This window comes from Rahnella aquatilis CIP 78.65 = ATCC 33071, assembly GCF_000241955.1.
Lineage (GTDB): Bacteria > Pseudomonadota > Gammaproteobacteria > Enterobacterales > Enterobacteriaceae > Rahnella > Rahnella aquatilis.
Genome location: NC_016818.1, coordinates 1,088,326 through 1,203,668 on the forward strand (window position 1 = coordinate 1,088,326; position 115,343 = coordinate 1,203,668).

The window sequence follows — 115,343 nt, forward strand, 5'->3', positions numbered from 1 at the left end:
GCAGTTCGCCTTCTCTCAGCAGCCGTTTGGCGATCGCCATTCGCAAGGCCATCAGATACGCCATTGGCGGCATGCCGACAGCGCGGTTGAAGCGCTCGCACCAGCCGGATCGCGACATCGCCGCTGCCCGTGCCAGTTGTGCGATTGTCCAGCCCGCTGCGGGGGAACCGTGCATACAACGCAACGTGATCGCCAGTTTCGGGTCCGATAATCCGCGCACCAGGCCCGGTGACGCCGCGGTCACGGCCGCTGAGCGGAACGCTTCTATCAGCAATACTTCCAGCAGGCGGGTCATCACCATTTCCCGCGCCGGTTTATCCGCGCGATATTCCTCGCCGACCATCTGCACCAGCGTCGATAAACGTTTTTCCCCGCGAACGTGCAGCCATTGTGGCAGCAACGACACCAGCAGCGCTGAATCCGGCGAACCGAAAACGCAATTTCCGACCAGCATCCGCATATCTACCACGCTGTCAGGGTTACCGACACGTGCGCCACCGGGCATAGGGGTGATGGGGGTAGTCAGCGTTTCCCCGGTAACGGGCGGCTGGCGGTCAAGGCTGGAGGTCGAAAAGCGCTTTGCTTCCGGGATCAGCACAAAATCACCTTCGCTGAGCAGAAGCGTTTCACGATGATCGTCGTTTTCAATTGTCAGGTAACAGGATCCTTCCAGCACAGCGAAGTAAAAAGGGCGTCCTGTCTCAGCGCGCTGAACCGCCCACGGCGCGGAGGCTGCCACCAGTTTTGAGAAGGGGGCACCGGGCTGAAGTAGCGAAATAACGTCTGCTAAAGGATCTACCATTTGGACGATCTCGACAAAAAGATGGATATCTGAACATAGGGATACCGGAAAGAGTCGCCTATCTTATAGGTCTTGTCCACTGTTACGGAGTTTCTCATGTCCTCACAATCCACCATTCTGATCACCGGCTGTTCTTCAGGTTTCGGCCTCGACATTGCGCGTCATTTTCTTGAAAAAGGCTGGCGGGTGATCGCCACGATGCGTACACCCAAAAACGATCTGTTGCCGGAGTCCGGCTCATTGCGCATTCTTGCGCTGGATGTCACCGACCCCGAAAGTATCCGCCGCTGTTTTGAAGAAGCCGGGCCGGTTGATGCACTGGTCAACAACGCCGGTATCGGCCTGATTGGCCCGCTGGAAGGGGAAAAATTCAGCAGCGTGCGGCAGATTTTCGAAACCAACACCTTCGCCACGATGGCCATGACGCAGGCGGTGTTGCCGCAGTTCAGGGCGCGCCGCTCCGGGGTGATTGTAAATGTGACGTCAAGTGTGACGCTGAAATCGCTGCCGCTGCTCTCGGTTTACACCGCCAGCAAAGCGGCGGTCAATGCCTTCACCGAATCTCTCGCACTGGAACTGTCGCCGTTTAACATTCGTGTGCGGCTGGTTCTGCCGGGGCGTGCGCCGGGCACCCGCTTTGGTGCCAATGCCCGACATCTGATTGCCGATACCCTTCCCGAAGCTTATGAGGAATTCAGGAACAGGGTCTTTTCTGCGGTGCAGGACACCAGCACGCCGGTGACTTATTCACAGGATGTCGCCGATGCGGTTTGGACAGCGGTCACCGACCCCGATGCGCCGATGCGCATTCCAGCCGGAGCCGATGCGGTGGCCCTTTCCTAAAGTTTAACGCCTGATAAACGAAGCAAAAAGAAGACGCTTTTTAAGAATACGGGAGTAGATAACGGAAAGCGGCGGGGAATAGAATTCCCCGTCGTTTTTACTCTCATCACGAGGGCTCAGAATGAAAAAACTCCTCCTCATTGTCATGGTTTCAGCGCTGGCAGGTTGCGCGGGTTATCACCAAGGGTAACGTAAGCCGGTTTCCCGTTTATCGGTTCATGGCAGGATGTGATACTTTGGAATTATCGTGCCGGTGGGAGCCTCTCACCGTGTTGAATTCAGAACAGCACAGAGGGTGTATGGCGGTTATTTCCGGACAGATTATCGGGCAGGCGAAACAGTGGCGTCGCGACTTTCACAGGCGACCTGAACCTGGCCTGCATGAGCATGGCACCGCAAAAATAATCAGTGAACTGTTAGTATCTTTTGGCCTTGAAGTGCATACCGGCATTGCCGAAACCGGCGTTATTGCCACACTGCGACATGGCGAAGGCCCTTCGATCGGTCTGCGTGCGGATATCGACGCATTACCCATTCATGAACTGAATGATTTCGCTCACCGGTCGCAAAATCCGGGGCTGATGCATGCCTGCGGGCACGACGGCCACACCTCCATTTTGCTGGGTGCGGCAAAATATCTGAGTGAGAATCGCCATTTTCGCGGCACCGTCCATTTCATCTTCCAGCCTGCTGAGGAAAACTTAGGCGGCGGCGAAATGATGGTGAAAGAAGGGCTGTTTGAGCGTTTTCCGATGCAGGCAGTGTACGCGCTGCACAACTGGCCGGGGCTGCCGGTGGGGGAAGTGGCGGTCAGTCAGGGGCCGATGATGGCGTCGCAGGACAATTTCTATATCACGCTGACCGGCAAAGGCTGCCACGCGGCGATGCCTGAGTTGGGTGCCGATCCGGTGGTGGCTGGCGCGCAGCTGATTTTGTCCTTGCAAAGCCTGATATCGCGCCGGTTGTCGCCGCTGGAGCAAACGGTGATCAGCCTGACACAACTTCAGGCGGGCGAAGCCATTAACGTTATTCCTGAAACGCTACATATGTCGGGCACGCTGCGCTGTCTGAGCAATAAAACCCGTGAAACCTGCTGGCGGCTGATTGAAGAATACGTGAATGCAGTGCCGTTACCGTACGGGGTGAAAGGGGAAGTGCGCTGGGAACGGGGTTATCCGGTCACGCAGAACCATGCGGCACAGGCGGAGATTGTGCGTGATGCAGCGAAAAACACGCCGGGTATTCAGAAAGTGCATTTCAATAATGCGCCGTCGATGGCCGCAGAGGATTTCGCTTATCTGCTGGAAGCCTGTCCGGGCGCTTATTTCTGGCTGGGTGCCGATGGCGCCACACCTTCTGCTTCACTGCATAGCCCGCGCTATGACTTTAATGACGACATTATTCCGCTCGGTATCGGCGTGCTGACGACGCTGGTGGAACGCGAGCTGAAAGCCTGACCGCATTTTTCACGGCATTCCGGGCCGGACAACAGAGGCGTTACGCATTGTCCGGTCTGGGTTTTTATATTTTTGCCAGTTCTTGCGCAATATTCACCATTTTATAGTCATATTCGCTAATGACATTGCGGCGTATTTTATCCTCCATCTCATCGATGAATTTTATAATATCAACAGCCGCTGCGAAGTCGGGTAAATCAGTAATTTTGTAATTCCACCATTGAATAGATTGCAGGCGATTAATAATACCCTCATCAAACCGGTATTTAATCACTCTGGCCGGAATACCCGCGACAATAGCGTACGGAGGAACATCCGAAGTGACGACAGCATTGGCGGCAATAACTGCGCCATTGCCGATAGTGATGCCGCCTTTTAATACGGCGTGTTCCCCCACCCAGACATCATGACCTAATACCGTCGCCGCCGGCATATAGTCGAACCCGGCAATGTTCAGCGTTTCTCCGAATTGCTCCAGCGCCACTTTCGGGAAGAAGTCATGATACGTCAGCGGACTGGTCGTAAACCGGTGTATGGGATGTTGCGGCCCCATCACCCGCACCCCTGCTGCCAGGCTGCAAAATCTGCCGGTTTTGAGATTATTGGGTAATTTACTGCACGCGTAAGAATACGCGCCCATCGAACAGAAACTTTTTCGCGGCATTGAGGCATATTCTTCGACCCAGACATCTTCGGTAAATTTTATTTTCTCCCCTTTTTTAAAAAGGAATATATTTCTCTTCTTATATATTCCTTTCACTATTTCCGGGAATTTAAGATGGATCTTATGGCGTAAACAATAATCCTCATGTTTTTGAGTCCATCGAAACTCAACGGGATACTTCATTCATTGCTCCTCAAAGGTGACACGCTGTTTTTATATATTCTTGTCTAAATCCTAGCATAAAACAGACATTGCAAAATCTGAGGTCGGCGGAAACTACGTGAGGAGGGGGAGAAGTAAAGCAAAGAACGCCCGGAGGATAAAGTCCGGGCGCCGGGATGAACATTTTACTCAGGTGGCGTGATCAGACCCGGAAATGCCCGACGGCAACGGCCAGGCCGGTAGCTTGCTCCTGCAACGCCGACGCCGCACCGGTAGATTCCTGAACCATCGCGGCGTTCTGCTGCACCATGCCGTCGAGCTGGGTAATGGCACGGTTGATTTCGTGAATACTCAGCATCTGCTCTTCAGATGCATGGGTAATTTCCAGCATCACTTTGCTGACGTTCGACACGTTGCTGACGATTTCACTCATGCTGTCGCTGGCGAGGCGCACCTGCGCGGAGCCGGACGCCACGCTGCTGACCGTTGATTCGATCAAGACTTTGATCTCTTTCGCTGCCTGGGCGCTGCGCTGGGCGAGGCTGCGCACTTCGCTGGCGACCACCGCAAAACCACGCCCCTGTTCACCGGCACGCGCGGCTTCGACTGCGGCGTTCAGCGCCAGAATGTTGGTCTGGAAGGCAATGCCGTCGATCACGCCGGTAATATCCCCGATTTTTGACGAGGCGCTTTCGATGCTTTCCATGGTTGTAATGACTTTAGTCACCACTTCGTCACCGCGTATGGCCGCTTCGGAAGCGGATTTGGCGGTTTCGGATGCCTGCTTAGCGGAGCTGGCCGACTGAGAAACCGTCGCCGTGATCTGCTCAAGGGATGCTGCGGTTTGTTGCAGGCTGGCTGCGGCAGATTCCGTACGACCGGACAAATCGTTATTCCCTGCGGCGATTTCATCGGCAGCGATTTTAACGGATTCACTGGTGGTACGGATTTCAGACATCACCTTGCTAAGCTTATCGACGAAGGTGTTGAAGGCGTGGGCGATTTGCGTCACTTCATCATGTCCGTCGGTCGGCAGACGCTGCGTCAGATCATCCTCACCGGAACTGATGGCGTTGAGCGTATCGCGCACCACCGACAGGCGGTGGAACGATTTGCTGATAATCAGCCCGATGACGGCGGCTGAAATCAGCATGATCACAATCAGCGTAATCACCGACGAGGTCAGCAGGGATCGCATACCGGCAGTCGATTCCTTCTTATCCTGCGCCACCAGCGTGAACCATTCCGTGCCCGCCACCGGCATCGCACGGAGGCGCTTGACCGCGCCGCTCAGACGGATATCCACCGGTGCATTGGCGGCAAACACATCCTGCAAATTCACCCCTTCCGCCAGTGCGGTAAATGGCTTCAGTGCCAGGCTGGCATCCGGATGCGCGATAATCACACCGGATTTGTCCACCAGCATGCCGAAACTGCCCGGCGTCGGATGAATGGTACTGACGTTGTTAACGACGCTGTCCATCGATACATCGCCTGCCACAACCGCTTTCAGCGTGCCTGCTTCCATCACCGGTACGGCGAAAGTGACCACCAGTTTACCGGTACCGGCATCGATATACGGCGGTGTGGCCACCGGATGTCCGGCGGCTTCAGCCTGCTTGTACCACGGGCGACCGGTCGGGTCGTAATCTGCGGGCACACCGGCCGGATCGGAAAACTTCGCGGTGCGGTTTGCATAACCGACATACACATTGGTAAACCCACCTGCACTGGCGATCTGCTTGAGAACCGGGATCGGATCTTCCGACATCGCGACCTGTTGCAGTGAAACGATCATCCCTGTTTTTGCGCTTACCCAGTCGCTGATCCCTTGCGTGTGGCTGGCGGTCAGGGCGTTCAGCGTGCTGTCTGTCGCCTGACTGTTGTATTTGCTGGCAACGGTATAACTCAGGAACGTATTGATAATCAGCGAGCAGGCCACGATGACGATACAGGCCGTGATAATGCGCGAACGGATGGTCTTAAGCATGAGCGTTTCCCTGGAAGGAATCTTAAGTTACAGGTATCGGCAGGGAAGAGGAAAACTTGACCCTACGCCTCACCGTTCCCGCCCGTTTTCTTCTTATCCACATGTCCCAGTGAACGTTCCGGGAAACAGATATCGCGCACCCGCTGTTTGAGCGGTGCGGCGTCCGGAAAACCGCCGTCGCGTTTGCGTTCCCAGATGACCTCATCATCGACTTTAATCTCGTAAATGCCGCCCGTGCCGGGAACAAGCGTCACCGATGCCAGATCGGTACTGAACGAGTTGAGCAATTCCTGCGCCATCCATGCGGCGCGCAGCAGCCAGTTACATTGTGAGCAATAAGTGATGGTGATGGCAGGCAGTTTTTCCATGGTATGAACCCTTTTAAGATGGTTTTAACGTGATATCACAACGCAGATGAAGCCCTGAAAATAGCATGATGTCTGGCGATCTACTGCACCGTGATGATATCCGCCGTCGGTCAGGGCACTGATTGAATTATCCCGGAAATCCGTCATGGGTATTGCCTGCGCCTTATGCGCACTGGCTTGAGCGTTACAGCATTCAGTGATCCTCAAATATCTGTGGAAAGAAGCGCATAAAGCGCGCAGGTAATTTTCAGGGCATTACATTTTGCTACGAGGCAGGCCGCAAGCCCTGCCTCTTTTCTTTTCTGTTCTTTCAATCCATTCCAAATCAACGCAAAATCCCAACCCTGACAGGCGATATTAAAGGATGCGGGCGTGAATTCAGGTTTGATGGTATTACACGGAAATCACTCAGAAGCGCTGAGGGACGTGCTGATCACGTGGATGGCGGCGCATCCGCTGTCGCCGCTGGAAAATGAAGTGATTCTGGTGCAGAGCAACGGCATTAATCAGTGGCTGAAACTGGCGCTGGCACGTGATGTGACCGACGGTGGCTGCGGGATTGCTGCGGCGCTGGATATCAAACTTCCGGCGCGCTTTTTCTGGCAGGTTTACCGCGCGGTGCTCGGCAAAGAACAGGTGCCGGAATCATCCCCGTTCGACCGCCCGCTGCTGACCTGGCGACTGATGCGCCTGTTGCCCGAACTGCTTGCCGAACCGGTGTTTGCGCCGCTCGCGCGTTTCTTAAAAGATGACGGCGATATGCGTAAACTGCATCAGCTGGCACAGCGCCTGGCGGATTTATTCGATCAGTATCAGGTTTACCGCGCCGACTGGCTGGAAGACTGGGGCAACGGGCTGGACGTTCTGCGTACCAGCCGTAAAGGCAGCGAACCCTTGCCGGAGAATCTGCTGTGGCAGCCGCAACTGTGGCGCGCGCTGCTGGCGGATGTCCCTGAAAGCGAACGTGGCACCAGCCGTGCGGCGGTGCATCAGCGTTTCCTGCAATACGCGCAATCTATTCCTGAAGGCCAGCGTCCCGCCGGGCTTCCCGCGCGGCTGGTGGTCTTTGGTATTTCCTCGCTGCCGCAACAATCCCTTGAAGTGCTGGCCATGCTCGGCCGCTGGACACATATCTTTATGTGCGTACATAACCCATGCGAGCACGACTGGAGCGATATCATCGCGGATAAAGATTTGTTGCGCGCGGAAAGAGTACGTCAGCAGCGCAAACCGGGCATGCCGCAGGTGATTGCCGAAGATGAACTCCATCAGCATGCGCATCCGCTGCTGGCAGCATGGGGCAAACAGGGGCGTGATTACATCGGTCTGCTGAATGAGTATGACAATCATGAATCTTATGCCTCGCAGCTGGCGCCGGTGATCCCGCGCATCGACCTCTTTACCTCAAACGGTACCGACACCCTGTTGCATCAGTTGCAGGAAGACATTTTGCAGCTGCGTCCTCTGTCCGAAACCATCGATCAATGGCCTGCCGTTGACGTTCAGCATGACGATTCCCTGCGTTTCTTTATTACGCACAGCGCCCAGCGTGAAGTGGAAGTGCTGCACGACCGCCTGCTGGCGGCACTGGCCGCTGATCCGACGCTGAAAGCGCGCGACATTATCGTGATGGTGCCGGATATCAACGGTTATGCACCGCACATTCAGGCGGTGTTTGGCCTGATGGAGCGCAGTGATCCGCGTTATATCCCGTTTACCGTCGCCGATCAGGGACCGCGCCAGAACAACCCGTTACTCGGTGCGCTGGAAAGCCTGCTGGCGCTGCCGCAGTCGCGTTTTGCGGTCAGCGATTTGCTGGATTTACTCGATGTGCCATCGGTGCGTCAGCGCTTCGGGATTGAAGAAGAACAACTGCCCCTGCTGCACCGCTGGATCAGAGCGGCTAACGTGCGCTGGGGGCTGCATGCCGAACAGCGTCAGAGCCTGGAACTGCCCTTATCGCCGGAACAAAACAGCTGGTTCTTTGGCCTGCAGCGTATGTTGCTGGGTTATGCGGTAGGCAGCGGCGAAGCCTGGGAAAATATTGAGCCACTGGATGAAATCGGCGGGCTGGATGCGGCGCTGATGGGGCCGCTGTCACATCTGCTGAACTGCCTCGATGACACCTGGCGTCAGTTGCGTGAACCTGCGGCACCGCTGGTGTGGGGGGAACGGCTGCGCTCCATTCTTTCTCAATATTTTGCCGATGATGACGGCGAAGACGGCTTTATTTTAGTGCGGCTGCTCGGCGAGCTTGAAATCTGGCTCGAAGCCTGTGAAAGCGTCGATCTACAGGCTGAACTGCCGCTTTCGGTGGTGCGTGACCACTGGCTGGCACAGTTCGAACAGTCGGGTCTGACCCAGCCGTTTTTCGGCGGCGCGGTGACTTTCGCCACGCTGATGCCGATGCGTGCCATTCCTTTCCGCCATGTGTATCTGCTGGGTATGAACGACGGGGATTATCCGCGTAACCGTGTGCCGATGGATTTCGACCTGATGGGGCGCGATTACCGTCCGGGCGACCGTTCACGTCGCGAAGATGACCGCTATCTGTTCCTTGAAGCGCTGCTTTCCGCGCGTGAGCGCTTACACATCAGCTGGGTGGGTCGCAGCATTCACGACAATACCGAACGCCCGCCGTCCGTGCTGGTGGCGCAGTTGCGCGACCATCTGGCGGCGGGCTGGGGAAGAAATAAGGGTAAGGAGTTCCTGGCTGCGCTGACCACCGAACATCGTCTGCAACCGTTCAACCGTGACTACTTCAGTCAGGGCAGCCCGTTGTTCAGCTATGCGCACGAATGGCGCGCCGGACTGGAGGCGGAAGCTGCCGCCGTTGCTACACAACCGCTGCAACCGGCAGAGCAGGAAGGCGCGCTGACGCTGCGTCAGTTGTCGGATTTCCTGTCGGATCCGGTGCGCAGTTTCTTCCGCCAGCGGCTGAACATCTGGTTTGAGCTGGAAGATCCGGGCAGTGAAGATCAGGAGCCGTTTGACATCAATGCGCTGGAAAACTGGCGGTTGCAGGACGAACTGATCCGTGCGCAAAAATGGGCGCTGGAAACCGGCGTTTCGCGCCAGGATGTGTTGCGTCAGCAACTCGAACGTATTGAGCGGCGCGGCGAGCTGGCGCCGGGCGAATTTGCCGCCGTGCTGAGTGAGGATCTTGCTGAGCCGATGGACACCTTATTCGCCAGTTATCAGCAGATTCTGGATGTATGGCCGCAGCCGCTGGCAAATGAGGCGCTGGAAGATGGCACCGGTGGTGTGATGTTCTCTGACTGGCTGAGCGAACTGCGGGCAAATCCTGCGGGTGACCGCGCGCGCGTGGTGCTGGAAAGCATCGGCATCATGACCAAAGAACGCAGTTACCGTTTTGACCGGCTGCTGCCTTACTGGGTCGCCCATCTCGCCGGTCACCTTGACGGCAAGCCCATGCACACCGTGATCATCAGTAAGAACGGCACGGCTGAACTGCTGCCGCTGGAGATTGCACAGGCGCGTGCCCTGTGGGAAATGCTGATTGAAACCTGGAAGGCGGGGCAGTTGCGCCCGTTGCCGCTGGCGGTTAAAACCGCATTTGTCTGGCTGAAAAAAGAGGGCACAGAAAACAGCACACCGGACAGCGATGCCTGGCTTTCCGCCCGCGACAGTTATGAAAATCACGATCCGGCAAACATGAAGTTCGGTGAACGCGACAGTAACCGCTATCTGTCCCGCGCGTGGCCGGACTTCGCCGCACTCTGGTCTGACGGTGAATTTGCCCGCCTCGCGGATACGCTGCTCGCGCCGCTGAGAAATCATCTTTCCCGCGGTAAAAAAGGAACGAAGGAATGATGGAACAATGTTTAACATCAGCATCAGCGGTGCCCCCTGTGGTGCCATCAGCGCTGAATGTGCTGAATTTTCCGCTGACGGGCAGCCGCCTGATTGAAGCCAGCGCCGGTACCGGCAAAACCTTCACCATCGCTGCGCTGTATGTACGGCTGGTGCTCGGGCACGGCGGCGACAATGCCTTCAGCCGTCCGCTGACGCCGCCGGAAATTCTGGTCGTGACCTTTACCGATGCGGCTACTAAAGAGCTGCGGGATCGTATCCGCGAACGGCTGTCTGGCGCAGCGGCGTGTTTTTTAGACGATCCGCTGGCACCGTCTTCCTGCGACGAATTTTTGCAAACCCTGCGTGCGGAGTACCCGCCGGAGCAATGGCCGGGCTGTGCCCGCAAGCTGCAACTGGCGGCGGAATGGATGGATGAATCTGCTGTCTCGACCATTCACGGCTGGTGTAACCGTATGCTCGGCGAGCACGCGTTCGACAGCGACAGCCTGTTTACCCAGACGCTGGAAACCGACCAAACCGAACTGCTGATGAACGTGGTGCGTGATTACTGGCGCAGTTTCTATTTTCCGCTCGGTGAACAGGAAATCCGCACACTGCGCGGATGGTGGCGCGCGCCGGAAGATTTACATCGCAGCGTGATGCCGTTGCTGGATTACACTGAAGAGTTAGGTTCAGATCTGACACCCGCCGAAGTGGTCGAAACAGTGAATAACCAGAAAGCCGCGGAACTGGCGACGCTGAAACAAGACTGGCCGCAATGGATTGAAGAACTCAATGTTCTCTTAGACGATGCTTCCTCTAAAAAACTTGTTAACGGAACAAAATTACGACCATCGTATTACCAGCCATGGCTGGATAAGCTTCGGATCTGGGCAACGACAGACGAAATTAAGCCAGAGTTAAATAAAGGTTGGGAACGCCTTACCCATTCGGGGCTGAAAGATGCCTGGAAACAGGGCGAACCGCCGGTACACCCTGCACTGAGCGCGATGGAAACCCTCAAAGCCCGGCTGGAAAGTCTGCCGGATGCCCGCAGCGGGTTGCTGCAACATGCCTGCCGCTGGATCAAAAACCGTTTTGACGCCGAGCAGCAAAAGCGTGCGCAAATGGGCTTCAACGATTTACTGACCCGTCTGGACGCCGCGCTGCGCAGTGATAACGGCGCGCGGCTGGCGGAGATTATCCGCACCCAATTCCCGGTGGCAATGATCGACGAATTTCAGGACACCGATCCGCTGCAATACCGTATTTTCGACGCCGTTTACCGCGTGGCTGCAAATGCGCCGGAGCAGGGGCTGATCCTGATCGGCGACCCGAAACAGGCGATTTATGCCTTCCGTGGCGCGGATATTTATACCTATCTGCGCGCCCGTCGTGATACTGGTGGCCGCCATTACACGCTGGCGACCAACTTCCGTTCTACCCGCGCGATGGTGGCATCGGTGAATCAGGTGTTTGAACTGGCGGAAAAACGTCAGTCCGGTGAGGGGGCATTTCTGTTCCGGCGCGGCGCGGAAAATCAGGTGCCGTTCCTGCCGGTGGAAGCCAAAGGACGCGCTGACACGCTGGTCATTGAGGGGGCTGAAGCCGTTGCGCTGACGCTATGGTATCCGGAAAACCAGACGGAAGCGTTGCCGAAAACGCAGTATGTCCAGCTGATGGCAGACGGCTGTGCGACGGAAATTGTCCGCCTGCTGCGCCTGGGTCAGCAGGGGGCTGCCGGTTTCGGCACACCTGGCGAAACGCTGAAACCGGTGATGCCGGGCGATATTGCGGTGCTGGTGAACACCGGACGTGAAGCGTCGGCGGTGCGTGCTGCGCTGTCAAAACGTGGTGTACCCAGTGTGTATCTCTCTGATAAAGAATCTATTTTCGAAAGCGTACAGGCCGGTGAATTGCAATACTGGCTGGCGGCCTGTGCCGCGCCGGAAAACGATCGTCTGCTGCGTGCTGCCCTCGCGACACCTTCCCTGAACCTGAGCTGGGAAGCGCTCGACAGGCTGAATCAGGATGAAAACGAGTGGGAACGCTACGTTCATCAGTTTCAGGCACTGCGTACCTGCTGGCGCAAACAGGGCATTCTGCCGATGCTGCGCCGCCTTATGTGGGAATTCGACGTGCCGCGCCGTTTGCTTGGCCGCGGTGACGAACGTGCGCTGACCGACCTGTTGCATCTTTCTGAGCTGCTGCAACAGGCCAGCGTTCAGCTCGACGGTGAGCACGCGCTGATCCGCTATCTGGCACAGCAGTGTCAGGATGAACATCAGGGGGGCGATGCGCGCAAACTACGCCTCGAAAGTGATGCAGAACGGGTGAAAGTGGTCACGGTGCATAAATCCAAAGGGCTGGAATATCCGCTGGTATTCCTGCCTTTCGCCTGTGCTTTCCGCGCGGTCAAAAAACAGGATTCACCGCTGAAATGGCATACACCGGAAGGCGAACTGGAAGTCGCGCTGAGTGCGACCGATGAACTGCTGGTGCAGGCTGACCGCGAGCGCCTGGGAGAAGACCTGCGTAAGTTCTACGTCGCGATGACCCGCTCGCGCTACGCACTGTGGCTGGGGATGGCACCGCTGAAGGAGTTCGAAAAGAGCGCACCTGGTTATCTGTTCCACGGCGGCAACGCTATCGATGCGCAGACGCTGCCCGCCAGTTTGCAGGCGCTGGAAACCGAAACTATTCGCGCCTGGCCGCTGCCCGTTGCGGATGGCGCAATCTATCGCAGCGAACAGTCGTTGCCGAAACTCGGGCCGCGCCCGCCGCTGCGTACGCACAAAGACCCGCGCTGGTGGGTGTCGAGTTTCTCCGGTCTGCAAATCGCGCCGGCGGGCACCTATATCATGCCGGAAAGCCTGAACCGCGAACCCCGTGGTGAAATCGAAAGTGCGGCGCAGGACAGCTATTTAGAAGATCAGAAAGTGTTTGTGGAAGAAAAAGAACCGGTATCCGGACTTTTGCAACCGATGACCGGTGAGAATTTATATGCGTTTCCGCGCGGCCCTGTGCCGGGTAATTTCCTGCACGGTTTGCTGGAATGGGCGGGTGATGAAGGGTTCGCGGCCCTGGCGAAGGATCCGGCGAAAATCGCCGATCAGGTCGCGCGGCGTTGTCATACACGCGGCTGGGAAAAGTGGATCGTGCCGCTGACCGGCTGGCTGACGGCGTTACTGACACAGCCGTTAGCCCTGCCGGACGGGGAAACCTTCACGCTGGCGGAACTGCCGCCTTATCAGGTCGAAATGGAATTCTGGTTCTCGCTCACTCAGGTGCCGACCCGTCGTCTCGACATGCTGGTTCAGCAATACACGCTGGAAGGCGCGGAGCGTGCGCCGCTGCTGCAGGAAGATCTCAACGGCATGCTGAAAGGCTTTATCGATCTGGTGTTTGAACATAACGGGCGTTATTACGTGCTCGATTATAAATCCAACTGGCTCGGTGATGACGCCAGCGGTTATGACCAAAACACTATGATGCAGTCGATGCGCGACCACCGCTACGATTTACAGTTCACGCTGTATTTGTTCGCACTGCATCGTCTGCTGAAATCCCGTCTGCCGGATTACGACTATGACCAGCATATCGGCGGCGCGGTCTATCTTTTCCTGCGCGGCAGCCATGCGCCGGGTAACGGCGTCTGCGTCCAGCGGCCGGATAAAGCGTTAATTGAACAACTGGACGTTCTGTTCAGCAGCAGCGAGGAACATGCATGAAGATCAACAGCCGTGAAGATATTGTGCATCTGCTGACGAGCTGGGTGGAATGTGGCTGGCTGCGCGAACTGGATCGCGCACTGGTAACGTTTCTGGCGAAAGAAGCGCCGGATGCCCATCCGTTGCTATTACTGGCCACCGCACTGACCAGCTATCAGCTCGGGCGCGGGCATGTGTGCCTGGATTTGCAGGCTACACTCGACGACAGCGCCTTTTCACTTTCGCTGCCGCCGGAGGGAGATCATGCTGACGGCGCGGTGATCCGTCCGGCAGCGGTGCTGGACTCTCTGAGTCTGCAGGAATGGCTGGCGGCGCTGGCGCACCCGACGCTGGTCGGGCACGGCGAAGGGAATTCGCCCCTGGTGCTGACCGGCCAGCGCCTGTATCTGCGCCGTTACTGGCAGTATGAACAGAATGTACGGGCGGCAATTGAACAGCGTCTGGCACGCAGTGCGTTGCACACTTTGCCGGCGAAGGCCCTGCGCGCGCCGCTCACTGCGCTGTTCCCGGCAGATGGGCAATCTGCTATCACTAACTGGCAAAAACTGGCCTGCGCGCTGGCGGCAGGCAGTGCGTTCAGCATTATTACCGGCGGGCCGGGCACCGGTAAAACCACCACGGTTGTGCGTCTGCTGGCGTTGTTACAGACGCTGGCGCTGGAAGAAAACGGCCAGCCGCTGCGTATCCGGCTGGCTGCCCCGACGGGTAAGGCGGCGGCGCGTCTGAATGAGTCGATAGCCGGTGCGGTATCGAAGCTGGATCTCAGTGCGCTCGGCAACGGTGATGCGGTGCGTGAAAGTATCAACACCGATGTGGTGACGCTGCACCGTCTGCTCGGCAGCCGCCCCGATACCCGCCATTTCAGGCATCATCCGGGCAATCCGCTGATGGTGGATGTGCTGGTGGTCGATGAAGCATCAATGGTCGATCTGGAAATGATGGCAGCATTGCTGGCGGCATTGCCGGAACAGGCGCGTCTGATCCTGCTGGGTGATAAAGATCAGCTTGCGTCGGTAGAAGCGGGTGCATTACTGAGCGAGTTATGCCAGCGCGCCAACGGTGGCCATTATCTGCCGCAAACCCGCGACTGGCTGCAAAGCGTGACCGGCGAACAGATCCCTGATGCGCTGGTTGATCCGCAAGGTACGGCGATGGATCAGGCCGTCGTCATGCTGCGCCACAGTTACCGTTTTGATGCACAAAGCGGAATCGGCCAGTTGGCCGAAGCCGTAAATGACGGTGATGTGAAAGCGCTGAAACAGGTCTGGAAACACGGGTACGCTGATCTGGCGCAACTGACACTGAGTGCGGATGATGACACCGTACTGCGCGACTGGGTGGTGAAGGGCGGAGTGAAGCAGTTCCCGGCGACGGCAAAACCTGAGGGTGCAGAACCACCGGCCGGCTATCAACATTATCTCAATGTGATGATCAGGGAGCGACCGGCAGACGATGAACCGCCGGAAGCGTTCAGTCGCTGGGCAACCAAAGTGCTTCTGGCCTATAGCCAGTTCCAGTTGCTGTGCGCCTTACGCGGCGGGCGCTGGGGCGTGGAAGCGCTGAATCAGCGCATCGCTGACATTTTGCGAAAAGAAGGATTGCTTAAGGCGTCGATCGGCTGGTATCCGGGGCGTCCGGTGCTGGTGACCCGCAATGATTACAGCCAGCGCCTGATGAACGGCGATATCGGCATCACGCTGGAGATCCCGCATCGTCTGGCCGACGGTTCTGTCGTGCCGACCCTTCGGGTGGCATTTCTGGCCGGAGACGGCACACAGGATATCCGCTGGGTGATGCCGGGACGCTTGCAGGCAGTGGAAACGGTATTTGCCATGACGGTGCATAAATCGCAGGGATCAGAATTTACCCATACCGCGCTGCTGCTGCCGGAGAATCTCAGCCCGATCCTGACGCGCGAGCTGATTTACACCGGTATTACCCGTGCGCGTCACTGGTTCAGTCTGGGATGTGTCGGGGGAATAAATGCCGTTTTACCGGATGCGGTGAAGCGTCGGGTGTTACGTGCCAGCGGATTAATCGAAAACGCGTAACCTGTGCCTGTGGGCGAAAATCAGTATTCGTACTCGTGGATCCTGACGGGTTTACGCAGCGTACGGGCCTTGTTGCCCGCCACTTTGGTAGCTTTGTCCGGATCGCCAGCCACAAATTCCAGCGTCGGTGAGTAATAAAAAGGCAGCCAGCCACCGTAGCCATTTTCCCACTCCCAGCGAACCGGGCAGGGCCACAGAATGTCTTCGTGCATAATGTAATAAGTCCATCGCCCATGCGGACGACGCGGTTTCGGTGTTTTCATAAACGGGCGAACATGCTCTTAAAAATCACTGAGGATATTCTGGCTCGCGTGGCGTAAGGTTTCAACCCCCTGACCGGATTGATGCTTATTTAAGCGGTTTTAACCGGGGTAATTTGCAAAACTTTACCCCCAGATCATTGCCGCCCAGCGTAACAGCATGAGTGCGCCACAGATACACAGCAGTACTACGACCATTTTCCAGTGCTTGATCATCATCCGTTTGGTTACCATTTCTCCTCCTGCCATTCGGGCATTTTAGCCCGCCATATGCTGATCGACATAATGAACAACCTGTTCTTTCAGTTCAGGAACGGCCTGATCGCTGAGCCATTCAAACGCCATCAGCAGTAAGGCTGCAATGGCAATGACTGACAAAAGTATAACGGTTTTATTACGTGCTTCCATGATTCTCATTGATTCTGAATTGCCTGCTTTTTACTCTGCCAGAACGCTGAAGCCGCATCGGGTGCGGCTTCAGCGTTCTGGTTCCGGAAAGGTTTAAGAAATTATACCTTTTCGACTGTTTCGAAACTTTGATCCCGTTTCTGCTCCTGCGGCATTGATGCTATTGCTGCATGACGGGCACCGGGGCGGAAACCATTCTTTCGGGCGCAGACGGCAATAATCAGCCCGGCGACGATGAGCAGTTGCATGGCCCATGGAAAAATGGCAATGCCCGCAGTTTCCAGCAAAACGCCTCCGGTTAACCCGCCACCGGCAATCGCCAGATTCCATGCCACGACCACCATCGATTGCGCCATATCGGCATGTTCACCGGTGGCATCAGCCATCGCTGTTTGCAGCAATGTTGCTGCACCGCCAAACGTCAGCCCCCACAGCGCGACACACACCGTTACGTTAAGCGGTGAGAAGTGGCTCAGCGCCAGCATCAGGGAAAGCAGGGCAAACATAAACAGGCTGGTAAGCAGGGTGCGGCGCAAATGTTTATCCACCAGCATACCGGTGATACCAATGCCTGCCAGCGCGCCAATGCCGAAAACCAGCAATATCTGATCGGCCCGCGCATCAAGCCCGGAAAGGCGCAGGAACGGCACAATGTAGGTATAAAGCAGGTTGTGCGCCAGCATCCACAGCAGTATCACCATCAGAATACTGCGCACGCCGGGCATCATCAGCACCTGCCTCAAAGGCTGGCGTTCACCGGCGGCCTGACCCGGATAGTCTGGTACTTTTCGTATCACCCAGACAATCAGCAGCACGGTGATAGCGGACATCACGCCGAACGCCATCCGCCATCCGAGCGCGGAACCCATCCAGGTACCCAGCGGGACGCCGACAGACAGCGCCAGCGGCGTGCCGACCATGGCCACCGACAACGCACGCCCTTGCTGATGCACCGGCACCATCCGCCTTGCGTAACCGGCCAGTAATCCCCATGCCAGTCCGGCTGCCGCACCGGCCACCCAGCGGGCGAAGAGCGTCAGGAAATAATTCGTCGAGAATGTGGTGAGGGTATTAAAAATCAGAAAGCCAAAGATTGCCGTCAGCAACGCCGTGCGGCGGTTCCAGCCCCGTGTCAGAGCCGCCAGCGGGATCACGGCCATCAGCGAACCGGCGGCATACAGCGTCACCAGTTGCCCGGCCATCGCTGGTGAAACATCCAGACTGGCCGCTATCTGGGGCAACAGCCCGGCGGGCAGGGTTTCCGTCATGATGGCGATAAAGCCGGTCAGCGCCATCGCCAGTAAAGCGGAAAGCGGAAGGGGTGATTTCAGTGCTGTGGCATTCATGACTGCACTCCGTACACGGCATCGCGCACTTCAGTGACAAACGCGCCTGACATGCCTTCATACAGGGTATTGGTGAAGGCGACGACGCTCAGTCCGGCGGTACGGTCAACGAACCAGGAGTGACCGTAAGCCCCGCCCCAGCGCCACGTGCCGGTTGATTCCGGTGAAGCGGCGGCCTGCGGGTTACGCAATACCGAAAAACCCAGGCCAAAGCCCAGCCCCGGCGATTCCGGCAGTTCGGCACCGCGAGTTTGATCGCGTCCCATTTCATCGACCAGCGCCGCTGACACTAACGGAGCGCCACCGCAACGCAGCATTTCCAGCATCTTCAGTACGTCTGCCGCGCTGCTGACCATACCCGCGCCGCCGTAAGGATAAGCCTGAGCATTGAGTGCGCGCGAAGGTGAGTATTCAATTCCTACGGTATTGTCGAAAGCGGCGACCTTTTCGCCTTCACACAGACGATGGGGCTGTGGCCCATCACTGACATACGGCGTAGCCAGCCGTGCCGGGTCATGGGCGAAGAAACCGGTATCCTGCATGTTCAGCGGGCCGGTCAGTTGCGTTTTGACCACTTCAGCGAGCGGTTGTTTGCACACCTGTTCCAGTACTGCGCCCAGCACATCGACGGCCAGCGAATATCCCCACGACGTGCCCGGTGTATACAGCAAAGGCACATCCGATAAGCGTCGCAGATTTTCCGCCAGCGAAATGCCGCTGCTGTCCATTCCGTCAGAAACCCCTGCACGGGCATAAGGGCCGTTTTCGTCCGGCTCAAAAAAGCGGTAACTCAGTCCGGCGGTATGACTTAATAACTGTCGTACCGTGATGCGTGCCGGTTGTCCGTCTGGCAGTGCAGGACGAAACTGCGGCAACCATGGATGAATATCATCATCCAGCGCCAGCTTTCCCTGGGTGATCAGCGCCATTGCAGCGGTGGACACTATTGGCTTGCTGACCGATGCCAGACGAAAAAGTGCATTTTCAGGCATAGGTTTTTGGCCTTCCCGGTCGGCAAAACCGGCTGCCTGGCGGTAAACAACTTCGCCGTGATGGGCGACCATGACAACGGCACCGACCAGTCTTTGTGATTCAATGGCCTGCGCGATAACGCAATCAAGCCGGGATTTCAATGCAGTGGAATTCATGGGATATCTCATTTCAGAAAGGGTTAAATCACGATAGAGATCTCCTCAGTGCGGAAAAAGTAGGGTAGATTTCCATAATATACGGACGCTGATGTCCGCAATCGGGGGGCAGCAATGGAAAATCTCAGTAGCCTGAATGTGTTTGTCCATGTGGCAGAAACCCGCAGTTTTGTCGCAGCAGGGCGAATTTTGGGTGTGTCGGCGTCGGCGGTGGGCAAAAGCATTGCGCGCATGGAAACTAAGCTGAATGTGCGGCTGTTTCACCGCAGTACCCGCAGCGTGACGCTGACCGCCGAGGGGACGTTGTTTCTTGAACGTTGCCGCAGGATTATGGCGGAATTCGAAGCCGCGCAAAGCGAGCTGTCACAACTGGCAGAATGTCCGCGCGGCAGATTGCGGCTGAGTTTGCCGCAGGTCAGTACGTTACTTTTGCCGGTGCTGGGCGAGTTTATGCGCCGTTATCCCGATATCGGGCTGGATCTGGATTTCACCGATCGCATCGTTGATGTGGTGGAAGAGGGGTTTGACGCCGTGGTGCGCACCGGCCAGCTGGCTGATTCCCGGTTGTCGATGCGCAAGCTGGGCACTTTTCATCATTTACTGGTTGGTGCGCCCGCTTATTTTGAACAGCACGGGATGCCTGCGAAGCCGCAGGAACTGGTTGATCACCGTTGTCTGCATTTTCGCTTTCCTAACAGTGGAAAGCTTGAGCTGTGGCCGCTGCCGGAGTATCAGGATTTAGCACTGCCGGTATCGATGGTTTGCAATAATATTGAAACCCGCCAGTGTTTTGCCCTGCAGGGGCTGGGCATCGCCTGTCTGCCTGATTTCAGTATTCGCAAGGAGCTGGCGCGCGGACAACTGTTGACGGTGCTGGATGATTACGTGAAGCGCAGTGGTGACTTTTACATTTTATGGCCGTCCGGTGGTTATATGACGCCGAAGTTACGGGTGTTTATTGATTTTCTCAGCGAGCGGGTTTTCCCTGAAAATCCTGAGCTGGCGCTGCTATGTCCAAATTAAATCTGTCTTTAACTGAGGGAGTGTGTGATGAGTCATTCTGTCTTAATTGAACGCTTTTCTGCCGCCGATCAGCGCGGTGTGGTTGACGTGATTTTACCGATCCAGAACCAGGAATTTGGCATTGCCATCACCGAAGAGCAACAGCCTGATCTGCATGATATTCCGCAATTTTACCAGTGCGGCACCGGGGATTTCTGGGTTGCCCGCTGTGAAGGGAAAGTCGTGGGTACGCTGGGGCTGAAAGATATCGGCAACGCGCAGACGGCACTGCGCAAAATGTTTGTCAGCGCCCCTTTTCGTGGCAGGGAGTACGGTGTGGCCGCATTGCTACTTAACACGTTGCTGCACCATGCGCAGACGAAAAATGTGAAGGACATTTTTCTCGGCACGACAGACAAGTTTCTGGCAGCGCATCGCTTTTATGAAAAGAACGGTTTTAAGGAAGTCAGGGTGCCGGATCTCCCGCCAGCCTTCCCGCTGATGGCAGTAGACAGTAAGTTTTACCGGTTAACATTCTGATTTTTAAGGCTGTCAGGTTGCTGTCGTGTCCATGTCAGGTTGCTGTCGTGTTGATTTCCGATCCCGCGTTGCATGCTGATTGGGTGTTCAACATTCACTCTACAGGTATAAATTATGAATCAGAGCAAAATCAGGCAACTTCGCATTTCCCGCGCATGGTCTCAGGAACAACTGGCAGAACTTTCCTCACTGAGTGTGCGCACGGTTCAGCGTATCGAAAATGGCGAACAGGCCAGCCTCGAAACCCTCGGCGCTATTGCGGCAGCCTTTGATATCAAGGTGGCTGAACTGACAGAAAACAATACGCAGGCGGGCAGTTTTTCGGAGCAGGCGCTTGACGAACAGATAGAAAAGGCCAGATATCAGGTGGCGGAAGAAAGCAGCTTTTACCGTTCCGTTCTGTTGTGGGCAGTGGTCAATGCCGGTTTGTTCGCGCTAAACCATTACACCTCGCCGGATTCAGACTGGTTCGTCTGGCCGCTGGGTATCTGGGGCGGTATTTTGTTGCTGCGTGGTTTACGCATTTTTGTTTTTCGCACAACAGTGGAGCGCTGGCAAAAAGCGCGTTTACAGAAGTTAATACGCAAGCCCTGAATCTTAAGACATTCAGCTAAAGCGCCGTTGTGAATCACCGGCAAAACCGCCCTGACTGAGACATATTAAAACCCTTGCCGGACATGCTGCTATCCTCTGTAATATTCAGAGTCATTAGCTCAACGGACAGAGAATGGATCAGCAGCGGCGGTTTGCATTTAATCTTAAAAGACTGATATTGCTTCTTGCACTGGTGAGTACGCTTGTCACCTTGCTCAGTAGCTACCTGGCAATTTTTCAGGTAGAGAAGAAACTCCTTACCGAATCCTCATTGCGGGCGAGTCAGTCTTTCGCCACACGGCTGTCGCTGACGGGCGATTTGTTTTTCAATGCGGCGAACAAGCAGGTGGCCTATAGCGCCGATTTACTGGGTGCCCGGTTTAATAATGTTGATGCCCTGACCGAAGAGGCCGATCGTTTGCAGGTGCAAAGTAAGCGCTTCAGCTCCGTGCTGGTGGTGGATAAAACCGGCGTCGTGCGTGCGGCATCGCGAAACTCTGCGACGATGGTTGGTTTAACACTGGAGTCGGATGCCAATACCGCTGCGCTGAAAACGCAAAATCCGGTACTCAGCTCGCCGTTTCGCACTCCGCAGAATAATCATATCATTGTGCTTTCTTCCCCTATCCGTAACGCGCGTGGCGGCTATCTCGGGTATCTGGCGACCGAAATTGACCTGAGCAAAGGCGGCATTGTGGATACGCTGATAAATGCGCGCAATTACCGTAAAGACGCCTATATCTATGTCATCGACCGTGAAGGTGACGTGTTGTATCGCGACGCCTCAGGCTGGAGCGAAAGCGCGCCACAGGGGCATGTCAATAAGGCACTTCTGGGTGGCCGGGAGCAGGGTTTTTTGCGCATGGAAAACCTGCAGGGCGAAGAATCTCTGGCCGGTTTCTCCACGATGGAGGTGGCGGGGTGGACGGTGCTGGTGCTGCATCCGGCGAAATCTGATGTGGTGCTGCTGTATCACGTAATGGTGCTGGTTCTGATCTACACGCTGCCGATCGTTATCTTGGTATTTATCTGCATCTGGTTGCTGACGCGCTATATTTCGCGCCCGCTGCGACAGCTTGCCTCAAAAGCTGACACCATGGATTCACATGATGTCTCCGAGGAAATTCAGCAAATCAATGCCTGGTATTATGAAGCGTCGAAGCTGAAAACGGTGATGTTGCAGGGGATCCGATTGTTGCATCAGCGCATCGAACAACTCAGTACCGAGGCCCATACCGACCCGATGACCGGGCTGCTGAACCGGCGCGGTTTTTATGAGGCGGTAGATAAACAGCTAACGGGATCGTCGCGCATTGCGGTCGTCACGCTCGATATCGATCACTTCAAAAAAATAAACGACACCTACGGGCATGGTGTCGGTGATATGGTGATTACCCAACTGGCGCGCCATATTCTGAGTAATTCGCGGGAAGGCGATTTGCTGTGCCGCATGGGCGGCGAAGAGTTTCTGTTGCTGCTGCCCGGCGCGTCACTGACGCAGGCCATCGGGCTTGCCGAGCGTTTGCGCAAGCAGGTTGAAGTGCAGCAGTTTGAGGGGGCCGGTCAGGTCACTATTTCACTCGGCGTAACCCTGTTCTATCCCGGAAAAGCCAATATCGACGGCGCATTGAGAACGGCGGATAAAGCGTTGTATCAGGCCAAAAATGAAGGGCGTAACCGCGTGGTGAATTTGTAGAGGGAGTGAGGCTAAAAGGCCCCTCAGAAGAAAGAGAAAAGGCTCAGGCATCGCGCCTGAGCTTTTTTTAGCGTGAACCCGGCAGCAGGGATTCAGTGCATTTGAAGACGTCTTCGCGGAATTTGCGTGAGGCGTCATCCAGATCAGCCTGATTGGCGACATCTGCACGGTTGGCTTCCAGTGCCTGATTGACCGCGAGGGTAAAGGCATTTTCCTGGCTGGCATTCAGCACATTACCGACGCTGCCAAACAGCAGACGCATGGCGGAAATCTGTACCAGCAGTTCACGGTTTACGCGTTCGAGCTGATCCACTCGTTTGTTCAGGGTCTCGTCATTCATAGGTGTCTCCTTATTTAATTGCCGCACACCATAACAAAAGCACTGCAATGAAAAAACCGTCTTCCACTGACCGGGTCTTTGCCTGGGGGATTAACGCACCATTTGCTGCATCTGACGGCTCAGTTGCATCAGTTGCGCGTTCAGCGGAACCAGTTTTTGCTGGATGGCGTTGTATTTATCCAACTGTTTCTGGTTGGCAAATTGCAGACGATTGCCGGTGATGGTGACATTTTTGCCCTGATTCTTGATGAAATCGGCCTTCGCCACAATCAGGTTCAGTACCTGCGGCAATAAATCGAACACCTGCTCAGTGATCTGCGACGGTTTAACGATGGTTTTTTCATAGGCCTGATCGTAAATCTTCTTCAGGTCATCTGGCTGTTTCAGGGCGGCATGCTGCGTATCGGCCTGGGTTTTCAGCAGCACGATTCTCTCTTTCCATCGTTCACTGCTGTCAGCCATTTTCTTCAGATCATCGCGCTGTTCCAGCAGGTTACTGACGCTGTTTACGCCGTTCATGCCGGCAAAAACTGGCACCAGCGAAGAATCCAGTTCGATATTCATCTGATGATGAAAACCGGTGATGATCGCGTAATCTTTCGTGTAATCGCCAAATTCTTTTTTCTGCGCTTCGGTCAGTTGCGGCACGGCCAGCACGGGTTTATCGAGGATCCGCGACTGAAGAAAATCCATAAAGGCTTTGCGTTGTGCGGGTTCTTTATCACCGCAGCCGCTGAGGACAAAAATCATCAGCAACATCATAAAAGGCAGTAAAAATGCGCGGTGTAAGGTTTGCGGGCGGGGCGCTGAGTGCATAATTTCCTTGTTCCTTTATCTCCATCATCAGAGCATTAACCTTAACGCATAAAGATAATTTTTTGCTAGATCAGCATAGCTATCTTCGCTAACGTCACTCGCAGAGTCATTTATCCAGGGAATGTATAACTTTGAAGAATAAGTCATTTTCGATGAAACAGTTCGCGCCGGTGCTGGCCATGATGATCCTTGCCGGTTGTACCTCGACGAAAAAAAGCGCAACGCCGGTACAAAACCCGCATGACGTGAAAGCGGATATCGTGCGGCTGATGCCGGCATCGGCCTCTGACCGGAAAGGCTGGGCGACCGATATTACGGCCGCTTTCACCACGCAGGGCATCCCGGCGACGACCGAAAATATCTGTTCTGTGCTGGCGGTGGCGCAGCAGGAATCCAATTTCAGCGCCGACGCACCGGTGCCGGGATTAAGCAAAATTGCCTGGAAAGAGATCGACCGGCGCGCCGATGCGGTTCATGTGCCCAATTTCCTGGTGCATACCGCGTTGTTGCTGAAATCGCCGAACGGAAAATCCTACAGTGAGCGGCTGGATAACGTAAAAACCGAGAAACAGCTAAGCGCGATTTTTGATGATTTCATTGATATGGTGCCGATGGGGCAGAAACTGTTCGGCAATCTGAATCCGGTGCATACCGGCGGGCCGATGCAGGTCAGCATCGCGTTTGCCGAGCAAAACGCCACAGGCTATCCGTATCAAGTCGACGGTTCGATCCGCAACGAAGTGTTCAGCCGCCGCGGCGGTGTGTATTTTGGCGTCAAACATCTGCTGGGATATCCGGCGAATTACACGCAACCGCTGTACCGCTTTGCCGATTTTAATGCCGGCTGGTATGCCAGCCGCAACGCCGCGTTCCAGAGCGCGGTCAGTAAAGTGTCCGGCGTTCCGCTGGCGCTGGACGGTGACCTGATTAACTACGGCACTGATAAACCGGGCAGCACAGAGCTGGCGGTACGCTCGCTGAGCAAGCGTCTGGACATCAGCCAGTCCGCCATCCGCAAGGCGCTGGAGAAGGGTGAGCAGCTGGAGTTTGAAGATACGAAGCTCTATAAACAGGTCTTCGCGCTGGCGGATAAAACCACCGGTAAACGCCAGCCGCGCGAGATGCTGCCGGGCATCACGCTGGAAAGCCCGAAGATTACCCGCAAGCTGACTACCGCCTGGTTTGCTAAGCGGGTAGACGGTCGTCGTGCGGATTGTATGAAAAGAGCGGGAGGATGATTCTTAAAGCCTGCCTGAACCCGGCAGGCTTTCTCCTTATTTAATCGGGCCCCAGCCGTTGCCACGGGCGGCCTGAGCGATATTTCCTGATGGAATGAAAACACCGGTAATATCATTGCGTTGAAATAAAAGCTTGCTTAATAAATCCGCCTGTGTGTAAATAGCGTCAACGGTTTGTGGTTAAGACCTATTTATGTAAGACATTTTAGTAAAGCAGTTCCTGGTTCAAGTGATATAGCAAATCCTTTCTCCGACGAATTTCCTTCTCTGATGCATCCATAAGTATTTCAAATAAAAACAGACCTATATTGCCCTATGGCATCATAAAATAAAAACGAAGAAGGTATTTCCTATGTCTAATAAAATGACTGGTTTAGTAAAATGGTTTGACGCTGGTAAAGGTTTCGGTTTCATCTCCCCTGCAGACGGCAGCAAAGACGTGTTCGTTCACTTCTCTGCAATCCAGAGCAATGATTTCAAAACCCTGGACGAAGGTCAGAACGTTGAGTTCACCATCGAAAATGGTCAGAAAGGCCCATCAGCGGGTAACGTTGTCGTTCTGTAATGTCGCCTGATATTGAAGGCAAACACTCTGCAATAGCGAAGATGGGTTAAACCCGGAGCAGCCAGAATAATTGTTTCAGTATCGACATTATTAATGACAAAAATAAACCCTGGCCAACGCCGGGGTTTATTTTTTATAAGCTTCTGGATTTATTTCCGGAGCCATAACAGAAAAGCCGGTTGAAGTATTTTTCATCTCAGCCGTTTTTTCTGTTATGAAATGGCCGTGCTCAGGCCGCGCAATGTCGGAGTGTTCGATGGACGCTTGCGCCATAATATGACGGCCGGGAAAGCACCGGCAAATTCCCTTTATCCTTTGGGCTGTCTCTGCGTTGGCCGTCTTCGCTCACCCCAGTCACATACTAATGTATGCTCCCGGGGACTCGCTCAGTTGCCGCCTTGATCCAATCCAAATGCTTGCGGGAATGCCTTTCTTCACTTCCTGCAACTCGAATTATTCGTGAATAAGCTGTGACTGCTTTCGCCCAATCCAAATCCAAATGATGTCTTTGCCGGAAAACAGGCAAAAAAAAGCCCGCACGCGGCGGGCAAATAACAGGGTTCTACAGGGGTATTACACAGGGACATCACACAACATTTGATGGATTTAAGATATCAAACCTTGTGTATGGTTTTGTCATCACCCGGTAAGGTTAATCCAGCAGATGTAAGGCTTATTTGTCCGCATAATGGGTAATGACCTGATCAATTTTGGCGTCTGCCAGGGCAATTCCTTTCTGTATCAAAGACTCAGAGCCGATGCTTGCCAGCACGATAATGACGGCAACAATCATTAATCCTTTGTATGTCATGATTTTTCCTTCCGCATTTCTCAATGAATAGCAGCATTATGCGACGATACTGAAAGTACCGCCACATGACCAGGGTAAACGGAGGGAAAGGCGTTATGCGCCTAAATGGCCGACGGTGAAATAAGTCACCAGGCCGACGATCACCAGCAGCGCGATGGCGGCTGCGGTATAGAGAATGATGCGTTTCGGGCTGTAAAATGCCATGAAATGTCCTTATTTATCCGTCATCGTTAATGCGGCTTCATCACAGAAGTTCCATCATCAGGGCCATCACATAGCCGATGCCAACAGAGCCACCCGCCATCATTAACCAAAAAGCAGTTGCCTTCATTTCGCACTCCTTGTGCGGGACGGAGCGTCCCCATAATCTGTTTCAGGATGCAATAATAACAAACATATAATCCGTATGGATATATATCTGTCCTTATTTTAAGGGATCCGTCGGGAAAATCCCTTTCTGAACTGTGAAGTACCTCGCTAATCTGCGCAAAAGCAATGACGAAGCAGGGTAAGTTATTGTGCTTATGCACATCATTTAATGCATTGATAATAGGCGGTAATTGTGTGATTGATTCCTTGCGGGTGATCAAAGCTTAGGCGGCTGCACAATGGTAAATCCCGGTGTTCACCTCTTACTTAGTGTTGCAGTTGTTCATAATTTCAACGCTAAGGGAACACCATGAACGGTCATGAAAATAAAGCGGTACGCAGTGCAAACCGCAAATTCTTTGCCCGCACCATTCCGATGCTCATCCTGATGTTGATCATTAATCAAATCGATCGCACCAATGTCGGATTCATCAAACACAGCCTCGAAACCGACGTGGGCATCAGCACTGCTGCGTTCGGCTTTGGTGCCGGGTTGTTTTTCGTCGGTTACGCGCTGTTTGAAATTCCCAGCAATATGCTGATGGACAAGTACGGCGCGCGCGTCTGGCTGACGCGCATCATGATCACCTGGGGCGCGGTGGTCTTTGCCATGGGCTTCGTCACTACGCCCATGCAATTTTACGTGCTGCGGTTTCTGCTCGGCGTCGCCGAAGCCGGTTTCTTCCCGGGGATCCTGTTTTATTTTCGCAAATGGGTGCCGAATGTTTACCGCGGCCGTGCCACGGCGCTGATTCTCACCGGATCGGCGGCGGCGTATTTGCTCTCCGGCCCGGTTACCGGCGGCCTGCTGGAGCTGCATGATTTTATGGGATTACCCGGCTGGCAATGGGTGCTGTTTATCGAGGGTGCGCTGTCGGTACTGGTCGGGATCGTGGCAGCGTTCTTCCTGGTGTCCAGGCCTGAAGAGGCAAAATGGCTGACCAGTGAAGAGAAAATTGCGCTGAGTCACGCGCTGAGCACGGAGTCCAGTTCGCGTGATTTACACACCCAAGGGCAGTCGCGCTGGAAGCTAATCACGGATGGCAAAATGGCGTATCTGTGTTTTCTGTTCTTTGTCATGTGCATGACCGGTTACACGCTGGTGTTCTGGCAGCCGGAGATCATCGGCCGTATTCAGGGGCTTTCCCCCTTCCAGATCGGCATGCTGAATTCCGTTCCGTGGATTTGCGCCATTATCGCTATCAATATTCTTGGCCGCGTCAGTGACCGTTTCCGTGGCAGTCGCGAAACCATTCTGGCACTGGCGCTGATTGTGGCGGCGATCGGCACCTGTTTGTGTACTGTCGGCAGCCCGTGGTTTGGTTTGTTTGCGCTGTGTGTGGTGTGTATCGGGACGAAATCCAGCGCGGTATTGTTCTGGCCGATCCCGCAAAGTCAGTTGCCGTCATCTATCGTGGCACCGGGGATTGCGCTGATCAATTCGCTGGGCAATCTCGGCGGTTTCTTCGCACCGGCGGTGTTTGGTTATCTGCAACAAACCACCGGCAGCACAACCGCGGGCTTGTATATCCTCAGCGGAATTTCGGTGTTCGCCGCTATCACACTGTTCTTCACCAAAACCCACCGCACGCCAACGCAACCTGAATATCACGCCCCGCAGGGAATGGAGCCAAAACGTCATGTCTGATACGCCTAAAATTGTCGAAATGCAGGTTATTCCGGTTGCCGGTTACGACAGCATGCTACTGAACATTGCCGGTGCGCATAACTGCTATTTCACCCGCATTTTGCTGGTACTCAAAGACAGTGCCGGGCATACCGGCGTGGGTGAAGCGCCCGCCACAGGCGTGGTGCTGAAGATCCTTAATGACGCCATCCCGCATATCGTCGGGCAGGAAATCGGCATCATGAATCAGCTGGTCAGCGATTTGCACAAACGGGATCTGGAGGAAAACCGTCAGCCGAAACCGGTGCTGCCGGGCTTGCGTCCGTGGGATCTCGAACGTCATCACAATGCCGTCGCGGTGCTGGAGACGGCGCTGCTGGATCTGATGGGGCAGTTTCTTAATCAGCCGGTGGCGCAACTGCTTGGGCCGGGTAAACAGCGCGATGAAGTGCCGGTACTCGGTTATCTGTTTTATATCGCCGACCGGCAGAAAACCGATCTGGAATATCTGGAAGGAAAGGCACAGGCAGGGCAACATCCGTGGTACCACCTGCGCCATCAGGAGGCCATGAGCCACGAAAAGGTGGTGCAACTGGCGGAAGCCGCGCAGGATAAATACGGCTTCAAAGATTTCAAACTCAAAGGCGGCGTGCAGGCGGGTGAAGTCGAAATCGAAACGGTCAGGGCGCTGAAAAAACGCTTCCCGCAGGCGCGGATTACGGTGGATCCGAATGCGTCCTGGTCGCTGGAACAGGCGATTTCGCTGTGCAAAGACATGCACGGGATTTTGTCTTACGTTGAAGACCCATGCGGAGCGGAGCAGGGGTTTTCCGGGCGTGAAACGCTGGCGGAATTTAAGCGCGCCACCGGATTACCGGTCGCAACCAATATGATTGCCAACGACTGGCGGCAGATGAGCCATGCGCTGCAACTGAATGCGATCGATATCCCGCTGGCCGATCCCCATTATTGGTCGATGCGCGGCGCGAATACTATCGGCACGTTATGCAATGCGTGGGGACTGACACTTGGCTGTCATTCGAACAATCACTTTGATGTGTCGCTGGCGATGCTGGCCCATCTCGGGGCGGCTGCGCCGGGCGAGATCACACCATTTGATACGCACTGGATCTGGCAGGAAGGCCAGCATCTGACAAAAAATCCGTTGCAGATTAAAGACGGTAAACTGGCGCTGAACGGGCTGCCGGGGCTGGGTGTTGAACTGGATATGGATGCCGTCGGCATCGCCCATCAGCGTTACAACACCCTGCGGCACAAAGATCGCGATGATGCGATCGCCATGCAGTATCTGATCCGCGGTTGGGCATTCGACGGCAAGCGTGCCACTTTGGTTCGCTGAAGTCGGGGGCCGCTGACGTCGGACTTATTTCAGATACTTTTTATTTCAGATAATCGGTACCGGCGTTCAGTTTGTTATGCGCGCTGGCATCGATAGTCGTGGAAGGTCTGGTGCTGCTTTCGCTGGCTTTACGGTTCAGTTCAGAAGCCACTTCCTGAGCGCTGGAAGGGTAAGCCTGAGCGATACTGTTGAAAGTGGTCGTTGCGATCATCAGGCCAAAAAGAGCGAGGGTGGTGCGTTTCATTTTGCAGGTGTCCGGTCTGTTCACATTTTGTCATAAGAGGTACGTGATTCAGCGGCCGATTTTAACTGCTTTATTCATGAGAAACGGGAGCTAATTGTGCTCCCGTTCATCATTTATGCTGCGCTAAGCCGCTGTGTTACACGTGCTGGAGCGTATTATGCGCTTCTTCTGACTTATTCGGTAAGCGAATCGTGGCAGAAAGAACCAATGACACAATCAATAATGCAGTGATGATACTGAAGGTCACTGCGAAGCCGCCGAACAGGGAAGCCACCAGTGAGGCAAAGATGCTGCCGATCCCGAAGCCCAGATACAGCAGGCCGTAGTTCTTGGTCATGTTATTCAGACCGAAGAAGTCGCTGACCAGGGACGGGTAAACGGTAATGGTACCGCCGAAGCTGAAAGCGACACAGGCCACGGAGAGGAAGAACATCATTTCGTTCATCTGGGTGAACAGCATCATGCTCATCCCGGCCAGTGACACAACCTGTGCGATGGAAATGACGCGGATACGCTGCATTTTGTCAGACAACACACCCAGCACCAGACGGCCGCTCAGGTTAGCAATCGCAATCACGGTCACGGCGTTCGCCGCCGTCAGCGCATCCAGTTTTACCAGGCTCTGACCGATATCTTTCGCCACACCAATGACATACAGGCCACTCATACAGGCGGTCAGGAACATCAGCGCCAGCATCCAGTATTGTGGCGCACGAATGGCTTCGGCCAGGGTGAAATCACGGCTGTCGTTGCTGTTGTCGTTCAGGGTATTTTCCTCACGGGTGACGGCTGATGTTTCCTGTTTCGGTGCATCTTTCATCATCAGTGCACCGGCAATCACCATCACCATCGCGACACCTCCCCAGATCATGAAGGTGTTTTGCAGGCCTTCGGTCGCCAGCAGATGGCCACAAATGAATTTGAATAACAGGCTGCCCAGACCGTATGCACCAATTGAACAGGCTGAAATCATGCCTTTACGTTCAGGGAACCATTTCACGCAGTTGGTGAGGGTCAGCAGGTAACCCGCACCGTCTGCCAGTCCGACCAGCACACCGGCGCTGATGTACAGCATGATGACGTTATCGGAATGCGCGGTCAGTGCGAAACCGGCGGCCATCAGTAAACCGGCGGCGATGGTGACGGTACGCACACCAAAGCGTTCCTGAAGTTTACCGGCAACGGAAGAAGCAAGAGCCAGACACAGGCTCAGGATACCGAAAGTCAGTGCAACGCGGCTGATCGGTTCGCCGAGCTTTTCGGACAACTGACCGTTAAACAGACTCCAGGTATAAACGGAACCCAGCGCCAGTTGAGTAAGAATGGTACCGGCCAGTGTCAGCCAGCGGGTACGGTTGTTGTTCTGCATGCCAGATGTGTCACTCATAGTGGGTTCTCCCGAGCGAAGTAGATTCAATTAACTGTGGCTATGATAAGTCCGCTAAATGAATGCGGATGATTTGTGGCATGAGTTGCATGAGTTGCGGAATGAAATGCATCCATGACGGCATGAGTCGCCATTTTGGGGCAAAAAACACCTCGAAATTGGACTTAAAACACCGCTGCAGGCCTTGCGGGGCGCGGGTTTTAGTTGATCTGGATCACTAATCCGTCATTTAGTTTTTTCAGGCGGGATGACAAATTTTGTTACCAAGGCTTCGTCGTGTCATCAGGGACAGCGGGAAGATTCTGGCAGGGGAGTGATTTAAATTATCAGGGTGAAAAAAACGAGCCGTTTTGGCTCGTTTTGGTTTCTACATTCTGACCTGCAATGTTCAGGCATTCAGCGCGGCATTAATCGTGGCCGCGACGCCGGCCGGATTTTCCCACATCATTGAGTGGCCGGCTTGCGGCACAATGGCGGTCTGAACGCCATGTTGCGGCAAAATGGCGACATCCGGTTCAGGCAGTGAAAATTCACCAAACAGCACCGTGGCAGGCATTTCAAGCTGATAGAGCTGTTCGCGCCATGATACCGCCTCACCTTTTACCAGCCCGACCGCCTGGCGGTGAATGGCCAGCGGCGAGGCGATGCTCATACACCCGGCCCAGATGTGATTGTTACCGCGTACTGCGACATCAATCAGATGCGCATGGCCCTCGCGCAGATAGGCTTCTTCTGAATACTGAGCCACTGCGCGACTGAAGGTGCCACCTCCGGCATCCAGATTTGGCTCGGCGACAATCAGGCGCTGGATCAAATCAGGGCGTTGTGTCGCGACCATAATGGCAATGCTGCCGCCCATGCTGTGACCGATTAAATTGACCTGGGGTACACCCAGACTTTCCAGCCAGGCAATTACGCAGTCTGCATGTGCCTGCAGGCTGTAGCTGAAATCATCGGGTTTATCGCTGTAGCCCGAACCGGCGAAATCCAGCAGCAGCGATCGACGCGGGCGCAGTGATGCATCGGTCGCCACCCGCGGAAAATCGCAGGAGGCGGCACAGCCCAGACCGTGTAAAAAGACCAGCGGCACGCCCAGCCCTGACAACTCGTGGAAACGTAAATGCATTTCCGTACCGGGGAGTTTGAACGATTTCATCTGAATCCTTTGTGAGAGACTTAAGTGCAATCTGCGGATTATAAGCAGGATTTTTCCTGATGGCAGTACAAAAAACTAGTAAACACGCGGACCGGGACTGGAGGTATCCTTAATTATGGGGGATTTAGGTTAAGTCATTCAGGTTGTGAATATTTTTTTTCCAGGCGCTTTCTATCAGTCAGACAAGTGATAGCATGGGACTCTTGCTCACTTTATGGATTTATCTGATGGTCAGGTTAGGCAGTTTTGTGGCGGTTATCCTGGTGCTGGCGTCATTTTCGGCATCTGCTGTCACTCAGTATCAATGTGTATTAACGCATCACACGCAGTCCGATGAGGGCAACGATGTTTCTGAAGTCGTGAATAAAAATGCCCAGGTCTATGACGCAGGTAACACGTTCAGTTTTTCTCCCGATGGCAGTAAAATGGTCACCAGTCCGGAACTGACAGACATCATTGGCAAAGACAATCAGCCCATGAAAGCCGGTGCGCAAGATAACCTGATGTATATTCACGTAAAAGACAGTTTTGTCGTTGCCACGCAAACCGAAGGCTATGTCTACGGGGATTGCAAAGTGAATACCGCCAAGTAAAAATCCTGGCCACTGCATTTTCTGAATCCGGGGTGTTACGCCTGTGCGCAACGCCCTGCAATAAATAGAAACACTCCTGTCAGTTCATTAGCACACTTCTTATAGTCGCCTGTTGCCCGACGGGCTATCCTTGCGCACTTTTCCGCTCCCCACTTTTTCATTTTCGCCCGCTTCAAGAAGCAGACAAAAAAGGTATTTGCCCGCTTATGGCCTTACTTAACGACGAAATCCGCGACCATACGGCCGAGTCCGTCCTTTTCGTTCGTCGTGCGGTGATCGCATTTCTGGTGGTGATCCTCCTGTCGTCTGCGCTGGTGTTTAACCTGTACCATCTGCAGGTAGGCATGCATGATTTTTACCAGACCCGCTCGAATCAGAATGACATCAAAATGCTGCCGATCGCACCCAGTCGCGGGTTGATCATGGATCGCAACGGTGTCGTGCTGGCGCAAAATATCACCCTGTACCAGATTGAAGTGATCCCGGGAAAAGTCCCTGATCTTAACGCCACGCTGAATGCGCTGAAACCCATTGTCGATCTGACGCAGGACGATCTGGACAGCTTTCACGATGCGATGATCCACGGCCGTCGCTTTGCGCAGATCCCGCTCAAACTGGCGCTGACGGATGTTGAAGTCGCGCGTTTTTCCGTTAACCAGTTTGATTTCCCCGGTGTCTCCATCAGTACCTATCAGCAGCGTCGTTATCCGTATGGCGCGGAGCTGGCGCATGTTGTGGGTTATGTTTCGAAGATAAATGATAAAGATGCCAAACGTCTTGAGGCGGAAGGTATTGCCGAGAATTACGCGGCTGACCACGATATTGGTAAGCAGGGCGTTGAAAAATATTATGAAAATATTTTGCATGGCCGCACCGGCTATCAGGAAGTTGAGGTTGATAACCACGGCCATGTGGTGCGTTTACTGAAAGAGGTTCCGCCGCAGGCCGGGCAGAATATCTATCTGACGCTGGATCTGGATTTGCAGCAGTACATCGAAAAAGTGCTGAAAGGTCAGCGTGCCGCCGTTGTGGTGATGGATCCGCGCGACGGCGGGATCAAAGCGATGGTCTCCAGCCCAAGTTATGATCCGAACCCGTTTGTTAACGGCATTTCCAGTAAGCAATACAGCGCGTTGCTAAAAAATCCGGATTTGCCGCTGATCAACCGTGTAACACAGGGGCTGTATCCGCCAGCCTCGACGGTGAAACCTTTTATGGCGACATCGGCGCTGTTTGAAGGGGTAATCACGCCACAAACCACTTTCTTCGGTGCGCCGACCTGGACGCTGCCGGGCACCACGCGCCATTACCGCGACTGGTTGAAAACCGGTCACGGCATGTTGAATGTGACCAAAGCTATCGAAGAGTCTGCCGATACTTTCTTCTATCAGGTAGCCTATGAAATGGGCATAGACCGTATCCATACCTGGCTCAGTAAATTTGGCTATGGTCAGTCAACTGGCATTGATCTGGATGAGCAATATAGCGGTGTACTGCCGAGCCGTGAGTGGAAAATGAAGGTTCACAAAAAAGGCTGGTTCCAGGGGGATACCGTCTCGGTGGGTATCGGTCAGGGCTACTGGGTGGCGACGCCGATTCAGATGGTGCGGGCGCTGAGCGCGCTGGTAAATAACGGCAAGCTGGAAACGCCGCATCTGCTGTATTCTGCAAAAAGTGGCAAAGTGATCACCCCTTATAAGATGCCACCGACGCAGCAAATTGCTGATCCGAAATCGCCGATCTGGGGCATTGTGAAAAACGGCATGTTCGGGATGGCTAACTTCCCGAACGGCACCGGTTATAAACTTTTCCACACCGCGCCTTATCAGATTGCGGCGAAATCCGGGACATCTCAGGTATTCAGTTTGCGCGAAAATCAGGTGTATAACGCCAAAATGACGCCGGTACGTCTGCGCGACCATATTTTCTATACGGCATTTGCGCCTTATAAGCACCCGACAGTAGTGATGGCGTTAATCATGGAAAATGGCGGCGGCGACGGGGTTGTTGCAGGACCGACGGCACGAGCGATCCTCGACCATATTTTCCTGCCGCCACAGGCGGTAATCTGTGATCCGGCGAAAGCGGATAATCCGGCAGATTGCGAACAGCCGGTGCCGACGCCCAATTCACTGGGCTTTAGTGAGCATTGATCCGGGCGCTGCCTCAGAGGATTTCAAAGGGCACGTTGTTGAGCCGGGCAACATATTTTCCAATCTCTTCCGCTGTCTTCATTTGATCAAAATGTACATTACCGTGGTTAGGGAAAAGAGTTTTATCGACGGCTAGTACCTTGGTCACCCGGATCGGTTGTGTCGGCGGAAGCCCTGCATATAAATTGAGACCCGACTTGCCAATGACCAGAATTTCATTGTGGCTATGATCTTTGCGGAAGATTTTATCTTTAATCATAAGTCGGGTGGGGGTAAGGAGTTGCTGATATCCACCGGCACATTTGTAATTCTCTACCCCTCTTCCGCTCCTTATACAGTCCACAAGTTCATAGGGCCTGATCACCGGCCCTGTAGGGCTATAATCTTTCCGACCAGCATGGTTGATAAACCACACGTCATGCGGGAATGTCCCGAGTATATTTTGTCGTGGTACTTCAAGTACCAGCGCGACGTTGTGAAACATTCCGGTATATCGTGATGTGGCGCTTGTCAGAGGTTTAATGTCTTTTAAATCAATCAGCGACGCGCTGAAGATATCCCAGCTATTCAACAGTGACGCCGCATTCTGATGGCAGAAGGGACTTATATGCAATTGAAAGGTATGAACCAAAACATGATTTTCGGGAAGAACCGCCCAACTTTGCAATGTTGCTGCTCTCTGCATATCCCGCGTTTTTTTATTTTCCTGCTCTGTTAACTGCAGTTCTTCAGGGATTGGTTTAGAGTTCTTTTTTTTAAAAAATGGCATAATATTACTCCAGAAATCGTCAGTCTTTTTATAAAATCTGCGGTTGTCTTTATTGTTATTTCATCAGCGGCGCGTTCCGTGCGTGTCGCCAGTTACTCAAATTATTTCGTATTCTACTTTGTTGATTTCTGCTGCTTTAGCTGCGACGATTTCCGGTGAGCCTGCATAATAATCATACATATCGTTACTCTCTGTCTGTTCGACAACGACTATTTTGCGCACCCGGATACTTTGTGTTGCCGGCAGACCAGCATATAACTTAACTCCCGGGCGACCGATAATGAGTACCTCATTATGTGATTCGACAGAGCGTGTTTTTTTATCTTCTGACAGAAGCGCCTGAGGTGTCAGCAGCCGCTGATATCCTCCTTCACAATGGTAATCGTCTTTGCCTTCTCCCCGGAATATCGCCCGGCTAAGAGCTGAGGCATCGATAATCCTTCCCGCGGCATAGTCATTTTTACGCCCGATGTGATTAGGAAACCAGACGTCAGTCGGATGCGTCCCAAGAATATTCTGTACCGGGACGTCCAGAATTAAAGCTGTGGTACAGTACATCCCGGTATAGCGTTTAATTTTGGTTAGGGGTTTGATATCTTTTAAGTCAACCAGTGATGTACTGATAATATCCCAACTGTTTAAAAGAGACTCGGCGCGGTGCTGACAAAACGGATTTTCTTCGCCTTCAAAGGCATGAACCAGAACAAGGTTTTTTGGCAAAAATCGCCAGCTGTTGAGTATTGTTTCCTTCTCTCCGGATGAATGTTTAATATCCTCTTTTTTAATAAAATGAATCCCTGACTTTTTATGGAAAAACATAATAATCTCGCTGATCAACTGCTGGGGTAATATTGTGGAAAATATAACATAAGAGATTTTTTTAATGACTTAATCACTTCTTAAGAATATTGATATTAAAGTGACTCTTTAACGGGATATATAAGTGCCCGTCAAATCGGCAGATTTTTTCATTGCGTATATTTTATGCGACGGTACGGCGCTATCCCCTGCAAAATGGGGTGTGTCATAAAATGACGACAATCGCGTTATGTGTTGTCGTCATTTGGAGACGTTTAACTGATTGATAATTAACTGTTTGAATAAGTCCGATGAATATTGTTGGGTTTTGGCGACACGCCGGGTGTTTTTTCAACAATGTATAGCGCTTTGTGCAGATGCCATAAAATACTTTTAAAATAAAAATCATTTAAATTCATGGTGTTGAAAATTTACCTTTAAAGTTGGCACGCATTCTGCTAGATTGCAGCAGTTGCTCATTCACCTGATTATGATTGGCTCACGCGAAAGCGTTGATATGCTCATAATGTCCGAATGACGCCAAAGAAACGGTGCCTATCGTTCACCCGACCGATAATCGTTGCGTAAGCACGTTATCAAGCATCGAACGACACGTTGAGTGAGGCACCACCTCTTCCGGCCTGCTGAATTTTCTGAAGAAGTTTCAGCAGGCCAACCCTTCATACTTTGCCTTTTTACACCCCCTTCATATCCTCTGTGACACTGGCTGTTTAAACCGTTGTCCGCTAGCATGACTTTATCTGTGGTCAATGAGATGAATGCGTTGAAAAGAGGACGTTTATTCCCCGGCTCGTTACGTCAGCTGGTCCTGATGGCTTTCCTGCTGGTGATGCTACCCTTGCTGGTGCTGGCCTATCAGGCGTACGACAGCCTGGATCAGCTCAGCCGGCAGGCGGCGCGTATCAACCGCACCACGCTGAGTGACGCGCGTCGCAGTGAATCAATGTCCGGTATTGCGCTGGAAATGGAGCGCAGTTATCGCCAGTATTGCGTCCTCGACGATCCGACGCTTTCCCGTCTTTATCAGAATCAGCATAAACAATATGCCCAGTTACTGGATGCGCATGCCTCTGTGTTGCCGGATCTAAGCTATTACCAGACGCTGCGCACCTTGCTGACGCAGCTGACACAACCGACGTGCCTGAATAACTCACCGGATAAAGACTCCGCCGCCCGACTGGAAAATTTCTCGCGCACCAATGCTGAGATGGTCCAGGCGACGCGCGAAGTGGTGTTCTCACGCGGACAACAGCTTCAGCGCGCGATTGCCGAACGCGGCCAGTTCTTTGGCTGGCAGGCGCTGGTGCTTTTTCTGCTCAGCGGTGCGCTGGTGGTGCTGTTCACCCGCATGATTATCGGGCCGGTGAAAGGTGTCGAACGTATGATCAACCGGCTGGGAGAAGGGCGTAATCTGGGCGATGTGACCCGCTTTAAAGGGCCGCGGGAGATCCGATCGCTGGTGCAGCGCATCGTCTGGCTGAGTGAACGTCTTGCGTGGCTGGAGTCACAACGCCATGAATTCCTGCGTCATATTTCTCATGAACTCAAAACCCCTCTTGCCAGCATGCGCGAAGGCACCGAACTGCTGGCGGATGAAGTGGCCGGGCGGCTGACGCCGGACCAAAAAGAGGTGGTGGCTATCCTTAATAACAGCAGCCGCCACCTGCAAACGCTGATTGAACAACTGCTCGATTACAACCGCAAACTGGCTGATGCGCCGACGCTGAGTGTGGTTGTCGATGTTAAAGCGCTGGTCGATGACGTCGTGACCGCTAACAGCCTGCCTGCCCGCGCAAAAAAAATTCGCACTGAGGTGATGATCGGCGCACCCCGATGTCTGGCGGAACCGACTTTACTCAGGCGGGTACTGGATAATCTCTATTCCAATGCGGTGCACTATGGGGCTGAATCCGGTACTATTTGGGTCCGCAGCCGGCAGGAAAACGAACGGGTGATGATCGAGGTGGCGAACACGGGTATACCGATCCCGCAGGCCGAGCGCGCGATGATTTTTGAACCTTTTTACCAGGGTAGCCAGCAGAGGAAAGGGGCTGTAAAAGGCAGCGGTCTGGGGTTGAGTATTGCTCAGGACTGTATTCGCCGCATGCATGGAGAGCTGCAACTGGTTGCCGTTGAGGATGCGGACGTCTGTTTTCGTATCGAATTGCCCCTGACGGCTGAGAAGAATGAATAATGATGAAATTTTCAGGCTGGCTGCATGCGCTGTCACGCTGCCGGATAATCTTATTGAGTGCTCCGCTGGTGCTGGCAGGCTGCGTGCCGCATTCTGCCAATAACCCCTATTATCAGCACGTTTCCGATCAGGTCGTGCCTGACAGCAAAGTGATAGACTTTCGTATCGCGCCCTGTGAAACCCTCTGGGCGCTGGATGATAATGACGCACTGACCAATTCGCTGTACTGGTTGCGGGCGATGGACTGCGCTGACCGGATGAGTGATGCGCAGGCGCGTTACCAGGCGCAGCAGATCCCGGCCACAAGTTGGGAACGGGTGTTTAAACAAAGCATCCTGCTCGCCGGTGCGGATCCCGATCAGCAACAGCGTCGCGCATTGCTGGCGAAAGTGAGCGAGTACCGTGGCCAGATGCCGGGTTCGATTCGCCCGCTGGTGCAGTTATGGCGTGAGCGCCAGAATTTGCAGGTGGTGCTGGGGGATGAAAAAGCCCGTAACGCCCGTCAGCAGGTGTTGAATGAAGAAAAACTTCAGTCGATGGCCGCCGCACGGCAGGTGCTGGAAAACAACCTTGCGGATACGCGGCGTAAGCTGGAAAATCTGACCGACATCGAGCGCCAGCTTTCCTCGCGTAAACAGATTCAGGGGGATTTGCCGGATAATGATGCCACCGCACCTGCGAAAGCGGCTTCCGGTAATCCGGTCAAACCTGCCGAAACCTATGCGCCGCCCGCTAAGGATCAGAACGCAAAATGACGATACGTAAAGCTGCCAGCTTATTGCTGGTTGATGATGATCCCAGCCTGTTAAAACTGCTGGGCATGCGCCTGACCAGCGAAGGTTTTCGCGTCACCACGGCGGAAAGCGGTGCTGAAGCGTTGCGCTTGCTGCACCGCGAACGTATTGATCTGGTGCTGAGCGATTTGCGCATGGATGAAATGGATGGCATGGCGCTGTTCGCCGAAATCCAGAAATTCCAGCCAGGCATGCCGGTGATCATTCTGACGGCGCACGGTTCTATTCCCGATGCGGTCGCCGCCACCCAGCAGGGCGTATTTGGATTCCTCACCAAACCGGTTGACCGTGATGCGCTGTATAAAGCGATAGATGAAGCACTGGCGCAGTCCAGCCCGTCGGCCGATGAAAGCTGGCGCGAATCGATTGTCACCCGCAGCCCGATCATGTTGCGCCTGCTTGAACAGGCCAATATGGTCGCGCAGTCTGATGTCAGCGTGCTGATTAACGGCCAAAGTGGCACCGGTAAAGAAGTGCTGGCGCAGGCCATTCACGGTGCCAGCCCGCGTGGCAAGAAAGCCTTTATTGCCATTAACTGCGGCGCGTTGCCGGAACAGTTGCTGGAATCCGAATTATTTGGTCACGCCAAAGGGGCATTTACCGGCGCGGTGAGCAGCCGGGAAGGGCTGTTCCAGGCAGCAACCGGTGGCACGTTGTTCCTCGATGAAATCGGCGATATGCCGCTGTCGCTGCAGGTAAAATTGCTTCGCGTGTTGCAGGAGCGCAAGGTGCGCCCGCTGGGCAGCAATCAGGATATTGATGTGGATGTGCGCATTATTTCTGCGACACACCGTGATTTGCCGAAAGCGATGGAGAAGGGTGAATTTCGCGAAGACCTGTTTTATCGCCTTAACGTCGTCAGCCTGAAGTTGCCGACGCTGAGTGAAAGATCAGAAGACATTCCGCTGCTGGCCAATCATCTGCTGCGTATCGCGGCGCAGCGGCATAAACCTTTTGTGCGCAGCTTTTCGACGGATGCGCTGAAACGGCTGATGGCCGCCAGCTGGCCGGGCAATGTGCGCCAGTTAGTGAATGTCATCGAGCAATGCGTGGCGCTGACGTCTGCACCGGTGATCAGCGAAGCTCTGGTGCAACAGGCGCTGGAAGGAGAAAACACCGCTCTGCCGACGTTTGCCGATGCGCGTAATCAGTTCGAGCTGAATTATCTGCGCAAGCTGCTGCAAATCACCAAAGGCAACGTGACGCAGGCAGCACGTATTGCCGGGCGTAACCGCACCGAGTTTTACAAGTTGCTGTCCCGCCATGAGCTGGAAGCCACCGATTTTAAAGAGTAACGGGAATTTACTTTCAGAGGCCTGAGGTACATTCCTGTCGCTGAACTATGATACCTTTAGCGCCTTCGCATGCCTCCGGCATCCGAAACCAGATTGTGAACCATGCTGCCGCTCAGGAAGGCGGAGAGCAAACGAATGATTATAAGGGTCCGCCATGAAAAAGATTGATGCGATTATCAAACCATTCAAACTCGACGATGTCCGTGAAGCACTGGCTGAAGTCGGGATTACCGGAATGACCGTGACCGAAGTGAAAGGCTTTGGCCGTCAGAAAGGTCACACCGAACTGTACCGTGGTGCTGAATACATGGTCGATTTCCTGCCGAAAGTGAAAATCGAAATTGTCGTGGCGGATGACATCGTGGATACCTGCGTGGAAACCATTATGACGACCGCCCAGACCGGTAAAATCGGTGACGGTAAAATCTTCGTGTTTGATGTAGCGCGTGTGGTGCGCATCCGTACCGGCGAGCAGGACGAAGAAGCGATTTAATGTTTCATCAGGGCGGGTAATGTCAGGTTACCGGCCCTGAGTTTTTACTTTCCGTTTGTCCCTCTCCGTTTGTCCCATCTTGTTATACCAATCAGTTTTTAATCAATTATTCCCCAGGCCTTTGTTTATTTTGTTTTTATTCCTTAATGCTGTTCAGCGCCCTGTAAAACTCCTTCCCGTAATCACCACAAAAAATGCTATTTGTTATTTTTATGTGAATCTTGTGGGGTTTTTATTGTGACTTCATTGAAAAAGTGAGAGTAAAATCACGTTTGTTGTTATACCAGTTCGAAATACTTGTCAGATACGTTGTAGTCACCCACTAAAACAATTCAGGGTGAAAGTATCGGGCGGCCGGAACTGGTGTGGATTGATCTCCGTTGATCGTGGTTTTCACACCCATTCAAAAGGCTTTGCAATGTCACCACAAGAAAAACCCATACGCATTTCCCGTCGCGTATTTTTAGGGGGCGCACTGGCGGCGCTTTCCGTTCCGCTGATGAATAAGCTGCTGCTCAGCCCGGTCTATGCTGCGCCGGTTGCCGGTTTGTCACAGGCAAAACAGGATTTCACTCAACTCTCACTGTATCTGACCGGGCACGACCAACTGGATCCGGCCCTTTCTGAACGTTATTACCAGACGATGTTAGCGCTGTACCCGGATTTCACCGCACAGGTTCAGGCTTTGCAGGCGTTTATCACGGCAAATCACATTGATGCCGCTGATTTGCAAAAAACGCTGGACGCACAGCAACCGGCGCTGGCGAAACTGCCGCGCAGCATCCTTCAGGCGTGGTATCTCGGCGTGGTCGGCGATGGCAAACAGGCGGTTTGTCTGGCGTATGAAAACGCGCTGATGAACGTCGCGGTACGCGATCACCTCAATCCGCCGAGCTATGCCTACGGTGCATACGGCACCTGGGCAAAACAGCCTGTCTGAAAATAACATTCAAAAAGGGTTAAGCAATGAGTAAACAACTTTCCGCTGACGTCGTTGTCATCGGCTCGGGGATCTGTGGCTCGCTGGTCGCACAGCGTCTGGCAAAGCAGGGCATCTCCGTCATTATTCTGGAATCCGGCCCGCGCATTGATCGCGGTACGCTGACTGAAAACTTCCGTAATTCGCCGCGCAAAAAAGACTTTATGTCGCCATATCCGTACTCGGACTGGTCACCGCATCCGGTCTATAAACCGGAAGATAATGATTATCTGCAACAGCAGGGGCCGTATCCGTTCCCGGCGGAATATATCCGTATTATGGGCGGCACCACCTGGCACTGGGCGGCGCAGGCGTGGCGCGTTCTGCCAAACGATATGAAGATCAAAACGTTGTACGGCGTGGGGCGTGACTGGCCGTTATCCTATGACGAACTGGAACCGTTTTATTACGAAGCTGAAGTGAAAATGGGCGTCTCCGGTGCGCCCGATAACGGCTCACCGCGCAGCCAGCCTTTCCCGATGGAGCCGGTCGCCGAATCCTGGCTGCAACAGCGCTTTCGCGAGCGTCTGGCACCGGGCGGCTATGACGTGATCGTCAACACCACCGCCCGTAACAGCCGTAACTACGACGGGCGTCCGGCCTGTTGCGGTAACAATAACTGTATGCCGATTTGCCCGATTGACGCGCAATATCATGGCGGCATCGCCGCGCAGGCTGCTGAAGCGGCGGGTGCAAAACTGATCACCAGCGCGGTGGTTTACCGTCTGGAGCATGACGAAAAAGGCCGCATTGTCGCCGCGCATTATTACGACCCGGATAAAGGCGAGCATAAAGTCACGGCAAAAAACTTTGTGCTGGCTGCCAACGGTATCGAAAGCCCGAAACTGTTGCTGATTTCCGCCAGTGATAAATATCCGGACGGGCTGGCCAACAGCTCCGGCACTGTCGGGCGTCATCTGATGGATCACCCGAGTAATTCTCTGACGTTTGAAACCGAAGAACCATTGTGGGCGGGCCGCGGGCCAATGAGTCCGGCCTCTATCAACAGCCTGCGCGACGGCGATTTCCGCAAAGATTATGCCTCGTTCCGTATCGATATCGCCAACTCTTCCCAGGTGCAATCGGTCACGCAGGATCTGCTGGCGGAAGGCGTTTACGGCATCAGCCTGGATAACGAAATTCGTCGCCGGGCATCGCACCAGACCAGCCTGAAAAACGTGATGGAGCAGTTGCCGAACTACGACAACCGCATCATTCTCAGCGACAAAAAAGACAAACTGGGCATCCCGAAACCGGCGGCGATTTACCACATGGACGATTATGTGCATCGCGGTATGGCGCGCGCCGTGAAGGAATACACTGAGATTGCCAGACTGATGGGCGGCACCAATTTGCGCTTCAGCAAGCCGGGCGTTTACGGCAATAACCAGCATATTACCGGTACGATGAGCATGGGGCATGACCCGAAAGATTCCGTGGTGGATGCGTTCGGACGCACTCATGACCATGAAAATCTGTTCATCACCAGTACCGGCGTAATGCCGACGTCTGCCACGGTCAACTCGACGCTGACTGCGGTCGCCCTGGCGTTACGTACCGCTGACCATCTTGCCAAAACTGCGCTATAGGCTGACTGACATGACTCTGAACCGTTTAACTCAAAAACGTCTGACGGGCGCGTTGCTGGCCTTTGGCCTGAGCCTCAGTGCGGGCGCAGCTTATGCCGCGTTGTCGCCGCAACAGGATGCGCTGATCAGGAAAGGCGAATATATCGCAGTAGCCGGTGACTGCGTGGCCTGCCATTCCACCGAAGGCGGTAAGCCATTCGCCGGAGGTCTCGGGCTGGCGACGCCGCTGGGCACCATTTATTCGAGCAACATCACGCCGTCTAAAAAGGACGGCATCGGCAATTACACGCTGGAACAGTTTGAACACGCGGTGCGCGATGGCGTGCGCGGCGACGGCGCGAATCTGTATCCGGCAATGCCGTATACCTCGTATGCCAAAATCAGCGATGACGACATGAAAGCGCTGTACGCCTATTTCATGCAGGGCGTGCAACCGGTGGATGTGCCGTCAACGCCGACCGCGCTGCCGTTCCCGTTCAACGTGCGTTTGTCGATGGCGGGCTGGAATTTGCTGTTCCTCGAGAAAGGCGCGTTTAAAGCCGATCCGTCGAAAAGCGATCAGGTGAACCGCGGGGCGTATCTGGGGGAAGCCCTCGCGCACTGCAGCACCTGCCATACGCCGCGTAATGCGCTGATGGCGGAGCAGGGCGATAAAGCGCTGGGTGGCAGCAGTCTGGGCACCTGGTTTGCGCCGAATATCACCCCGGATGCCGTCAGCGGTATTGGCAACTGGAGCACGGATGAAATCGCCGGTTACCTGAAAACCGGTCATGTGCCGGGTAAAGCGCAGGCGGCAGGGCCGATGGCGGAAGCTATCGATCACAGCCTGAGCCATCTGAGCGACAGTGATTTACAGGCGATTGCCGTCTGGCTGAAACAGACCACGCCGGTCACTCAGGAAGGGCAGGCGAGAGCCGCCGATCAGTTCGGATCACCGGCAACTTACGTTGATACTCTGCGTGGTGTTCCGCGTCCAGCCGGTGCCGATAAAATGACCGGCTGGCAGGTGTATGACGGCTATTGCGCCAGTTGTCATCAGCCCGACGGGCGGGGCAGTAAGGACGGTGGTTTGCCGTCGCTGATAAATAACACCGCGCTGGGACATCTGAACAGCGACAATCTGGTGATGGCGATCCTGCATGGCGTGCAGCGTGGGCCGGAAAGCAAAGATGTCGCGATGCCGGCGTTTGAGCATTTGCTGTCAGATACGCAGGTTGCCACACTGAGCAATCAGTTGTTGCAGCAGTTTGGTAACGATCAGGCGAAAGTGACGCCGGAGAGGGTGAAGGAATTACGCGCAGGCGGCACGCCTTCGCCGCTGCTGGAACTGGCGCACTGGGGAATGGGCATTGCCGGGCTGGTGATTATTCTGCTGATTTTGCTGTTCCTGGTGCGACGTCGCCGCCGTCATTAATCCATACTGATGCGGCAAATAAAAAAGGCTGACACTCTGTGTCAGCCTTTTTCTTTTCGTGCAGGGATTAAATCACTTTATGCGGGCCGAAGCATTCGTAATGAATGTTCGCTTCGCTGATGTTCATCGCCAGCAGTTGTTTTGCCGCAAACTGCATAAAGCCAACCGGGCCGCACAAATAGAAATGCATCGCCGGATCGCTCAGCTGATCGCTGACTTTGCTCAGATCCATCAGCCCTTCATACTGAAAATGTTCACCGGGTAAATCGTTCGTCTGTGGCTGGTTATACCAGACATGGCTTTCCAGTTGCGGCAGACGACCCTGCGCGCTTGTCACTTCACCGGCAAACGCATGCACCGCGCCGTTTTCTGCTGCGTGCAGCCACTGAACCGGGGCATGGTGTCCGTGCTCTGCCAGTGTATTAAGCATGCCTAACATCGGCGTCTGACCGACACCGGCGGAAATCAGCGCCACCGGCGTGGTATCGCTGATATCCATAAAGAAATCACCGTGCGGGGCGGCCAGATGAATGATGTCGCCCGGCTGCGCAAAATTATGCAGGAAGCTGGACACCGCGCCCTGACCTTCGCGTTTTACCGCGATGCGGTAGGTTTTGCCGTTCGGTGCCTGTGTCAGGGAATACTGACGAATTTCCTGATTTTCCAGCGAGGCGTCACGGATATACACCGCCAGATATTGTCCCGGCCGGAAGTCAGCCACCGGTTTGCCATCGACAGGTTCCAGCAGGAAAGAGGTGATAAGCTCACTCTGCGGCTGTTTTTCGGCGATGCGGAATTCGCGTGTACCACGCCAGCCACCGGTTTTTTCTGCACTGTCCTGATAAATTTCGGCTTCGCGGTTAATAAATACATTTGCCAGCACACCATAGGCTTTGCCCCACGCATCCAGCACTTCCTGACCCGGACTGAACATTTCATCCAGCGTTGCCAGCAGGTGAGCGCCGACAATATTGTATTGCTCAGGCTGGATGGTGAAGCTGGTGTGTTTTTGCGCGATGCGTTCCACTGCAGGCAGCAGCGCCGCCAGATTTTCAATATTAGCGGCGTAAGCGCAGATGGCATCAAACAGCGCCTGACGCTGATCGCCGTTGCGCTGGTTGCTCATATTGAAGATGTCCTTCAGCTCGGGATTATGCGCAAACATGCGGTCATAGAAATGTGCGGTCAGCTTCGGGCCGGTGGCAGCGAGCAATGGAATGGTGGATTTAACGGTGGCGATAGTGGCTGAATCAAGCATGGTGAACTCCGTGTCTGTGATGATTATATTTAAACATGTATTTTAAATGCATCTTATATAAACCCACAAATTCTGTAAACACCCCCTAAAGGGGTAAGGGCTTTTCCGGTAGAGTGCTGAGTCACAAAGCTGAAATTTGTACATGATCAGGTGAATAAATATCTCTTGATCATGGACAGAGGTTCGCAGATCAAAGCCTTGCTGTATCTGGAGCCAATCGTTTGCCTAAAAACCTCAAGCTGACCCTATCCGAAGGCCGCTTAAACATTTACACTGTGGCGCAGAACCCGGAAGGGGCGTTTATTTTTAGTTTGTTGAGTCAGGAGATGCGGATGTTAAAGCGTGAAATGAACATTGCCGATTATGATGCTGAGCTGTGGGCAGCAATGGAAAAAGAAGTTGTTCGTCAGGAAGAACATATCGAGCTGATTGCGTCAGAAAACTATACCAGCCCGCGTGTCATGCAGGCTCAGGGTTCGCAACTGACCAACAAATATGCCGAAGGCTATCCGGGCAAACGTTATTATGGTGGTTGTGAGTACGTCGACATCGTTGAACAACTGGCTATCGACCGTGCAAAAGAATTGTTCGGTGCCGATTTCGCCAACGTTCAGCCACACTCCGGCTCACAGGCCAACTTTGCGGTATACACCGCGCTGCTGCAACCGGGCGACACCATTTTGGGGATGAACCTTGGACATGGCGGTCACCTGACTCACGGTTCACCGGTTAACCTGTCCGGTAAACTGTATAACGTGGTGCCTTATGGTATCGACGAAAGCGGCGACATTGATTACGAAGACGTGAAACGTCAGGCCGAAACGCATAAACCGAAAATGATCATCGGTGGTTTCTCCGCATTCTCCGGTATTGTTGACTGGGCAAAAATGCGTGAAATCGCCGACAGCGTGGGTGCTTACTTCTTCGTTGACATGGCACACGTTGCCGGTCTGATTGCTGCGGGCGTTTACCCGAACCCGGTTCCGCATGCACACATCGTGACCACCACCACGCACAAAACCCTGGCTGGCCCACGCGGCGGTCTGATTCTGGCGAAAGGCGGTGACGAAGAATTCTACAAAAAACTGAACTCTGCCGTCTTCCCGGGTGGTCAGGGCGGCCCGCTGATGCACGTGATTGCCGGTAAAGCGGTAGCACTGAAAGAAGCGATGGAACCTGAGTTCAAAATTTACCAGCAGCAGGTGGCTAAAAACGCACAGGCTATGGTGGCGGTGGTTCTGGAACGCGGCTACAAAGTGGTTTCCGGCGGCACGCACAATCACCTGTTCCTGATGGATCTGGTGGATAAAAACCTGACCGGTAAAGAAGCCGATGCCGCTCTGGGGCGCGCTAACATCACCGTGAACAAAAACAGCGTTCCTAACGATCCTAAGAGCCCGTTTGTGACGTCCGGTGTGCGTATCGGTACTCCGGCCGTGACTCGTCGCGGCTTCAAAGAAGCTGAAGCACGTGAACTGGCTGGCTGGATCTGTGACGTGCTGGACAACGTGAACGACGAAGCGACCATCGAACGCGTTAAACAGAAAGTTCTCGACATCTGTGCACGCTTCCCGGTTTACGCGTAATATTTGCGAAGCCGTTCAGCTGCTAAAACCCGCTCCGGCGGGTTTTTTTATGGGCATGTATCAGAATTTGTGAGCTGGCAGACATTACTGGAGTAAGAAAGCGTCTGCGGATTGCTAGCGATTGTGAGCTTTGTCAATGTATTGGCCTCACACCGGAGGATTTATGGAATTGCGTTCCACGCGCTGGCTTGCACTCAGTTATTTCACCTATTTTTTCAGTTACGGTATTTTTCTTCCTTTCTGGGGCTTATGGCTAAAAGGCGAGGGCATCTCCTCCGAAAGCATCGGCCTGCTGCTCGGCGCGGGTCTGGTCGCCCGTTTTCTCGGCACGTTAATCATTTCGCCATCCATTAAAGATCCTTCTTATCTCATTACCGGCCTGCGTATTCTGGCGCTGCTCACGCTGGCGTTTGCCGTTGGCTTCTGGTTTGGCAACGGCTGGGCGTGGCTGATGATCAACATTGCTGGTTTCAGTCTGTTTTTTGGTCCGCTGGTGCCGCTGACTGATGCGCTGGCGGGTACGCTGCAACGCCAGATCAATATGGATTACGGCAAGGTGCGGGTCTGGGGTTCCATTGCGTTTGTGATCGGTTCCGCAGTGACCGGCAAACTGGTTGAGGTGTATGGTCATAACGCGATTCTCTATACGCTGACCGCAGGCGTAGCGGCAATGCTGCTCGGGATGTTATTGCGCCCGAGCGTGAAACCGGCGGGGGAGCCGCGGTCAAGCGGTGCGCCGGGTATTTCGTGGAAAGCATTGCTCGGCGAAAAACCGGTCTGGCGCTTTTTGCTGTGCGTCACGCTGTTGCAGGGCGCGCATGCGGCGTATTACGGTTTCAGCGCGATTTACTGGCAGGATGTCGGCTATTCCTCAACGACCATTGGTTATCTATGGTCGCTGGGCGTAGTGGCGGAAGTGCTGGTGTTTACTTTCAGCCATCAGTTGTTCCGGCGCTGGTCGGCGCGGGATCTCCTGTTGCTGTCGGCGTTCTGCGGGGTGGTCCGCTGGGGACTGATGGGGGCGTTTACCGCGCTGCCGTGGCTGATTGTGATACAGATTTTGCACTGCGGCACGTTTACGGTTTGCCATCTGGCAGGCATGCGGTTCATCGCCGCACGGCCACGCGATCAGGTGATCCGTCTGCAATCGGTCTATTCCGCGCTGGCGATGGGCGGCGGCGTGGCGGTGATGACCATGGTGTCCGGTTTCCTGTTCGAACATCTGCATGCCGGATTGTTCTGGGTGATGGCGCTGCTGGCGGTGCCGGCGATTTTCCTTCGCCCGGCGGTTACGCCGTCAGCGCCAGAGGTTTCCGCCCGCTAGGGGGCTTCGAGCAGCGAGCGGATACGTTTTCGCTGCTCTTTTGCCAGCGGCAATTGTGTGTGGATCACCAGCGGGTCGGCGTCGGTGCTGCGGGTGGCGTAAGGCGTGACAATCATCGCCACGCCGCTCGGGGCACCGAATTTATAGAAATCCGCCAGAGTCTGATACTTGATGTTCAGCGGCAGCAGCGTGGCTTCGCGGATCTGCTGTTCAACGGCCTCTTCCAGCTCTGGATTATCATGGGTCAGCAGCAGGATCTGTTTTTCCTGCAAGGCATTACCCTGCATCAGCCATGCGCCGAAAGTGATCGCCACCAGCCCGATTTCATCTTCTGAAAGCGTAATGAGATATTCGTGTTCAAAACCCCGTAACGCCTCGCGGGTGGTTCGCACCAGACGCGGATACATGCGGTTAACTTCATCCTGCATCAGATTGTCGATGCCAATACCGAAATGACAGCGTTCAATTGCCGGGCCAAGATGGGCGAAAAGCTGGCCGACCAGCCCTTCATAGCTGCTGAACTTCATCCCGGCGATGTCCTGAAAACGCGCCACCATGTTCTCAATTTCTAACAACAGCCGCTGATCTTCCGTCGAACCGGAACTCTGGTAACTGTGGATTTTCAGCATCCGTAACATCAGGGTGAAAAACTCACACTCGCAGTCATCCAGCAGGCCGTTGCTCAGTTCCTGTAGCTGGATAAACAGCTCACGGGCCGCCGGATATTCGGGCTTTTCGCGCAGCCAGCGGCGCTGTTGTTCGGTGAAACGCAGACCGGTCGCGCCGTTGTTTTGCCACAGACAATATTGCAGACAAATCAGCATCAGCTGGCGGTCATGCCCGCTGAGCGGTTTGGGTAACAGCGCACCGGAATCTTCCAGCACCATGCCGAGAATGTCGGTGCGCAATGCCGCCTTCGGGCAGGTCTGGCCTTCGAAAGCGATATGCAGCCACGGGATAAAATGGCGGGAAACAAAGTCCGGCGAAATGCGCAACGTCCGGCGCAATCCCTGAAATAAACACAGCCGCTGTGCCAGCGCATCGCCCTGAATGCGGCATTCTTTTTCGCTGTATTGCAGCACATCAAGCTGATGGATCCGCTGAATTTCGCAGGTCACTTCCGCCAGATCTTCCCACGTCGTGCCTAATCCGACGCCGTTAATTTCGCTGATGATCTCCAGCTGAACCGCCGTCAGCGGCGCGTACAGCATCAGCAACACGTGGCAACGGCGTTGCGTAGCGGAAAGCGCAGGGGAGGGCTGTTTGTCTGGATTCATATCACCTACCGGAAAGGTATCACCTGAAATTATTAGTCAAGCATAGCAAAGGCAATGCCCGCAATAAGGCGCGGGGATTGGGTTTTACTCCGGCTTACAACTCAGATCACAGATATTTTTGACGACCGCTTAAATGCACAGCAAAATACTGTTACTTAGTAACAATATTATGGCGCTGATATGGAAATGACGTTACACCAGGCCCGGAACCGGCCTTTTTCCCGTTACGCCAGATGGCTGGGCGCTGCGCTGTTCTGCCTGCCCGCAACGGTGCTGGCGCACCCGCACAGTTTTATTGATATGCAGACCACGCTCGTAGCAAATGAAACCTCGCTGACCGGGCTGAAAATGGTCTGGACGATGGATGAAATCACCTCGGCAGATTTACTGTACGACGCGCAGAATGCCAAACCGGGTTCGGATATCTGGAAGAAACTGGCGGCAGAAGTGATGGCGCGGGTACTCAGTCAGCACTATTTCACTGACTTTTATCGTGAGGGAAAACCGGTGAAATATCTCGATTTACCCAGCGAATATCAGCTTTCCCGCAAAGGCGATCAGGCCGTGCTGGAATTCGTTCTGCCGCTGGCAAAACCGCAAGCGCTGGAAGGCAAGCCGATGGAGTTCTCCACTTTCGATCCGTCGTACTTTGTCGATATGACGTATAAAGACAAAACCGCGCTGCACCTGCCGCCGGAACTGGAAAAACGCTGTACGCTGGCGCTGTTTACGCCGAAGCCGGATGCCTCGCTGCAAAATTATGCTCTGTCACTCGATAAGGCAGATGCTCCGCCGGAAGACATGGATCTTGGTCAGCAATTTGCTCAGAAGGTCACGCTGGAATGTCATTAATCGCCACGCCCTCGAAAACCCTGTCCTGGCGCGATCTCTGGCCGCTGGCGATATTCCTGTTGCTGCTGGCGGGCGGCGCTTTTCTGTTAATCCAGTACTGGCCGCGCATTTTGCTTAGCAGCATTATCTGGCAACGGGAACTGCATCAGGAACTGGCCGGGCTGCTGCGGCAGGTGAAGCAAAATCCGATGCAGGCGGGTATGACGCTGGCCGGTTTTAGCCTGATTTACGGTGTGGTCCATGCCATCGGGCCGGGGCACGGCAAAATCGTTATCACCACTTATCTGGCGACGCATCCTTCACGGCTGAAAAGCAGCCTGAAGCTGACATTTGCTTCGGCGATTGTGCAGGGGCTGGTGGCGATTTTACTGGTCACGGTGGTGCTTGGCGTGTTGCAACTGTCTTCACGACAGCTGCATCAGAGCAGTTTCTGGATGGAGCGGGGCAGTTTCATTCTGGTGATGTTGCTGGGTGTATTGCTGTGCTGGCGCGCGCTGAAAAAGGTGTGGCAGACGATAAAAAGTTTGCGTCCTGCACCGGCTATGAAAATCCACAGCCTGTCGCCGATGGGCAATGAAATGCATGTCCACGATGAACATTGCGGCTGCGGGCATCAGCATGTCCCAAGCGATCAGCAGCTTCAGGCGGGTGGAGATTTACGCACACAGATAGCGATAGTGCTGGCGATGGGATTACGCCCGTGTTCCGGCGCGATCATGGTGTTGCTGTTTGCCAAAGTGATCGGCGTGTATAGCTGGGGCGTGATTTCGGCGATCACCATGGCTCTCGGCACCTCGCTCACCGTATCACTTATCGGCGTACTGGTGTTTTACAGCCGCGCGCTGGCGGTGAAACTGAGTGCCAGCCGTACACCTGCGGCGTGGCAGCGGATCACCTGGTCGCTGCTGGCACTGACCGGCGGAATTGTGCTGCTGGTGGCGGGCATTTTACTGTACAGCACCGGCGGCGGAGACGTTTCGCCGATCACCGGCGGGCCCTTCAGGGGATAACTTCCTGTGCATAAACAACAGGCATAAAAAAACGGACGCCCGAAAGGACGTCCGTTTTTTTTAACTGATAGTCAGCGCAATTAACGCTTCAGCGCTTCGCTCAGTTCATCACGCATGGTCATCAGAATACCTTTAACGACGCGCGGGTTGCCGGCAACGATGTTGCCTGACGAGAAGTGGTTGTGGCCGCCAACAAAATCAGTGACCACGCCGCCGGATTCACGAACCAGCAGTTCACCACCGGCGAAATCCCATGGCTTGAGGGCGATTTCGAAGAAACCGTCAACGCGGCCAGCGGCCACGTAGGCCAGATCCAGCGCAGCAGAACCGGTGCGACGGAAGTCAGCACACTCGGTGAACAGCTTGCCAACCACATTCATGTAGCTGGTGGCGTGTTGTTTTGCTTTGAACGGGAAGCCGGTCGCCAGAATGGTGCCGTCGAGATCTTTCGCATTGGTACCGCGCAGACGGTAACCGTTCAGCTGTGCGCCCTGACCACGGCTCGCGGTGAACAGTTCGTTACGCATAGGATCATAAACTACCGCGACTTCAGTGCGGCCTTTGATGCGCACGGCGATAGAAACAGCGAAATGTGGGAAGCGTTTAACGAAGTTGGTGGTGCCATCCAGCGGGTCGATAATCCATTGTACGTCTTTGTCTTCGCCTTCCAGCTCGCCACACTCTTCACTGATGATGGTGTGTTTTGGATAGGATTTGCGAATGACATCGATAATCATGTGTTCTGCATCGCGGTCTACGTTGGTAACAAAATCGTTGGTACCTTTTTGTGTAGATTCTACAGAGTCTGGCGTTTCGTAATGTTTGGCAATCAGGTTACCGGCCTTGCGCGCAGCGCGCACGGCGATGGTGAGCATCGGATGCATGGATATCTTCCAACTAGGATGTTAAAGAACGGGAATACGGGAAACGGCGCGCAGTATAGCAGGGGTTCTGAAAATTAACTACCGTTGTGTTAGGCTGTTGTGATTTTCCGTCTGGCTAAGAGTGCCTATGCTGCCCAATATCCGCATTGTATTAGTAGAAACGTCCCACACTGGCAATATGGGCTCCACCGCCCGCGCCATGAAAACCATGGGATTATCAAGTCTTTATCTGGTCAATCCGCTGGTGAAACCTGATTCTCAGGCCATCTCTTTATCTGCCGGTGCCAGCGATGTGATCGGTAATGCGACTATCGTTGATACGCTCGACGAAGCACTGGCCGGTTGCAGCCTGGTAATCGGCACCAGTGCGCGTTCCCGCACCTTGCCGTGGCCGATGCTGGAGCCACGTGAATGCGGCGAGTTCAGTGCCAAAGCCGCACAAACCGCGCCGGTGGCGCTGGTGTTTGGCCGCGAACGCGTCGGTCTGACCAATGAAGAACTGCAAAAATGTAATTATCACGTCTGTATTCCGGCGAACCCTGAATACAGTTCGCTGAATCTGGCGATGGCAGTGCAGATTATTGCCTATGAAGTGCGCGTCGCACATCTGGCCTTGCTGGAAGCGGCAAAACCACACGTTGAATATGAAGAAACGCCTTATCCGCTGGTCGATGATCTTGAGCGTTTTTATCAGCATCTGGAAAAAACCTTGCTGGAAACTGGCTTTATTCGTCAGGCGCATCCGGGCCAGGTGATGAGTAAATTACGCCGTCTGTTTACCCGTGCACGACCTGAATCTCAGGAGTTAAACATCCTGCGCGGTATCCTGACGTCGATTGAAAAGACGCATAGCAACAAAGAATAAGCATCGGAATTTGATTATAAAACACCCGTTTTTGGTTTTTTATTAAAGGGTTGTCGATTATCAGTAAATGACAGACATCGTGCGGTTCTGCCCGCTCTGTAATACTTGAGTAAATTACTAGGTTAAATAGTTGACTGTTTTACTCGGGAATGGCAGACTCATTGACATGTTCCGCACGATTGAATTTCTAAGTCATTTAAACAGGTAACCATGCTATGAGACTGACATCCAAAGGCCGTTATGCCGTGACCGCTATGCTCGACGTTGCACTGCATTCACAGGAAGGACCAGTACCCCTGGCTGACATTTCTGAGCGCCAGGGTATTTCCCTTTCTTACCTGGAACAGCTTTTCTCGCGCTTGCGTAAAAATGGTCTGGTTGCCAGTGTTCGGGGGCCGGGCGGTGGTTATCTGTTAGGTAAAGACGCTGGCGATATCGCCGTGGGCGCTGTGATCACAGCCGTTGACGAATCCGTCGATGCGACCCGTTGTCAGGGTAAAGAAGGCTGCCAGAACGGCGAACGTTGCCTGACTCACACCTTATGGCGTGATCTGAGCGAGCGCATCAGCGGCTTCCTGAACAACATTACGCTGGCAGAGCTGGTCAACAATCAGGAAATCCTGGAAGTGGCCGACCGTCAGAACGGTGAAATCCGTCGTCAGCCGAATGGCCGACAGATGGAAACGATTAATGTGAACTTACGAGCGTAATTGCTTAGTCAGCATTGATAACTGATTTAAAAAGCCCGCGGAAATGCAGATTTCCGCGGGCTTTTGCTTTTATGACGTCAATTCTTACCGATTAGTGCCCGCAAAGCGTCATTTCCCTTTTAAGAATCTGTGAACCCGTTTTAAACTGGATGTCGTTTTTTAATTCTTTCGTTCGAAACCGAACGCGCAGTCCGGAGCTTACCTGCCATGAAATTACCTGTTTATCTCGATTACTCTGCCACCACGCCGGTTGATCCGCGTGTTGCACAGAAAATGATGCAGTGTTTAACACTGGACGGTACTTTCGGTAATCCGGCTTCCCGCTCTCACCGTTTTGGCTGGCAGGCGGAAGAGGCCGTGGATGTGGCGCGTAACCAGATTGCTGAGCTGATTAATGCGGATCCGCGTGAAATTGTCTTCACGTCAGGTGCCACCGAATCTGACAATCTGGCGATTAAAGGCGCTGCCCATGCACAGCGCGCGAAAGGTAATCATATTATTACCAGTCAGACCGAGCACAAAGCGGTGCTGGACACCTGTGCGCAGCTGGAAACGGAAGGTTTTGACGTCACCTATCTGGCACCTCAGGCCGACGGTGTTATTCCGCCAGCGGCGATTGAAGCGGCGCTGCGCCCGGATACCATTCTGGTGTCCATCATGCAGGTGAATAATGAAATTGGCGTGGTACAGGATATTGCGACCATCGGCGAACTGTGCCGCAGTCGGGGCATCCTTTTCCATGTGGATGCGACGCAAAGCGTAGGGAAAATAGCGATTGATCTCAGTGAATTGCAGGTTGATCTGATGTCGTTTTCCGCGCATAAGATTTACGGCCCGAAAGGCATCGGCGCGCTGTACGTGAGTCGCAAACCGAAAGTGCGGATTGACGCGCAAATCCACGGCGGTGGCCACGAACGCGGCATGCGTTCCGGTACATTGCCGGTGCATCAAATTGTCGGGATGGGCGAGGCGTATCGTATCGCCAAAGAAGAAATGACCGCCGAAGTGGCGCGTCTGACTGAACTGCGTGATCGTCTGTGGAAAGGCATTCAGGCGCTGGATCAGGTGTTTCTGAACGGCACGCCGCAACATGCGGCACCGAATATTCTCAACGTCAGTTTTGCCAGTGTAGAAGGCGAATCCCTGATCATGGCACTGAAAGATCTGGCGGTATCGTCAGGTTCGGCTTGTACGTCTGCCAGCCTTGAGCCTTCCTATGTTCTGCGTGCTCTGGGGTTAAGCGAGGAACTGGCGCACAGCTCCCTTCGCTTCTCGCTGGGGCGCTGGACAACGGAAGAAGAAATTGATTATGCGATTGCGCTGGTGGTGAAATCTGTCCGCCGCCTGCGTGAGTTGCCACCTGTTTATACGAAATGAAGTGCCACCCGATGAAAGGGTGATTTGCCTGTCATTGAAAATGAATATTCATTGAAGATAAAAAACATCAGGAGTGCTGTTATGAGTTCCGAAGTCACGACCAATGAAGCAATGTCCGTATTTCTTTCTTCCCAGCCTGCTGATGCGCGCTGGGGCGAAAAAGCCACACTGAGCACCGATTCCGCCGGTATGACCATTCATTTGAATGGCGGCGATGTGCTGACGGTCATTGCCCGTGCTGCGCGTCGTATCGACGGTCAGGGCGTTAAAAATGTTAAACTGGCGGGTGAAGGCTGGGATCTCGAAAACAGCTGGGCATTCTGGCAAGGCTTCCGTGGCCCGAAAGGCACACGCAACGTTGAATGGGCAGAATTGTCCGAAGATGACGCAAATACGCTAAAACAACGCCTGAAAATCATCGACTGGGTACGTAATACCATAAATACCCCGGCGGAAGATTTGTCTCCTGAACAACTTGCCACCCGCGCTGTTGATCTGATGTGTGAATTCGGCAACGAAAAAGTCAGCTACCGCATCACCAAAGGCGATGACCTGCGTCAGCAACATTATATGGGTATCCATACTGTCGGCCGTGGTTCTGACCGTCAGCCGGTCTTGCTGGCACTCGATTACAACCCGGGCGGCGACGCAGATGCACCGGTTTACGCCTGTCTGGTCGGTAAAGGTATCACTTTTGATACCGGCGGCTACAGCCTGAAGCCAAGCGCGTCAATGGATTCCATGAAAGCGGATATGGGCGGCGCGGCCACCCTGACCGGCGCACTGGCGCTGGCTGCGGCTAACGGTCTGAACAAACGCGTTAAACTTTACCTGTGCTGCGCGGACAACATGGTCAGCGGCAATGCACTGAAACTGGGCGACATTATCCGCTACCGCAACGGTAAAACCGTGGAAGTGATGAATACCGACGCTGAAGGCCGTCTGGTGCTGGCTGATGGCCTGATCGACGCGTCTGCGCAAAAGCCTGAACTGATCATTGATGCGGCCACGCTGACCGGTGCGGCGAAAACTGCGCTGGGTAACGATTATCACGCACTGTTCAGCTTTGACGATGCACTTGCAGGCGAACTGCTGGAAAGCGCGAAAGCCGAACACGAACCGTTCTGGCGTCTGCCGCTGGAAGAGTTCCACCGCTCTCATCTGCCGTCTAACTTTGCTGAACTGAACAATATTGCCGGTCCGTCACACACTGCGGGAGCGAGTACGGCGGCGGCTTTTCTGTCTCATTTCGTCACTGACTATAAGAAAGGCTGGCTGCACATCGACTGTTCCGCAACGTACCGCAAAAGCGCGGCAGATCAGTGGTCTGCCGGTGCAACCGGTTTAGGCGTACGCACCGTCGCCAACCTGCTGTTAGCTAAAGCGAAGTAAGCAGTAAAAATTTGCATGAAGCACAACGGGGCGCTTAACGGCGCCCCGTTTTATACCCCTACCGGAGTTAAGAACCATGAGTGTCCCACACGATCATCTCCCCGCTGGCGCGGCGGCGACCGACGGTGAAAACGAGCTGGAGCGCCTGCTTCGTCTGTCTGTCACCGCACCGGCCTGGCGTCCGGCGTTTTATCAAACCTTGCTGGAGTCCACCGTGTTTGTGCTCGGTGATGCAGGGCAGGATAACGCTGAAAAGCAGGGCAGTGTGGCGATCACCGCAGGCAGTGAACTGAATATTTTGCACTGGGAAAAGCAGGATGGCAGCTCGATCATTCCTTTCTTTTCCTCTGTGGACGTTCTGGAAAAAGCCAGTGCCGGCGAAAGCCCGGACGAGCAGGCGTTTGTCGCGCTGCCTGCCCGCGTGTTGTTTGAAATGACGCAAGGCGAAGAATTGTTTCTGAATCCGAAATCAGAGTACGGCAAGGAATTTTACCCGAGTGAAGTTACGCTGTTGCTGAGCAATGGCGGGCTGAATGTGCCGTCAGAGCTGGTGCTGGATAAAGAAAGTCAGTTGCTGATCGGTCAGCCGGAGGAATATCCTTCTGCCATGATCGACGCGCTCACCACGCTGTTTACCCAGAAGAAACCGGTGCGCAGGGCATTTATGGCGCTTATCCACGATAAAGCGGTGGATGATCAGCCAAACCTGCTGATCGGTGTGGAAGCAGACGGTGATGAGCAGGAAATCGATGCGCTGATCCGCGAGGCGGGGAATGTGGCGAGTGAAACCTCTCCCGACGAGCGTCCGGTGGATTTCTGTATCGTTTCTGAAAAAGAGCGCGGTATCAGCCATTATCTGATCAGCCACACGCAGCCGTTCTATCAGCGCAAGTGGGGAAGCTGGTTGCGCAATATTATTCCTTCGTCCGGTCAGGCATAAAAATGAGAGTACACAGGGGAAAATGCCGTTTTGCCCCTGTTTTGTTTGCGGGAAATAGGTGGATTAGGTTCGATAGTGAATCAATAACACTTTTTTTTAATTAAATGTTGTGATTCGGGTAGGCAATCGTAACTTCGCTCCCTATAATCACCGCCATTTTACGGCAGGTATAACATTAAATTAACCGGCCCTACCTATAAAAGTCAGACAGAGGTTTTTTTCATGACTATCGAACGCACTTTCTCCATCATCAAGCCAAACTCCGTCGCTAACAACGACATCGGTGCTATCTACGCACGTTTTGAACGCGCAGGCTTCACCATCATCGCGTCTAAAATGCTGAAACTGACCAAAGAACAAGCTGAAGGTTTCTACGCAGAACACAAAGGCCGTCCGTTCTTCGACGGTCTGGTTGAGTTCATGACCTCTGGCCCGATCATGGTTCAGGTACTGGAAGGCGAAAACGCGGTTCAGCGTAACCGTGACATCATGGGCGCCACTAACCCGGAGAACGCTCTGGCCGGTACCCTGCGTGCAGACTTCGCGGACAGCTTCACCGCTAACGCTGTTCACGGTTCTGATGCTGTAGAATCTGCACAACGCGAAATCGCTTACTTCTTCACCGAAAGCGAAATCTGCCCGCGTTAAGATTTTTGAGTCACTGTTGCTGGAAGATGTGCCGCAAATTCACAAGAATTTTGTCACTGCACCTTCCAAACATGGCAACCGTGCCCTAAAATTTGTACAATGTTGCGCCCCGAATGAGCCAGCCTCTTCGGGGCGCAATTTTATTTGCAGGCCAGCCGTTTCCTGTCAGGTCAGGTTCTGCACTTCCAATACGCCATAACGTGTAACAACGAGGCCATTTTCATCATGTTAGAATCCAACACGTCCGAGCCAACTTTGTCTGAAAATAACGCTGTTTCCGCAGAAGCCGTGAATACTGTCGTGCCTGCTGCCGCAAAAATTAACCTTCTTGATCTTAACCGCAAGCAAATGCGTGAGTTTTTCATCAACATGGGCGAAAAGCCATTCCGTGCTGATCAGGTCATGAAGTGGATGTATCACTACTGCAGCGATGATTTCGAGCAAATGACCGATATCAACAAAGCGCTGCGTGAAAAGCTGGCCCGCGTTGCCGAAATTCGTGCACCGGAAGTCGCCTCAGAACAACGTTCCACTGACGGCACCATCAAATGGGCGATTCAGGTGGGCGGACAACTGGTCGAAACCGTATATATCCCGGACGGCGATCGTGCGACGCTTTGCGTTTCTTCTCAGGTCGGCTGTGCGCTGGAATGTACGTTCTGTTCCACGGCGCAACAGGGCTTTAACCGTAACCTGCGTGTGTCCGAAATTATCGGTCAGGTATGGCGTGCGGCAAAAATTATCGGCGCGGCGAAAGTGGCCGGTACGCGCCCTATCACCAACGTGGTGATGATGGGCATGGGCGAACCTTTGCTGAACCTCAATAACGTGGTGCCGGCGATGGAAATCATGCTTGACGATTTCGGTTTCGGCCTGTCAAAACGTCGCGTGACGCTTTCCACATCGGGCGTGGTCCCTGCGCTGGATAAACTGGGCGATATGATTGATGTCGCGCTGGCGATTTCCCTGCATGCACCTAACGACGCCATTCGTGACGAAATCGTGCCGATCAACCGCAAGTACAATATTGATACTTTCCTGGCCGCCGTCGAGCGCTATATTGGCAAATCCAACGCCAATCAGGGCCGCGTTACCATCGAATACGTTATGCTGGACCACATCAATGATGGCACCGAGCATGCGCATGAACTGGCTGAGCGTCTGAAGAATACGCCATGCAAAATCAACCTGATCCCCTGGAACCCGTTCCCGGGCGCGCCGTATGGCCGCAGCTCGAACAGCCGTATCGACCGCTTCTCAAAAGTGCTGATGGATTATGGCTTTACGGTGATCGTGCGTAAAACCCGCGGTGATGATATTGATGCCGCGTGCGGGCAACTGGCCGGTGATGTTATCGACCGTACCAAGCGTACGTTGAAGAAAAAAATGGCAAGCGAGCAGCAGATTTCCGTTAAAGCCGTCTGATGTCAGGAAGTAGGTATGCAGGGCTTTACCGTGCCGTTTTGGTTAAGCCCACTGTTTTATTGTCGCTGGCAGGGTAAAGGGAATTAAGCATGGCAATGAAGGGCAGTGTGAAAATGTTAATGGCCGCAGGTGTGGCCCTGGCGTTACTGGCTGGTTGTTCCGGTTCACCAAAAGAAACGCAACAGGCCAGTGGCGCAGCACAAACGCGCCTTGAACTGGGCATGGCGTACCTGAATCAGGGAAACATGGAGGCGGCCAGACAGAATCTCCAGAAAGCCGTTGACGGTGCGCCGCAGGATTATCGGACACAGCTTGGTATGGCGCTTTACGAGCAAAAAAACGGCAATCAGAAAGCTGCACAAACCCGCTACCAGCAAGCGTTGCAGCTGGCACCGCAAAATGGGACGGTCTTAAATAATTACGGTGCGTTTTTGTGTAGTTTAGGGCAGTATGTACCCGCACAACAGCAGTTTAGCGCCGCAGCTAATGCGCCTGATTACGGTCAGGTTGCTGACAGTCTGGAAAATGCAGGCTACTGTTTTCTGAAGGCCAATCAGAATGAGGAAGCGCGAGTGTTACTAAGCCGGGCATTGAAAGTGGATCCCGATAAAGGTGCACCCTTGCTGACTGAGGCAACCAAAGAATTTGGGGAAGGGAACCGCGCTCAGGCGAAACTATTACTGGATGTATATCAACATGTTCTGCCAGCCACTGCCGACAGCCTCATGTTACAAATTCGATTCGCTGCGTTAGCGGGCAATCCGGATAGCGTTCAACGCTACGGTAAGCAACTTGCGCGTAGTTATCCACAATCTAAACAGTACCAGCAGTTCTTAGCCAATGAATACTGAAGCCCCTCAAGAAAATAATGCAAAACTGACTACAGGCGAACGTCTGCGTCAGGCTCGTGAACAGTTAGGTCTCAGTCAGCAGGCCGTTGCAGAACGCCTGTGTCTGAAAGTCTCAACTATTCGCCAAATCGAAGAAGAAACGACGCCGGCCGATCTTGCGCCGACTTTCCTGCGTGGTTATCTCCGTTCTTATGCAAAACTGGTTCATGTCCCTGAAGAAGAATTATTAGGGCTGATCGGTAAACAAGCCCCAATTAAAGTGCCAAAAGTGGCGTCAATGCAGGGATTCTCTCTCGGCAAGTCTCGCAAAAAACGTGATGGCTGGCTGATGGGCTTTACCTGGCTGGTGGTGTTTGTGGTGATTGGCCTGACCGGTGCGTGGTGGTGGCAAAATCATCAGGCGCAGCAGCAGGAAATCGCAACAATGGCCGATCAGTCATCGGCACAGCTGAATCAGGATAACGGCCAGGGGCAAACTATTCCTCTGGGCGACAATGCGAATTCGGCACCGACAACAGAAGAGACTTCTTCTGATCCGGCGCCTGCCACAAACGCAACACAGCCGCAGAACGCTATTCCGTTGAATACCGCGCCGGGCGCAGCAGCCAGCAACGCACCTGCTGCATCGGGTACGCCAGCGGAGCAAGCGCCTGCCGCTGTTTCAACCAGTCAGCCTGCTACCACTGAAAATGGTCTGCCAACCGGTGATGCACAAACTGCGGCAGCAGCGGGTGCGGATCCACAAGCGGTGACTTTTACCTTTAAAGCTGATTGCTGGTTCCAGATTGATGACGCGTCAGGGAAAACCCTGTTCAGCGGCATGAAGAAAGGCGGTGAAACCTTCAGCGTGAAGGGCACTGCGCCATATAAACTGAAAATCGGTGCGCCGGGTGCGGTAGATATCCAATTCCAGGGCAAGCCGGTTGATTTAAGTCGTTTTGTAAAATCAAGCCGTGTTGCACGCCTGACCTTAGCTGCCGAGTAATCGGCAGTTTGTCAGACGATTGTAACGATGGAGAGTGAAGTAATGCATAACCAAGCACCCATTACCCGTCGCAAATCAACCCGGATTTATGTCGGCAAGGTGCCTGTCGGTGATGGAGCGCCGATTGCAGTGCAATCGATGACCAACACCCGCACCACAGATGTCGCGGCGACAGTCGCACAGATCAAATCACTGGAACGCGTCGGTGTCGATATTGTTCGCGTTTCTGTGCCTACCATGGATGCAGCAGAAGCATTCAAACTTATCAAACAGCAGGTTAATGTCCCGCTGGTCGCTGATATTCATTTCGATTACCGCATCGCCCTGCAGGTTGCAGAATACGGCGTAGATTGCCTGCGTATTAATCCGGGTAACATTGGTAACGAATCCCGCATCCGCTCTGTGGTGGATTGCGCGCGCGACAAAAATATCCCTATCCGTATCGGTGTGAACGGCGGCTCCCTGGAAAAAGATATTCAGGAAAAGTACGGCGAACCTACGCCGCAAGCCCTGCTGGAATCGGCGATGCGCCACGTTGATATTCTTGACCGCCTTAACTTCGATCAGTTTAAAGTCAGCGTAAAAGCCTCTGACGTCTTCCTGGCTGTTGAGTCCTACCGCCTGCTGGCTAAACAGATTGTTCAGCCTTTGCATTTGGGGATTACCGAAGCCGGTGGTCTGCGTGCAGGTTCCGTTAAATCGGCGATTGGTCTGGGCCTGCTGCTCTCAGAAGGCATCGGCGACACGTTACGTATCTCGCTGGCGGCCGATCCGGTTGAAGAAGTTAAAGTCGGATTCGATATCCTCAAATCACTGCGTATCCGCTCCCGTGGTATCAACTTTATTGCCTGCCCGACCTGTTCGCGTCAGGAGTTTGATGTCATCGGCACCGTGAATGCGTTGGAACAACGTCTGGAAGATATCATCACGCCAATGGATGTTTCGATCATCGGTTGTGTGGTTAACGGTCCGGGCGAAGCGCTGGTTTCCACTCTGGGCGTGACCGGTGGTCATAACAAAAGCGGTTTCTATGAAGACGGCGTCCGTCAGAGAGAGCGTTTTGATAACAACGATATGATTGACCAGTTAGAAGCAAAAATTCGCGCCAAAGCGGCGATTATGGATGAGAGTAAACGTATCGTTATCAATCATCTTGAAAAGTAACATCGGTTGCGGGTGTCAGCGTACATCTGCATTATTATATTGAACCCGACAGGGGTAATGGCGTCTGTGCGTTGAACCACAGGCCACAAAGCCCCTATAATCGGGTTCATTTTTTATAAAACGATAGAGAACTGACGTGGCAAAGAATATCCAGGCCATTCGCGGCATGAACGACTACCTGCCAGAAGACACAGCACTGTGGCAACGCATTGAAGGATCGTTGAAACAGGTGCTCGGCAGTTACGGCTACAGTGAAATCCGTATGCCGATTGTAGAGCAGACCCCATTGTTTAAACGCGCTATCGGTGAAGTGACTGATGTCGTGGAAAAAGAAATGTATACCTTTGATGACCGCAACGGCGAAAGCCTGACGCTGCGTCCGGAAGGTACGGCGGGCTGTGTGCGCGCCGGTATCGAACATGGTCTGCTGTACAATCAGGAACAACGTCTGTGGTACATCGGTCCGATGTTCCGTTACGAACGTCCGCAAAAAGGTCGCTATCGTCAGTTCAATCAGCTGGGTGTCGAAGTCTTTGGTCTGCAAGGGCCGGACATTGATGCGGAACTGATCCTGCTGACCGCCCGCTGGTGGCGCGCGCTGGGGATTTATGAGCACGTGACGCTGGAACTGAACTCTATCGGTTCACTGGAAGCCCGCGCGAACTATCGTGATGCGCTGGTGGCTTTTCTTGAGCAGCACAAAGACAAGCTGGATGAAGACTGCAAACGTCGCATGTACAGCAATCCGTTGCGTGTTCTGGATTCCAAAAATCCGGATATTCAGGCGTTATTAAATGATGCACCTGAGCTGGGTGATTATCTTGATGAAGAATCAAGAGAACACTTTGCAGGTCTGTGTGAACTTTTAGAGCAGTCTGGTATCCCATATACGGTTAATCAGCGACTTGTGCGCGGTCTGGATTATTACAACCGCACCGTGTTTGAATGGGTAACCAGTAGTTTAGGCTCACAAGGTACTGTGTGTGCCGGTGGCCGGTACGACGGTCTGGTCGAACAACTGGGTGGTCGTGCAACACCGGGTGTCGGTTTCGCCATGGGGCTGGAACGACTGGTATTACTGGTTCAGGCCGTAAACCCGGACTTTAAAGCACCGGCAACCGTCGACACCTACGTGATCTCATCCGGTGCGGGCACGCAAAGCGCCGCCATGCAACTGGCTGAAACACTGCGTGATGCACTGCCTGAACTGAAAGTTATGACTAACTACGGTGGCGGCAACTTCAAGAAACAGTTCGCCCGTGCTGATAAATGGGGTGCGCGTGTTGCCCTGGTATTAGGCGAAACTGAAGTCGCTAACCAGCAGGTCGTGGTAAAAGACCTGCAGAGTGGAACGCAAGAAACGCTGGCGCAAAGCGAAATCGTCGCGCGCCTGGCTTCGATGTTGGGTTAAGGAGAAGGACACTGTGGAAGTCTATACCACTGAGAATGAACAGGTTGATGCTGTACGTCGCTTCTTTGCCGAAAACGGTAAAGCGCTGGCCATCGGCGTTGTTCTGGGTATTGCAGCCCTGGGCGGCTGGCGTTTCTGGCAGAGTCATCAGGACTCAGCCCTGACGGAAGCTTCTGCGTCTTTCCAGCAAGCTAATCAGTCGCTGACCAGCAATAACGCGAAAGGCGTAGCTGATCTCGAAAAATTTGCTCAGAGCAATGACAATAATTACGGCGTATTCGCCGCCCTGCAACTGGCTGATCATTTCGTCGGAACCAGTGATTTCGCCAATGCTGAAAAGCAATTAGTGCAGGCGCAAGGTCAGGCCAAAGAAGACAATTTACGTTCGCTGGTGAACTTACGTCTGGCTCGTGTCCAGATGCAGCAAGGCAAATTTGATGATGCACTCAAAACGTTAGACGGCGTGAAGGGTGAAGGCTGGACGGCTATGCAGCAAGGCATCCGTGGTGATGTTCTGTTTGCCAAAGGCGATGCAAAAGGTGCACGTGAAGCCTACAGCAAAGGACTTGATTCTAAACCCTCTCAAACGCTGCAAACCGTGCTGCGTATGAAATTGAACAACTTAGCCAGCTAAGGGGAACCCCGATGCAATTGCGTAAAACACTCTTGGTAGGATGGGTTTCTGTTGCCCTGCTAAGTGGCTGTTCATTGTTTAACAGCGAAGAAGACGTGGTCAAAATGTCTCCGCTGCCAAAAGTTGAGAACCAGTTTACTCCGACGCAAGTGTGGAGCAAATCCGTGGGCGACGGCATTGGCGAATTCTATTCCAATCTGCGTCCGGCCTGGCAGGACAGCACCATTTTTGCGGCTGACCGTTTTGGTCTGGTTAAAGCACTCGACGCTGACAGTGGTAAAGAAAAATGGAGCGTTAACCTGTCTGAAAAGACTGGCTTCCTCTCCCGCAATATTTCTGCACAGTTGTCTGGCGGCCTGACAGTTTCAGGTGATCACGTTTACGTTGGCAGTGAAAAAGCGATCGTTTATGCATTGAACACCACTGATGGTAAAATCGCCTGGCAGACCAAAGTGGCGGGTGAAGCATTGTCCCGTCCGGTGGTCAGCGATGGTCTGGTGCTGGTTCACACCGGCAATGGTATGTTGCAGGGTCTGAATGAATCCGACGGCACCATTCAATGGACCGCTAACCTCGATATGCCAACGCTGTCATTGCGTGGTGAATCAGCGCCTGCGGTAGCCTTTGGTGCAGCAATCGTCGGGGGTGATAATGGCCGCGTCAGTGCTGTGCTGATGAAAGAAGGTCAGCTGATCTGGCAACAACGTATTTCTCAGACCACCGGTACGACTGAAATCGACCGTCTGAGCGATGTGGATACCACGCCGGTTATCGTTGATGGCGTTATTTATACGCTGGCATACAATGGCAATCTGGTGGCAATGGATCTGCGTTCTGGCCAGATTATGTGGAAGCGTGATGTCGGTTCTGTGAATGACATCATTGTCGACGCAGGCCATATCTATATGGTCGATCAGGATGACCGCGTGATGGCGCTCGATACTCAGGGTGGTGTCAGCGTGTGGCGCCAAAGTGAATTGCTGCACCGTAATCTGACGGCACCTGTGCTGTATAATGGTTACCTTGTGGTCGGCGATTCCGAAGGCTACCTGCACTGGATCAACACCACTGATGGTCGTTTTGTTGCTCAGCAGAAAGTCGACAGTGATGGTTTCCTGAGCGCGCCGATTGTGGCAAGCGACAAGCTGGTTGTGCAGGCGAAAGGTGGCGAAGTTTACTCCTTCACCCGCTAATATCGCGACCGGCATCTGGCTCTGAGATCAGTTGATCCCGGGCTTTAAAACGGCTCCTGAATTGCTCAGGGGCCGTTTCGTATTATGAAATATGCGTAATCACGGCTGATGAATCATGCCGTAACAATTTGAATTATAGTGGTTTGTATTGAGTTTCGCAGATCAGCTATTTGCGTTTAGCACCATCTATACTATGCATCATAAAAACATTGAGGCTTCAAAATGATACCTGTCGTTGCGCTTGTTGGGCGCCCGAATGTGGGTAAATCCACTTTATTTAACCGTTTAACCAAGACGCGTGATGCGCTGGTTGCGGATTTCCCGGGGCTTACGCGTGACCGCAAGTATGGTCGTGCCGAAATTGAGGGTAATGAATTCATCATCGTGGATACCGGGGGTATTGACGGTACCGAAGATGGTGTTGAAACCCGCATGGCAGGACAGTCTTTGCTGGCTATCGAAGAAGCAGATATCGTGCTGTTCATGGTGGATGCGCGCGCGGGCCTGATGCCTGCCGATCAGGGCATTGCCCAGCATCTTCGCAGCCGTGAAAAAGCCACCTTCCTGGTCGCGAACAAAACTGATGGCCTGGATCCGGACAGTGCAACTGGTGATTTCTACTCACTCGGTTTAGGCGATGTGTATGCCATTGCGGCCTCACACGGGCGTGGCGTCACACAACTGATCGAACATGTATTAATCCCGTTTATCGGTGAAAAGCCGGAAGAAGTGGAGCTGACCGAAGAAGAGGCTAATGCCGCTTACTGGGCCGAGCAGGAAGCCACCGGTGATGAAATCCCTGAAGACGAAGAAGATAATTTTGATCCGCAATCTCTGCCAATCAAACTGGCTATCGTCGGACGTCCGAACGTAGGTAAATCCACACTGACTAACCGCATTCTGGGTGAAGAGCGCGTTGTGGTTTATGACATGCCGGGCACCACCCGCGACAGTATTTATATCCCGATGAACCGCGACGACCGTGAATATATTCTGATCGACACGGCGGGTGTGCGTAAGCGCGGTAAAGTGACTGAAACCGTGGAGAAATTCTCGGTAATTAAAACCCTGCAGGCGATTGAAGATGCCAACGTGGTAATGCTGGTTATTGATGCCCGCGAAGGCATTTCCGATCAGGATCTCTCGCTGTTAGGCTTTATCCTCAATAGCGGGCGCTCACTGGTTATCGTGGTCAACAAATGGGACGGGATGAGCGAAGAAGCCCGTGCTCAGGTTAAAGATCAGCTGGACCTGCGCCTTGGTTTCGTTGATTTCGCCCGCATTCACTTCATCTCTGCCCTGCACGGCAGCGGTGTCGGCAATCTGTTCGAGTCTGTGAACGAAGCGTACACCTGCGCAACCACGCGTGTGAGCACTTCCTTACTGACCCGTATCATGCAAATGGCTGCAGACGATCACCAGCCACCGCTGGTGAACGGTCGCCGTGTGAAGCTGAAGTATGCTCACGCCGGGGGATATAACCCGCCAATCGTGGTGATCCACGGTAATCAGGTGAAAGATCTGGCCGATTCCTATAAACGTTATCTGATGAACTATTTCCGCCGTTCATTGAAAGTGATGGGTACGCCAATCCGTATTCAGTTCAAAGAGGGTGAGAACCCGTATGAAGGCAAGAAAAATTCGCTTTCTCCTCACCAGCAGCGCAAGCGCCGACGTCTGATGCAGCACCTGAAAAACAAATCCTAAACGAATGGGGTGCATGAAAATGTACCCCATTTTTTTGTCTTCATTTTCCCGCAAGGAGCTGGCTGGATGTTCTGGCAGACCTGGAGTTTTGCATTGGGTGTTACGGTCCCAAACTTACTGATCTTGTTGCTGGGCATGGTGCTCCGCCGTACCGGCCTGATGGATGACAGTTTCAACGAGAAAGCCAGCCGGTTAGTGTTCAATATTGCCCTGCCTTGTCTGCTCTTTTTCAGCGTGGCGCAAGGGCATGACTCCTCAGGCTCAAATCTGCCACTCGCCATTTATGGGGGGCTGGGCACTGTCGTCTCTTTCCTGTTGCTGGAACTGGTGGCGTTAAAACTGGTGAAGGACCCGCGTGAACGCGGCATTTTTGTGCAGGGAGGATTCCGCGCCAATACCGGTATCGCGGGGCTGGCTTATGCCTCTCTGGCGTTTGGCAGTGAAGGCATTGCACTGGGTTCGATGTATCTGGCGATTACGGTGATTTTGTTTAATGTTCTGTCGGTCATAACCCTGACCCGCAGCCTGAAAGGCGGGCAGGGCGAGCGTATAGGGATGAAACCTATTCTGCGCGGCATTATCACCAATCCGCTGATTATCGGTCTGGTGCTCGGGCTGGCATTCAAGTACAGTCATCTGCCGATGCCGGCGACCCTTGCCAGTACGGGGAATTTTATTTCAGGTATGGCGCTGCCGCTGGCCATGTTATGCGCCGGTGCCAGTCTTGACGTGAAGGCGATGTTCCGCAGTTCTAACGTGGCGGCCTGGGCTTCTGCGTCACGTGTAATATTTGTGCCTGCGCTGATGACCTTCGGGGCAGGGTTGTTTGGCTTTCGCGACGCAGCACTTGGCGTTATATTTCTCTTTTCCTGTACACCGACCGCCGCAGGCAGCTATGTGATGACCCGCGCGATGGGCGGCAACGCGACGCTGGCGGCGAATATTATAGCCGTCACCACGCTCGGATCATTTTTCACGACCGCACTGGGTCTGTATTTATTGCGGACGCTGGGCGTTATTTAGAAGGGATAGACGATGGATGCACTTTGTCCGGTTTGCGGCCAGCCGATGAGCTGGGTAAGCGGTCACTTTCATTGTGACGCCTGCCATGGTGACTATCAGCAAACGGCATTATGCCCGGATTGTCAGCAACCGTTGCAGGAGCTGAAAGCCTGCGGCGCGGTGGATTACTTCTGCCAAAACGGGCACGGAATGATTTCAAAAAAGCGGGTACAGTTTACGTATTCGCCTTATTCCGAAGAGTGATCGTCAGGGGGAGCCTGTTTCCATAAATTCACCAGTTCCTCGGGCGTTTGCGTTTCAGGAATAATCATCACCAGACTGGCTGAATGCTCTTGCGATGCATAGTAAATCTCCAGCCGGAAATAACGCTGGTCTCCCTGACCGGCGTTTTCTTTTTCCTGAGCATAGGGCAGGGCTTTGTTGATAAGCTGGCAAATTTCCCGCCGCTTATCCTCACTCATGCCCGAAAGCTCAACCCGTCGCGGCCCGCTGAGTTTAGGGATAAAAGCGATGCCGCCTTCGCGGTAAATCTCAATCACCGCATTACTTTCCAGCGAATCTAAAGGTTTCATTTACATCACTCCAACCTGCTCCCAGGCTTCACGAACTGCTTGTGCAACAGAAGCGTCAAAGCGTTTTTCCGCATGCTGAATTGTCAGTTGGGCGAACGTGACAAAGTCCGCATTTTTGGGCAGGGATTTATCACAGACCGTGTCATACCAGACGTACCCTGCACGCTCCCACGCGTTACCCCCCAGTTTAGTCGCTGCCAGATAGAACGCGCGGTTGGGTATGCCTGAATTAATGTGCACACCGCCGTTGTCGTCGCGGGTATTCACATAACCGTTCATGTCCGCCGGTTGCGGATCTTTACCCAGCAGCGGGTCATCGTAAGCGGTACCGGGATGAGACATCGAGCGCAGACCGGTACCGTTGATGCCTTTCGCCAGCAAGCCTTCACCAATAATCCAGTCGGCTTTATCGGCAGTTTGTTTCAGGTGGAATTGTTTCACCAGCGAGCCAAACACGTCCGACATCGATTCATTCAGCGCGCCGGACTGGCCGTTATATTCCAGACCCGCTTCCGTTTCGGTGACACCGTGGGAAAGCTCGTGCCCGACAACGTCGATAGCAATTGTGAAGCGATTAAAGATTTCGCCGTCACCGTCACCAAACACCATCTGCTGCCCGTTCCAGAAGGCATTCTGATAGCCTTTGTCATAATGCACCGTGCCGAGTAGTGCCAGCCCTTTGTTATCCAGGGAATTTCGCTGATACGCTTGCCAGAAGAAATCGTATGTTACGCCCAGATAATCATAGGCTTCATCCACCGATATGTCGCCGTTACCTGGCTGACCTTCCTTACGCACGGATTCCCCCGGTAGCCGGGTGGTATTTTTGGCGTCATAAATATCGCGCTCAACCTGGCCCGCTTTGGCTGTCACGATCTTTTGCGGTCTGGCGTAGGGCTGTGCCATCAGGGTATTCACATGGACCAGCGTTTGTCTGGCACATCTGCGTTGGGGCTCTGAACCGTGTTCAATAATACGGTTAAGCATATAGGGCGGGATAACGCTGTTGTAACGCTTTGCTGAACTGTGATTCATCGTGAATCTCCTTATCAGGAATCACCCGAAGGTGAAAACAAGGTGTTCTGACCGTCTGATACTAAAAGCCAACTAATGAATAGTCGTCACCGTCAGTATAGGACTGCTAAGCGTTAAGTCCGTTAAAGATGAGATTTATCTGTCCGGCTGTGGGTCATACAACGTATGCGGATGACAGGTAACCGCCCGTCCGCTGGCCTTTCTGACCGATTCACGCACCACGAGTTTTCCCTGTAACAGTTGAGTGGTGTAAGGCGCATCGGGGCGCAGCATGCGCCGCTGCAACAGGGAAATGGCTTCGGCACCGAGTTCGTCGCGCGGTACATGCACCGCCGTCAGCGGCACGTCGTGAATTTCAGCCAGATTGAATCCGTCAGTGCTGATCACGCTGATATCACCCGGCACGGAAAAACCGCGTTTTGCCAGCGCGGCGACCACACCGGATGCCATAAAATCGCCCCCGGCCAGAATTGCCGTTGGCAGCGGCTGGCCGGGGGCCAGGGCGTCCAGAAATTCCAGCAGCGCCTGCTCGCTTTCCTGCGCGCCAAAACCTGACGTATTCAGCAAATGCTGGTTGTCGCTGAAAACCTGATGATGGCGTGTGAACGCCTGTTTTATCCCCGTAAGCCGCAGTTCCATCGTATGACGGCGCAGACACTGCACGGTCACGATATGGGTATGGCCCTGAGAAAAGAGATAATCGCAGGCGAAATCTCCCATCGTCTGATGATCGGGGCTGACGCTGTCATGGCGCATGTGCCGGTCATGACAGTTGACCAGAACACACGGCTTGCCCATGTCGGCGGCAAGCTGATGAATATGCGGATCGTCGATACCGACCAGCAACACGGCTTCAGTCTGCGGATCGGTCATTTTGGCAATGAACAGCGCGGCATCAGCGTTTTCCTCTTCCATCGCACAATAACGGACGCGCACTTCGTGATGGGCAGTGGCCGCCAGAATGCCCTGGATCACCTTGTAGTAAAAAATATCGCTGCGCACATCAAAGGCGCGGGCCGGGGCGAAAATCATAATATTGTTGAGCATCAGCCTGCCGGTGGAAAGCTCGTTCAGCACCCCCTGCGCTTTGGCGCATTCAAGCACGGCGTCACGCGCCTTGCTGCTGGTGTTATTTTTCCCGGCTAAAACCCGCGAAACGGTACTGATCGACAACCCTGTCTGGTCGGCAATTTGCTGGATATTTAACTTTCCTTTCAAACTGTGATCTCCTTCAAAATCGTCCCTGCAAAAATTTTCATATCAGAAGATGTGCTGCCCATGAGCTTTTATCCTCCCTGACTTCCCGGTGCAGTTATAGCGTGAAAGCTTTTGCAAAAAATCACGTTTCCCTCACAAATCCGTGTGCCTACTCTGCAGAAGTACCTCACATACCACATCATCTGCGGCAAGGCCGACGGGTGGGAGAACGGACATGACAATTCAAATAAATACCGGGACAGCTGCGGTTGCAGGACGCAGAAAGATAAAGGCCTTACGCTGGTGGATGCTGGCGCTGTTTCTGCTCGGCGTGACGGTCAACTACGTCACCCGAAATTCACTGGGGTTACTGGCGGCTGAATTGAAAACCAGCCTGAACATGACCACGGAACAATATTCTTATATCGTCGCGGCGTTTCAGGCGGCTTATACCATTTTCCAGCCGTTGTGCGGCTGGCTGATTGATGTGATTGGCCTGAAGCTGGGCTTCCTGATCTGCGCCTCCATCTGGGCAGTGGTGTGTATGCTGCACGCGGGGGCGGGCAGTTGGATCCAGCTCGCCGTGCTGCGCTTCTTTATGGGCAGCGCCGAAGCGGCGGCTACCCCGGCTAACGCCAAAGCGATTTCCGACTGGTTTCCGCGTAAAGAGCGTCCGGTTGCGGCGGGCTGGGCAGGCGTAGGCTTCTCGATTGGTGCCATGCTGGCCCCGCCGATTATTCTGGTCGCGCACGTTTCATTTGGCTGGCGTGGCGCATTCCTGTTCTGCGGCGTGCTGTCGATGTTATGGGTTCTGTTGTGGTGGAAATTTTACCATTCGCCGGAAACGCACCCGAACCTGAGCGAAGATGAACTGGCGCTGATCCGTTCAGATAACGAGCCACAGCAAACGCGTTTGCCGTTTATCAAATCGCTGAAAATCGTCTGCAAAAACAAAAAATTCTACGGTATCGCCATTCCGGCATTTCTGGCGGAACCCGCATGGGCGGTGTTCAGCTTCTGGGTGCCGTTGTACCTCGCCAATGAACGCGGGATGGATTTAAAACACATCGTAATGTTCGCGTGGCTGCCGTTCCTGGCCGCAGATCTCGGCAGTATTGCCAGCGGATATCTCACCACGCTGTACCGCAAAGTCTTTGGCTGCACCCGCATTAACTCCATCGTCGCCAGCTCCGTCACCGGCGCATTTATGATGTTGTCTCTGGCGCTGGTCGCCGTGACACAAAGCCCGTATGCCGCCATCGCCCTGATCTCAATCGGCGGTTTCGGTCATCAGGTGATTTCCTGCATGCTGAGCGCCGTGGTGGTAGAGACATTCGATAAAAGTCAGGTGGCGACGGTTAACGGCATGCGCGGTTCTTCCGCATGGATCGCCAGTTTCCTTTTTTCACTGCTGATCGGCGCAGTTGCCGACAAAATGGGTTTCAATCCGCTGTTTATCGCGATGGGTTTCTTTGATTTGATCGGCGCAGTTTTCCTGATTGCCCTGATCGCTGAACGCCGCAATCCGGCTAAAAGGGAGGGTGTATGAAGACGTTAAAACACTGGGAGCTTGCCGGGCAGGATGAAGCTGGCGTGGATTTGCGTGTCGATGGCAAGCATCTGTTTTCTCTGCGGGTGCTGGAACAGGGTCTGCTTCGCGTATTCATCCAGCGCAATGGCGAACTGGCGCTGGATCGTACCTGGAGCATCGCGCCGGCCAAGGGTAACGCGTCCCAAAATGATGTGCCGTGGGAAGGTCGTGACCGCCTGAGCAACGAAGGTTTTTCGTTGCCGGGTTATCAGCTCACTCACGGCGATAACTGTCTGACGCTGACCACTGACGCGCTGCGTGTCACGGTTCATCAGCCGTTGTGGCTGGCGTGGGAATATAAAAATGAGGCCGGTGTCTGGCTGCCGCTGGTCAAAGATCGTAAAACCGGCGCGTATATGCTCGGTGTGAAAGACGACGCGTCGGCGCACTATCAGCTGCGCGAGGCACAGGATGGCGTGTACGGGCTCGGCGAAAAAGCCGGTGATCTCAACCGTAGCGGCCGCCGCTTTGAAATGCGTAATCTGGATGCGATGGGCTATAACGCTGCCAGCACCGATCCGCTGTATAAGCATATTCCGTTTACGCTGACACGGCGCAATGACGTCAGTTTTGGCGTGTTCTACGACAATCTCAGCAATGTCTGGCTGGATCTCGGCAATGAACTGGATAATTACCACCTGCCTTATCGCCGTTTCAGTGCGGAAGCGGGCGATCTGGATTACTACCTGTTTGTCGGCCCGACATCTCTCGACGTGACCAAAAAGCTGGTGCGCCTGACCGGTAAAACCACCTTTGGCCCGAAATGGAGTCTCGGTTACAGCGGCTCGACCATGTACTACACCGATGCGCCGGATGCCCAGCAACAGCTGATGAAATTCATCACGTTGTGCCAGCAGCATCAAATCCCCTGCGATTCGTTCCAGCTTTCATCGGGTTACACCTCAATTGGCAACAAGCGTTACGTCTTTAACTGGAACTACGACAAAGTGCCTGAGCCGGAAGTGATGTCGAAAGCGTTTCTCGACGCCGGGATCCGTCTGGCGGCAAACATCAAACCTTGCCTGTTGCAGGATCACCCGCAATATGAACAGGTTGCTGAGCAGGGTTTATTTATCCGCGACAGCGAAAGCGACGTGCCGGAACGCTCTGTGTTCTGGGATGACGAAGGTTCCCACCTCGATTTCACTCATCCTTCCGCTGTGCGCTGGTGGCAAAAAGGCGTGACACAACAGCTGCTTGAAAAGGGCATTGGTTCGACGTGGAACGACAATAACGAGTATGAAGTCTGGGACAGCGATGCGCGCTGCCACGGTTTTGGTAAGTCTATCGCCATCAAACATATCCGTCCGGTGATGCCGCTGCTGATGATGCGTGCGTCGTTTGAAGCGCAGCAAAAATTTGCGCCGGAAACCCGGCCGTATCTGATCTCCCGCTCCGGCTGTTCCGGCATGCAGCGTTATGTGCAAACCTGGAGTGGTGACAACCGCACCAGTTGGCAGACGCTGCGCTACAACACCCGCATGGGGATTGGCATGAGTCTGTCAGGTTTGTACAACGTCGGGCACGATGTTGGCGGATTCTCGGGGGATAAGCCGGATGCGGAACTCTTTGTCCGCTGGGTACAAAACGGCGTGATGCATCCGCGTTTCACCATTCACTCCTGGAATGACGATCACACGGTGAATGAGCCGTGGATGTATCCGCAGGTGACGCCGCTTATTCGTGATGCCATTCGTCTGCGCTATCGTCTGCTGCCGTATTTCTACACCTTGCTGTGGCAGGCTCATGCGGATGACGAGCCAATGCTGCGCCCGACATTCCTCGATCACGAGCACGATAAAAATACCTTTGTGGAAACGGATGATTTCCTGATGGGCCGGGATTTACTGGTCGCCAGCGTGGTCGATGAAGGTCAGCGTGAGCGTCAGGTTTATCTGCCGGATAACGGCATCGGCTGGTGCGATTTCTACACCGGCGAATGGTTTGCGGGCGGGCAGACAATCACACGGGATGCGCCGCTGGATCGCCTGCCGCTGCTGGTACGCGCCGGTGCTGCATTACCGCAATCCTGTCGTCTGGCACATGTTGATATCCGCAGAGATACGCTGCGTGAATTGCATGTGTATCCGGCACCGGGTCAGGCGACATCGTCAGGCATGCTGTTTGAAGATGACGGCGAAAGTCATCGCTGGGAGCAGAATCATGCGCTGTGGCTGAACTGGGACATCGTCAGTGACAATCAGCGAATCAACATCACGCTGACGCAGCGCGGCGATTTTAAACCGGCGTGGAAAACCCTGGATATGGTGCTGCCGCAAGGTGAAGCGCGTGAAGTTTGGGTCAATGGCGTGAAGACTAACAGCTATAATCTGTAATCTTTTCAATCACCTCCCCCTGCGAAGGGGGAGGATGAAGGTAAACCCAACACTTATTTAACTGCACGTTTCCGCGCTTTCTTCTCCACCACAATCGATTTCACTTCACTTTCAATCCAGCCATCGGCCAGACGCGTTTTCAGTGTTTCGCCCGGTGCGGTCTGCGTGGTTTTCTTCAGCAATGCCCCTTGTGGCGTGGTGGTCACGCTGTAGCCGCGGGCAAGTGTGGCCAGCGGGCTGACGCTTTCCAGTTGCGTACAGGCAGTGCCGAAACGCTGGCGGCTCTCTGCCAGCTGAGAAGACATCGCCTGTTGCAGCCGGTATTGCAGTTGCTGAACCCGTTGCTGGGCGCGGTGAATGCGCGGCTGCGGCTGTTGTTGCGTCAGGCGCTGCTGCAAACGGTCGGTGCGACGCAGCATCTGGCGCAGCTGATTTTGCATCGCCTCATCCAGACGACGGCGCAATTTGAACAGTGCCGTTTGCTGGCGTGCCAGACGTAAATGCGGATGCTGTTGTTGCAGGCGATGATTCAGACGGGTAAAGCGTTGTGTCAGCTGTGCGAGGTAATAATCCATCGCCATTTCGAGGCGTTGCTGCTGTGACTGGATCTGGCGCAGCAATTCCAGCTGATTCCGGCTGATCAGTTCGGCGGCGGCAGACGGCGTCGGGGCGCGTAAATCAGCAACAAAATCGGCAATCGTGACATCGGTTTCGTGACCAACGGCGCTGACGATCGGAATGCGGCTGGCAAAAATCGCCCGCGCCACGCGCTCATCGTTAAAGCTCCACAAATCTTCCAGCGAACCGCCACCGCGCCCGACAATCAACACATCCACTTCTTCGCGGGCGTTAGCCAACTGAATGGCGCGGACGATTTGTGCCGGGGCATCCGCGCCCTGAACTGAAGTCGGATAAATAATGACGGGTAACGACGGGTCGCGACGCTTTAAGACATTTAACACGTCGTGCAATGCGGCACCGCTGGCGGAGGTGATGACACCGACGCATTTGGCCGGCGAGGGCAGCGGCTGTTTAAATTGCGCATCAAACAGACCTTCGGTGGCCAGTTGCTGTTTCAGCAAATCGAATTTCTGCTGTAACAGACCGTCGCCCGCTTCCTGCATACTTTCGGCAATCAGCTGATAATCGCCGCGCGGTTCGTACAACGTGATGGTCGCACGAACCAAAACCTGCTGACCATTTTGCGGACGGAATGTGGTGCGGCGGTTGGTATTACGGAACATGGCACATTTGACCTGAGCGCGGTCATCTTTGAGCGTAAAATACCAGTGGCCGGAGGAAGGCTGTGAGAAGTTTGAGATTTCACCGGAGAGCCAGACCTGACCCATTTCGTTTTCCAGCAACTGTCGGACCGTCTGATTGAGGCGGCTTACGGTAAAAATAGGAGGCGAAGAAGGTAGCGACATGTGATCCAGATCAAATTCAAAAACAGAGACTTAATCGAACGATACTACATGCCCGCAAAAGGTAATCAAGAAGTTTTTGAAATAGTTCTGGTCGTAATGCCTACTCACCTGTATACTCCCGCTGCAATATTTTATCTTTTCCGCATCCACCTTGGTGAGATATTGCCCATGCTACGTATCGCAAAAGAAGCACTAACGTTCGACGACGTTCTCCTTGTTCCAGCCCACTCCACAGTTCTGCCCAATACTGCCGACCTCGGTACTCAACTGACCGCTAAAATCCGTCTGAATATCCCTATGCTGTCCGCAGCGATGGATACTGTGACTGAAGCGAATCTGGCGATTGCTCTGGCGCAGGAAGGCGGCCTCGGATTCATTCACAAGAACATGTCTATTGAGCGTCAGGCGGAAGAAGTCCGTCGCGTGAAGAAGCATGAAAGCGGCGTTGTTGCTGACCCTAAAACGGTCACGCCATCGACGACTTTGCGTCAGGTTAAAGAACTCACTGAAATTAACGGTTTTGCCGGTTATCCGGTCGTGACGGAAGAAAACGAACTGGTCGGTATTATTACCGGTCGTGACGTGCGCTTCGTCACCGATCTGGAACAGCCTGTCACCGCGGTCATGACGCCGAAAGAACGTCTGGTCACCGTGAAAGAAGGCGAAGCCCGTGAAGTCGTGCTGCAGAAAATGCACGAAAAACGCGTAGAGAAAGCGCTGGTGGTTGACGCGCAATTCCATCTCCTCGGTATGATCACCGTCAAAGACTTCCAGAAAGCCGAACGTAAACCTAACGCCTGTAAAGATGAGCAGGGCAGCCTGCGCGTCGGTGCAGCGGTGGGCGCCGGTGCAGGCAATGAAGAACGTATCGATGCGCTGGTGGCTGCCGGTGTTGATGTTCTGCTGATCGACTCCTCTCACGGCCACTCCGAAGGCGTTCTGGAACGTATCCGCGCCACCCGCGCAAAATACCCGGATCTGCAAATCATTGGCGGTAACGTGGCGACGGGCGCAGGTGCGCTGGCACTGGCCAAAGCAGGCGTGAGCGCGGTGAAAGTCGGTATCGGTCCTGGCTCAATCTGTACCACCCGTATCGTGACCGGCGTAGGCGTTCCGCAAATCACTGCCGTTTCTGACGCGGTTGAAGCGCTGGAAGGCACCGGTATTCCGGTTATCGCTGACGGCGGTATCCGCTTCTCCGGTGACATCGCAAAAGCCATTGCTGCGGGCGCAAGCTGTGTGATGGTCGGCGGGATGCTGGCAGGTACTGAAGAATCGCCGGGCGAAATCGAGCTGTATCAGGGCCGTTCGTACAAATCTTACCGCGGCATGGGTTCTCTGGGCGCGATGTCCAAAGGTTCTTCTGACCGCTACTTCCAGACTGACAATGCCGCTGACAAACTGGTACCTGAAGGTATCGAAGGTCGCGTGGCGTATAAAGGCCGTCTGAAAGAGATCATTCACCAGCAAATGGGCGGTCTGCGCTCCTGTATGGGGCTGACCGGTTGTGCTACCATCGACGACCTGCGCACCAAGGCGGAGTTTGTCCGCATCAGCGGTGCGGGGATCCAGGAAAGCCACGTACATGACGTGACGATTACCAAAGAGTCGCCGAACTACCGCATGGGATCCTGATCCTAAAGACAGCGAGCTAAAGGCTCGCTGTCTGCTTTTAAGATTGTTAGAAAATTTAACCTGTTGTTTTAACGCTTTTATTGCTTTCTGGAAAACGCCCCCTCATGAGCGAAAATATTCACAAGCACCGTATCCTGATCCTCGATTTCGGCTCCCAGTACACCCAACTTGTTGCGCGCCGCGTGCGTGAACTGGGTGTCTATTGCGAACTCTGGGCCTGGGACGTAACCGAAGCCCAAATCCGCGAATTCAACCCGAACGGGATCATCCTGTCCGGCGGCCCGGAAAGTACCACCGAGCATGACAGCCCGCGTGCACCAGATTATGTTTTCGAAGCCGGTGTTCCGGTTCTCGGCGTCTGCTACGGCATGCAAACCATGGCGATGCAGTTAGGCGGCCATGTTGAAGGTTCTAACGAGCGCGAATTTGGTTATGCGCAGGTTGAAGTGCAGACGGAAAGCGCGTTGATCCGCGACATTCAGGATGCCCTGAGCGAGAACAACAAACCGCTGCTCGACGTCTGGATGAGCCACGGCGATAAAGTGACGGCCATCCCGTCTGATTTCGTGACCGTTGCCAGCACGGATTCCTGCCCGTTTGCCATTATGGCCAACGAAGAAAAACGCTTCTACGGTGTGCAGTTCCACCCGGAAGTGACGCATACCCGTCAGGGCCTGCGTATGCTCGAACGTTTCATCATGGATATCTGCGAGTGCGAAGCACTGTGGACGCCGGCAAAAATCATTGAAGACGCTGTTGAGCGCCTGCGTGTGCAGATTGGCGACGATCATGTGATCCTCGGCCTGTCCGGTGGCGTTGACTCCTCCGTGACCGCCATGCTGCTGCACCGCGCCATCGGTGACCGTCTGACGTGCGTGTTCGTCGATAACGGTCTGCTGCGTCTGAACGAAGCGGATCAGGTGCTGGAAATGTTCGGTGACCGTTTCGGTCTGAACATCGTTCACGTCGCTGCGGAAGAGCGCTTCCTGTCTGCGCTGGCGGGCGTTGATGAGCCGGAAGCCAAACGTAAAATCATCGGTCGCGTCTTTGTTGAAGTGTTCGACGAAGAAGCCTGTAAGCAGGAAGAAGTGAAATGGCTGGCGCAGGGCACCATCTACCCTGATGTGATCGAATCCGCGGCCTCTGCTACCGGCAAAGCGCATGTGATCAAATCACACCACAACGTGGGCGGCCTGCCGAAAGAAATGAAACTGGGTCTGGTTGAGCCGCTGAAAGAGCTGTTCAAAGACGAAGTACGTAAAATCGGTCTGGAACTCGGCCTGCCATACGATATGCTTTACCGTCACCCGTTCCCGGGGCCGGGTCTGGGCGTTCGCGTGCTGGGCGAAGTGAAGAAAGAGTACTGCGACCTGCTGCGTCGCGCCGATGCTATCTTCATCGAAGAACTGCATAAAGCTGACCTGTACAATAAAGTCAGCCAGGCCTTCACCGTCTTCCTGCCCGTCCGCTCTGTTGGCGTGATGGGCGATGGTCGTAAATACGACTGGGTCGTCTCCCTGCGTGCCGTCGAAACCATCGACTTTATGACCGCGCACTGGGCACACCTGCCGTATGATTTCCTTGGCCGCTGCTCCAACCGCATCATCAACGAAGTCGACGGCATTTCCCGCGTTGTCTATGACATCTCGGGCAAGCCACCGGCGACGATTGAGTGGGAGTGATTTCGCGTCTGGCAACAGCCTGTACGTATAAGCAGTAAATTACTTCTAAGCCCGCATCACTGCGGGCTTTTTGATATCAGCCAGGATATCAAAAAGCCGTTTTCAGCTTTATCATGTGATTCTTTCCATCGTTTATTCAACTGTGCCTGTACTATCTTAACCGGTGGTGCAAAACGACGCAGTGCTAATGGACGACGGATATCTATCGTAAAGGTCGTCGTACTCACTCTTATATTCAGGCCTTATAGTTTCTCTATGGAATCGAACCCTCACGCACCGTTGGCCAGTTTTATTGATCTCATGATGGATGCTGTTTTTGCGGTTGATGCCCATGCCAATATCGTTTTTGCGAGCGCATCATGCGAACGTATTTTTGGCTATACGCCGAAAGAAATGATCGGCAAAAACATGTTTGACATGATGCTGCCTGAAGATCGGGAAATAACCCGAAACTCGGTGGTGGGGATCATGTCTGGCAATCCGCAGTTTCATTTTGAGAACCGTTACATTCATAAGAATGGACACGTCGTCAACATCATGTGGACAGCTCGTTGGTCACCGGCCGATCAATTGCGCATTGGTGTTGCCCGTGATATTACCGAACGCAAACGATCCGAATTGTTGCAGTCAGCGCTTTATTCTATTTCTGAAGCTGCACATACCGCCGAAGATTTACTCAAGTTATTCCAGCGCATTCATGAGATCGTCGGCACGTTGCTGCCCGTCGATAATTTCTCGGTGACGCTCTACGATGATGAAACCGGTAAACTTAGCTTCCCTTATCATGTGGATCAGTTTCTGCCGAGGCCAGATCCCTTTACCCTGATCCCAGGTACGTTCTACGCAGAGATTATTCATACCGGTCTCCCGCTGCTGCTGACACCTGAAACGATAGTTGCCCGCATCGAAGAACTGCGTGTCTCTTTTGGCATGAATCCGTTCTGCTGGCTGGGTGTTCCGCTCAAGTCGCACAAGGGCACGATTGGCGTGCTTATGGTCAAAAGCTACCCAGGTGGTGTGCGCTACAACGAACAGGATCAGGAGTTACTGCAGTTCGTTTCGACTCAAATTGCGACTGTCATTGAGCGTCAGCAAATGCAGGCCCGGCTGCAGTATATGGCGCAGTATGATCCCCTGACCGACCTCCCGAACCGTGGTTTTTTGCATGACCGCCTGAAAGTCGCGCTCTCAACAGCACGTCGGGAGCAAAGTCAGTTGTCTCTGTTGTACATTGATCTCGATAAATTTAAACAGGTTAACGATACGCTTGGCCATGGTATTGGAGATTTACTGCTGCGAGGGGCCGCTGCGCGCCTGAAGTTGTGCGCGCGCGAATCGGACACCGTCGCTCGGGTCGGCGGCGATGAGTTTGTGGTTTTGCTCCAGGGGGCTTCATTAGCCGAGTGTGCTCTGGTAGCAGAAAGAATCCGTGACGCTTTCAATTCTCCTTTTACCCTGGAAGACCACAGTTTGACCATCACGCCCAGTATCGGAATCGCACTCTATCCGGAGCATGGTAACGATGAACGTCAGCTTCTCGAATATGCCGACAACGCCATGTATTTAGCCAAAAACGGCAAAGAGCATTGAGAAAATAACGATTAAATGGGAATAGGTTTTAGCGAAATCTGAGGCTGAATGCCCGTAAAAACGCCAGTGCGATCGTAAGATCCACTGGCGTTTTTTATGCCTGAAATCCTCTCAGGACGTTATTTCAGATGCGCCGCAAACCCGCTTTTCTCCGGCGTAATTTCCGGTTTCAATATCAGTGACGGAATAGCGTAATCGCCGCCATTTTGCTGGCGAAATGAAATGGGCGTGGTGCTTTCTACTGTATCCAGCCGGTGAGCCATCTCCCTGCAAATTTGCGCGTAGCGGGTCTCATCCATGCGTCCGGTGCGGTAAAACACCAGTGGCGGCAGCACGGTAAAGCCCGGATAATGCAGGATGCCGTGGTGGATCGGGAACAACAGGTCGTCGATCGGGCCGTTAATCCCACGCGCACTGTAATGCGGTTCCCAGCCGCCGGTGGTGACCATCAGCATGGCGCGTTTACCGGCCATTTTGCCCTCCCCGTAACGGTCGCCCCAGTGCGTGTCGGAATGCTCACCGACACCATAGGCCAATCCATAAGCATAAACACGTTCAACCCAGCCTTTCATAATGGCAGGCATTGAAAACCACCACAGCGGGAACTGAAATATCACGGTATCCGCCCACTGTAATTTTTCCTGCTCGGCGGCAATGTCATCGCTTTGCGTACCATTTTTGTAAGCGCGCTGTGAATCCTGCGAAGGGTGAAAAGGCCCCGGCGACGGTTCGGTGTTATCTCCCGCATCCAGCGCGGCTTTCCATTGCATGGCATACAAATCCGAAATCTGCACATTGTGCCCGGTGGCCTGCAAATGACTGACCGCAAAATCTTTCAGCGAGCCGTTCAGCGATTGCGATTCGGGATGGGCATAGACGATCAATACATTCATGACGAAATCTCCGTTAAGTGTCAAAGCAGAGTAGGTTGTCGTCAGGTATAGTTGAAATGAATTGATCATATAGCAGGTATAGCAATGAGTAATTTCGGTCGTCTGGATCTCAATCTGTTGCTGACGCTGGATGTTTTGCTGACCGAGCAAAATGTCACGCGGGCGGCGCAGCGCCGTCATCTTTCACAACCTTCAGTCAGCGTGCAGCTCGCTAAGTTGCGGGAATTTTTTGATGATCCGTTGCTGCTGCCGGGGCCACGGGGAATGCGTCCGACGGCGCGAGCAGACGAATTGCGGGAACCGCTGCGGCAGGCACTGGCCGCGCTGGAACTGGCCGTGTCTGCGGGTGAAGTGTTTGACCCCGCGACGGCAAAGAATACCTGGAGTCTGGGTGCGGCAGATTATGGTGAATCGACCATTGTGCTACCCGCGTTACGGGCATTGCGTATCGCCGCACCTTCTGCACGGCTGGCTATATTTGAAACTTCCCCTGCGCGGATTATCCGCAAAATGGAACAGGGTGAGTTAGATCTGGCGTTTCATACCTCGGAGGCTGTCGTGAACGGGTTGCACAGCAGATTAATGTTTGCCGAGCGCTACGTGCTGGTCAGCCGCAAAGGACATCCGCAAATCAATAGGCCGGTAACGCTGGCAGAATTCTGCGCGCTGGAGCATGTGATGGTTTCACCCGATGGCGGCGGATTTTATGGATATACCGACACCGCGCTGGCGGCGGCGGGTTTATCACGGCGTGTGGTACTGTCAGTGCCGCATTTTCTGTTTGTGCTTCAGGTGCTGATGACCACGGATCTGGTGGCGATGTTGCCCGAACGTTTAGTACGGGGAAACCCTGCTTTGCAGATAACCGACGCCCCGCTGGATGTGCCAGGGTTTGAAATGTTTATGGTGTGGCATGAACGTGCGCACCGTGACCCGGCGCATCAGTGGTTACGGGAATTTATCGCTGATGCAGTCTGAAGGTTTATCATTCCCGGTAAACAAAAAAGGCAGCCCTCTGGCTTAATGCCGGTCACTTAAGCACTTTTATGAATACAAATTCATTTTTGTGCTTCAAAGGATAACGAAGGAATCAGGCTTGTAGCGCTATTTTTCTTCATCGAAGGCCCAAATTCACGGGCCTCATTTCCTTAAGTGACCAGCATTAGCCCTCTGGCTGCCCTCAAAATGTATTCAGTCAATTAACTGTGAACCGCTTGTACCAGCGTATCGTTGATCCATTGATTAACGCTTTTACCGGAGATCTCCGCCGCAACGTTAATTGCAGCATGTATCTCGGGCTGAATGCGCAGACTTATTTTGCCGTTTGCCGGACGCTGGGGTTCACGGCCTTGTTCTGAGCAATAGCTTAGATAGTCATCCACCGCGTCTTCAAAAGCAGTTCGAAGGTCAGTGACATTTTCTGCATGAAAACCGATGACATCCTGAATACCTGCAATATGCCCAATCAGGCATTGGTCTTCATCGTTATATTCAATTTTGGCTGCATATCCCTGATAAGTCATAGTACTCATGGTTTTACTCCTATAGTTTCGAGGAATGTTTTGGCATCCCGAACCTGATAGATTTTCGCCTCTTTATCCGGATGTGGGCGGTGAAATGACGCAACAACATTATTAATTTCAAACCTGACCCGCGAACCTTTCCCTTCACTTACTTTGGCACCCAGCGCAATAAATAAAACCTCTATTTTTCGCCATTCCAGTGCTGAAGGAGTAGGGACAGAAAAAATCAGAGATAACGTTTTCAGGTGCCTGGCATTCAGCATGTTCATTGTCGATCCTTCGAAAGAGAGAGTGATGTGCCAGCAGATATAATGATATCATTATCTGATATCAAAAAGGCAAGTATAAACAAAAAAGGCAGCCCTCTGGCTGCCCTCATTGTTATGCTGTTTCGAGAGTTATTCGTTGAACAGCCTGGTATCATTTGCCAGGCTATCTACGACCACTTTTAAATCGTTAGCGGTGACTTTCTGTTTATCATTGGAAACTTGTTTACCGAAGCCTTTACGCACGACTTTAATCACCGGTTTGCCGGTGCTGGCATCGATCAGCTCACCTTCAAAGTAAACTTCAGTATCACGCGTACGATGGCCTGTGGCAGTTTCAGTACCGGCAATTACCAGCGCGACCGGGATGACTTCATAGAACTGCAAACCTTCTGCCGAGGTGTTCACACCGGTGATCGCACCTTTGAAAATCAATGTGCGCGGCCCTGCGTGATCTGTCAGTGGCATGCGCTCCGCCAGTGCAGCTTTCATACGGCTGTTGGCGTAATCCAGCACCCCCTGCAAGGTAGCTTTGTCGATCTGCTCCGTAGGCTGCGGTTCCGGGTAGAATTTAATCGGTTCGTATTTGATGTAAGAATAATTTCCTCTCTTAAACGAAGGATCGATCCAGCGCAGCACCGGATTTCCACCGGCCGTTTTGACTTCTTTCAGATCCGAATAATCGCCTAAAAAACCAGAATATTTTTCTGTCTTGGTTATGTGGCTGGTACAACCGGCCAGGAACAGTGCACCAGTCACTGCAGCAATCTGCATCAGTTTTATTGTTTTCATTCGTACCCTCGAAAATTTTAAGGAAGACCAAGTATGTATAGCACCGCTGCGGAATTTAACCTCTTAACGACAAAGAAAAATTGATATTTGTCAGGATCGCGAAAATACGGTTCTGTGAGGTAATCATTTCTTCCTTAATTATTTTTTTGATGAATGAAACAAATAGTATTCACCTTTTGGGCTATCTCCCCTGGAGATGATGTTCCAGCCTTTTGAGAGATAAAAAGCGACTGATTTTTCACTTTTTACTAAACATTTCAGCGATCCCTGACGGGTAAATGTTTGTTCAGCAGCGTGAAGCAATGCCGAACCTGCGCCGGTTCCCTGATATTGCGGATCAACAAACAGGTTATGCAGGAAATCTTCCTGAGTGAAAATCGAGGCGAATCCCAGCAAATGTCCGTCACGTTCCGCGACCAGTATTGTCTCGCCGATCACTGCACGATCAAAATCCTCCAGCTGAAAATCGTCTTCCAGCCATGTCCAGGTGTGCTTGCGCGAGGCCAGATACAGTGTACGTAAAAACGGGCGGTCTGCTTCTTCATAAGGACGGACAGTAAGTGGTGAGGGCAAGGAAAACTCCTGAGAAAATTTATTATCAACGTGTGTTGTTCATAGTCGTTTTCCGATACTGCCAGTGAAACGGGGTGAGTTCAATGACGTTGGTGGATCGGTTTTTTAACGCATTTCCTGATTGATCTTCTGACCTGCGCCGCCAATAATGCTCCCTTGACTCGGGGTGCCCGCTGCAAAGCAGGGCTGAGATTTTACCCGTATTACCTGATCTGGATTATGCCAGCGTAGGGAAGTCAGGTATCTCTCTCCTGATACCGCCTTCTGAGCGCCGGTGGGGAGACTTATGAATACCCGACCTACCCACATTCCCGGCGCTTTAGCCGCCACTTCTCTGAAACAACTCCGTTTCACTGCGCCGCTGGTTCACTGCCTGACCAACGACGTGGTGCAATCTTTTACCGCCAATGTCCTGCTGGCGCTGGGCGCGTCTCCGGCGATGGTGGTTGATCCCGCCGAAGCGGCGCAATTTGGTGCCATCGCGGACGCCCTGCTGGTCAATGTTGGTACGCTGACACATCCCCATGCTGATGCGATGCTGGCGGCTATTCATGCGGCCAGTCAGGCCGGAAAACCCTGGGTGCTGGATCCGGTTGCCGTCGGCGGCCTGAGCTGGCGTACAGAATTCTGTCATGAAATCATCACACTGAAGCCCGCCGCGATCCGCGGTAATGCGTCGGAAATCCGGGCACTCAGCGGTCTCAGCGCATCCGGGCGCGGCGTTGACAGCGGCGATGATCCCCTTTCTGCATTACCTGCTGCCCGGCAACTGGCGCGCGGGACCGGCGCGGTAGTGGCCGTCACCGGTGAAACTGATTATGTCACCGACGGCATGCGCAGTTGGGCTGTGGCTGGCGGGCATCCGATGATGACCCGCGTGGTGGGGACCGGATGCGCATTATCTGCCGTGGTAGCGGCCTTTGCGGCTTTGCCGGGCGATCGTCTGGATAACGTGGCCGCCGCCTGCCGGGTGATGTCGTGCGCCGGCGAACGCGCCTGTGCGGTCGTGAAAGGGCCGGGCAGTTTCACGCCTGAATTCCTCGATAATCTGTATTTAATCGGCGAAGAATGGCTGAACGGCGAGGGCATGCAATGAAACGTATTAATGCACTGACAATTGCAGGCACTGACCCGAGCGGCGGGGCGGGGATCCAGGCGGATTTAAAAACTTTTTCGGCACTTGGCGCGTACGGTACCAGTGTGATCACAGCGCTGGTGGCTCAGAACACGAGGGGCGTGCAATCGGTCTATAACATTGAGCCAGATTTCGTTGCAGCGCAGCTTGATTCTGTACTGAGCGATGTGCGGATCGACAGTACGAAAATCGGCATGCTGGCGAACAGCCAGATTGTGGAAGCGGTGGCGGAGCGGCTCAGACATTATCAGCCGTCGTTTGTGGTGCTGGATACCGTGATGCTGGCGAAAAGTGGCGATCCGTTGCTGTTGCCGGAAGCGGTTGATGCGGTGCGCCGTTTGCTGATCCCGCAGGCATCGATTATTACGCCCAACCTGCCGGAAGCGGCGGCGTTACTGGAATGCACGGTGGCAACGAATGAAACTGAAATGCGTGAACAGGGAGAAGCCTTACTGGCGATGGGATGTGACGCGGTGCTGATGAAAGGGGGGCATCTGAGCGATGAGGAAAGCCCTGACTGGCTGTTTATGTCCGGTTCCCGCGAGCGGTTTACTGCGCCGCGTGTGAATACCCGACATACTCACGGCACCGGCTGTACGCTGTCGGCCGCGCTGGCCGCGTTACGTCCGCGTCATCACAACTGGGCCGATACGGTGCGTGAAGCCAAAGCTTATTTACAGCAGGCGCTGATGCAGGCCGACTCCCTTGAAGTCGGCCACGGCATCGGGCCGGTGCATCATTTCCACCGCTGGTGGTAACCGCAGATTATGCGAGGCGCCGGGTTTCGCTCAGCGCCTGTTCAGCCTGATGGAATTTCGTCAGCGCCTGTTGCAAATGCACGGCATCAAACGGATTAAGCGGATAGAATTTTTCTTCCTTACGCGGGCGCAGCATCACGCGGATTTTACTCGCTGACATCCGTTCAAACAGATAACTGGCAATATCGTCGTTCTCCTCGTCCTGCCACGAGAGCAGCAATGCCGCGTGTTCACCGCTGCGGCGGCCAATAAATTGCCCGTGCGACCACAGTCCTTCCAGTTCGCCATCCTTTTGCAGTTTTTTGCCGCTGAACCACGGCGATTCAGCCAGCGTCAGAAGGGTTTGCGGTGTGATTTCCGCATGCAACTGGCGCCATTGCGGGCGGTTGTTATCCATCTGCCAGCAGGCCATGCCGAGATAATCGTTCAGTTCACGCCAGTCCTGTTCCAGCTTCTCCCTGAGTTCAGGATCCTGCACATGCATAAACTGTTGCAGACCGGTCGCCTGTTCCCCCAGTTTGTTATAAGCAATAACGGTCATGATGCGGGGCTTGCGGCGAAATGTGACCCACAGCAGCACTTTGGGGATGCGGAAAGTGATGGCCTGAACGGTGAGTTTGTAACGGTTGCCACGTGACATTACCAGGCCGTTGGACGTGCCCCGTTTGTCCTGATAATTTCTCACCAGTACTACGCTGTTCTGGCCCATCCAGCCCGTGACGTAATGTTCTTTTTCGCTTTCGGCCACGTCCAGATCCTGGACGATCTGGGTAATTTTCTCGTTATCCAACTGAGAGAGGGAGAGTGACTGTTCGGCACTGTAGTAGCTTTTTTTCAGGACGGCTGTGGCTGGCATAAAAGTATCCACGATGTTGATGTGGTTTACAGCTTACACCAAGTTGTCATACAGATTTTAGGGCTGACCCGCAAAATTTGAACGCTGTGGTTCACGGTTTTTACAGTACCCCTTCTTTTACTTACTCGGCATCAAACCAGTCGCTGTTCTGTTCGGCAATGGGGGTAATGGTGGAAATCATTTCCTGCAAATGAATACGGATGGCTTTTTCAGCGGCGTCCGGGTCATGCGCTTGCAGCCCGTCAAAAATCGCATAATGTTGTGCAATCAGATTTTCCGGTGGTGACACTTTACTGAGTGTCAAAAAGCGGACGCGATCCATTGTCGCTTTGATGTGCTCGACGGTTTCCCATGCCAGACGGCAGTCGATGATCTGTGCAATCGTGCGGTGGAACTCATCATCGAGCAGCAGGAATTCCTGCGTTTGCTGACTCTTTGCCGCCAGCGTCTGACGCTCAAGATTATGTTCGAGCAGCGCCAGATCTTTATCGGTGGCGACCATCGCCGCACGGCGTACCACGGCAGTTTCGACCGCTTCGCGAATGAAGCGTCCGTCAGCAACCCGCTTGGAGGATATTTTCATTACATAAGTGCCGCGTTGCGGTAAAACCTGAACCAGCCCGGCTTCGGCCAGTTTGATAAAGGCTTCGCGAACCGGCTGGCGGGACACATTAAAGCGTGTGGAAATCTCTTTCTCCGACAGGAATGCCCCCGGTGCGATAGCACAGGTGACGATGTCCTGACGCAAGGTGCGATAAATCTGCTGATTAACCGGCACATTACTGAGAAATTCAAAGGAGTCTGTCATGGGCAAAAGTTGTCTTTAAAGTCGGGAGAGCACAATACTAACATGAGTTTTCTGATGTTTTTGAGATTGTTAGCGCAAGGTTTCATCAAATTATTGGGAGTTTATATGTTCCCGGCAATATAACTTTTTATAAGCCGCAGGCGTGATACCCAGCAGTTTACGAAATACCCGGCGAAAATACGCCACATCGTTAAAACCGGTCAGGCGTGCCACATCCGACACATTACCGGTATTGGCCAGTAACAGCTTTTCTGCTGCCGCGACCCGTTGTTTATGCAGTGCATCCGTCAGCGTCATCTGAAAGGTCAGGCGGAAAACCCGCCCGAGATAATCCGCGTTACAGTGCAGCCGTTCCGCCAGTTCAGAGGCCCCCAGCGGCAGATGAAATTGTGTCGTGAGCAACTGACGGGCTTTATAGGCCAGCGCGACGCCGGGGCCGCCGGGTTCGACATTCTCCGGCCAGGTGCGCGAAACTTCCTCTAACAGCAAAATCAGGAACAGCCCGAGAGAATGACCACCGCGTTCCTGTTCATATAAAAATAATCTGAACAGCGTTAACAGGGTTTCATTGTCCCTGACTTTACAATGTTGTGGAATATTCAGCTGTAAAGAGGGACTATTTTGCTGTGGTCTGATGATTGTTATATCTTCCACAAGTTCAAAATGCAGCCAGTAAAATTTTAAATCAGGATCAAAGGTTGTGACCCCTTTATGTTCCCTGCCGGGAAATAACAACAAACTTTCTCCTGCATGTAGATCAAAACGCGTATTTTCTTCCTGTAAAGACAATGAACCACGGACGACATAAATTAATTCGTGCGAATTCAGGCGACGGGTCGGATGTGTGCCAATTCCTCTGGAGATAAACAAGCCGCCGTTTTGCACTTTAACCGGGTAATTTACGGGGAACGCAAGCATTTCAGGCATTTTAAGGCACTCATCAGCCGGGATTGGCCTGACATTAGCACAGGCAACGCGCACCGTCAGCCAGGTGCAAAGAGGTTTTGATCTGCTTCACAGATTCTGATCGTGAGTCGGAATTGTCCCGTTTAACTACTTTATCCTCCTCTTGTTGGCATCCTGTCTCTATGCCAGATTTATGGCGTACCTTATTTAATCTCAGGGCTGATACAGCTAATTAGCCTTATTCATTGTGTTCCTACAGCTTATTAATAACGATATAAAAGCGAGGAAAAATAATGCCAACAGATTCAGTTAATACCGGTTCTGCACCGGTAAGCGGTGAGGGAAGAATAATTTCTGCTCATGCCAAACTTTCTGTCAGTGAAAAAATCGGTTATGGATTAGGTGACGCCGGCGGCACGATAATTACCTGTCTGATCACCAGTTTTCTGACATTCTTTTATACCGATGTTTTCGGGCTGACGCCTGCGATTGTCGGGACACTGTTTATTTCCCTGCGGGTGATTGACGCAATTTCCGATCCGCTGATGGGCATTCTGGCTGACCGTACGCAAAGCCGCTGGGGACGTTTTCGTCCGTGGCAGTTATGGGTCGCACTGCCTATTGGCGTGGTCGGATTTCTCACTTTTACGGTGCCCGGCCTGAGTGGTGATGCCAAAATTGCCTACGCCTTCTTCACTTATTTCCTGCTCTCTGTGTCTTATACGGCAATTAACGTGCCGTATTGCGCGCTGATTAACACCATGACCACCGATCACCGGGAAGTGATGTCGTGTCAGTCGTGGCGCTTTGTCCTGTGCGGTGTGGCGGGCTTTATGGTTTCCGTCGGGTTGCCGTGGCTGGTGCAGGTGTTGGGTAAAGGCAATGCGGCAGTGGGCTATCAGCAGGGCGTGGGCCTGCTCTGTGCGGTTGCTGTGGTGATGTTCCTGTGGTGTTTCTTCACGGTGCGCGAACGCCTGCCCCTTGCGCTGCTCGGACAGTTCAGCGTTAAAGAACACATTCGCGGGATGCTGAAAAACGATCAGTTGTTGCTGGTGTTGCTGATGTCTTTCCTGCTGATCAACGTGTTCAATCTGCGCGGCGGCGGCTACATGTATTTCATCACTTATGTGCTGAAAGGCGGTGCGGGTTACGCTTCCCTGTTCTTCGGCATGGTAACGCTGGCGTCTATTCTCGGCGCGGTGATCGTCAATCAGCTGACCAAATTTATCGACAGCGTGCGGCTGTATATGCTGACCAATCTGATACTGGCGGTGTTTTCCCTGTTGCTGTGGTTTGTGCCTGCCGGTGAACATCATCAGACACTGTGGCTGGGTATCATTTTTGTACACTGTGTGATCCTCGGATTCACGTTGCCGCTGCATTTTTCCATCATGGCGTTCGCCGACGATTACGGGCACTGGAAAAACGGTATCCGCTCCTCCGGCATGAACTTTGCCTTCAACCTGTTCTTTATCAAACTGGCCTGGGCATCAAGTGCCGGGATCATCAGCCTGGTCTTCATTCTGGTCTCTTATCAGGCTGGCGCAGAGCACCAGACTGCGGCGTCACTCGGCGGGATCACCCTGCTGGAAACTTTGTTACCTGCGGCGATGCATCTGCTGCTGGCGGGAACGCTGATGTTCTGCAAACTCGATAACAAATTGCTGTCACGGATGTCGCACGATTTAGCCGAAAAAATTTAATTGAGTGTTTTCAGGAGGTTGTATGTCGTTTTCCCCGGTTGATTCTTTAGAAGTGCCTTTGCAAAAGGTAAATGTTTCCGATGCTTTCTGGCTGGAATATCAGCGTCTGGTGAAAGATGTGGTGGTGCCGTATCAGTGGAAAGCGCTCAATGATGACGTCGCCGACGCCGAACCAAGCCATGCAATTGAAAATTTCCGTATTGCCGCCGGGCAATCCGATGGCGAGTTTTATGGCATGGTTTTTCAGGACAGCGATGTGGCGAAATGGCTGGAAGCGGTGGGGTATTTACTGGCGAAAACGCCGGATCCTGCGCTGGAAGCCACTGCAGATCAGGTGATCGAACTGGTGGGTGCCGTGCAGCAACCCGACGGCTATCTGAATACGTATTTCACCGTCAAAGAGCCACAACAACGCTGGGCCAATCTGGCTGAGTGTCATGAGCTTTACTGCGCCGGACATCTGATTGAAGCCGGTGTGGCTTATGTGCAGGCCACCGGTAAAACCCGTTTGCTGGAGATTGTCTGCAAACTGGCAGATCACATTGCACACGTCTTCGGGCCGGGCGAACAGCAACTGCATGGCTATCCGGGACATCCGGAAATTGAACTGGCGTTGATGCGTTTGTATGAGCAGACCGCCGAAACGCGATATCTCGAACTGACCCGCTATTTTGTTGAACAGCGCGGCACACAGCCACATTTCTACGATATCGAGTATGAAAAAAGGGGAAAAACATCGCACTGGAATACCTACGGTCCGGCGTGGATGGTGAAAGACAAAGCCTACAGTCAGGCGCATGTGCCGGTGGCCTTGCAGACAACGGCTGTCGGTCACGCGGTACGTTTTGTTTACCTGTATGCCGGTGTGGCGCATCTGGCGCGGTTGAGTCAGGATCAGGAAAAACGCGAAGTGTGCCAGCGGTTGTGGGAAAACATGACCCAGCGGCAGATGTACATCACCGGTTCCATCGGCTCGCAAAGCAGCGGTGAAGCGTTTTCTTGCGACTATGATTTACCCAATGACACGGCTTACACCGAAACCTGCGCATCGATTGGCCTGATGATGTTCGCCAACCGCATGTTGCAGATGGATGCTGACAGCCGCTATGCCGATGTGATGGAGCGTGCACTTTACAACACTGTGCTGGCCGGCATGGCGCTCGACGGCAAACATTTCTTCTATGTGAATCCTCTGGAAGTGCATCCGAAAAGCATTCCGTTCAACCATATTTATGACCACGTAAAACCGGTACGTCAGCGCTGGTTCGGCTGTGCCTGTTGTCCGCCAAATATTGCGCGTCTGCTGGCGTCGCTCGGCCATTATATCTATACCCAGCGCCCGGACGGCGTGGATATCAATCTGTATATCGGCAGTGATGTCGACGCGACCATCGGCGGAAAAGCGTTGCGACTGAAACAGTCCGGTGGCTACCCGTGGGCAGAACGCGTGCTGATTGAAATCGATACCGATCAGCCGCTGGAAGCCACGCTGGCGCTGCGTTTACCTGACTGGTGCGGCAGCCCGCAGGTCACGCTGAATGGCCATCCGCTTGAACTGGCCAGCCTGACGCAACGTGGATATTTGCGTCTTACGCAGGAATGGCAGAAAGGCGATCGCATTGAAATGACGCTGCCGATGCCGGTGACGCGGGTGAAAGGCAACGCGCTGTTACGGCATGTTGCGGGCAAAGTGGCGGTGCAGCGCGGACCGCTGGTGTACTGCCTCGAGCAGGCCGATAACGGCAGCGAACTGCATAACATCCGCCTGCCGCACAATGCGCAATTCCGTCTGATTTCAGGCAGCGGACTGTTCGCCGGTAAAACCTTATTGCAGACGCAGGGCGAGCGCCGGACTTCCGTTCAGGCCAGTCAGCAGCCACTTTATCGCTACAATCCGCCTGCACAAGAAACGGTGCCGCAAACCCTGACCTTTGTGCCGTACTTCACCTGGGCGAATCGCGGGGAAGGAGAGATGCGCGTTTGGGTGGATGAATAAAATCGTCCTCCTTTAGTCTACTTCACGCGTCTGATCCCGGATAAGCCCTGGACCAGACGCGCTTTATCCACCTCGGTTAAGTGTGGTGCATGGAGCAGAGTCATAATCTCTGATTTATCTTCCTCACTGAACCCGCCTGCCAGCAATCGCTGACTAATGGCGTTCAAAATTTGCTTATCCTGTGCAGAGATTGAATCTCTGACCTTATCGAGGCTTTTCGGTTTTTCCCCCATCTCGGGCTGAGATAACCAGTCAGCAAAATAGCGGTACTGGATAGCCTTGGCGACGTCCATCTGTGCCTGAATAAACGGGAGCACTGAGTGCGGGTCAAGCCCTGCCTCTTCCGCTTCGGCCTGTGCCAGGGAAAGAACCTTCTTTTCGCGCCCTAAATCTTCGACCGGTAAATGATTTGCCGCTTTATAAGCCGCCACGTCTTTCATATCCACCATACGATCGTTCATCGCCGTTGTGAGCGAAGATATCGCTGCGGTCGGTGCCGATGCCGCATAAACTGAACCCACCATAAATAACGACGACAAAAACACCATGATATAAGCCATAACACCCTCAGTTGCGCCAGGAACAATAAGGAATTTACTTTACTATTAAAATAATACCGTGGTGTTACAAAGAGTCATGCATCATGTCTGAAATGATCTCTGACCGCTTTTGAGTCATGGGCAGGAAATGTGCAAAATGCCGCTCCCTTTTGGCTGGGAGCGGCATTGGCATTCAGAACATCAGTTATGAGACAGCGAGGAGTCGGGCAGGTGTTTTGGCGGTTTAATCACGAAGAACACCAGAATGGCGCCCAGCGCAGCGACGCCGCCAGCGAGAATGAAGGCACTGTCAAAACGTCCGGTGTTCTGAACGATGAAACCCGTCACGACCGGGCCGATGATGCCCGAGACACTGCCGACAAGATGAATAAATCCGCTGGTGCCGCCAACGCGGGATTTATGTACCACATCCTGAATAATCGCCCAGTAAATCGCGCCGGTGGTATACAGGAAGAAAATAGACACCGACATCAGAATGACCGCCGGCACCACGCTGGTAACAATACCGGCGAGGGCGACACAAATAGCCGCAGCTAACAGGCTGACCACTAATATAATTTTGCGCGACAACAACAAGCGGCCGGTGATATTAAAAATCTTATCAGAAATATAACCGCCCAATGCCAGGCCGACAAAACCGACAATCCACGGAATAACCGTTGTCAGGCTCATCTCTTTAATATTCAGGCCATGCGCCTGTACCAGATAAGCCGGGAACCAGCTGAGGAAGAAAAATAAAATATAGTTGTAGCAGAAGAAGGCAAACGCAGTCACCAGAATAATCGGCTGACGCAAATAATAACCCAGACCGTGCGCGGCCTGCGCTAAATTCTCTTCTTCGCTTAAATGTTCATTCTTCATTTCATCAACTAAACGCAACTCTTCCGGTGAAACACGTTTACTTTTCAGCGGATTATCGGCAACGGTGAAGAACCACACCACCATCCAGACGATGCCGATACTGGCAATGACCATAAAGGCCGGACGCCAGCCGAAGGAAATCGCCAGATACCCGACAATCGGCCCGGCCACCGCGCCGCCGAGGGGAGAACCGGCGCTGAGCAAGCCCATTGCGGTTGCCGCCTGTTTCTTCGGGAACCAGCCGTTAATCATCTTATTTGCTGAAGCGCAAATCGGGCCTTCAGCCATGCCGAATAATACCCGTAAAATAAGCATGGAATAAAAGCCGGTCGCGATAGCGGTCATGCCACAAAATACGGACCATAAGCCGACGGCTAATCCCATCACCAGCGTCGGGCCGAATTTATCCACGGCCAGGCCACCGATAAAGTTAAATATCGCGTAACCAAAGAAGAAACTGCCAAATATCATGCCGAATTGTTCGGGGTTAATGGTCAGTTCTTTTTCTATCATAGGGACAGTAATCGACAGCGCAACGCGGTCGAGGTAATTGATCATGTAAACCAGAAACAGCAGGAATACGATGACCCAGCGTAGGTTCTTAAACATAGATGAGTGCTCCACTTGTGGTGTCGTTTTAATAGTGTTGCGTTTTTATAGGTAGAACATGAGGTACGGCAGACGGGAAGATATTTGAAATCCTCCCGTCTTCTTGCAAAAACTAACGAATAATCAGAATGTCAGTAAAACCTTGCAGCAGGAGCGCTGATCTTTCTCAAACAGCGTTAATGCCGCTTCCACTTCGCTGGCGGGCATCCAGTGCGTCACCAGTTTTTCGGGTGCGATTTTTCCCTGTTCCATCCATTCAATCACCTGCGGAAACCGGTGACTGTTCAGGCGTGAAGAAAACAGTGAAATCTCTTTGCTGGTAATGCTTTGTTGCGTTACCAGGCTGGGCTCGCCGGAGAAACCCATCATACCGATACGTGCTGCCGGAGACGCCAGCAGAATAGCTTCCTGCAAAATCGCCGGATGGCAGGCAGCATCAACGATGAGCGTCGGGCGTACCCCTTCGGCGGCCAGCTCATCCGCCACGCTGCGTTCGCTATTGTTAATTGTCCAGTCAGCACCACTTACCTGCGCCATCTGTAACCGTTCGTCGATACGGTCAGCGACAATCACTTTCTGCACGCCATAAACACCTTTCAGCACCTGAATCACCGTCAGCCCCATCGGGCCTGCGCCGTATATCAGCGCAGTATCCTGCGGCGTTGGTTTCAGAAACGCCGTGATATTGGCCGCGATAGTAAACGGCTCGACCATGCTGGCGAGTTTGTCCGGGATCACATCCGGCACCACATAGGCATTTTTCGCCGGCGCGCAGGCGTAATCACTGAAACCGCCATCGCGGTGGACGCCAATAACCTGCAATTCTGCACAGACATTCGGGCGGCCAATCGAGCACGGATAACAGTGTCCGCAACTGACGACGGGATCGATAACCACGCGCTCACCGATACGTTTGGCGTCTACGCCTTCGCCGACGCTGTCGATATGGCCGAAGAACTCATGGCCGATTACCCGTGGATATTTCGCAAACGGATTGTGACCGTGATAAATGTGCACATCTGAACCACAGATGCCCGCATGACTGACCCGAACTCGTACTTCACCGGCGGCAGGTACCGGCAAAGCACGTTGCTCGATGACTAATTTTCCAGGTTCCTGAATAACGACACTGTTCATTTTTCGCTCCCTCACCAGTTCCACAACGTGCCGTCTTCCAGACGGGCCACCGGCAGATACGCCGGTTCGTACGGATATTTCGCCGCCAGCTTTTCGTCAAACTCAATGCCCAGACCCGGTTTTTCGCCCGGATGCATGTAGCCGTTATCGAACGTCCAGTTATGCGGGAAGACTTCCAGCATTTGCTCGGAATACCCCATGTATTCCTGCACGCCAAAGTTCGGCACCCACAGGTCGAAGTGCAGGGCCGCGGCCATACAAATCGGTGAAAGATCGGAAGGGCCATGGGAGCCGGTGCGCACCTGATACAGCGAAGCGAAATCAGCGATGCGGCGCATGCCGGTGATGCCGCCTGCGTGTGTCAGCGTGGTGCGGATATAGTCAATCAGCTGTTCTTCGATAAGCTGTTTGCAATCCCAGATGCTGTTGAACACTTCGCCGACCGCAATTGGCGTCACTGTGTGCTGGCGGATCAACCGGAAGCATTCCTGATTTTCAGCAGGCGTCGGATCCTCCATCCAGAACAGGCGATATTCTTCGATGCTTTTGCCAAAGCGCGCGGCTTCGATTGGCGTCAGGCGGTGGTGCATGTCGTGCAGCAAATGTTCGTCGAAACCGAATTTATTACGCACGGCTTCGAACAGTTTTGGTGTGAAATCGAGATATTTTTCTGTCGACCACAACTGCTCTTCCGGCCAGTTGCCTTTGGTCGCCGGTTCGTAGGCCAGACCTTTGCCTTTCGCCATGCCATATGTGGTTTTCATGCCCGGTACACCGCATTGCGCGCGGATCGCCTTGAAGCCGAGCTCTTTGTGTTTGGCGTAATCGTCGAGCACTTCATCAACGGAGTGGCCGGTGGTGTGGCAATAAACCATGACGCCGGTGCGGGATGCGCCGCCGAGCAACTGGTATAACGGCATGTTGGCGGCTTTCGCTTTGATGTCCCATAACGCCATGTCTACGGCAGAAATCGCAGACATGGTAACCGGGCCGCGACGCCAGTAAGCGCCTTTGTAGAAAAACTGCCAGATGTCTTCGATCTGATGCGCATCGCGGCCAATCAGCTGCGGACACACATGATCTTTCAGATATGACGCGACCGGTAACTCGCGGCCATTCAGCGTGGCATCACCAATGCCAGTCAGTCCGCTGTCAGTAGTGATTTTCAACGTCACAAAGTTACGTCCCGGACAAGTGACAAATACTTCAGCATTCACGATTTTCATCGGTTACGACCTTCTGCAGTAAAAGTAGGATGCATTTTCTGTGGTTATAAATACGCCTTATCTTAACTACCATACAAGTATGTTTATCGTTTTTTGCCGGAGAGGATCACACTTTGTGAGTGAAATGTTGCGGGGATTAAAAACAAAACGCCTGCTATTAACAGGCGTTATTTGGCGTGAAAGAGCGGGAACTATTCCGCCAGCCGTACCACCTCATCCCATACGGCATCATCGACCGGGATGCCAAGACGGCGGTTTTCTTCGCGGTTGGAAGCGGCTGTCTGGCCCGGATAACGGACATCGCGGTTGTGTTCGGCGGGGTCGGACTGATTAACGTAGTCTGCAACGCTGTCGGCCATGCGTTCGGTGAATTCGGCCCCACCGAGTTGTGTCGGGTCAAACACCATGAAAATCTGACTGGCGCCGGTACAACTGCCTTTGCCTATTTTGTCGATCTCATTGGTGGGTGATCCGGCGGACAACAGCGCAGCCATAGCATCGAGTACAATGGCCAGGCCGGAGCCTTTCCAGTAACCCGTTGGCAAAATACGCATGGATGCCTCGATTGGGCCAGGGTCGTCTGTGAGATTGCCCTCTTTATCATAGCCGCCGGGGAAGGGGAGTTTTTCGTTTTTCAGCCGCGTGACCTGTAATTTGCCGTAGGAATACTGCGACATTGCCATATCCAGCACGATCGGGCCCCGGGTCCGGGGCACGGCCATCACGAACGGGTTGTTACCCACGCGGGTGTTTTTGCCGCCCCACGCAGGCATGCAGGATTCAGTATTCGTCCAGCAAATCGCCGCCATGCCTTGTTCTGCCGCATGCCAGCCATAGCTTCCGCCACGCATCCAGTGGCTGCTGTTTTTCAGCGCGACAATACCGACACCGTATTCTTTTGCCATCTCCGCCGCTTTTTCGACGGCAAACAGGGCGCTGGTAATGCCGATCCCGCGGTTACCGTTGTAGATGGCGATGGCACCAAGGGATTTTTCCAGCTCCGGTTTGGCATGAACGTCAATCCAGCCTTTTTTGACGTAATCGACAAAGCGCGCCACACGGTTCAGACCATGGGATGAAATGCCGTCACAACTGGACTCGGTGTGGATCCGTGCGCAGGTCCGCGCGCTTTCCTCATCAAGCCCTGCTTTTTGCAGGGCGCGGAAAATAGTCTGTTGCATCAGGCTGAATTCAATTCTTTGCATGGTCGGCTCCGGTTGAGAGGTCATCAGGCGTTAGTGTGGGTAATTCTTCTGTCTGGCTAAGAATATTATTATCCCCCCAACATTTTTCGTATGGCCAGCCGGTCAGTTGTTCGGTAATTAAGCGGGTTTCCGGGGTGACATCATATTTACTGCCACCGGCTTTTAGTCGCTCAATCTCATTGACCAGCAGCGCATGGTTGTGGCGTGTCAGGCGGAACTTCATTGAACTGTATAATCCCACCAGCAGGAAGATGACCGAACCTGTGCCAAATACCAGCGTGATCCCATAAATGGCTTCAGCAGGTTGTGTTGCGCTTTTCGGTGTAAATCCGTAGTGCTGCAATAACAGGCCAACACCAAATAGTGCCACTGCCTGAACGGCTTTACGCACAAAAGTCATGACCCCGGCGAATATACCTTCTCGCCGTTTTCCGGTCAGCATCTCATCCACATCCGGAATAAAGCTGTAAATATTCCAGCAAACATAACTGGTGCCTGAACGGCCAACACCCATTAAAATGACGGAGAGATAAATCAGCGCCATATTAAACGGCAGTTGTAATAAATGGATGGCTAAGAATAACCCGACGCTTGCCAGCATAAATAACTGCGCAATGCGGTAAGACGCACCATTGCCTAATTTCATGCACAGGAAAATAAACAGCGCGACACAGACAAACTGCACCAGCGTCATTAATGTCATGGCGTTCGAGGCCGTCACGGCGTTTTGCCCGAGGACAAAAATAATGTAATAGGCCAGCACCGCACCGAGCACGTCGAGGGCGACATAACCGCCCAGATACATCCCCACATGCTGACGGAAGGTGCGTACTTTCATTGTGGAAATCAGTGATTTAAACAGATGTTTCATGTCGCGGCGAAAAGAAAGTTTCGGCGCAGCGACATCAACCGGGATCGGACGCTCCCATGTATAAAAGTAAAGCATCAGAATCACCACAGCAAACAGCACGCCGAAAATCACCCCCATAATCAGAAACGATGAGGATGAATCTTCACCGAGATAGGCAATGATCCGGCCCGGTAACCAGGCGGCTAATATTGCGGCACCGGTGGAGAAGAACATTCTGACGCCGGTCAGTTTGGTGCGCATTTTAAAGCTGGAGGTCATTTCCGCTGCCAGCGTTTCATAAGGCACAATTGCCAGCGTATAGGCAGCATAGAATAAAATATAAGTGAACAGGTAGTACCAGAACCCCATGCCGCTGACCCACATAATAATGTAGGTCACCATAATCAGCGGCGCACCAAATAAGAAGAAGAAACCGCGTCGGCCGTATTTTTTACCCAACGGATTACGGTAGAAATTATCCGTGACATACCCCATAAGCGGATCGAAAAAAGCATCCAGCAAACGTGCTGTCGCAATAACAGCACCGGCCTCTGCAGGGCTTAATCCGGCATAGGTGGTGTAGAAAAACATTATCCACAAACCCAGAACCGCAAAACATCCGCCGCCGAAGAAATCTCCTCCGCCGTAGGCCAGCATATTTTTTACCGATATCGGTCTTTCTTTATGATGATTAATCATACTACCCCTGCATTCCGTCACCGGATAAATAAGAGTCGTAAAAAGAAATGCGTCGTTTGTGCCCGCAGAAATTCATGAATGAATTATTCAGCGACATCGGCAACGTAAAATTAGGCAATGCACATCTACCATACAAGTATGCGAAATGGGTTTTATCGGGCGAGATCACAAAAATAAAGGCAGAATTGCTCTGTACTGCAAGATAGATCACAGTACAGAGAATGAACAAAGAGAAGAGTCGATATCAGCCGAGCAGGTCGCACTGCGGGGGTAAACGGCACCGGATGGCGGCAGGTAAAACTTCGATATGGAACTGTTTGCCGGTCAGCGGTTCACCGTCGAGATTGAAGGTCATGTCATGCGGCGCGGTGATATCGAGCCACGGCAGACTGGCGGAAAGGATATTTTTGTTTTCTTCATTACTGAGCAGGCTGCGCAGGAATGATGGCAGCAGCTCTTCTGACGTCAGAAGACGTAACTGCAACAGACCGTCATTGATCAGCGCGTCCGGGCAAATTTGTTGCCCGCCACCGGCCTGGCGACCATTGCCGATGCCAATCACCAGCGCATCGCCTTCCCACTGAAAATCCGGGCCTGTGATTTCACAGCGATCAGCTTTGAGCGTATCCAGGCGTAAAAGCCCGTGGATGAAATAGGATACACCGCCGAGTGCCGCTTTCAGTTTTTCCGGTGTTTCCGTGGTGATACGTGTCCCAAAGCCGCCTGTCGCCATGTTGATGAAGAAATGCTGGCTGTTGACGCAAGCCAGATCGATCTCGACGGCCCGGCCTTTTACCGCCAGTTGTAATGCCTGCTCAGGCGTCGGGGGAATATTGCAGGCGGTAGCGAAATCATTGGCCGTCCCCAGTGGCACAATCCCCAGAACCGGCCTTACACCGTCGAGTTGTGCCAGCGCACCCGCCACTTCGTTAATTGTTCCATCACCGCCACCGGCGATCACGGTTTCACAACCCAGTTCAACGGCTTCGTTGACATAACGCGCTGCATCACCGTGCTCCCAGGTGACCCGTACGTCCAGCTTCACGCCTTCAGCACGCAGCGCGTTCACCGCTTCGCGCAGTTCATCGATGGCCGCACCTTTTCCATTTAAAATCAGCAGTGCTGTGGTCATGTAGGCTCCTTTTATCTATACATAACAACAATAGATGATTATGAACGTATTTGGCTATCGGATAAATCAGTGAAGCATTCTTTCTGATATTAAATAATTGCAGTTAACGTAATTCAATAAATTCGTTATTTAACCAAAAAAGAGTTTTTTATTTTTGAGCGAAGAAAAGGTTATTTGTTCGTTTAACGAGAGAAAAATGAATGGCCAGAATACTAAAAGAAAAGCCAGCTCAAGGGAGATTGAGCTGGCCAAGGAGGTGGTTCCTAGTGTAGTCCGGTGCTTTATTTTGCATTCGAAGTAAATTGCGAATGCATATTAACCAGTTGTTCTAAAAATAGATGTGATCGAATTCTTGTTTTCGAAGAATTCCTTATTTTGAATGCGGATTCCGGGTGTCTGTTTTTTCCAGATTGCGCAACAAAATCGCGAATTCCAGGCTGATGTCTTCCGGCAACGCGACATAAACGAAGTGGCCGTTACCCGGCGCCACGTCGGTCGGCTGACCTTTTTTGTTGCGCAGCGCTTCCAGTGTGAACTGAACATTGCCCTGGGGCGTCATCATTTCCACGCTGTCGCCGACGCTGAACTTATTCTTCACGTCGATCTCTGCCCAGCCATCCTGACGGTTACCGGTGAATTCTCCGACAAACTGCTGGCGGTCGCTGACGGAGAAACCGTATTCGTAGTTCTGTTGTGCGTCATGCGTATGACGGCGCAGGAAACCTTCGGTGTAGCCGCGATGGGCCAGCCCTTCCAGCGTTGACAACAGCGTCGGATCAAACGGTTTTCCGGCCACCGCGTCATCAATCGCACGGCGATAAACCTGTGCGGTACGGGCGCAATAATAGAAGGATTTGGTGCGGCCTTCGATTTTCAGCGAGTGCACGCCCATTTTAGTCAATGTTTCCACATGCTGGATCGCCCGCAGATCCTTGGAATTCATAATATAAGTGCCATGTTCATCTTCAAAAGCACTCATGTATTCGCCCGGACGCATCGCTTCTTCCAGCATAAAGACTTTATCCGTCGGCTGGCCGATACCTAACGTCGGTTCTGCGGCGTCTGCCTGCTGAACCGGGATCGGCTCGTACTGATGCACGATGTTGCCGATGGCATCTTCTTTGCCTTCCTGAACTTTATATTCCCAGCGACAGGCGTTGGTGCAGGTTCCCTGATTCGGGTCGCGTTTATTGATATAACCGGAAAGCAGACAACGACCGGAATATGCCATACACAGCGCGCCGTGCACGAAAATCTCGATTTCCATGTCCGGCACCTGAGCGCGGATCTCGGCGATCTCTTCCAGCGACAGTTCGCGGGATAAAATGACGCGTGTCAGCCCCATTTGTTTCCAGAATTTCACCGTCGCCCAGTTAACGGCGTTGGCCTGCACCGAGAGGTGAATATCCATTTGCGGGAACGCTTCGCGCACCATCATGATAAGCCCCGGATCGGACATGATCAGGGCGTCCGGCCCCATGTCGATTACCGGTTGTAAATCACGGATAAAGGTTTTCAGCTTGGCATTATGCGGCGCGATATTCACCACCACATAGAATTTTTTCCCCAGAGTATGGGCTTCGTTAATGCCTGTTTCCAGATTCTGGTGGTTAAATTCGTTATTACGTACGCGCAGGCTATAGCGTGGCTGGCCGGCATAAACTGCATCGGCACCGTAGGCAAAGGCATAACGCATGTTTTTCAGGGAGCCGGCAGGGGACAGCAGTTCCGGAACAAAAGAATCGCGGGTAAACATAGTCAATCTCAGTCTGATCACAAGTCAGGGCCGTCCCGGATGCGGGGCGACGAAAGGTCGGAATTGTAACGTCTGAGTTGATCAAAAGCAGCCAGTTCGTGTGGGTATTTGAGGTTTTACGGGGGCAGATCAATTTTTGCATCCTGAGGCTACAACTGGAAATGTTGCAGCCTCAGGATAACGGGATCAGGCAATTTGCTGGGTGAGATCACGGATCTCCGGGCTTAGTCCGTTTTTGATGACGGACTGCACCCCTTTTTTGGCGGCGCTGAGCGAGGTGTACATCTCGCTGACGCCAATGACCTGATGGTTTTTTGCTTTCAGGACAAAGTAAAACTGCCCGTCTTTCGAGGGTTTGATCTCGTACTGGTTTTCTTCTGCGACGTTGCTTTGTACCGATGAAATGCCGTTTTCCGCAGATGCTTTGCTGGCATACATTTCGCTGGTGAGAATAATCTCTCCATTACCGGCCTTAAGGATAAAGTGATATTGCCCGTTCCTCGCCTTAATCAGATCATAGTGGGCATTAGCCATAAAGGTCATCTCCATAAGAGGGGTTATTTTCCAGAGATAAGTGTAGTTAATGGAGACTTTTTCGCGGCGATAGCGGAAATTTAAGGTATGAAATGTGAACTGGCCGACAGACTTTCAGTAACTTTACAAACCTCAGTTGCTGGCCAGAAGAACATTAAGCTAAATGGCAGGGCTCTGCTTCCCAGCGGTAACCAACGCCGTATACCGCGCGGATAAACGCCTTTTCACCATCGAGCGATTCAAGCTTGCGGCGCAGATTTTTAATGTGGCTGTCGATGGTGCGATCCGTCACAACGCGGTAATCGTCATAGAGATTATTGAGCAGCACTTCACGGGTAAAGACATAACCTGGTTTCACGGACAGGGTTTTTAGCAGGCGGAACTCCGCAGGCGTCAGCTCAAGTTCGTGCCCCTGAAAGGTAGCCTGAAAGCGAGCTTCATCAATGTGCAGGCCGGTTTCTTTTGCCACATGTTCATCCGTACGCACGCAACGGCGCAGGATCACTTTCACACGCGCCACCACTTCCCGCGGGCTGTACGGTTTGCAGATGTAATCATCGGCACCAATTTCCAGGCCGAGCAGACGGTCAATTTCCTCCGTTTTTGCCGTCACCATCATGATGGGGATATCGGAGAACTGGCGGATATCGCGGCAAATCGACAATCCGCTGATCCCCGGCAACATCAGATCCAGCAGGATCAGCGCCGGGGGCTGGGTTTTAACCAGCGTAATCACGTTGTTCCCGTCGGGCAACCACTGCGTGGCATAGCCCGCCGCGTCGAGATAGTCGATCAGTAACTGGGCGAGTTTAGGTTCGTCTTCCACGATCAGAATTTTCAACGGCGCAGGGCCGGACAGTGCAGAGTCGTTCATTCAGTTTCTCGGGCCATGTGGAACAGAAAGGGGCAGGACGATCGTAATACGTACGCCACCCGCCGGAGAGTGGCTGGCGCTGATCTGCCCGCCGTGGGCTTCGACGATATTCTGGCAAATCGCCAGACCTAAACCTGAGCCGCCGCTGGCGCGGTTACGCGAGCCTTCGGTACGGTAAAATCGTTCAAAAATACGGATGAGTTGTTCATCGCTGATGCCCGGCGTACTGTCCTGGAAAATCAGATGCAGCGTTTTTTCGCGGATTTCTCCCAGAATTTCCAGGCCGCCATTGGGGTCTGTATAGCGCAGGCTGTTTTCCAGCAAATTGTTGAAAAGCTGCGACAACCGCTGCGGGTCACCGAATACTTCGGCACTTTCCGGCAGATGGCTGGTGAGCGTTAACTGTTTGTTGTGGAAGCGGTCACGTGAACCGGCCTCTGCCAGTTGCACCAGATGTACAACGTCGGTGTCGACTTTACGGTACGCCAGCGCACCGGCATCTGACAGCGAAAGCTGATGCAGGTCATCAACCAGTTTAGTCAGAATCGACACTTCCGATTGCAGCGATTCCAGTGAACCGACGGTCATTTTACGCACGCCATCCTGCATGGCTTCCAGCTCACCGCGCAAAACCGCCAGCGGGGTGCGTAACTCGTGGGAAATATCCGCCATAAATGCCCGGCGCATCTGCTCGTTTTTCTCCAGCGTCATTGCCAGCTGGTTAAAATCCTGTGCCAGTTTCCCCAGTTCGTCTTCACTGTCGACCTCCACGCGGGTGCTGAAATTTCCCGCAGCAAGCTGATGGGTGCCATTCACCAGCCGTTTTACCGGTGCGAGCATTCCGCGAGATAAAACCCAGGTTACGGCAGCAGCCAGCAGCGCGGTAAAGGCGACAATCATCCAGCTTGTACGGCTTTGCTGGCGCTCAAAGTTGATATCGGCATCGCGGGTCAGGCGCTCAGCGGGGGTGGATATCACCGAACCGATGACCACGCCATCGACGGTCATCACACGGCGCGGTCCCTGCAGATCAGGTGGAACCGGCTGATCGTAACCGCCGATCCGCCGATCGTGACTGTCGAGGATCCAGAATTTTGTCCGCCAGCCCTGCGGCGGCATTCTCGGGCTGCTGTTTTGTTCAAATGAGCGCATCAGCTGGTAGATCAGCCGGTCATTGGTTTCCAGAAATTCCCAGTTGCCATGCTGCTTATACTGCTCCTGCAATGTGTCCGCCAGCAGTTCGACACGCTGTTCATTGCTCTGGCGGATGTAGTCAATAAAGCCCCGTTCGAAGCTCATCCGTACGCCCCAGTTCATGGTGATCAACACCAGCGCGCAGGTACAAAAGATGGCCATAAACAGCTTGGCGGTGATACCAGGTTTCATGATTTTCTCATCGGATCGGGGGAGCCGGCCTCAGCACGACGACGGTTAATAATGGCATTTTTCTGTGTGTCTCGCGGCACTTTGGAAAATACCCAGGCGGGCAGGGCAATCACCAGTGCCATCGACATGTAGCAATACAGAAACGCGGTGTGCATTGTGCTGCTGTCAGGTGTAATCGCTTGCTGATGTGCGAACAGACCAATCAGCAAACCGGCGACGCTGACACCGAGGCTCATCGACAATTGCATGATCATCGACAGCAAGCTGTTGCCGCTGCTGGCAAGGCGCGGCGGCAAATCCTTGAGCGTCAGGGTATTCATCGACGAGAAGCGCAGGGAGTTCACCATTCCCTGGAAGAACAGGACAATCGGGAGCATCCATACGGCACCATAAATCGCCACCAGCGGAAAGATAAGCGTAATCAGTGCCAGCAACAATGTGGCGCTGACCAGTGCCAAACGGTAACCAAGCTGATTAACCAGCCGGACCACCACGCGTTTCATTCCCATACTGCCCAGCACCATCGGGATCATCATCAGCCCGGCGTGGAAGGGCGTAAAGCCCATCCCGAGTTGCAGAAAGACCGGCGTCATAAACGGCAACATACCGCTGCCGATACGCCCCAGCAGGCTGCCGATCAGGCCGATTTTAAAGGTCGGCGTATGAAACAGGCGCAGGGAAAACAGCGCCGAGAGATTCCCGCGGGCATGCAGCCAGTAAATGACCAGTGCGCCGCCACCTGCCACCATCAGTAACACGACTTCCAGCGCCGTCAGCCCCATGCTGCGGCTGCCTTCCAGCGCCAGCGTCAGCGTGGCCATACACACGGCCAGCATCACAAACCCGCTGATATCAAAGCGCCGGGTCTGCATTTTGTAATTCGGCATGATCATTAATGTGGCGATGCAACCGGCCAGACCGACGGGCAGATTGATCAGGAAAATCCAGTGCCAGCTGGCATATTGCACCAGAAAACCGCCCAGCGCCGGGCCAAGTAACGGGCCAACCTGACCGGGCAATGTCACCATGGTCATTGCTGCCATGTATTCGCTGCGCGGGACGATTTTCAGCACCGTCAGCCGCCCGACCGGCACCATCATCGCTCCGCCGATCCCCTGAACGATGCGCGATAACACCAGCTCACGCAGGCTTTCCGATTGCGCGCACAGCAGCGATCCGAGCGTGAACAACACAATGGCGGAAAAGAATACCCACTTCACACCGACTTTATCCGCCAGCCAGCCGCTCGCCGGTAACATCACCGCGACCGTCAGCACGTAAGCGACAATGACCGAATGCATATGCAACGGGTTTTCACCCAGACTGCGGGCCATGGACGGCAGGGCGGTATTGACGATCGTGGTGTCGAGGGCCTGCATAAAGAAGCCGAAGGCGACGATCCACAATTGCCAGCGAACCGAAGACGGCAGCGGCGTGGAAGGCGGTAAGGTGTCAGTGTTTTCAGATTTCATGAGTCATCGCATCAGCACAATCATTGTCGCGGCATTTCAGGAGGCCATTCACCTGCAGACCGGCTACACAGTGTAGCCAGAATGTTTCAGCAGAAAATGGAGGAAATAAGGAGAGTCTTTCCCATTTTTTGACAATTCTTCTGACAATAAAGAATAGCGTTTAGCCTGACATTTTATATCAAAATGCTAAGGTTGACCTTTGACCGTTAAACGTTCGCACGCAAAGTAAGTCTGCTCTGAACTTATAAAAGGGAGATAACGATGAACAAAAGAGAACTGGGTCGTTCAGGTATTCAGGTGCCGCTGTTAACCTTTGGCGGCAATGTATTTGGCTGGACCGTCGATCAGACAGCCTCGTTTAGCCTGCTGGATGCCTTGCTGGATCATAAACTGAATTTTATCGACACGGCTGACGTGTATTCGAGCTGGGTTGAAGGCAACAAAGGCGGGGAATCGGAAACGATTATTGGTAACTGGCTGAAAAAATCCGGTAAGCGTGACCAGATCATTCTCGCCACTAAAGTCGGTAAACCGATGGGCGAGGGCAAATCCGGGCTGTCGCCACGCTATATCAAAGAAGCGGTGGAAGCCTCGCTGAAACGTCTGCAAACGGATTATATCGATTTGTATCAGTCACATGATGACGATACTGATACCCCGCTGGCTGAAACCATGGCGGCGTTTGATACGCTTATCAAAGAAGGCAAAGTGCGCGCCGTGGGGGCATCAAACTACAGTGCGCCGCGTCTGGCCGAAGCGCTGAAAGTCAGTCAGGAAAACGGGCTGGCACGTTATGAAACGCTGCAACCGCAATACAATCTCTATGACCGCAAAGTGTATGAAGAAGCGCTGGAAAAAGTCGTGACGGATAACGGTTTGGGTGTCATCAATTTTTATGGCCTGGCCGCCGGCTTCCTGACCGGGAAATACCGCACCAGGGCTGACGCCGGGAAGAGTAAACGCGGTGAAAATGTGGTTGCGCGTTGCCTGAATGAGCGCGGTCTGAAAGTACTGGCCGGGCTGGATCAGGTGGCCGCGAAGCACGGTGCACAACCGGGACAGGTTGCACTGGCCTGGCAGATTGCCCGTCCGGGCATAACCTCGCCTATCGTGAGTGCGACCTCCCTGGAGCAGTTGAACGAACTGGCGCAGGCCGCGACCCTGAAGCTGGATAACGAAGATATCAAAATATTAAACGATGCCAGCGCCTGGTAAACCCAGGATCTGAAGTATAAAAAAACCGCCTTCAGTCTCAGGCGGTTTTCGTTTATCTGCATTTTCAATCTTAGCGGAACAACGTTTGTGCCCAGCGCGCCAGTCCGGCGGTGACTGAGCCGAAATCATTGCCACCGACCAGCGGGATACCCGGTAACTGCGCCTGTAACGCGGCACGCAGCAACGGTGAACGCGCACTGCCACCGGTCAGGTAAATCACATCCGGTTTAATTTCGCTGCTGGCGAGCGCCAGACTGACCTGCTCCTGGATACGTTCCAGTGGCTGAGAAATCGCATCACTCAGTTGCTGCTGGCTGATGGTTTCTGCCAGACCCGATTCAATGAAGTCCATTGCTGCGGTTACGCTTTCACGTTCAGAAAGTGCAATCTTACTTTCTTCCGCTGCACGAACCAGACGGTAGCTCAGACGTTGTTGCTGAACTTTCAGCAGGCGTTTAATCAAATCAGGCCGCGCCGCATCGCGGATCAGATCACGCAACATACGGCCATTCGCCACACTATAAAAATCCAGTTGCGCCGGAACATCGTTGGTCGCGACGGCATTCCAGTAAGGCAGGGCCGGAATAGCGATGCCTTTCTGGGTTTCGCTGCCCATACCAAATTGTGGTGTCAGCTGTTTGAAGGCAGTCATGATATCCAGATCATTGCCGCCGACACGGCAACCACTGTGGCCAAGCAGGCTGTTCTGACGCTCTGCTTTATCGCGCCATTGTGGCCCCATCAGCAGCACTGAGCAGTCGGTGGTACCGCCGCCGATATCGACAACCAGCACTGTTTTCTCTTCTGTCAGTGTGGCCTCGAAATCCAGGCCTGCCGCCACCGGTTCAAACTGAAAAGCGATATCACGGAAACCAGCGCGTTCAGCGGCGCGTTGCAAAATCCCCTGCGCCTGAGTATTCGCTTCCTCACCGCCCATGCCCTGAAAGTTAATCGGGCGGCCGATAACCGTCTGTTCAATACTTTTCTGCAGGACAGCTTCAGCCTGGCGTTTGATGTGGAACATCATCGCGCAAACCAGATCTTCGAACAGGGCGATCTGTTGTGGTTTCAGGCCATTTGCACCCAGGAATGATTTTGGTGAGCGCACAAAGTACACTTCTTCCGGATCTTCCATATAAGTCGAAAGCGCCTTCAAACCGAAGTTTACGCTGTTGGCATTAACCGGAATATCTTCCTCGCGGTTAAAGCTGATACTGCGACGCAGCAGCGCCAGATTTTCATCACTGCCTGCCGGAACCTGCCCGTGACGGTTCAGCCACTCGCTGACGGCTTCACGTGTCGGGGCACAAAGCATGGAGGGTAAGTAAGGATCGTTATTTTCGAGCGCCAGAAGGTGAGCGTTGTTGTCACGCATCACCGCAACGGAGCAATTCGCGGTACCGTAGTCAAATCCAATAAACATCATTGTTCCCCATGCCAAAGAAGGGACGGGACTTTACCGGAGAGACGGCGATTCATCAAGTCAGAGGGATACACAATTCTGAGGAAGTCCCTCTCCGACTCAGGAGAGGGACTGAAGTACGCTGGATTACTTCGTTTCTTTTACTTCAATAGCGCCTGCGCTTTCGCGACGACATTATCAGCGGTAAAGCCGAACGCCTTAAACAGTTGCTCTGCTGGCGCGGATTCCCCGAAGGTTGTCATGCCGACAATGGCACCGTTGAGGCCTACATATTTGTACCAGTAATCGGCGATACCGGCTTCAACAGCCACTCGTGCGGTCACGGCTTTCGGCAGAACAGATTCACGGTACGCCGCGTCCTGTTGGTCGAAGACATCCGTGGACGGCATAGAAACCACGCGCACTTTGGTACCCGACGCGGCCAGTTTCTCTGCGGCTTCCACCGTAATGCCGACTTCGGAGCCGGTGGCGATCAGGATAACGTCCGGTGTGCCGTCAGAATCTTTCAGTACATAACCGCCGCGTGCCACGTTAGCCAGTTGTTCGGCCGTACGTGGCTGCTGGGTCAGGTTCTGGCGCGAGAAGATAAGTGCAGAAGGACCGTCAGTGCGTTCGATAGCGTATTTCCAGGCGATAGCCGATTCCACCTGATCGCCCGGACGCCATGTGTTCATGTTTGGCGTCACGCGCAGGCTGGCCATCTGTTCTACCGGCTGGTGCGTCGGGCCGTCTTCACCCAGACCGATGGAGTCATGGGTATACACGAACACGTTGCGGATTTTCATCAGTGCCGCCAGACGAACGGCGTTACGGGCATATTCCACGAACATCAGGAAGGTCGCAGAATACGGCAGGAAACCACCGTGCAGTGCAATACCATTGGTGATGGCGGTCATACCAAATTCACGAACACCGTAGTGAATGTAGTTACCCGCCTGATCGTCACCGATGGATTTAGAACCAGACCACATCGTCAGGTTACTTGGCGCAAGGTCAGCGGAGCCGCCCAGAAATTCAGGCAGGATTTTACCGAAGGATTCCAGCGCGTTTTGCGAGGCTTTACGGCTGGCAATATTGGCCGGTTTTGCCTGCAGTTCTTCGATATATTTCTGCGCTTCGTTTTGCCAGTGAGCAGGAAGTTTGCCGCTCATACGACGATCAAATTCTGCAGCCAGTTCCGGATAGGCTTTGGCATATGCGGCAAACTTATCATTCCAGGCTTTCTCTTTCGCTTTACCGGCTTCTTTGGCATCCCATTGGGCGTAAATATCCTGCGGGATTTCGAAAGGCGGGTAATTCCAGCCGATATGTTGACGGGTGGCTGCCACTTCATCATCACCCAGGGCGGCACCATGCGCGCCATGGGTACCGGCTTTGTTCGGTGAGCCGAAAGCAATCACAGTTTTACACAGCAACAGTGACGGTTTATCGGTGACGTTACGGGCTTCTTCGATAGCCGCTTTCACCGCGTCAGGATCATGCCCGTCAATACCGCGGATCACATGCCAGTGATAGGCTTCAAAGCGCCTGGCAGTGTCATCGGTGAACCAGCCTTCAACATGGCCGTCGATGGAAATACCGTTGTCATCATAAAACGCAATCAGCTTGCCAAGCTTCATGGTGCCAGCGAGTGAACAGGCTTCGTGCGAGATGCCTTCCATCATGCAGCCGTCGCCTAAAAAGGCGTAAGTGTAGTGGTTCACGATGTCGTGATTTTCACGGTTAAACTGAGCCGCAAGCGTGCGCTCGGCAATCGCGAAACCTACGGCGTTAGCAATACCCTGACCCAGCGGGCCGGTGGTGGTTTCAACGCCTGGGGTATAGCCGAATTCCGGGTGTCCCGGCGTTTTCGAATGCAACTGGCGGAAGTTTTCCAGCTCTTTCATCGGCAGATCATAACCGGTCAGGTGCAGCAGGCTGTATTGCAGCATTGATCCATGACCGTTAGACATCAGGAAGCGGTCGCGATCAACCCATTTCGGGTTGGTCGGGTTGTGATTCATATAATCACGCCACAGCACTTCAGCGATATCCGCCATTCCCATTGGCGCGCCGGGATGGCCGGAGTTCGCTTTTTGAACGGCATCCATGCTCAGGGCACGGATCGCATTCGCGAGTTCTTTACGAGAGGGCATATTCACTCCATCTGTTTGTTTTCAAAGCTAAAGTTCAACGCTCAAATTCAGTTAAAACTAAAGTTGTGCTGACAGCATATCTTCGAGTTTTTTCTGATCGACGGCGAACTGGCGGATACCTTCGGCCAGTTTATCTACCGCCATGGCATCCTGATGATGTTCCCAGAGAAATTCAGCCTGAGTCAGCGGTGCAGGCTTTTTACCCGCCTGAGAGGAGGGTTGCAGTTTACGTTCAACCGGCGCATCACTGGCTTTCAGTTCTTCCAGCAGGTTTGGAGAAAGCGTCAGGCGGTCGCAGCCTGCCAGAGCCAGAATTTGTTCTACTTTGCGGAAGCTTGCTCCCATGATGACGGTCTCGTAACCGTGGGATTTGTAGTATTCGTAGATATCCCGGACAGATTTCACGCCCGGATCTTTTTCAACATCGTAAGCGGCATTGGGCTCTTTGGCTTTGTACCAGTCATAGATACGGCCAACGAAGGGCGAAATCAGATATACCCCGGCTTCGGCGCAGGCACGTGCCTGAGCAAAGGAGAACAGCAGGGTCAGGTTACAGTTGATGCCTTCCTTTTCCAGTTCGTTGGCAGCTTGAATGC

Annotated in this window: 101 protein-coding genes and 1 riboswitch (2 of these 102 only partly in view); of the genes, 53 read left to right on the top strand and 48 right to left on the bottom strand. The window is 53.5% G+C overall.

The features are described from left to right. A protein-coding gene (locus tag RAHAQ2_RS05070) for an AraC family transcriptional regulator (RefSeq protein ID WP_015696204.1) crosses the window boundary here: on the bottom strand, window positions 1-802 show its 5' portion. It extends 110 nt beyond the left edge of the window; only the first 802 of its 912 coding nucleotides appear in the window; the start codon lies at window positions 800-802; its stop codon lies off the left edge, out of view. A 96-nt stretch (window positions 803-898) separates the two neighbouring features. Here RAHAQ2_RS05070 and RAHAQ2_RS05075 point away from each other — a divergent pair, with 96 nt between their 5' ends. Then, entirely contained in the window at window positions 899-1,645 is a 747-nt protein-coding gene (locus RAHAQ2_RS05075; protein ID WP_015696205.1) for an SDR family oxidoreductase, read from the top strand. A gap of 299 nt (window positions 1,646-1,944) precedes the next feature. Next, window positions 1,945-3,102 carry a M20 aminoacylase family protein gene (locus RAHAQ2_RS05080; protein WP_015696206.1) on the top strand — a complete coding sequence of 386 codons (1,158 nt, stop codon included), beginning with the start codon at window positions 1,945-1,947 and terminating at the stop codon, window positions 3,100-3,102. Window positions 3,103-3,166: 64 nt separating this feature from the next. On the opposite strand, the gene RAHAQ2_RS05085 is transcribed toward RAHAQ2_RS05080, so the two are convergent. From RAHAQ2_RS05085 to RAHAQ2_RS05095, 3 genes are all read right to left on the bottom strand, one after another. Further along, window positions 3,167-3,949 carry a CatB-related O-acetyltransferase gene (locus RAHAQ2_RS05085; RefSeq protein ID WP_015696207.1) on the bottom strand — a complete coding sequence of 261 codons (783 nt, stop codon included), beginning with the start codon at window positions 3,947-3,949 and terminating at the stop codon, window positions 3,167-3,169. A gap of 181 nt (window positions 3,950-4,130) precedes the next feature. After that, the gene (locus RAHAQ2_RS05090) at window positions 4,131-5,918 is read right to left on the bottom strand and encodes a methyl-accepting chemotaxis protein (protein WP_015696208.1); all 1,788 of its coding nucleotides are present in this window, start codon (window positions 5,916-5,918) and stop codon (window positions 4,131-4,133) included. Between the two features lie 62 nt (window positions 5,919-5,980). After that, window positions 5,981-6,286, bottom strand: a complete 306-nt coding sequence (locus tag RAHAQ2_RS05095; protein WP_015696209.1) for an Rdx family protein — start codon at window positions 6,284-6,286, stop codon at window positions 5,981-5,983. A 372-nt stretch (window positions 6,287-6,658) separates the two neighbouring features. Between RAHAQ2_RS05095 and recC the strand changes: the two genes are divergently transcribed. Genes recC through recD form a run of 3 tightly spaced genes read left to right on the top strand, consistent with a single transcriptional unit; the run spans window position 6,659 to window position 15,884 of the window. Then, entirely contained in the window at window positions 6,659-10,120 is a 3,462-nt protein-coding gene (gene recC, locus RAHAQ2_RS05100) for an exodeoxyribonuclease V subunit gamma (RefSeq protein WP_015696210.1), read from the top strand. After that, window positions 10,117-13,833 (top strand): exodeoxyribonuclease V subunit beta, encoded by a 3,717-nt coding sequence (gene recB, locus RAHAQ2_RS05105; protein ID WP_015696211.1) that lies wholly within the window; start codon window positions 10,117-10,119, stop codon window positions 13,831-13,833. The genes recC and recB overlap by 4 nt, the downstream gene beginning before the upstream one ends. Further along, the gene (gene recD, locus RAHAQ2_RS05110; protein ID WP_015696212.1) at window positions 13,830-15,884 is read left to right on the top strand and encodes an exodeoxyribonuclease V subunit alpha; all 2,055 of its coding nucleotides are present in this window, start codon (window positions 13,830-13,832) and stop codon (window positions 15,882-15,884) included. Before recB ends, recD begins: the two co-directional genes overlap by 4 nt. A gap of 20 nt (window positions 15,885-15,904) precedes the next feature. Here the strand turns inward: recD and RAHAQ2_RS05115 are convergent, their stop codons facing one another. The 5 genes from RAHAQ2_RS05115 to RAHAQ2_RS05130 all read right to left on the bottom strand — a co-directional run bounded on the left by RAHAQ2_RS05115 (window position 15,905) and on the right by RAHAQ2_RS05130 (window position 19,046). Beyond that, window positions 15,905-16,147, bottom strand: coding sequence for a hypothetical protein (locus RAHAQ2_RS05115; protein ID WP_015696213.1), 243 nt, complete (start codon window positions 16,145-16,147; stop codon window positions 15,905-15,907). Between the two features lie 123 nt (window positions 16,148-16,270). Then, the gene (gene yniD / locus RAHAQ2_RS24800) at window positions 16,271-16,378 is read right to left on the bottom strand and encodes a small membrane protein YniD (protein WP_015696214.1); all 108 of its coding nucleotides are present in this window, start codon (window positions 16,376-16,378) and stop codon (window positions 16,271-16,273) included. A gap of 24 nt (window positions 16,379-16,402) precedes the next feature. Beyond that, window positions 16,403-16,552: a hypothetical protein gene (locus RAHAQ2_RS05120; RefSeq protein ID WP_231572417.1), complete on the bottom strand. Its 150-nt coding sequence runs from the start codon at window positions 16,550-16,552 to the stop codon at window positions 16,403-16,405. A 101-nt stretch (window positions 16,553-16,653) separates the two neighbouring features. Next, a complete protein-coding gene (locus tag RAHAQ2_RS05125) occupies window positions 16,654-17,898 on the bottom strand; it encodes an MFS transporter (protein WP_015696216.1) in 1,245 nt (414 codons plus the stop codon). Then, window positions 17,895-19,046: a serine hydrolase domain-containing protein gene (locus RAHAQ2_RS05130; protein ID WP_015696217.1), complete on the bottom strand. Its 1,152-nt coding sequence runs from the start codon at window positions 19,044-19,046 to the stop codon at window positions 17,895-17,897. Before RAHAQ2_RS05130 ends, RAHAQ2_RS05125 begins: the two co-directional genes overlap by 4 nt. A gap of 114 nt (window positions 19,047-19,160) precedes the next feature. Here RAHAQ2_RS05130 and RAHAQ2_RS05135 point away from each other — a divergent pair, with 114 nt between their 5' ends. The 4 genes from RAHAQ2_RS05135 to RAHAQ2_RS05150 all read left to right on the top strand — a co-directional run bounded on the left by RAHAQ2_RS05135 (window position 19,161) and on the right by RAHAQ2_RS05150 (window position 22,878). Beyond that, window positions 19,161-20,069, top strand: a complete 909-nt coding sequence (locus tag RAHAQ2_RS05135; protein WP_015696218.1) for a LysR family transcriptional regulator — start codon at window positions 19,161-19,163, stop codon at window positions 20,067-20,069. Between the two features lie 27 nt (window positions 20,070-20,096). After that, on the top strand, window positions 20,097-20,588 hold the full coding sequence (locus RAHAQ2_RS05140) for a GNAT family N-acetyltransferase (protein ID WP_015696219.1): 492 nt from the start codon (window positions 20,097-20,099) through the stop codon (window positions 20,586-20,588). 114 nt (window positions 20,589-20,702) lie between these two features. Beyond that, window positions 20,703-21,182, top strand: coding sequence for a 2TM domain-containing protein (locus RAHAQ2_RS05145; RefSeq protein WP_015696220.1), 480 nt, complete (start codon window positions 20,703-20,705; stop codon window positions 21,180-21,182). 133 nt (window positions 21,183-21,315) lie between these two features. Further along, a complete protein-coding gene (locus tag RAHAQ2_RS05150; protein WP_015696221.1) occupies window positions 21,316-22,878 on the top strand; it encodes a sensor domain-containing diguanylate cyclase in 1,563 nt (520 codons plus the stop codon). Between the two features lie 67 nt (window positions 22,879-22,945). On the opposite strand, the gene RAHAQ2_RS05155 is transcribed toward RAHAQ2_RS05150, so the two are convergent. Further along, window positions 22,946-23,218, bottom strand: coding sequence for a hypothetical protein (locus RAHAQ2_RS05155; RefSeq protein WP_015689466.1), 273 nt, complete (start codon window positions 23,216-23,218; stop codon window positions 22,946-22,948). A gap of 90 nt (window positions 23,219-23,308) precedes the next feature. Further along, window positions 23,309-24,034, bottom strand: a complete 726-nt coding sequence (locus RAHAQ2_RS05160; protein ID WP_015696222.1) for a DUF3053 domain-containing protein — start codon at window positions 24,032-24,034, stop codon at window positions 23,309-23,311. Between the two features lie 152 nt (window positions 24,035-24,186). Between RAHAQ2_RS05160 and RAHAQ2_RS05165 the strand changes: the two genes are divergently transcribed. Continuing rightward, entirely contained in the window at window positions 24,187-25,272 is a 1,086-nt protein-coding gene (locus RAHAQ2_RS05165; protein ID WP_015696223.1) for a DUF1615 domain-containing protein, read from the top strand. 352 nt (window positions 25,273-25,624) lie between these two features. Then, window positions 25,625-25,837, top strand: a complete 213-nt coding sequence (gene cspE / locus RAHAQ2_RS05170; protein WP_013574336.1) for a transcription antiterminator/RNA stability regulator CspE — start codon at window positions 25,625-25,627, stop codon at window positions 25,835-25,837. Window positions 25,838-25,963: 126 nt separating this feature from the next. Here cspE and RAHAQ2_RS25680 read toward each other — a convergent pair whose 3' ends face one another. Both RAHAQ2_RS25680 and RAHAQ2_RS25780 read right to left on the bottom strand, forming a co-directional pair. Continuing rightward, the gene (locus tag RAHAQ2_RS25680) at window positions 25,964-26,110 is read right to left on the bottom strand and encodes a hypothetical protein (protein ID WP_156105431.1); all 147 of its coding nucleotides are present in this window, start codon (window positions 26,108-26,110) and stop codon (window positions 25,964-25,966) included. A 400-nt stretch (window positions 26,111-26,510) separates the two neighbouring features. Then, window positions 26,511-26,648 carry a hypothetical protein gene (locus RAHAQ2_RS25780; RefSeq protein WP_015696224.1) on the bottom strand — a complete coding sequence of 46 codons (138 nt, stop codon included), beginning with the start codon at window positions 26,646-26,648 and terminating at the stop codon, window positions 26,511-26,513. Window positions 26,649-27,327: 679 nt separating this feature from the next. On the opposite strand from RAHAQ2_RS25780, the gene RAHAQ2_RS05175 reads away from it, so the two are divergent. Further along, entirely contained in the window at window positions 27,328-28,665 is a 1,338-nt protein-coding gene (locus RAHAQ2_RS05175) for an MFS transporter (RefSeq protein ID WP_015696226.1), read from the top strand. Beyond that, a complete protein-coding gene (locus RAHAQ2_RS05180) occupies window positions 28,658-30,004 on the top strand; it encodes an enolase C-terminal domain-like protein (protein ID WP_015696227.1) in 1,347 nt (448 codons plus the stop codon). Before RAHAQ2_RS05175 ends, RAHAQ2_RS05180 begins: the two co-directional genes overlap by 8 nt. Window positions 30,005-30,044: 40 nt before the next feature. Here the strand turns inward: RAHAQ2_RS05180 and RAHAQ2_RS05185 are convergent, their stop codons facing one another. The 3 genes from RAHAQ2_RS05185 to RAHAQ2_RS05195 all read right to left on the bottom strand — a co-directional run bounded on the left by RAHAQ2_RS05185 (window position 30,045) and on the right by RAHAQ2_RS05195 (window position 32,791). Next, window positions 30,045-30,248, bottom strand: coding sequence for a hypothetical protein (locus RAHAQ2_RS05185; RefSeq protein WP_015696228.1), 204 nt, complete (start codon window positions 30,246-30,248; stop codon window positions 30,045-30,047). A 136-nt stretch (window positions 30,249-30,384) separates the two neighbouring features. Further along, the gene (locus tag RAHAQ2_RS05190) at window positions 30,385-31,635 is read right to left on the bottom strand and encodes an L-lactate MFS transporter (RefSeq protein ID WP_015696229.1); all 1,251 of its coding nucleotides are present in this window, start codon (window positions 31,633-31,635) and stop codon (window positions 30,385-30,387) included. A gap of 388 nt (window positions 31,636-32,023) precedes the next feature. Beyond that, complete coding sequence (locus tag RAHAQ2_RS05195) at window positions 32,024-32,791, bottom strand: alpha/beta fold hydrolase (RefSeq protein WP_015696230.1); 768 nt, start codon at window positions 32,789-32,791, stop codon at window positions 32,024-32,026. 194 nt (window positions 32,792-32,985) lie between these two features. On the opposite strand from RAHAQ2_RS05195, the gene RAHAQ2_RS05200 reads away from it, so the two are divergent. Beyond that, window positions 32,986-33,384 carry a hypothetical protein gene (locus tag RAHAQ2_RS05200; RefSeq protein WP_231572415.1) on the top strand — a complete coding sequence of 133 codons (399 nt, stop codon included), beginning with the start codon at window positions 32,986-32,988 and terminating at the stop codon, window positions 33,382-33,384. A gap of 206 nt (window positions 33,385-33,590) precedes the next feature. After that, window positions 33,591-35,537, top strand: a complete 1,947-nt coding sequence (gene mrdA, locus RAHAQ2_RS05205; protein ID WP_015696232.1) for a penicillin-binding protein 2 — start codon at window positions 33,591-33,593, stop codon at window positions 35,535-35,537. 13 nt (window positions 35,538-35,550) lie between these two features. Here the strand turns inward: mrdA and RAHAQ2_RS05210 are convergent, their stop codons facing one another. Continuing rightward, the gene (locus tag RAHAQ2_RS05210) at window positions 35,551-36,306 is read right to left on the bottom strand and encodes a hypothetical protein (protein WP_015696233.1); all 756 of its coding nucleotides are present in this window, start codon (window positions 36,304-36,306) and stop codon (window positions 35,551-35,553) included. Window positions 36,307-36,402: 96 nt separating this feature from the next. Continuing rightward, on the bottom strand, window positions 36,403-37,125 hold the full coding sequence (locus RAHAQ2_RS05215; protein ID WP_015696234.1) for a hypothetical protein: 723 nt from the start codon (window positions 37,123-37,125) through the stop codon (window positions 36,403-36,405). 754 nt (window positions 37,126-37,879) lie between these two features. On the opposite strand from RAHAQ2_RS05215, the gene RAHAQ2_RS05220 reads away from it, so the two are divergent. The 7 genes from RAHAQ2_RS05220 (at window position 37,880) to RAHAQ2_RS05250 (ending at window position 45,883) form a co-directional block, all read left to right on the top strand. Further along, a complete protein-coding gene (locus tag RAHAQ2_RS05220) occupies window positions 37,880-39,319 on the top strand; it encodes a sensor histidine kinase (protein WP_037038457.1) in 1,440 nt (479 codons plus the stop codon). Then, a complete protein-coding gene (qseG, locus tag RAHAQ2_RS05225; protein ID WP_015696236.1) occupies window positions 39,319-40,074 on the top strand; it encodes a two-component system QseEF-associated lipoprotein QseG in 756 nt (251 codons plus the stop codon). Before RAHAQ2_RS05220 ends, qseG begins: the two co-directional genes overlap by 1 nt. Beyond that, window positions 40,071-41,408, top strand: a complete 1,338-nt coding sequence (gene glrR / locus RAHAQ2_RS05230; protein WP_015696237.1) for a two-component system response regulator GlrR — start codon at window positions 40,071-40,073, stop codon at window positions 41,406-41,408. The genes qseG and glrR overlap by 4 nt, the downstream gene beginning before the upstream one ends. Window positions 41,409-41,562: 154 nt before the next feature. After that, a complete protein-coding gene (glnB, locus tag RAHAQ2_RS05235) occupies window positions 41,563-41,901 on the top strand; it encodes a nitrogen regulatory protein P-II (RefSeq protein ID WP_013574351.1) in 339 nt (112 codons plus the stop codon). 418 nt (window positions 41,902-42,319) lie between these two features. Continuing rightward, entirely contained in the window at window positions 42,320-42,841 is a 522-nt protein-coding gene (locus RAHAQ2_RS05240) for a sorbitol dehydrogenase family protein (RefSeq protein ID WP_015696238.1), read from the top strand. 26 nt (window positions 42,842-42,867) lie between these two features. Then, window positions 42,868-44,469, top strand: coding sequence for a GMC family oxidoreductase (locus tag RAHAQ2_RS05245; RefSeq protein WP_015696239.1), 1,602 nt, complete (start codon window positions 42,868-42,870; stop codon window positions 44,467-44,469). Between the two features lie 10 nt (window positions 44,470-44,479). Further along, window positions 44,480-45,883, top strand: coding sequence for a c-type cytochrome (locus tag RAHAQ2_RS05250; RefSeq protein ID WP_015696240.1), 1,404 nt, complete (start codon window positions 44,480-44,482; stop codon window positions 45,881-45,883). A 67-nt stretch (window positions 45,884-45,950) separates the two neighbouring features. On the opposite strand, the gene hmpA is transcribed toward RAHAQ2_RS05250, so the two are convergent. Continuing rightward, window positions 45,951-47,141, bottom strand: coding sequence for an NO-inducible flavohemoprotein (gene hmpA / locus RAHAQ2_RS05255; RefSeq protein ID WP_015696241.1), 1,191 nt, complete (start codon window positions 47,139-47,141; stop codon window positions 45,951-45,953). 332 nt (window positions 47,142-47,473) lie between these two features. Here hmpA and glyA point away from each other — a divergent pair, with 332 nt between their 5' ends. Further along, a complete protein-coding gene (gene glyA / locus RAHAQ2_RS05260) occupies window positions 47,474-48,727 on the top strand; it encodes a serine hydroxymethyltransferase (protein ID WP_037038450.1) in 1,254 nt (417 codons plus the stop codon). A gap of 163 nt (window positions 48,728-48,890) precedes the next feature. Continuing rightward, window positions 48,891-50,051 carry a 3-phenylpropionate MFS transporter gene (locus tag RAHAQ2_RS05265; RefSeq protein WP_015696243.1) on the top strand — a complete coding sequence of 387 codons (1,161 nt, stop codon included), beginning with the start codon at window positions 48,891-48,893 and terminating at the stop codon, window positions 50,049-50,051. On the opposite strand, the gene csiE is transcribed toward RAHAQ2_RS05265, so the two are convergent. Next, the gene (gene csiE / locus RAHAQ2_RS05270) at window positions 50,048-51,328 is read right to left on the bottom strand and encodes a stationary phase inducible protein CsiE (protein WP_015696244.1); all 1,281 of its coding nucleotides are present in this window, start codon (window positions 51,326-51,328) and stop codon (window positions 50,048-50,050) included. The genes RAHAQ2_RS05265 and csiE overlap by 4 nt on opposite strands. Window positions 51,329-51,628: 300 nt before the next feature. On the opposite strand from csiE, the gene RAHAQ2_RS05275 reads away from it, so the two are divergent. Together RAHAQ2_RS05275 and RAHAQ2_RS05280 are read left to right on the top strand one after the other, a co-directional pair. After that, the gene (locus RAHAQ2_RS05275; RefSeq protein ID WP_337999437.1) at window positions 51,629-52,180 is read left to right on the top strand and encodes a DUF1007 family protein; all 552 of its coding nucleotides are present in this window, start codon (window positions 51,629-51,631) and stop codon (window positions 52,178-52,180) included. Continuing rightward, window positions 52,171-53,190: a nickel/cobalt transporter gene (locus tag RAHAQ2_RS05280; RefSeq protein ID WP_015696246.1), complete on the top strand. Its 1,020-nt coding sequence runs from the start codon at window positions 52,171-52,173 to the stop codon at window positions 53,188-53,190. Before RAHAQ2_RS05275 ends, RAHAQ2_RS05280 begins: the two co-directional genes overlap by 10 nt. Window positions 53,191-53,270: 80 nt before the next feature. Here RAHAQ2_RS05280 and suhB read toward each other — a convergent pair whose 3' ends face one another. Then, the gene (gene suhB, locus RAHAQ2_RS05285) at window positions 53,271-54,074 is read right to left on the bottom strand and encodes an inositol-1-monophosphatase (RefSeq protein ID WP_013574361.1); all 804 of its coding nucleotides are present in this window, start codon (window positions 54,072-54,074) and stop codon (window positions 53,271-53,273) included. A gap of 127 nt (window positions 54,075-54,201) precedes the next feature. On the opposite strand from suhB, the gene trmJ reads away from it, so the two are divergent. The 16 genes from trmJ (at window position 54,202) to RAHAQ2_RS05365 (ending at window position 70,642) form a co-directional block, all read left to right on the top strand. Further along, window positions 54,202-54,939: a tRNA (cytosine(32)/uridine(32)-2'-O)-methyltransferase TrmJ gene (gene trmJ / locus RAHAQ2_RS05290; protein WP_015696247.1), complete on the top strand. Its 738-nt coding sequence runs from the start codon at window positions 54,202-54,204 to the stop codon at window positions 54,937-54,939. Window positions 54,940-55,154: 215 nt separating this feature from the next. Further along, a complete protein-coding gene (gene iscR, locus RAHAQ2_RS05295) occupies window positions 55,155-55,649 on the top strand; it encodes a Fe-S cluster assembly transcriptional regulator IscR (RefSeq protein WP_015696248.1) in 495 nt (164 codons plus the stop codon). Window positions 55,650-55,856: 207 nt separating this feature from the next. Then, the gene (locus RAHAQ2_RS05300; protein WP_015696249.1) at window positions 55,857-57,026 is read left to right on the top strand and encodes an IscS subfamily cysteine desulfurase; all 1,170 of its coding nucleotides are present in this window, start codon (window positions 55,857-55,859) and stop codon (window positions 57,024-57,026) included. 81 nt (window positions 57,027-57,107) lie between these two features. Continuing rightward, on the top strand, window positions 57,108-58,418 hold the full coding sequence (gene pepB, locus RAHAQ2_RS05305) for an aminopeptidase PepB (protein WP_015696250.1): 1,311 nt from the start codon (window positions 57,108-57,110) through the stop codon (window positions 58,416-58,418). Window positions 58,419-58,494: 76 nt separating this feature from the next. Next, complete coding sequence (sseB, locus tag RAHAQ2_RS05310) at window positions 58,495-59,358, top strand: enhanced serine sensitivity protein SseB (protein ID WP_015696251.1); 864 nt, start codon at window positions 58,495-58,497, stop codon at window positions 59,356-59,358. 222 nt (window positions 59,359-59,580) lie between these two features. Continuing rightward, complete coding sequence (gene ndk, locus RAHAQ2_RS05315) at window positions 59,581-60,006, top strand: nucleoside-diphosphate kinase (RefSeq protein ID WP_015696252.1); 426 nt, start codon at window positions 59,581-59,583, stop codon at window positions 60,004-60,006. Window positions 60,007-60,231: 225 nt separating this feature from the next. Then, a complete protein-coding gene (rlmN, locus tag RAHAQ2_RS05320; RefSeq protein WP_015696253.1) occupies window positions 60,232-61,431 on the top strand; it encodes a dual-specificity RNA methyltransferase RlmN in 1,200 nt (399 codons plus the stop codon). A 113-nt stretch (window positions 61,432-61,544) separates the two neighbouring features. Continuing rightward, on the top strand, window positions 61,545-62,282 hold the full coding sequence (gene pilW, locus RAHAQ2_RS05325) for a type IV pilus biogenesis/stability protein PilW (RefSeq protein WP_037038459.1): 738 nt from the start codon (window positions 61,545-61,547) through the stop codon (window positions 62,280-62,282). Continuing rightward, window positions 62,272-63,267: a cytoskeleton protein RodZ gene (rodZ, locus tag RAHAQ2_RS05330; RefSeq protein ID WP_015696255.1), complete on the top strand. Its 996-nt coding sequence runs from the start codon at window positions 62,272-62,274 to the stop codon at window positions 63,265-63,267. The genes pilW and rodZ overlap by 11 nt, the downstream gene beginning before the upstream one ends. A gap of 42 nt (window positions 63,268-63,309) precedes the next feature. Further along, the gene (ispG, locus tag RAHAQ2_RS05335; RefSeq protein WP_015696256.1) at window positions 63,310-64,431 is read left to right on the top strand and encodes a flavodoxin-dependent (E)-4-hydroxy-3-methylbut-2-enyl-diphosphate synthase; all 1,122 of its coding nucleotides are present in this window, start codon (window positions 63,310-63,312) and stop codon (window positions 64,429-64,431) included. A 136-nt stretch (window positions 64,432-64,567) separates the two neighbouring features. After that, a complete protein-coding gene (gene hisS / locus RAHAQ2_RS05340) occupies window positions 64,568-65,842 on the top strand; it encodes a histidine--tRNA ligase (protein ID WP_015696257.1) in 1,275 nt (424 codons plus the stop codon). A gap of 13 nt (window positions 65,843-65,855) precedes the next feature. Further along, on the top strand, window positions 65,856-66,476 hold the full coding sequence (locus RAHAQ2_RS05345; protein WP_015696258.1) for a YfgM family protein: 621 nt from the start codon (window positions 65,856-65,858) through the stop codon (window positions 66,474-66,476). A gap of 11 nt (window positions 66,477-66,487) precedes the next feature. Further along, window positions 66,488-67,669, top strand: coding sequence for an outer membrane protein assembly factor BamB (gene bamB, locus RAHAQ2_RS05350; RefSeq protein WP_015696259.1), 1,182 nt, complete (start codon window positions 66,488-66,490; stop codon window positions 67,667-67,669). Window positions 67,670-67,891: 222 nt separating this feature from the next. Next, a complete protein-coding gene (der, locus tag RAHAQ2_RS05355; protein WP_015696260.1) occupies window positions 67,892-69,376 on the top strand; it encodes a ribosome biogenesis GTPase Der in 1,485 nt (494 codons plus the stop codon). Between the two features lie 66 nt (window positions 69,377-69,442). Continuing rightward, window positions 69,443-70,399 (top strand): AEC family transporter, encoded by a 957-nt coding sequence (locus RAHAQ2_RS05360; protein ID WP_015696261.1) that lies wholly within the window; start codon window positions 69,443-69,445, stop codon window positions 70,397-70,399. Between the two features lie 12 nt (window positions 70,400-70,411). After that, on the top strand, window positions 70,412-70,642 hold the full coding sequence (locus RAHAQ2_RS05365) for a zinc ribbon domain-containing protein (RefSeq protein ID WP_015696262.1): 231 nt from the start codon (window positions 70,412-70,414) through the stop codon (window positions 70,640-70,642). On the opposite strand, the gene RAHAQ2_RS05370 is transcribed toward RAHAQ2_RS05365, so the two are convergent. The 3 genes from RAHAQ2_RS05370 to RAHAQ2_RS05380 all read right to left on the bottom strand — a co-directional run bounded on the left by RAHAQ2_RS05370 (window position 70,627) and on the right by RAHAQ2_RS05380 (window position 73,224). Continuing rightward, on the bottom strand, window positions 70,627-70,971 hold the full coding sequence (locus tag RAHAQ2_RS05370; RefSeq protein ID WP_015696263.1) for a protealysin inhibitor emfourin: 345 nt from the start codon (window positions 70,969-70,971) through the stop codon (window positions 70,627-70,629). The two genes, RAHAQ2_RS05365 and RAHAQ2_RS05370, sit on opposite strands and share 16 nt — an antisense overlap. Further along, the gene (locus tag RAHAQ2_RS05375) at window positions 70,972-72,006 is read right to left on the bottom strand and encodes a M4 family metallopeptidase (RefSeq protein WP_015696264.1); all 1,035 of its coding nucleotides are present in this window, start codon (window positions 72,004-72,006) and stop codon (window positions 70,972-70,974) included. 135 nt (window positions 72,007-72,141) lie between these two features. Next, complete coding sequence (locus RAHAQ2_RS05380; RefSeq protein WP_015696265.1) at window positions 72,142-73,224, bottom strand: LacI family DNA-binding transcriptional regulator; 1,083 nt, start codon at window positions 73,222-73,224, stop codon at window positions 72,142-72,144. A gap of 214 nt (window positions 73,225-73,438) precedes the next feature. On the opposite strand from RAHAQ2_RS05380, the gene RAHAQ2_RS05385 reads away from it, so the two are divergent. Together RAHAQ2_RS05385 and RAHAQ2_RS05390 are read left to right on the top strand one after the other, a co-directional pair. Continuing rightward, window positions 73,439-74,752 carry an MFS transporter gene (locus RAHAQ2_RS05385; RefSeq protein WP_015696266.1) on the top strand — a complete coding sequence of 438 codons (1,314 nt, stop codon included), beginning with the start codon at window positions 73,439-73,441 and terminating at the stop codon, window positions 74,750-74,752. Next, window positions 74,749-77,130, top strand: a complete 2,382-nt coding sequence (locus tag RAHAQ2_RS05390; RefSeq protein WP_015696267.1) for a glycoside hydrolase family 31 protein — start codon at window positions 74,749-74,751, stop codon at window positions 77,128-77,130. Before RAHAQ2_RS05385 ends, RAHAQ2_RS05390 begins: the two co-directional genes overlap by 4 nt. A gap of 53 nt (window positions 77,131-77,183) precedes the next feature. Here RAHAQ2_RS05390 and xseA read toward each other — a convergent pair whose 3' ends face one another. Next, window positions 77,184-78,557, bottom strand: coding sequence for an exodeoxyribonuclease VII large subunit (gene xseA / locus RAHAQ2_RS05395; protein WP_015696268.1), 1,374 nt, complete (start codon window positions 78,555-78,557; stop codon window positions 77,184-77,186). A 168-nt stretch (window positions 78,558-78,725) separates the two neighbouring features. Here xseA and guaB point away from each other — a divergent pair, with 168 nt between their 5' ends. From guaB to RAHAQ2_RS05410, 3 genes are all read left to right on the top strand, one after another. Next, on the top strand, window positions 78,726-80,192 hold the full coding sequence (guaB, locus tag RAHAQ2_RS05400; RefSeq protein ID WP_015689478.1) for an IMP dehydrogenase: 1,467 nt from the start codon (window positions 78,726-78,728) through the stop codon (window positions 80,190-80,192). A 104-nt stretch (window positions 80,193-80,296) separates the two neighbouring features. Beyond that, window positions 80,297-81,874, top strand: coding sequence for a glutamine-hydrolyzing GMP synthase (gene guaA / locus RAHAQ2_RS05405; RefSeq protein WP_015696270.1), 1,578 nt, complete (start codon window positions 80,297-80,299; stop codon window positions 81,872-81,874). 255 nt (window positions 81,875-82,129) lie between these two features. Further along, window positions 82,130-83,464, top strand: coding sequence for a sensor domain-containing protein (locus RAHAQ2_RS05410; protein WP_015696271.1), 1,335 nt, complete (start codon window positions 82,130-82,132; stop codon window positions 83,462-83,464). Between the two features lie 119 nt (window positions 83,465-83,583). Here the strand turns inward: RAHAQ2_RS05410 and RAHAQ2_RS05415 are convergent, their stop codons facing one another. Beyond that, window positions 83,584-84,357 carry an NAD(P)H-dependent oxidoreductase gene (locus RAHAQ2_RS05415; protein WP_015696272.1) on the bottom strand — a complete coding sequence of 258 codons (774 nt, stop codon included), beginning with the start codon at window positions 84,355-84,357 and terminating at the stop codon, window positions 83,584-83,586. An 84-nt stretch (window positions 84,358-84,441) separates the two neighbouring features. On the opposite strand from RAHAQ2_RS05415, the gene RAHAQ2_RS05420 reads away from it, so the two are divergent. Beyond that, the gene (locus tag RAHAQ2_RS05420; RefSeq protein WP_015696273.1) at window positions 84,442-85,335 is read left to right on the top strand and encodes a LysR family transcriptional regulator; all 894 of its coding nucleotides are present in this window, start codon (window positions 84,442-84,444) and stop codon (window positions 85,333-85,335) included. Between the two features lie 221 nt (window positions 85,336-85,556). Here RAHAQ2_RS05420 and RAHAQ2_RS05425 read toward each other — a convergent pair whose 3' ends face one another. From RAHAQ2_RS05425 to RAHAQ2_RS05440, 4 genes are all read right to left on the bottom strand, one after another. Then, a complete protein-coding gene (locus tag RAHAQ2_RS05425) occupies window positions 85,557-85,889 on the bottom strand; it encodes a type II toxin-antitoxin system HicB family antitoxin (protein WP_015696274.1) in 333 nt (110 codons plus the stop codon). Continuing rightward, a complete protein-coding gene (locus RAHAQ2_RS05430; RefSeq protein ID WP_015696275.1) occupies window positions 85,886-86,149 on the bottom strand; it encodes a type II toxin-antitoxin system HicA family toxin in 264 nt (87 codons plus the stop codon). The genes RAHAQ2_RS05425 and RAHAQ2_RS05430 overlap by 4 nt, the downstream gene beginning before the upstream one ends. A gap of 129 nt (window positions 86,150-86,278) precedes the next feature. Then, window positions 86,279-86,938: a DUF3313 domain-containing protein gene (locus tag RAHAQ2_RS05435; RefSeq protein ID WP_015696276.1), complete on the bottom strand. Its 660-nt coding sequence runs from the start codon at window positions 86,936-86,938 to the stop codon at window positions 86,279-86,281. A gap of 138 nt (window positions 86,939-87,076) precedes the next feature. After that, window positions 87,077-87,511: a GNAT family N-acetyltransferase gene (locus RAHAQ2_RS05440; protein WP_015696277.1), complete on the bottom strand. Its 435-nt coding sequence runs from the start codon at window positions 87,509-87,511 to the stop codon at window positions 87,077-87,079. 152 nt (window positions 87,512-87,663) lie between these two features. Beyond that, window positions 87,664-87,762, top strand: a riboswitch (TPP riboswitch). A gap of 35 nt (window positions 87,763-87,797) precedes the next feature. On the opposite strand from RAHAQ2_RS05440, the gene thiM reads away from it, so the two are divergent. Further along, window positions 87,798-88,607: a hydroxyethylthiazole kinase gene (gene thiM, locus RAHAQ2_RS05445; RefSeq protein WP_015696278.1), complete on the top strand. Its 810-nt coding sequence runs from the start codon at window positions 87,798-87,800 to the stop codon at window positions 88,605-88,607. After that, window positions 88,604-89,404 carry a bifunctional hydroxymethylpyrimidine kinase/phosphomethylpyrimidine kinase gene (gene thiD, locus RAHAQ2_RS05450; protein WP_015696279.1) on the top strand — a complete coding sequence of 267 codons (801 nt, stop codon included), beginning with the start codon at window positions 88,604-88,606 and terminating at the stop codon, window positions 89,402-89,404. Before thiM ends, thiD begins: the two co-directional genes overlap by 4 nt. Window positions 89,405-89,411: 7 nt before the next feature. Here the strand turns inward: thiD and RAHAQ2_RS05455 are convergent, their stop codons facing one another. The 3 genes from RAHAQ2_RS05455 to RAHAQ2_RS05465 form a co-directional block, all read right to left on the bottom strand. Continuing rightward, on the bottom strand, window positions 89,412-90,260 hold the full coding sequence (locus RAHAQ2_RS05455; protein ID WP_015696280.1) for a hypothetical protein: 849 nt from the start codon (window positions 90,258-90,260) through the stop codon (window positions 89,412-89,414). A gap of 121 nt (window positions 90,261-90,381) precedes the next feature. Then, window positions 90,382-91,068, bottom strand: coding sequence for a GntR family transcriptional regulator (locus tag RAHAQ2_RS05460; RefSeq protein ID WP_015696281.1), 687 nt, complete (start codon window positions 91,066-91,068; stop codon window positions 90,382-90,384). Window positions 91,069-91,158: 90 nt separating this feature from the next. Next, on the bottom strand, window positions 91,159-91,986 hold the full coding sequence (locus RAHAQ2_RS05465) for an AraC family transcriptional regulator (protein WP_037038479.1): 828 nt from the start codon (window positions 91,984-91,986) through the stop codon (window positions 91,159-91,161). 281 nt (window positions 91,987-92,267) lie between these two features. Here RAHAQ2_RS05465 and RAHAQ2_RS05470 point away from each other — a divergent pair, with 281 nt between their 5' ends. Further along, the gene (locus tag RAHAQ2_RS05470) at window positions 92,268-93,677 is read left to right on the top strand and encodes an MFS transporter (protein WP_015696283.1); all 1,410 of its coding nucleotides are present in this window, start codon (window positions 92,268-92,270) and stop codon (window positions 93,675-93,677) included. A gap of 22 nt (window positions 93,678-93,699) precedes the next feature. Next, window positions 93,700-95,673: a glycoside hydrolase family 127 protein gene (locus tag RAHAQ2_RS05475; RefSeq protein WP_015696284.1), complete on the top strand. Its 1,974-nt coding sequence runs from the start codon at window positions 93,700-93,702 to the stop codon at window positions 95,671-95,673. 17 nt (window positions 95,674-95,690) lie between these two features. Here the strand turns inward: RAHAQ2_RS05475 and RAHAQ2_RS05480 are convergent, their stop codons facing one another. The 12 genes from RAHAQ2_RS05480 to mdtD all read right to left on the bottom strand — a co-directional run bounded on the left by RAHAQ2_RS05480 (window position 95,691) and on the right by mdtD (window position 109,974). After that, entirely contained in the window at window positions 95,691-96,233 is a 543-nt protein-coding gene (locus RAHAQ2_RS05480) for a chorismate mutase (RefSeq protein WP_015696285.1), read from the bottom strand. A gap of 180 nt (window positions 96,234-96,413) precedes the next feature. Then, window positions 96,414-97,703: an MFS transporter gene (locus RAHAQ2_RS05485; protein WP_015696286.1), complete on the bottom strand. Its 1,290-nt coding sequence runs from the start codon at window positions 97,701-97,703 to the stop codon at window positions 96,414-96,416. Between the two features lie 123 nt (window positions 97,704-97,826). Beyond that, window positions 97,827-98,840, bottom strand: coding sequence for a Zn-dependent oxidoreductase (locus tag RAHAQ2_RS05490; RefSeq protein WP_015696287.1), 1,014 nt, complete (start codon window positions 98,838-98,840; stop codon window positions 97,827-97,829). An 11-nt stretch (window positions 98,841-98,851) separates the two neighbouring features. After that, entirely contained in the window at window positions 98,852-100,066 is a 1,215-nt protein-coding gene (manD, locus tag RAHAQ2_RS05495; protein ID WP_015696288.1) for a D-mannonate dehydratase ManD, read from the bottom strand. A 191-nt stretch (window positions 100,067-100,257) separates the two neighbouring features. Further along, window positions 100,258-101,271: a 3-dehydro-L-gulonate 2-dehydrogenase gene (gene yiaK / locus RAHAQ2_RS05500; RefSeq protein WP_015696289.1), complete on the bottom strand. Its 1,014-nt coding sequence runs from the start codon at window positions 101,269-101,271 to the stop codon at window positions 100,258-100,260. Then, window positions 101,258-102,820: an MFS transporter gene (locus tag RAHAQ2_RS05505; protein WP_015696290.1), complete on the bottom strand. Its 1,563-nt coding sequence runs from the start codon at window positions 102,818-102,820 to the stop codon at window positions 101,258-101,260. Before RAHAQ2_RS05505 ends, yiaK begins: the two co-directional genes overlap by 14 nt. A gap of 244 nt (window positions 102,821-103,064) precedes the next feature. Then, window positions 103,065-103,952, bottom strand: coding sequence for a lipid kinase YegS (gene yegS, locus RAHAQ2_RS05510; protein WP_015696291.1), 888 nt, complete (start codon window positions 103,950-103,952; stop codon window positions 103,065-103,067). Window positions 103,953-104,322: 370 nt separating this feature from the next. Then, on the bottom strand, window positions 104,323-105,708 hold the full coding sequence (trhP, locus tag RAHAQ2_RS05515) for a prephenate-dependent tRNA uridine(34) hydroxylase TrhP (RefSeq protein WP_015696292.1): 1,386 nt from the start codon (window positions 105,706-105,708) through the stop codon (window positions 104,323-104,325). Window positions 105,709-105,894: 186 nt separating this feature from the next. Beyond that, window positions 105,895-106,242 carry a YegP family protein gene (locus RAHAQ2_RS05520; RefSeq protein ID WP_015696293.1) on the bottom strand — a complete coding sequence of 116 codons (348 nt, stop codon included), beginning with the start codon at window positions 106,240-106,242 and terminating at the stop codon, window positions 105,895-105,897. A gap of 154 nt (window positions 106,243-106,396) precedes the next feature. Then, complete coding sequence (gene baeR / locus RAHAQ2_RS05525) at window positions 106,397-107,116, bottom strand: envelope stress response regulator BaeR (protein WP_015696294.1); 720 nt, start codon at window positions 107,114-107,116, stop codon at window positions 106,397-106,399. Next, window positions 107,117-108,502 (bottom strand): envelope stress sensor histidine kinase BaeS, encoded by a 1,386-nt coding sequence (gene baeS, locus RAHAQ2_RS05530; RefSeq protein WP_015696295.1) that lies wholly within the window; start codon window positions 108,500-108,502, stop codon window positions 107,117-107,119. After that, window positions 108,499-109,974, bottom strand: a complete 1,476-nt coding sequence (gene mdtD, locus RAHAQ2_RS05535; protein WP_015696296.1) for a multidrug transporter subunit MdtD — start codon at window positions 109,972-109,974, stop codon at window positions 108,499-108,501. Before mdtD ends, baeS begins: the two co-directional genes overlap by 4 nt. A 261-nt stretch (window positions 109,975-110,235) precedes the next feature. Here mdtD and RAHAQ2_RS05540 point away from each other — a divergent pair, with 261 nt between their 5' ends. Continuing rightward, a complete protein-coding gene (locus RAHAQ2_RS05540) occupies window positions 110,236-111,189 on the top strand; it encodes an aldo/keto reductase (RefSeq protein WP_015696297.1) in 954 nt (317 codons plus the stop codon). 70 nt (window positions 111,190-111,259) lie between these two features. Here the strand turns inward: RAHAQ2_RS05540 and yegD are convergent, their stop codons facing one another. The 3 genes from yegD to tal all read right to left on the bottom strand — a co-directional run. After that, the gene (gene yegD / locus RAHAQ2_RS05545; RefSeq protein WP_015696298.1) at window positions 111,260-112,612 is read right to left on the bottom strand and encodes a molecular chaperone; all 1,353 of its coding nucleotides are present in this window, start codon (window positions 112,610-112,612) and stop codon (window positions 111,260-111,262) included. A 140-nt stretch (window positions 112,613-112,752) separates the two neighbouring features. Continuing rightward, complete coding sequence (gene tkt / locus RAHAQ2_RS05550; protein ID WP_015696299.1) at window positions 112,753-114,747, bottom strand: transketolase; 1,995 nt, start codon at window positions 114,745-114,747, stop codon at window positions 112,753-112,755. A gap of 57 nt (window positions 114,748-114,804) precedes the next feature. Continuing rightward, a protein-coding gene (gene tal / locus RAHAQ2_RS05555; RefSeq protein ID WP_015696300.1) for a transaldolase crosses the window boundary here: on the bottom strand, window positions 114,805-115,343 show its 3' portion. It continues 412 nt past the right edge of the window; the window shows 539 of its 951 coding nt (coding positions 413-951); its start codon lies off the right edge, out of view; the stop codon is at window positions 114,805-114,807.

What these genes read in the sequence shown, in the direction of transcription:
- RAHAQ2_RS05160 (WP_015696222.1), bottom strand. Translation starts at nt 24,034, where the DNA reads ATGCACTCAGCGCCCCGCCCGCAAACCTTACACCGCGCATTTTTACTG.
- RAHAQ2_RS05375 (WP_015696264.1), bottom strand. Translation starts at nt 72,006, where the DNA reads ATGAATCACAGTTCAGCAAAGCGTTACAACAGCGTTATCCCGCCCTAT.
- thiD (WP_015696279.1), top strand. Translation starts at nt 88,604, where the DNA reads ATGAAACGTATTAATGCACTGACAATTGCAGGCACTGACCCGAGCGGC.
- suhB (WP_013574361.1), bottom strand. Translation starts at nt 54,074, where the DNA reads ATGCATCCGATGCTCACCATCGCCGTGCGCGCTGCGCGCAAGGCCGGT.
- tkt (WP_015696299.1), bottom strand. Translation starts at nt 114,747, where the DNA reads ATGCCCTCTCGTAAAGAACTCGCGAATGCGATCCGTGCCCTGAGCATG.
- RAHAQ2_RS05465 (WP_037038479.1), bottom strand. Translation starts at nt 91,986, where the DNA reads ATGCTTGCGTTCCCCGTAAATTACCCGGTTAAAGTGCAAAACGGCGGC.
- RAHAQ2_RS05430 (WP_015696275.1), bottom strand. Translation starts at nt 86,149, where the DNA reads ATGAACATGCTGAATGCCAGGCACCTGAAAACGTTATCTCTGATTTTT.
- hmpA (WP_015696241.1), bottom strand. Translation starts at nt 47,141, where the DNA reads ATGCTTGATTCAGCCACTATCGCCACCGTTAAATCCACCATTCCATTG.
- RAHAQ2_RS05180 (WP_015696227.1), top strand. Translation starts at nt 28,658, where the DNA reads ATGTCTGATACGCCTAAAATTGTCGAAATGCAGGTTATTCCGGTTGCC.
- RAHAQ2_RS05425 (WP_015696274.1), bottom strand. Translation starts at nt 85,889, where the DNA reads ATGAGTACTATGACTTATCAGGGATATGCAGCCAAAATTGAATATAAC.
- RAHAQ2_RS05200 (WP_231572415.1), top strand. Translation starts at nt 32,986, where the DNA reads ATGGGACTCTTGCTCACTTTATGGATTTATCTGATGGTCAGGTTAGGC.
- RAHAQ2_RS05090 (WP_015696208.1), bottom strand. Translation starts at nt 5,918, where the DNA reads ATGCTTAAGACCATCCGTTCGCGCATTATCACGGCCTGTATCGTCATC.
- RAHAQ2_RS05385 (WP_015696266.1), top strand. Translation starts at nt 73,439, where the DNA reads ATGACAATTCAAATAAATACCGGGACAGCTGCGGTTGCAGGACGCAGA.
- mdtD (WP_015696296.1), bottom strand. Translation starts at nt 109,974, where the DNA reads ATGAAATCTGAAAACACTGACACCTTACCGCCTTCCACGCCGCTGCCG.
- recD (WP_015696212.1), top strand. Translation starts at nt 13,830, where the DNA reads ATGAAGATCAACAGCCGTGAAGATATTGTGCATCTGCTGACGAGCTGG.
- RAHAQ2_RS05475 (WP_015696284.1), top strand. Translation starts at nt 93,700, where the DNA reads ATGTCGTTTTCCCCGGTTGATTCTTTAGAAGTGCCTTTGCAAAAGGTA.
- RAHAQ2_RS05370 (WP_015696263.1), bottom strand. Translation starts at nt 70,971, where the DNA reads ATGAAACCTTTAGATTCGCTGGAAAGTAATGCGGTGATTGAGATTTAC.
- RAHAQ2_RS05365 (WP_015696262.1), top strand. Translation starts at nt 70,412, where the DNA reads ATGGATGCACTTTGTCCGGTTTGCGGCCAGCCGATGAGCTGGGTAAGC.
- yegD (WP_015696298.1), bottom strand. Translation starts at nt 112,612, where the DNA reads ATGTTTATTGGATTTGACTACGGTACCGCGAATTGCTCCGTTGCGGTG.
- RAHAQ2_RS05300 (WP_015696249.1), top strand. Translation starts at nt 55,857, where the DNA reads ATGAAATTACCTGTTTATCTCGATTACTCTGCCACCACGCCGGTTGAT.
- RAHAQ2_RS05390 (WP_015696267.1), top strand. Translation starts at nt 74,749, where the DNA reads ATGAAGACGTTAAAACACTGGGAGCTTGCCGGGCAGGATGAAGCTGGC.
- pepB (WP_015696250.1), top strand. Translation starts at nt 57,108, where the DNA reads ATGAGTTCCGAAGTCACGACCAATGAAGCAATGTCCGTATTTCTTTCT.
- rodZ (WP_015696255.1), top strand. Translation starts at nt 62,272, where the DNA reads ATGAATACTGAAGCCCCTCAAGAAAATAATGCAAAACTGACTACAGGC.
- RAHAQ2_RS05080 (WP_015696206.1), top strand. Translation starts at nt 1,945, where the DNA reads ATGGCGGTTATTTCCGGACAGATTATCGGGCAGGCGAAACAGTGGCGT.
- RAHAQ2_RS05195 (WP_015696230.1), bottom strand. Translation starts at nt 32,791, where the DNA reads ATGAAATCGTTCAAACTCCCCGGTACGGAAATGCATTTACGTTTCCAC.
- RAHAQ2_RS05245 (WP_015696239.1), top strand. Translation starts at nt 42,868, where the DNA reads ATGAGTAAACAACTTTCCGCTGACGTCGTTGTCATCGGCTCGGGGATC.
- trmJ (WP_015696247.1), top strand. Translation starts at nt 54,202, where the DNA reads ATGCTGCCCAATATCCGCATTGTATTAGTAGAAACGTCCCACACTGGC.
- baeS (WP_015696295.1), bottom strand. Translation starts at nt 108,502, where the DNA reads ATGAAACCTGGTATCACCGCCAAGCTGTTTATGGCCATCTTTTGTACC.
- csiE (WP_015696244.1), bottom strand. Translation starts at nt 51,328, where the DNA reads ATGAATCCAGACAAACAGCCCTCCCCTGCGCTTTCCGCTACGCAACGC.
- recB (WP_015696211.1), top strand. Translation starts at nt 10,117, where the DNA reads ATGATGGAACAATGTTTAACATCAGCATCAGCGGTGCCCCCTGTGGTG.
- RAHAQ2_RS05360 (WP_015696261.1), top strand. Translation starts at nt 69,443, where the DNA reads ATGTTCTGGCAGACCTGGAGTTTTGCATTGGGTGTTACGGTCCCAAAC.
- RAHAQ2_RS05520 (WP_015696293.1), bottom strand. Translation starts at nt 106,242, where the DNA reads ATGGCTAATGCCCACTATGATCTGATTAAGGCGAGGAACGGGCAATAT.
- RAHAQ2_RS05480 (WP_015696285.1), bottom strand. Translation starts at nt 96,233, where the DNA reads ATGGCTTATATCATGGTGTTTTTGTCGTCGTTATTTATGGTGGGTTCA.
- yniD (WP_015696214.1), bottom strand. Translation starts at nt 16,378, where the DNA reads ATGGTAACCAAACGGATGATGATCAAGCACTGGAAAATGGTCGTAGTA.
- RAHAQ2_RS05485 (WP_015696286.1), bottom strand. Translation starts at nt 97,703, where the DNA reads ATGTTTAAGAACCTACGCTGGGTCATCGTATTCCTGCTGTTTCTGGTT.
- RAHAQ2_RS05145 (WP_015696220.1), top strand. Translation starts at nt 20,703, where the DNA reads ATGAATCAGAGCAAAATCAGGCAACTTCGCATTTCCCGCGCATGGTCT.
- guaB (WP_015689478.1), top strand. Translation starts at nt 78,726, where the DNA reads ATGCTACGTATCGCAAAAGAAGCACTAACGTTCGACGACGTTCTCCTT.
- glrR (WP_015696237.1), top strand. Translation starts at nt 40,071, where the DNA reads ATGACGATACGTAAAGCTGCCAGCTTATTGCTGGTTGATGATGATCCC.
- yegS (WP_015696291.1), bottom strand. Translation starts at nt 103,952, where the DNA reads ATGACCACAGCACTGCTGATTTTAAATGGAAAAGGTGCGGCCATCGAT.
- RAHAQ2_RS05120 (WP_231572417.1), bottom strand. Translation starts at nt 16,552, where the DNA reads ATGGAAGCACGTAATAAAACCGTTATACTTTTGTCAGTCATTGCCATT.
- RAHAQ2_RS25680 (WP_156105431.1), bottom strand. Translation starts at nt 26,110, where the DNA reads ATGGCGCAAGCGTCCATCGAACACTCCGACATTGCGCGGCCTGAGCAC.
- RAHAQ2_RS05155 (WP_015689466.1), bottom strand. Translation starts at nt 23,218, where the DNA reads ATGAATGACGAGACCCTGAACAAACGAGTGGATCAGCTCGAACGCGTA.
- RAHAQ2_RS05085 (WP_015696207.1), bottom strand. Translation starts at nt 3,949, where the DNA reads ATGAAGTATCCCGTTGAGTTTCGATGGACTCAAAAACATGAGGATTAT.
- RAHAQ2_RS05490 (WP_015696287.1), bottom strand. Translation starts at nt 98,840, where the DNA reads ATGAACAGTGTCGTTATTCAGGAACCTGGAAAATTAGTCATCGAGCAA.
- baeR (WP_015696294.1), bottom strand. Translation starts at nt 107,116, where the DNA reads ATGAACGACTCTGCACTGTCCGGCCCTGCGCCGTTGAAAATTCTGATC.
- qseG (WP_015696236.1), top strand. Translation starts at nt 39,319, where the DNA reads ATGATGAAATTTTCAGGCTGGCTGCATGCGCTGTCACGCTGCCGGATA.
- RAHAQ2_RS05455 (WP_015696280.1), bottom strand. Translation starts at nt 90,260, where the DNA reads ATGCCAGCCACAGCCGTCCTGAAAAAAAGCTACTACAGTGCCGAACAG.
- RAHAQ2_RS25780 (WP_015696224.1), bottom strand. Translation starts at nt 26,648, where the DNA reads ATGACATACAAAGGATTAATGATTGTTGCCGTCATTATCGTGCTGGCA.
- RAHAQ2_RS05215 (WP_015696234.1), bottom strand. Translation starts at nt 37,125, where the DNA reads ATGTTTTTCCATAAAAAGTCAGGGATTCATTTTATTAAAAAAGAGGAT.
- RAHAQ2_RS05435 (WP_015696276.1), bottom strand. Translation starts at nt 86,938, where the DNA reads ATGAAAACAATAAAACTGATGCAGATTGCTGCAGTGACTGGTGCACTG.
- pilW (WP_037038459.1), top strand. Translation starts at nt 61,545, where the DNA reads ATGTTAATGGCCGCAGGTGTGGCCCTGGCGTTACTGGCTGGTTGTTCC.
- RAHAQ2_RS05250 (WP_015696240.1), top strand. Translation starts at nt 44,480, where the DNA reads ATGACTCTGAACCGTTTAACTCAAAAACGTCTGACGGGCGCGTTGCTG.
- mrdA (WP_015696232.1), top strand. Translation starts at nt 33,591, where the DNA reads ATGGCCTTACTTAACGACGAAATCCGCGACCATACGGCCGAGTCCGTC.
- RAHAQ2_RS05505 (WP_015696290.1), bottom strand. Translation starts at nt 102,820, where the DNA reads ATGATTAATCATCATAAAGAAAGACCGATATCGGTAAAAAATATGCTG.
- RAHAQ2_RS05075 (WP_015696205.1), top strand. Translation starts at nt 899, where the DNA reads ATGTCCTCACAATCCACCATTCTGATCACCGGCTGTTCTTCAGGTTTC.
- RAHAQ2_RS05095 (WP_015696209.1), bottom strand. Translation starts at nt 6,286, where the DNA reads ATGGAAAAACTGCCTGCCATCACCATCACTTATTGCTCACAATGTAAC.
- guaA (WP_015696270.1), top strand. Translation starts at nt 80,297, where the DNA reads ATGAGCGAAAATATTCACAAGCACCGTATCCTGATCCTCGATTTCGGC.
- RAHAQ2_RS05420 (WP_015696273.1), top strand. Translation starts at nt 84,442, where the DNA reads ATGAGTAATTTCGGTCGTCTGGATCTCAATCTGTTGCTGACGCTGGAT.
- manD (WP_015696288.1), bottom strand. Translation starts at nt 100,066, where the DNA reads ATGAAAATCGTGAATGCTGAAGTATTTGTCACTTGTCCGGGACGTAAC.
- RAHAQ2_RS05135 (WP_015696218.1), top strand. Translation starts at nt 19,161, where the DNA reads ATGGAAAATCTCAGTAGCCTGAATGTGTTTGTCCATGTGGCAGAAACC.
- bamB (WP_015696259.1), top strand. Translation starts at nt 66,488, where the DNA reads ATGCAATTGCGTAAAACACTCTTGGTAGGATGGGTTTCTGTTGCCCTG.
- der (WP_015696260.1), top strand. Translation starts at nt 67,892, where the DNA reads ATGATACCTGTCGTTGCGCTTGTTGGGCGCCCGAATGTGGGTAAATCC.
- ndk (WP_015696252.1), top strand. Translation starts at nt 59,581, where the DNA reads ATGACTATCGAACGCACTTTCTCCATCATCAAGCCAAACTCCGTCGCT.
- RAHAQ2_RS05175 (WP_015696226.1), top strand. Translation starts at nt 27,328, where the DNA reads ATGAACGGTCATGAAAATAAAGCGGTACGCAGTGCAAACCGCAAATTC.
- glnB (WP_013574351.1), top strand. Translation starts at nt 41,563, where the DNA reads ATGAAAAAGATTGATGCGATTATCAAACCATTCAAACTCGACGATGTC.
- iscR (WP_015696248.1), top strand. Translation starts at nt 55,155, where the DNA reads ATGAGACTGACATCCAAAGGCCGTTATGCCGTGACCGCTATGCTCGAC.
- yiaK (WP_015696289.1), bottom strand. Translation starts at nt 101,271, where the DNA reads ATGCAAAGAATTGAATTCAGCCTGATGCAACAGACTATTTTCCGCGCC.
- RAHAQ2_RS05460 (WP_015696281.1), bottom strand. Translation starts at nt 91,068, where the DNA reads ATGACAGACTCCTTTGAATTTCTCAGTAATGTGCCGGTTAATCAGCAG.
- RAHAQ2_RS05470 (WP_015696283.1), top strand. Translation starts at nt 92,268, where the DNA reads ATGCCAACAGATTCAGTTAATACCGGTTCTGCACCGGTAAGCGGTGAG.
- RAHAQ2_RS05165 (WP_015696223.1), top strand. Translation starts at nt 24,187, where the DNA reads ATGAAACAGTTCGCGCCGGTGCTGGCCATGATGATCCTTGCCGGTTGT.
- thiM (WP_015696278.1), top strand. Translation starts at nt 87,798, where the DNA reads ATGAATACCCGACCTACCCACATTCCCGGCGCTTTAGCCGCCACTTCT.
- xseA (WP_015696268.1), bottom strand. Translation starts at nt 78,557, where the DNA reads ATGTCGCTACCTTCTTCGCCTCCTATTTTTACCGTAAGCCGCCTCAAT.
- RAHAQ2_RS05415 (WP_015696272.1), bottom strand. Translation starts at nt 84,357, where the DNA reads ATGAATGTATTGATCGTCTATGCCCATCCCGAATCGCAATCGCTGAAC.
- RAHAQ2_RS05150 (WP_015696221.1), top strand. Translation starts at nt 21,316, where the DNA reads ATGGATCAGCAGCGGCGGTTTGCATTTAATCTTAAAAGACTGATATTG.
- glyA (WP_037038450.1), top strand. Translation starts at nt 47,474, where the DNA reads ATGTTAAAGCGTGAAATGAACATTGCCGATTATGATGCTGAGCTGTGG.
- RAHAQ2_RS05185 (WP_015696228.1), bottom strand. Translation starts at nt 30,248, where the DNA reads ATGAAACGCACCACCCTCGCTCTTTTTGGCCTGATGATCGCAACGACC.
- ispG (WP_015696256.1), top strand. Translation starts at nt 63,310, where the DNA reads ATGCATAACCAAGCACCCATTACCCGTCGCAAATCAACCCGGATTTAT.
- sseB (WP_015696251.1), top strand. Translation starts at nt 58,495, where the DNA reads ATGAGTGTCCCACACGATCATCTCCCCGCTGGCGCGGCGGCGACCGAC.
- RAHAQ2_RS05265 (WP_015696243.1), top strand. Translation starts at nt 48,891, where the DNA reads ATGGAATTGCGTTCCACGCGCTGGCTTGCACTCAGTTATTTCACCTAT.
- cspE (WP_013574336.1), top strand. Translation starts at nt 25,625, where the DNA reads ATGTCTAATAAAATGACTGGTTTAGTAAAATGGTTTGACGCTGGTAAA.
- RAHAQ2_RS05130 (WP_015696217.1), bottom strand. Translation starts at nt 19,046, where the DNA reads ATGAATTCCACTGCATTGAAATCCCGGCTTGATTGCGTTATCGCGCAG.
- RAHAQ2_RS05125 (WP_015696216.1), bottom strand. Translation starts at nt 17,898, where the DNA reads ATGAATGCCACAGCACTGAAATCACCCCTTCCGCTTTCCGCTTTACTG.
- RAHAQ2_RS05275 (WP_337999437.1), top strand. Translation starts at nt 51,629, where the DNA reads ATGCAGACCACGCTCGTAGCAAATGAAACCTCGCTGACCGGGCTGAAA.
- RAHAQ2_RS05220 (WP_037038457.1), top strand. Translation starts at nt 37,880, where the DNA reads ATGAATGCGTTGAAAAGAGGACGTTTATTCCCCGGCTCGTTACGTCAG.
- trhP (WP_015696292.1), bottom strand. Translation starts at nt 105,708, where the DNA reads ATGTTTACCCGCGATTCTTTTGTTCCGGAACTGCTGTCCCCTGCCGGC.
- RAHAQ2_RS05190 (WP_015696229.1), bottom strand. Translation starts at nt 31,635, where the DNA reads ATGAGTGACACATCTGGCATGCAGAACAACAACCGTACCCGCTGGCTG.
- RAHAQ2_RS05240 (WP_015696238.1), top strand. Translation starts at nt 42,320, where the DNA reads ATGTCACCACAAGAAAAACCCATACGCATTTCCCGTCGCGTATTTTTA.
- RAHAQ2_RS05410 (WP_015696271.1), top strand. Translation starts at nt 82,130, where the DNA reads ATGGAATCGAACCCTCACGCACCGTTGGCCAGTTTTATTGATCTCATG.
- rlmN (WP_015696253.1), top strand. Translation starts at nt 60,232, where the DNA reads ATGTTAGAATCCAACACGTCCGAGCCAACTTTGTCTGAAAATAACGCT.
- RAHAQ2_RS05210 (WP_015696233.1), bottom strand. Translation starts at nt 36,306, where the DNA reads ATGCCATTTTTTAAAAAAAAGAACTCTAAACCAATCCCTGAAGAACTG.
- RAHAQ2_RS05540 (WP_015696297.1), top strand. Translation starts at nt 110,236, where the DNA reads ATGAACAAAAGAGAACTGGGTCGTTCAGGTATTCAGGTGCCGCTGTTA.
- RAHAQ2_RS05280 (WP_015696246.1), top strand. Translation starts at nt 52,171, where the DNA reads ATGTCATTAATCGCCACGCCCTCGAAAACCCTGTCCTGGCGCGATCTC.
- RAHAQ2_RS05115 (WP_015696213.1), bottom strand. Translation starts at nt 16,147, where the DNA reads ATGAAAACACCGAAACCGCGTCGTCCGCATGGGCGATGGACTTATTAC.
- RAHAQ2_RS05140 (WP_015696219.1), top strand. Translation starts at nt 20,097, where the DNA reads ATGAGTCATTCTGTCTTAATTGAACGCTTTTCTGCCGCCGATCAGCGC.